The following is an 84,779-nucleotide window of genomic DNA, read 5'->3' as shown; positions in this document are numbered from 1 at the left end:
TCCAGCCCCGACAAGCATAAGGCGAAGATGAAAAGAGGGCTGATCTTCGCCCTCGTTCATCTTTGACTTATGACCTCGAGGGGCTAGTTGCCGCAGCTAGACAAAGGAAAGCGGAGGAATGTCCTGGCACGGTTCTGTCAAACAATAACCTAAAAAATGAGCTGAAACGCTCATTTTTTTCTTTTTGTTTAAATGATAGCATAGGTTCCTTTAAGAGAAATGCAGGTGGCTGTTGATTTCTAGATAAAGGAAGAAAGGCTGTTTGAAACTCAAGCTCCGATTTGGTCGAAAATTGGGGAAATGTTATAAAAAACACTGTGTTTTCTCGTGATTTGTTCATTTTTCTCATAATTGAGCATTTGACAAAATCTTTTGCTTGACCGGAAAAACTATATATAGTATTTAGGTTAAAAATAAAAACACAATATGTTGTGTTTTTAATTGAAATTCGGGTAATGGAAGAGTAAACTACAAATAGTTAATATTTAATCATGAAGGGGAGACACAAATGGCACAATTATCTACTTCAGTACCTAAACTCAACAAAGAGGCATTGAACCGGGATATTAAACAGTTCCCTCAGGTACACGAAATTACAGATCAGATGTCGAAAACACATAAAGGTGTGTCGAGACTGGTCATGCTGGATCGCTATTCATTTAAAGATACTGAAAAGAAAACGCTGAGAGAAGGGGACTTTGTTGTTCTGACGATACGTGAGGACCCAAAATTTCCTGCGCGGGGGTTAGGTTTCATTCAGAGTATCGACTGGAACAGGCGTGAGGCACATGTGCTGATTGAAGAAGAATTCAGAAATTCCCTTGATACACCTAAAGAAACGGAAACGGGGGTTGTTGTCAGATCTCTTGATGTCATTGAAAAGCCACTGGAAGTATATTATGAGCAAATTGCGCTGCGTAATGCAACGGGCCTTGCAGCGGTTGAAAAAACGCCGGAGCTGCGTGAACAGTGGACAAAAAAGTTTTATGAAGAGCTTTCAAATATGCGTTTTGTCCCTGCAGGCCGTGTGCTTTATGGAGCGGGAGCACAGACAGACGTTACATTTTTCAACTGTTATGTGATGCCTTTTATTCAGGATTCAAGAGAAGGGATTTCTGATCATCGTAAGCAGGTCATGGAAATCATGAGCCGCGGCGGTGGCGTCGGAACAAACGGATCGACACTGCGCCCGCGTAATACGCTCGCAAAAGGCGTAAACGGTAAATCTTCAGGTTCTGTTTCGTGGTTGGATGATATTGCGAAACTGACTCATCTGGTTGAACAGGGTGGATCCCGCAGAGGAGCACAAATGATTATGCTCTCGGACTGGCATCCTGACATCATTGAATTTATTATCTCCAAGATGCAAAATCCGAGAATCCTGCGATTCCTTCTTGAAACAACTCAGGATGATTTTATTAAAAAGATCGCACAGGAAAAACTTAAGTTTACTCCTTTAACAGAGCAGGAAGCGGCCATGTATCAAAGCATTGCCAATTATGAAAACATCGAAGGCTTCGGTGGCTTTAATCAGTCCATTATTGATGATGCGAAAGAAAAGCTTGCTGAAGGCGGAACTTATTCTGTTCATAACTCTGAATTTCTTACAGGTGCCAATATTTCAGTCTGTCTGACGGACGACTTTATGAAAGCAGTGGAAGAAGACGGGGATTACGCACTCAGATTCCCGGATGTAGAGAATTACACTGCTGAGCAGATGAAAAACTACAATGAAAACTGGCATGAAGTCGGTGATGTGAGACGCTGGCAGGAGCAGGGTAATGCGGTTAGAACATACCGTACAATTAAAGCGAAAGAGCTTTGGAACCTGATCAATATTTGTGCAACGTACTCAGCGGAACCAGGTATTTTCTTTATTGATAATGCCAATGACATGACGAATGCAAAAGCATATGGTCAGCAGGTTGTAGCGACAAATCCATGTGGTGAACAGCCGCTGGCTCCATACTCTGTATGTAATCTGGCGGCAGTCAACCTGGCAGAATTCGCCGATAAGAAAAATAAAACGGTGGATTTCGAACGCCTGAAGCAAACGGTCGAAGTCGGTGTGCGTATGCAGGATAACGTCATTGATGCAACACCGTATTTCCTTGAAGACAACAAAAAGCAGGCGCTTGGTGAAAGACGTGTCGGACTTGGTGTCATGGGAATGGCTGATCTGCTTATTTACTGTAAAAAAGAATACGGTACAGCAGAAGGCAACAAACTTGTTGATGAAATTTTTGAGACAATCGCCGTTACTGCCTATAAGACATCAGTAGAGCTTGCAAAAGAAAGAGGATCGTTCCCATTCCTTACTGGTGAAACAGAAGAAGAAACGAATGCCCTGCGCAAGGCCTTTACTGAAACAGGCTATATGAAAAAGATGCCTGAAGACGTGAGAAGTGCGATCGCGGAACACGGGATCCGAAACTCTCACCTGCTGACTGTGGCTCCAACCGGCAGCACCGGCACAATGGTTGGCGTATCTACAGGTCTTGAGCCTTACTTCTCCTTTACTTATTACCGCAGCGGACGACTTGGTAAATTTATCGAGGTGAAGGCGGATATTGTCAAAGAATACCTGGAAATGAATCCTGGAGCTTCAGAAGAAAATCTGCCATCATTTTTTGTGACAGCGATGGAGCTTTCACCTGAAGCACACGCAGATACTCAGTGTGTCATCCAACGCTGGATTGACAGCTCAATTTCTAAAACAGTAAATGCACCAAAAGGTTACTCTGTTGAGCAGGTGGAAAGTGTGTATGAGCGCCTGTACCGCGGTGGAGCAAAAGGCGGAACGGTTTATGTAGACGGCAGCCGTGACAGCCAGGTGCTGACATTAAAAGCAGAAGAAAACAAGCAGGACCAGCCGAAGAGAAAGCAAAACGTTGTACTTGTAGATACGATTCAGGATCTACGCTCAACGAACGTAACAATTGGCTCTGAGATCGGAAACACATGCCCTGTCTGCCGAAAAGGAACAGTGAAAGAAATCGGCGGCTGTAACACTTGTACAAACTGTAACGCGCAGTTAAAGTGTGGATTATAAAGAAAATTATAAAAAAGGAAGAAGGCTACTTTTGCGCCTTCTTCCTTTTTTGTGATTATCAAGGTCAATAGTAGGTTTTCTAAATTAAACTCTTTGAAGAATAGGAATGGAAGTACAAAAGTTTAGTAATAGGATCATATTTTATTTCAAAACCTTACAATCATTGTAAGTGTTATTAGAGATTATTTTCATATATGGTATTAGTATAGAAAAGTTAAAGGGGAGCACACAAATGAACATTTCAAACAAATTGCTTCAAGTCAAGGGAGTGCATAAAACGTATGGTGAAGGACAAAGTGAGACCTCTGCTTTAAAGGGGGTTACATTTGATGTTCTTCCGGGGGAGTTCCTCGGTATTATGGGGGTAAGTGGATCAGGAAAAACAACATTGCTTAATTGTATTGCGACCATGCTTAAACCAACATCAGGGGAAATTTTATTAGAAGGTCAAAGTATTTCTTCTTTTAAAGGATCACAATTAGCAAAATATAGAGGAAGTAGAATTGGATACTTATTTCAGGAATTCGAGCTGTTGGATAACCTGATAGCCAGAGAAAATATTGTTTTGCCATTATCTATACATAAAGAGAATTCTAAAAATCAGGAATTACAACTACAAAATTTAGCAAAGCAATTTGATATCGAAGACGTTCTGGAAAAATTTCCTTATCAAATGTCAGGTGGGCAGAAGCAGAGAGTTGCAGCGGCAAGGGCATTGATTTCTAATCCAAGTATTGTATTAGCGGATGAACCCACAGGAGCTTTAGATACCAAAAATGCAAAAGTCCTGATGGAAAAATTGAGTTTCGTTAACCAAAGAAATGAGACAACTATTTTAATGGTGACTCATGATGCGAATGCTGCGAGTTATTGCTCAAGAATCCTATTCATTCAGGATGGTGTCATATTTCATGAGCTCCGTAAGAAAGTACCTGGAGAAACGCAGAACGCATTTTATGAAAGGATCTTAACTGTCTTGGCTCAGTTGGGTGGAGGCAGCAGACATGTTCTTTGACTTCATTAAAAGAAATAGTCGCAAAATTAGAAAAGAAAATGGCGTTTATTTTGGTGCGCTTATTATTTCGATCATCGCTTTTTATATCATCCTTTCACTTGGTGAGCAAGATGTTATGGCATACCTGAAGACAGTTGAAAGTAATGCGGTAAACAGGCTCTTGTTAATGATTCCTATGTTATATGCCGTTTCACTTTTTTTTGTTTTCTTTTTGGTTTACTTTGCGAATAACTATCAAGTAAAACTTCGTAGTCACGAATTTGGCTTGTATTTGATGATGGGGATGAAAAGAAGCAGGCTGTTTTTAATGATCATGGGGGAAACATTGTGGAATGGCGCAATTGCTCTGATGATTGGCATTCCAATTGGCGTATTTTTGACTGAACTAATCAGCTTAATCACTTCAAGGTTAATTGGTATTGGTATCATTGGTTATCAATACAGTATATCCTGGGCAGGGCTTGGTTTAACAGTCGTTGGCTTTATCGTCGTTCAGCTTATAGCAATGTCTTTTATCAGCTTGAAATTAACGAGGAAAGAACCTGTGGATTTACTGGATGATCAGAAAGAGGAATCGCAAAGAGTTCTTAACCCTATATGGAGTATTGTTAGTTTAATGACAGGTGCAGTATTGCTCCTAGGCACAATTTTTTTATGTACAGCTTATGGATTGGCAATTCTGTATCTACGCAACCTTGATTATAGAATGTTTGCATTAATAATCATCGTTGGTATTGTTGGGACTTTCATGCTGTTTCGTGGACTGGGAAGTTTAATTGGAGCATGGATAAAACGTAAGGGTAAATCTTCTGCTGGTCTATTTATCTTTACAGGGAGACAATTACAGGAAAATGTATTGAATCAATGGGCTTCACTTGCCATATCTTCGCTCTTAATCGTTATGTCTATGGTTTGTTTTGTTTATGGAATATCTACCGCCTTAAATAATGACTTAACATCCAGCAAAACTGCAGATTTTACTTTTAGCGGATCAGAGAAAGAAATTATTTCAGTACTCACATCTGATGAACTAGAGCCTTATGTTAAAGAATATTATGAAATGAAATTAGGTTACTTGTGGCGTTTTGATCCGGAGGAAAATGAGTGGTTAGACACTTTTTCGTGGTCAGGATTATCAGAATCCGTTTCAAAGGAAGTGTATTCGAAAGAAAAAGAAAACTTATTAAGTGAATTAACAACGGATAATAGGCCCTATTTGATTTCACTTTCAAGTTATAACGACATGCTTCGTTCCGTTAATAAACCCCCCATCGAACTAGGAAGCGATGAAGTGGCAATGTATTCTGATGAAGAATTTACATATTCTCATGATATATTAAGGGAAGCCCTGCAGTCTAAACCATACGTTAACATTGTTGGCAATCAATATAGTTTATCGTCAACACTTTATACATTGAACGTCGTTGCAGATAGAGCCATCACTCTTTCATATGCTTTAATTGTACCTGATGATCTATATGATACCTTCGATGATCGCGAGGATTCATATCTTCTTAATATGGTACTGGATGATGCACTTATTGAAGAAAAAGGACTTATGCAAGCGATGTATGAAGTGGATGGGTTACTTAATGCATCCGGCTTGGATTATGAGAGTTATCTGTCCAGCATGGGCAGAAAGCTATTTTTCACAGTAGCGGGAAGTTATACAACAATATACTTAGGTATCATGTTTCTGATCATTGCCAATACAGTGATGGGATTAAAGTTTCTTATGCAGCAAAAAAGCACGAGACATAGATATTTTACAGTAGCTATGCTTGGTGCAAGTGTTGAATCACTTTGTATGTCAGCAAGGGTGCAGATTTGGTTATACTTTGGGTTAGTCATTCTCGTAGCATTGATCAGCTCTATTTTTGGTATTTGGTCTATGGTTGATACTTTCCCAAATTCAATTAGTTTAAATAACGGGATAGGTACGGTTGTGATTTCTCTAGCTGTATTTATAATTATCGAGATTTGTTATATTTTGATGATTCAACGAAAAAGTGATGAAGAAATTAAGAAATTAAAACAGGCACGATAGAGGGTGAACGTGTGGGGAAAATAGTCATTGTCGAAGACGACATTTTTTTGCGTGAAGAGCTACAAAATATATTTGAGAAAGAGGGATACACTGTTTACTGTATCCGTTCATTCGATCATCCCGTGGAAGATATTATTTTTGCTAATCCTTGTTTAATTTTATTGGATTTGAATTTACCCAACTATTCAGGATTTGATATTTGTCGTGCATTAAAAGCTAAAGGAGTTGGTCCCGTTTTAGTGTTAACTTCACGGGATCAACTGAGTGATGAACTTCATGCGTTTGGGCTGGGTGCAGATGATTACCTTACCAAACCCTGTCATCCTCAACGATTAATCGCCAGGGTTGACAAGCTTATTCGACTATATTCAAACAGACACATCCTGTTAGATGCTGGTGATTTTCAAATAGATGATCAGTCAAACGTATTATATACCGGCACAGGTTCCATCACCTTATCTAAGAATGAGGCTGTTATGTTGAAGGCTTTGGTACATGCCTCCCCCTCAGTTGTAAGGAAAGAAGAGCTATTTCATACATTGTGGGGAAGCAGTGACTATGTGGATGAGAACATCCTTCAAGTCAATATGACCAGGTTGCGCAAAACACTTGACGGTATTGGGTTGCCGAATCGGATTAAAACGATTAGAGGTATTGGATATCAGCTCTTGGAAGATGACAGCTTATGAAGTTAAGTAGATGGCTCAATGTAATAAAAGAATCACGTCTATGGTTAACGGCACTTTGTGCATGTAATGCTTTTTTTATTTTTTTGGCGTGGGTAGCGTATCCGGAAACATTTAATCTTTTAGTTGGTTTTATGATGGTTTTTACGCTCATTAGTATTTTGCTCACAATATTGCTGGTCGTTAAAAAGAACGAAAAGCATGATAAGATCTTCTATGATTTTATTAGGGACCCATCAACAGAGCTTGAATGTGCGTTGATCAGCTCTTACGGCAGCTTGCATAAAGAAAAAGTGAGCTGCTTAGCCAATAAGTTGCGTGAATTAAATGACCAGTTAGATGAAATTGAGCTACAGTCAATGAATGATAAAGAGTTTATTGAGAGTTGGGTTCATGAGATAAAAGCACCTATCGCCCTGATCAATCTCGTTTTGGAAAATCGTAAGGAAGAGATGTCACAGCTGGTTTATCAGAAAATAGAGCATGCAAGAATTAACATTTATGATCATGTTGAACAAATTCTATTTTACGCTAGATTACAGGCATCACATGTTGATTATCGCTTAGAAAGAATTTCGTTTAGCCTTTGTTGTGAAGAAGTAATGCTTGACCTTAAAGGGATGCTGGAGGAAAAGAGTGTCAAAGTGATTTCCGAGATGGAGGATGTCCCTGTTGTTTCAGATAAAAAAGCGCTATATTTTATCCTTACTCAGGTATTTCTTAATTCATTAAAATATTCAAAAGAGAAAATTCAAAGCTTTATCATGATAAAAACCGGTTTTAACAAGGGAAATAATCAGTATTTTATAAGCATAACTGATAATGGTACCGGAGTGTTGGATTCTGAGCTTCCTTTCATTTTTGATAAGGGATTCACCGGGGAAAACACTGATAAAAAGCAGTCTTCTGGTATAGGTTTATATCTTGTGAAGAAGTTGTGCGACGAATTACAGATTGAGATAAATGTGGAATCAGAGTACGGGAAGGGATTTGAGATTACGTTTTATTTCCCTGAAATATATATATCGTAGACGGTTTAGAATTGATGAAGGCATACAATTAAGCAAAGGTTATCTTGTTCATAAATGTAGCATGTGAAAAATCAGACAATTGGACGCGTGATGGTTACGGTGTAATCTGCATTTTTAATTCAGAATCTTCTCATGAAACTTTTCGTAAAGAATAGTGAAAGTTATCATCATGCTCTATATTGCAGCTACAAGAAGGTCCAAAGCGGCCTTCTTCTTTTTTGTTGTCCGCATATTATAAACCAAAAGGGGTGAGCGTGTGCAGGCAGATGTCGTTTTTTCAGGAGGCGGTGTGAAAGCGCTGGCGTTTATTGGTGTTTTGCAGGCTTTGGAGGAATACGGAATTACGATCAGGAAAGTGGCGGGTACTAGTGCGGGAGCAGTGATCGGTGCGCTGGTCAGTGCCGGATACAGCTCAGAGGATCTGATCAAAATGCTCCCGGAGCTGTCGATGTTTGCCCGTGCCGAACAAAAAATGAACCGGACACCAACGATTTTAAGGTGGCTGCTGCTTTACTGGAAGAAAGGATTGTATTCCGGGGACGGTATAAAAGAATGGATGGACCGGAAGTTGTTTGAGAAAGGAATCAGATATTTTGAAGATTTACCTCATGAAAAGCTGAGAATGATTGCTTCTGATCTGACGGACGGTGAAATGCTAGTTTTACCTGATGACATAAAGCGTTATACAAACGATAAACAAGGGCATTTAACGATTGCTGAAGCCGTCAGAATGAGCGCTTCACTGCCGTTTTTTTATGAACCGGTTAAGCTGAAATCAGGTAAAGAGGTTCATTATATTGTAGACGGAGGGGTACTCAGTAATTTTCCTGTGTTTTTATTTGATGAAGAGGAACAGCAGGTGCCTCTCTTCGGCTTTCAGCTGACAGCCGAAGAAATAGGAGCAACACGAAAAATTGATAGTGTAGTGGAGTTATACGAGGCACTTTTTCATACGATGAAAGAAGCGCATGACCAAAGATTTATAAAGAAAAATCCACGACTCAGATGGGTTGTCGTCAAAACGCCCTCGATTCCAACAGCGGGCTTTCAATTAAGACCTGAAAAAATGCACGCCCTGATCCGGTCAGGGCGTGCAAAAACAATTGATTTTATAGAGAAAGAAGGTTTAAAGTGACATTCTTTTTTTCTTCTTTCCTTTTTTTCCTTCTATAACTGTGAGCTTTGGTGCACCGATTCGGGCTGCTGAAGCTCTTTTTGCAGGCGTTGTTTTTCTTGCCTGTGTTTTCTTTGCCGCCGTTTTCATTCGTGTAGGAGGGGCTGGAGTCTGATATCTTTTCTTTGACTGTTTTGCTGCTTTTTTAAATGCCTGCTGCTCCCGGCGATCCGTTCTTCTGCTCATCCATATACGGTAGATCACGTATATAACGAGGGCAATTGCCGCATAGGTCAATACCATTCTTAAAATGCTCTCTGGATTTGTTACCAGCGTACTGATCAGTCCTATCACACCTAATATAATCACAACTGAAGCGAAAATCATTCTTCCACTCATTACAGCCACCTCCTACAGCTCGTCATGCGTAGCCGGCATTTTTACCGGCTTTTGAAAAGGAACAGGGGCTCCGTCCCCCACGAGCCTTTTTTAATAGTTTAGACAAGTGCCGCCTTTTTTAAACCTGACTCAGCCGCTTCTTCCATTTCAAGCATCTTGTTAAATGAAGCAATGGCTACTTCAACCTGATCATCTTTTGGTTCCTTCGTTGTCAGTAGCTGAAGCCAGAGGCCCGGATAACCGAGGTATTTGAGAACAGGTACTGACCGTACTTTGTTTGTCAGCTGAAGTACTTCAAATGAGATTCCAAGAACAACCGGAATCAGTGCAATACGGTTCAGTACACGAACATAAAGCGGGTCAACCGGTACTAAAAGATAAACAAACATCCCGACTATAACCGTAAATAGAATGAAACTTGAACCGCACCGGTAATGCAGTCTTGACTGTGCCTGAACATTTTCCACGGTTAATGGAAGATTGTTTTCGTAGGCATTAATCACTTTATGCTCCGCTCCGTGATACTGAAACACCCGCTTGATTAATGGGGTAAGTGATATGAAGTAAATGTACGCAAGCAGCAGCACGATTTTAAACGTGGTCTCAAGTAAAATCTGCTCGAATTTACCCGGAAGGATAAAGCTGAACGCATCGGCAAGAAAAACGGGAATCAGCGTAAAGACAAATTTTCCGAAAAGGAAGGATAATACCCCGATCGCAGCAATGCCAAATATCATTTCGAGTTTTGACGCTTTTTGTTCCTTTTGAACCTTTTCATCGTCTTCAGGCATCACGTCAAAACGTTCGCTTGAGAAATTCAGGTGCTGTGTTCCGTTAGCACTTGCTTCAATCAGTGCAATGATTCCCCGAAGAAAAGGGATCTTTTTCATTTTTTGAAACGCCGGCTTTTGCTTGCGCGGCAGATGGAAATACTCTATTGATTGATCTTTCCGTCTGATTGCAGTGACCGTATGGCGTTTACCCCCGAACATTACGCCTTCCATCACAGCCTGCCCGCCATATGCAGGCTTTTGATTGTTTGTCATCTATTTACACCAGCCTATCCAAAACATTCCTTTATATAAGGTAACTACAGTTTACTAAAAAATCAGGCTTTCTACTAGCCGTATGAGGTTATCTGCAATAAATAATTTCATTTTTGGGAATACTTTTTGAAAGTGATTGGGCGCAGTCGGAACATTCACTATATTTTCATCTTCAGAGCTTATTCTTTGCCATTCCAATAAAAATTAATCATATAACGGAGGTAATCAAAATGAAGTTTCCTACTATGAGCTTTAATATGCTTACTTTTTGGACGGGACTAACAGCAGGCGTCCTTTTTTATTTGATGGATCGTTTTTATACTTTTTTTCATTTTATAGAAAAAGAGTGGCTTCTTCCTGTGTTTCCGGACTGGGATGCGAAATGGCTTGATCAGCTTCAGCTGCTTTTTGTGATTTGTCTGATCTCCATATTGTGGGCGTTTTTATATAAATCACTTATTAAAAAGTGGGAATCCTTTATCCCGGGAGTTTTAGTGAATGTCACCTTACTCCTGTTATTTTTTATTGGATCATGGCTGGCAGATGCGGCGATGAATCCACTTAAGCTTGAAGCCCATACTGTCATCTCCATGACGTCGCTGTTTATTCTTCACGGTGCCTTTACGGGTTATTCCATTGCCTATCATGAACCGTATGAGCAGGATAGTGAGACTTCAGATGCTTTGTGATACAATAGCGTGGAGTGAATTTGTGGGGGGACAGTGTATGAAAAAAATCCTGCTTTTAAATGGGCCCAATCTGAATCGCCTCGGAAAAAGGGAGCCGGACATTTACGGCGCTGATACGCTCGAATCTGTGGAAAAAAGACTTGGAGCGCTCGCTGAGGAATACGGCTTCGGTTTTCATGCTGTCCAGTCAAACCATGAAGGTGATTTGATTGATGCACTGCATCAGGCAGAAGATGATTCATATGCAGGCGTTTTGTTTAACCCGGCAGCCTATACGCATACGAGTTATGCCCTTCGTGATGCTGTAGCAGCAGTTTCTTTGCCCGTTATCGAAATACATATATCAAATATTCATGCCAGGGAATCATTCAGACATCAGTCTGTCATTGCGGCTGAAGCAAAAGGGCAGATCGCCGGGTTTGGCGTGTATGGTTATGAACTCGGATTTTACGCTTTAAAACAGATGATTAAGGGAGTTGGAAATGATGAAGCTTGAAAAACTTCGTAAAGAGCTTGCAGGCAAGGCAGATGGAATGCTGATCACGAGTACATATAACAGAAGATATTTAACAAATTTCACCGGTTCAGCAGGTGCCGTTCTTATTTCAGCTGATGAAGCCGTTTTTATTACTGATTTTCGCTACACAGAACAGGCGGAGGAACAGGGGCAAGGGTTCACGGTCATTACACATAAAGGTCCGATCACAGAAGAAATCGCTTCCCAGTGTAAACGGCTAGGTATTAAAAAGCTTGGGATTGAATCAGATCACCTCGTTCTGAGCACTTACAGAAGCTACGAAAAAACAATTGATGCAGAACTTGTTCCGCTGTCAGGTGTTATTGAAAAAATCCGCTTGATTAAGACAGATTCTGAGATTAAGATATTAAAGGAAGCTGCGGACATTGCAGACGCGGCGTTTAAGCATATTCTCGACTTTATTCAACCTGGAAAGAGCGAGATTGAGGTGTCAAATGAGCTGGAGTTCTTTATGCGCAAAGCCGGTGCAGTGTCATCGTCTTTTGATATTATCGTAGCATCAGGACACCGTTCTGCTCTTCCGCACGGTGTTGCAAGCGATAAGATCATTGAAAAGGGTGATTTTGTCACGCTTGATTATGGTGCGCTGCATAAGGGGTATGTGTCAGATATGACCCGTACACTTGCTGTTGGCGAGCCGGATGCCAAGCTGAAGGAAATTTACCAGGTCACACTTGATGCACAACTTAAGGCAATGGATGGGATCCGTCCGGGGATGACAGGTAAAGAGGCTGATGCCCTTGCACGCGATTATATTGCGTCAAAAGGTTACGGGGAGTATTTCGGTCATTCCCTCGGACACGGTATTGGTCTTGAGGTTCATGAAGGACCGGGACTGTCATTCCGTTCTGACATCGTCCTTGAAGAAAATATGATTGTGACAGTGGAGCCGGGTATTTATCTGCCTGGAATCGGCGGTGTGCGTATTGAGGATGATACGGTGCTGACGGCTGATGGCAATGAAACACTCACTCATTCAACAAAAGAATTGCTTATTTTATAATTTGATACAGGAGGAACAAATATGATTTCAGTAAACGATTTTCGTACAGGTTTAACAATTGAAGTGGACGGCGGAATCTGGCGTGTAATGGATTTCCAGCACGTTAAACCGGGTAAGGGAGCAGCCTTTGTACGCTCGAAACTGCGCAATCTCCGTACAGGTGCTGTGCAGGAAAAAACATTCCGTGCCGGTGAAAAAGTGGCGAAAGCACAAATTGATAATCGCCGCATGCAGTATCTTTATGCCAATGGAGATATGCACGTATTTATGGATAACGAGTCTTATGAGCAGATTGAGCTTCCTGCTGCACAGATCGAATATGAACTGAAGTTTCTTCAGGAAAACATGGAAGTACAGATCATGATGTATCAGGCAGAAACACTTGGGGTTGAACTGCCTAACACAGTTGAGCTGAAAGTAGTTGAAACAGAGCCTGGTATTAAAGGTGATACAACAAGCGGCGGTTCGAAGCCAGCTACAGTTGAGACGGGTCTGACGGTGAATGTACCTTTCTTTATTAATGAAGGTGACGTTCTGGTCATCAACACTACTGATTCTTCATACGTGTCAAGAAAATAAAAGCATTTGAAAAAAGTCCGGTATTTACGCTTCAGGCGTAAATGCCGGACTTTTTTGTGTGTAAACAGTCATGCGGATGATTGAGGGTAAAAAAGCTCTTCGTCATAATTACCGCTCCTCACCATAGAATGAACGTAAAAGTAATTGTCTTAAAAGGAGTATCAGCACATGCATATGATCTACTCACTTTTTACCAGAAATCTGCAGGAATACATATTGCCCGCTGCAGGTGAATCACTTACCGGCTGGCATGAAATCAGGATCCGGATGAACCGTCATATTGAACTGATCGGGCTGAATCAGAGAAAAGAAATCCATTATGTAGTGACAGAGGATGACTGTTTTTATTTGATGGACAGGCTGACGAGTTATTCGGTTTACTCCCATACAAAAGACATCACATCCGGCTTTATTACGCTAAAAGGAGGGCATCGCGTCGGCCTTTCAGGTGAAGTGGCGTCAAAAACAGATCAGGTTCAGGCCTTCCGTTATGTCACATCCTTTGCGATCCGGATTGCGCATGAAAAAATTGGTTGTGCAGAACAGGTTCTAAGGATTCTCCGTTCCAGGGACTCTGATAGGTTGCCGCATCTCCTTATTTACGGGATGCCCGGGAGTGGAAAGACGACCTTTTTGAGGGATTCAGCCCGGATTCTTTCAGGAGGATCTGAGTCGAAGACGGTATGTATTGTAGATGAACGATCTGAAATTGCCGCCTCATGGCAGGGGGTTCCGCAGCTGACGTTTGGACTGAGTCTGGATGTGCTCGATAAGTGTCCGAAAACACTCGGCATTCAATGGATGGTCCGGAGTATGAGTCCTGACGTCATGATCGTGGATGAGATCGGAAGTCTTGAGGATCTCGGGTCGATTAAGGAAGCAGTCGCATCAGGTGTCATTCTGTTTATGACGGCGCACGCCAGCAGCTATGATGATCTTTTGAAAAAAAGCGGTTTCAGGGACCTGCTGGAAAAGACTGTCCATTATACGCTGTGCTGCACGCATGATCATTATCTTCTTCAGTTTCATGGTGAAGCGATTGAAGAGGTTGGAAAATCATGATGTTTGCCATAGGTGCAGGCTGTATTGTGGTCAGTTTTACACTTGAAGGAATGCGAAGAGCTTCCATTTTAAAAAAGAGGCGGCTCGTTTTACTTGATATTGTGAGAACGTGCCATTGGATGCTTGGAGAAGTCTCAGGCAGACAAACGTCCATGATGGAAATCATCCGCTACCAGCAGCAGTCAGATTCTCTACTCGTCCCTTTCTTCAGAGCGCTGAAAGCAAACATGGGACAGGAAGATAAGCCGCTACCTGAAATATGGAGGGAAACAGTTGTGCAAACCGGTGAATTTTCCTGCCTGGATGCTGAGGACATAAGCTGGGTGATGAGGGTTGGTGAGGCGTTTCAGGGGATGAATGCCGAAATGGTGGAGCGTGATCTTAACTTTACGGTATCAGGTTTACAGGCAAGATATGAACAGGCGCTTGAGCGTGAGGGAAAGTTTGTGAAAATGTACAGAGTTGCCGGGGTGACGTGCGGTCTGCTCGCAATATTGCTTTTAAGCTGATGACAGGAGAGGTAGCAGGTGATCATAGATGCAGACATATTATTTAAAATTGCAGGAGTGGGACTTGTCGTGGCCTTTTTATACACGGTTCTGGATCAGGCGGGAAAGAAAGAATATGCGCAGTGGCTTGCGTTTTTCGGGTTTATATATGTGCTGTTTATTGTGCTTCAGGCACTCGATACTTTTTTCAGTGCTGTCCGTTCCGTTCTTATGTTTTATGAATAGAGTGTGCTGCCGATGGAGGAGTTAATCCGGACTGCGGGGATTTGTTTTTTAATCGGATTTTTAGCGCTCGTCATCAAAGAACGATCTCCGCAAGTTGCCATATTGCTGACGCTGTGTGGGAGTGTTTTACTGCTGACAGAGCTCCTGCATGCTTTGAAAATGGCTGTCACGATGCTTCAGCAGTTTACGGGATACGTGCCGGGTCTTGGTGAATATTCATCCATTTTACTGAAAGTACTGCTGATCGCTTTTTTATCAGAAATCTGCATCCATTTATTAAAGTCGATGGATCAGCCGCTACTCGCCATCATCATTGAATGGACGGGTAAAATGATCATCCTGATGATTGCGTTCCCGGTTTTTATAGAATTAATGGAAAATATGCTGATGCTGTTGCCGGATCAGTTTGCCAAGGAACCGTTCTGATGAGTGTTCCCATACAGCAGGAGCAGATGAAGCAGGATCAGCTTATGGCACCGGAACATGACACGTGGCTGAAATATTGGGATGAACTGTCCGTGGATTACGGTGAGTACATGCCGGAACTATCGAAAAAAACGTTTTTTGAGGCGGTTACAAATCCGTCAGAAACTTTTACAGAATGGCTTTCAGGTTTTTCAATGTTTTTTTTCCACCAGATCGCTGAAAATATGCAGATTATTTTTTGGCTGTTGTTATTTCTGGTGATCGGATCGATTCTTCAGATTTTGCACCAGTCTTTTTCTCACCAGGCTGCAGCGGAGGTCAGTCCGCTGATTTTAACCGGTCTGCTCTTAATGACGGTCATTAAAAGTATACAGAAGTGTCTCGAATATTTTTATGATGCCCTACATATGATGGGTGATTTTCTTTATGCCTTACTGCCTTTGTATATGGCATCGATTACCTTTTCAGGCGGACCTGCTTCATCTGCCGTTTCCTATCCGATCATGCTCGCCATGATTCATTTTTCTATGCTGCTTCTCAAAACGGTCATTATCCCGCTTTTTATTCTTTCGATCTTTTTTGATCTCGCCAATACTTTCTCAAGTTCATTTAATACGGGTAAATTCGCTGCCTTTTGCAGACAGCTCGGGTTATGGATACTAGGTTTATCTGCAGTGATTTCGACCACGATCTTATCGGTTCAGACCGTAACTGCCTCTGTAGCGGATGGCGTAGCGGCTAAATCCTTGAAAACAATGGTCGGAACATTTATCCCATTCGTCGGAAAAGTGGTGTCGGATACAGCAGATCTTCTGCTCGCTTCGTCTGTCCTGGCTAAAAATGCGATTGGACTTGCCGGTGCATGTATATTGCTTTTGATTGTGCTGTTTCCAGCCATAAAAATTCTGGTGATTGCGCTGATGTACAGGCTGTCAGCTGTTGTGATGGAGCCGGTTGGTCATCCCTCATTAATTCAGGCGGTTGATGCGGTCAGCAAAGGTCTTTTTCATATTGGTGCTGCTCTATTATTTATTTGCTGCAATTTCTTTCTGGCTGTAATTATCCTTTTATTCGTCAGTAATATTCCGCTAATGATCAGGTGAGGTGATGGGTGTGACCTTTTATTCATGGGCTTCTCAGCTGCTTGTTTTGATTGTATTACTCATACTGGCAAGTGCGGCTGCGCCATCGGACTCGTGGAAACCTTTTATCAGACTCATTGCAGGTCTGTTTTTCCTGCTTTGGCTCATCACCCCGGTAAAATCACTCATGGATGAATCTGAACATCATCTGATTATGCACAATTTTTTTAATACAGCCTGGTTAAAATCAGAACGCGAACGGGGAGAACAAATAATTGATGGAATGAATGACAAGCTGGATACATATTTATTAGAGCAGGCGGAAGAAACGCTGAGAGGACAGGCACAGGAGGCATTGGAAACAGACTGTGAATGCCGGGTTGAGGCCGTCAGATTAGATGACGGTACGAACGTTCACATCTATATTAAAGGGGGATTTGAAAGCGGAATAAATCTGAAAAAGCGGTTGGCAGCGCTTTGGGAAATGGAGGATGACCAGATCATTTATCATATTAACGAACAACCGGGGAGGGAATGATGGACAAGCTGAAGGCGCTGTTTTCATCAAGAGATCCGACGTTTCAAAAGAAATGGCCTTTGATTCTGCTTTTGCTGATCATCGGGCTGATCCTCGTTTTACAGGGAAGAGAGCCTTCTGAAAAAGAAGTGACCACAATACCTGTAAGCGATACGGAGGTAGAGTTCGAGCAGATCAAAAAGCTTGAGAATCAAGCTGAAAAAAGACTGGAAGCCATGTTAAAAAAAGCACTTGGAACAAACAAAGTGGAGGTCATGGTGACATTGGGGACTAGCGAAAAAAAGATTTTTGCGCGTAATGAAACGACGCAGCAGGATCAATCCGAGGATCAGAAGGAAGGATTCAGCTCGGCGGCTGACCGGAACTCGATGACATCCCAGCTCGTTTTCGGGAACCAGTCACAGCAGGGGACACCTGTGTTGAGTTACATAGAAAAACCGGCGATAACTGGTGTCATGATTGTGGCTGAAAATGGACACGAGACAAAAGTGAAAAAACAGATTGCAGAAGCAGTATCAAAAGCGCTGGATGTTTCATCACACCGCGTAGCTGTAATACCTTATGAATAAGGAGATGGATATTAATGCTTAAAAAGCAAACCGTTTGGCTTTTGACGATGGTAAGTTTAGTTGTCGTTTTATCCGTATATTATGTGTTTTCACCTTCTGAAGAATTGTCACCGATTACACTCGATGAGTCAGCTGAAATGGTGTTAGGGGAAGATTCGGATGAATGGCTGCTTGAAGATGAAGTAGATGTAACATCTGAAGCGGCAGGAGATGAATTATTCGACGTTTTACGCATGGAGGTTCAGGATGAAAGAAGTGCGCTACGTGAACAGCTGACTTCCAAAGTGGCTTCAACTGAATTTTCAGCAGCTGAAAAAAATGAGGCTTATGCTGCGATGGAAGAATTAACGAAACTTGAAACAAAAGAGCAGATGATCGAATCCATGATTAAGGCACTCGGCTATGAAGATGCGCTTGTGCGTTCAGAAGACAACAGAGTGCTGATCACCGTTAAATCGGCTGAAAATGAACATTCAAAGGAAGCAGCCAATGAACTCGTTCAACTTGGACGAAGAGAGCTTGGTGAGCAGGCGTTTGTCTCCGTCATGTTCGAACCATCAGACGAGGCTGAATCAGCTGAGTAATAAAAGCCGGAACAGCGCGCTTATTAAGCGCACGTTCCGGCTTTTTGGTTGTTGGCAGATCGTTTGATCAGACAATCAGATCAGGATGAAAACTTTAATAACCGCTATTGATTTCACAGGATCTTTTCTGCAGGAAATTGCATCCGGGTCGAGAGTGAAGTATGTTACAATAACCATTATGTAAGCGTTTTAATAAAACGTTTTTTACATGAAGTTGAATTATGGGCAGTTGTTATCGTATGATATTAGTAGCTGCTGCTAATAACTAATTATAAAAGCCAAGGAGTGTCTACTATGTTAAAAGTACAGGAAATCAGAGAGTTAATTAAACTGATTGACAAGTCTTCAATTGATGAATTTACATACGAGCAAGATGGTGCAAAAATTAAAATGCGCAAGCAGTCCAATGCTGTCGTACACCAGGTTGAACAGGTTGTCACAAGCACACCTGAGCAGACAGCTCCCGTTCAGCAGGCACCCGTTAAGGAAACGGCACCGGCTGCAGTACAGGAAGAAAAAGCAGCTTCACCTGCAGAAGAGACACCATCTCTAGAAGGAACAGTTGAAATCAAATCGCCGATGGTCGGCACTTTCTATGAGGCTTCTTCGCCTGATGCTGAGCCTTTCGTGAAGGTTGGCTCAAAGGTGAGCAAGGATTCACCTGTCTGTATCGTTGAAGCGATGAAGCTGTTTAATGAGATTGAAGCGGAAGTGGATGGAGAAATCGTTGAGGTACTGGTCAAAAATGGCCAGCTGGTAGAATACGGACAGCCTCTTTTTCTTGTTAAAGAGTAGTTAGGAGAGAAGACGTATGATTAAAAAGGTATTGATTGCGAACCGTGGGGAAATTGCGGTACGTATTATCAGAGCATGTAAAGAGATGGATATAGAAACGGTAGCTGTGTATTCTGAAGCAGATAGAGAAGCCCTGCATGTACAGCTTGCTGATGAGTCAGTCTGTATCGGGCCAAAGCTTTCAAGAGACAGCTACTTAAACTTTACGAATGTGATTTCAGCAGCCAAACTGACCGGAGCGGATGCGATCCATCCCGGTTATGGTTTCCTCGCTGAAAACGTGGACTTTGCTGAACTGTGCAGAGACTGCAATATCATATTTATCGGACCGAGTCCTGAGGCCATTTCAAAAATGGGGACGAAGGATGTGGCACGTGAGACGATGCGTGAAGCAGGCGTTCCGGTCGTGCCAGGTTCAAAAGGCATTGTAGCCACGATTGATGAGGCCCTTACCCTTGCTGAGGAGATCGGTTACCCGGTCATTATTAAAGCGACAGCAGGCGGCGGAGGTAAAGGAATCCGTGTGGCGAAAACACCTGCAGACCTTGAAAAAGGCATGAAGGTAACACAGCAGGAAGCAGAAACAGCATTCGGTAATCCGGGTGTTTATATCGAAAAATATATCGAGGATTTTAGACACGTTGAGATCCAGGTGCTTGCCGACAGCCATGGCAATACCATTCACCTCGGTGAGCGGGACTGCTCGATCCAGCGCCGTCTGCAAAAGCTGCTTGAAGAAACACCTTCTCCTGCACTCGACCAAAAGGTCCGCGAGAGAATGGGTGATGCTGCCGTAAAAGCAGCTGAAGCTGTGAAATATACTGGTGCCGGAACGGTCGAATTTATTTATGATCATAATGAACAGTCATTTTATTTCATGGAAATGAATACACGTATACAAGTCGAACATCCCGTTACGGAAATGGTAACAGGTGTTGATCTGATTAAAGAACAGATTCGCGTTGCCTCAGGTGAAAAGCTGCCGATCACTCAGGAAGAGGTTGAATTCACAGGCTGGTCGATTGAGTGCCGTATCAATGCAGAAAATCCTGAAAAGAATTTCATGCCTTCAGCCGGTAAAATCACGATGTACCTGCCACCTGGTGGTCCTGGTGTACGTGTTGACTCTGCAGCCTATCCTGGATATGAAATTCCGCCTTACTATGATTCCATGATTGCCAAGGTTATCACATACGGCACGACACGTGATGAGGCTGTCGCGAAAATGAAGCGTGCGCTTTCCGAGTTTGTCATTGAAGGCATTCATACAACGATTCCTTTCCACCTGAAGCTTCTGAATCATGATGTATTTACAGGCGGGGATTTTAACACCAAGTTTTTGGAGACGTATGATATTATGTCTAAGAAGGCTGAATAAAAGGAGGATATTATGATGTCTGAGAATCAGAATAATCTGCTCCAAATGAGCAGCCTGGAACAAAATCAGTTGGGTAAAATTGAAATTGCTCCGGAAGTGATTGAAGTAATTGCAGGTATCGCTGCTTCTGAGGTAGACGGAATTGCTCAAATGCGCGGCAACTTTGCATCCGGTGTTGCTGAGAGACTCGGTAAGAAAAACCACGGTAAAGGCGTGAAGGTGGAGCTCGGAGAAGAAGGCATTATCCTTGATGTGTATTGTACGGTGAAGTTCGGGATCTCGATTCCGACTGTCGCACAGAAACTTCAGGATAATATCCGCCAGACACTGCAGAATATGACTGCACTCGTTGCCGAGGAAGTTAACATTCATATTGTTGGTATCCAGTTCGAATCAGCAAAGCTCGAAGAAGAAGAATAAAGACAGATGAAAAAGGTGCCCTTACAAATGGGGCACCTTTTTCTGTTAGCTGAATGGATCAGCTTTGTAGCACGAAATGTCGGGTGCTTTACCATAGATTTATTAAAGTAAGAATTCCGATCGTTTTGACAGCGTTATCATGAAAGTTTCATGAAGTTACGTTAGTAGGGACTGCAATTTTATGCTATGATCTTTTTATGACATGGATATTATGCAATTAGAGAAGGAGTTAAACTTGAAATGAAAAGACGAACGGCCAGAGAAAAAGCGCTGCAGGCTTTATTCCAGATGGATATGAACGAGATGGAGCCGGGAGAAGCGATTGAAAATATTCTGGAAGATGAAAAAAATGATGATTATCTGACAGCCCTTGTGACAGGGGTACATGAACATAAACCAGAAATTGATCAGACTATACAAGGACATCTCGAGCGCTGGAAGATTGACCGTCTTGCCCGGGTGGACCGGAATATTTTACGGGTAGCGTTATACGAGCTTTTATATAAAAAAGAAGAAGTCCCATATAACGTAGTCCTGAATGAAGCGGTTGAGATCTCGAAGCGTTTCGGTGATGAAAAATCAAGCAAATTCGTGAATGGGGTTCTATCAAAAGTTGTAACGACTTTACATTCACGTGATTGATCACACAGGAGGCGTAAAAGCAGTATGACAGCTGAAATAATCGATGGCAGAAAAATCGGATTGGATATAAGAGAAGAATTAAAAAGCCGTATTGAAAAGTTAAGTGAGAGCGGCCAGCCGCCGGGTCTGGCGGTTGTGCTCGTTGGACATAATCAGGCGTCAAAAACATACGTATCAATGAAACAAAAGGCGTGCTCTGAGCTCGGGATTTACTCTGAGCTGATTGAACTTCCTGAGGAAACGACAGAAGCAGCATTGCTCGAGGTTGTGAACGTACTTAATGAAAACGACCGGATTCATGGTATTCTCGTACAGCTTCCTTTACCCGATCAAATTAGCGAAGCCGCAGTTATTGAAGCGATTAAACCGGAAAAAGATGTAGATGGTTTTCACCCGGTCAATATCGGCCGGATGCAAACCGGAGGAGAAGCGTTTTTCCCCTGCACTCCATACGGTATAATCAAAATGCTTGAACATCAAGGCATAAACATTGCCGGAAAGCATGCAGTCATCGTGGGCCGGAGCAATATTGTCGGTAAACCGATGGGACAGTTGCTTTTAAATAAACATGCGACGGTTACAATCTGCCACTCGCGCACGGAAAACCTGGCCTATCATACGAAGCAGGCTGATATTGTGATTGCTGCAGTGGGTATTCGCCATCTGATCACGGCTGACCATATAAAAGAGGGAGCGGTCGTGATTGATGTCGGAATGAACAGGGATGATGCCGGAAAGCTTTGTGGAGATGTTGATTTTGAAGGCTGCAAGGACAAAGCATCTGCGATTACACCTGTTCCCGGCGGTGTCGGGCCCATGACGATTACGATGTTGCTAGCTAACACAACCGAGTCAGCAGAACGCGCCCGCACGAAATAACAGATCAAGAGTGGCTCCCGGGCATTGCCCATATAAAGGGAGCCGCTTTTTTATTGAATACCGGAACCATATTTTATCATGTCCGAAAGGAGAAACCGTATGTCTACTCCGAGGTACCTGACTGTCAGTGCACTAACAAAATACATAAAAAGAAAATTTGATGCTGATCCTCACCTTTCTAATGTTTATATTAAAGGGGAGCTGTCAAATTTCAAGAAACATTCAAGCGGACATTTGTATTTCACATTAAAAGACGGAAAATCAAGAATTGCCGCTGTGATGTTTTCCTCTGCTGCCTCCTCATTGAAATTTCAGGCTGAAAATGGAATGGAGGTGCTGATTCAGGCAGATGTTTCTGTATTTGAATCAAGCGGGCAATATCAGCTCTATGTGAAAAAAATGGAGCCTGATGGCATCGGCGCACTGTATCTTGCCTATGAACAGCTGAAGGAAAAGCTGTCAGAGGAAGGATTATTCCATGCTGAAAGAAAACGCAGACTCCCGCTTTATCCTGTTAAGGTAGGTGTCATTACGTCTCCGACCGGAGCGGTAATCAGAGATATTCTGACCACGATAAAAAGACGATATCCAGTAGTATCCGTCAGGCTCTATCCCTGCTCAGTACAGGGTGAAAGAGCGGTCCCATCGATTCTAGAGGCATTGGAAAAAGCAAAGCATGATGATGAACTTGATGTAGTCATTATTGGCCGTGGTGGCGGTTCAATTGAAGAGCTGTGGGCGTTTAATGATGAGCAGATTGCCAGGGCCATTGCCGCATTTCCTGTTCCGGTAATATCGGCTGTCGGACATGAAACAGATGTAACGATTGCGGATTTTGTTGCTGATATGCGGGCCCCGACACCAACTGCAGCTGCTGAACTTGCAGTGCCTCATATAGAAGAAGTGCGTGAGAAAATCATGGCTGCCTCCATCCGGGCTCACCGTGCAGTCAATCAAAAAATTCAATTTGATAAACAAAGACTGATCAAGCAGACAGGTTCTGTTGTATTCAAAAAACCTCAAAAATTAATTGAGCAGCAGGTTCAGCAGTTAGACAGGTTGCGTGAAAATCTCTCTAGAGAATCTCATTTAATCAAAGAAAAAGCCGGTCTCCGCCGTGACAAACTTCATGACAGGCTGATCAGGCTCAGTCCTGACAGGCAGATAGAGCACAAAAGGTCACTCGTATCCGCGCTTCAGACACGCCTTGAAAACCGCACGCAGAAACTTGTAACCGTGAAAGTGCACCAATTTCAGCAGTCGGTATCCACTTTAGAAGCATTGAGCCCATTAAAAATAATGAACAGAGGATACAGTCTGGTATATGATGAACAGGGGAACCTGATTAAAAACAGTCAACAGCTCAAAGAGGGAGATGCAGTTAAAGTGTCACTGCAGTCATCTGATCTCCTTTGTACAATCGATGAAATCAAGGAGCGTGAATAAAATGGCAGAGCAAAAACAATCATTTGAAGAGGCAATGCAGGAGCTCGAGAAAATTGTCTCACGTCTTGAAGAGGGAGATGTACCACTTGAAGAAGCCATTTCCTATTACCAAAAAGGTGTAGAACTATCGAAAATCTGTCACGAAAAACTTCAGCATGCGGAGAAACAGCTGGCGACGATCATGACAGATGAAGGTGAAAAACCACTTGACCCGGAGGATGTGGAATAAAAATGAACCGATTGTCAGAATTCATGACTGAAAATAAAATAAAAGTGGAGCAGGTTTTATTAAATGCCATTACATCATTGGAATGTCCGGAAAAACTTCAGGAAGCCATGATTTATTCAGTGAAAGCAGGGGGTAAAAGAATCCGCCCGCTGCTTGTGATGGCAACAGCACAGTCATTTGACCGGAATCCGGATCGTGCACTTGAAGCAGGCGCAGCCCTTGAAATGATACATACGTATTCATTAATTCATGATGACCTGCCGAGCATGGATGATGACGATCTGAGGCGCGGTCAGCCGACCAATCATAAAGTATTTGGTGAAGCATTTGCAATTTTAGCCGGAGATGCACTGCTTACACTAAGCTTTGGTCTCATTGCCGATTCCATAAACTTTACCTCTGAAGAAAAAGTAAAGCTGATCGGATTACTCGCCAAAGCTTCTGGAGCAGAGGGAATGGTTGGTGGACAGGCAGCTGATATCGAGGGTGAGGAAGCTGATCTGACCATTAAAGAGCTTGAATCCATTCATATCCGTAAAACTGGCAGGCTCTTGGAATACGCGGTAAAAGCAGGGGGCATCATAAGTGGTCTGGATGACAGAGACCTGAACCTCCTCGGGGATTACGCGAAACATATCGGGCTCGCTTTTCAGATAAGGGACGACATACTGGATGTGGAAGGCGATCAAAATGAGATTGGCAAACCGGTCGGCAGTGATGAGGCGAATAAAAAAAGCACGTACCCGGCTCTGCTAGGTATGGATGAAGCAAAACGAAAACTGCAATATCATATAGAAAAAGCTCATGAATCGCTGCAGAAGATCCATCCTGAACCTGTCTTACTTGCAGACATCGCAGACCTGATCGCTTCCCGTACGAGCTGATTGTGCATTGAGACAATCTGAAACAGGGTATGATATACTTACCTACAGTGATATACCGGCAATAAGGATCAATACTTATACGTTTTGGACGCTTAACATAGACATGACATCATCAGAATGATCAACATAAGTAACCTTAAATAGTATCTTTATAGCCGTTATCACACGTGTGCTGGCGGCTATTTTTTCTTTACATGGGCATTTTACATAAAAAGAGATTACATGGATGAAATGGTATAATTATGTTCTAAGTGTCTGGAACTTATAGCGATATTTGATGGACTTTTCCACCTTAAAACATTTTCCAACCCAACAAACCCGACAATTTGTTGAGTAAAATCCGGACATTGTTATAATTGAAATACAAAGAAAACGAAAAAAACAATTTATTGACATGAACCTGTTATCTGATGCCTGAAAAATGAAGAGAATAAGGTAATGGAAAACGGGACCCTTTCAGGAAAGAGAGTGATCCATATGGACGTAACAAAAATTAAGGATCCGGCGTTTTTAAAAGACTTATCAAAAGAAGAGCTGATTGAATTAAGTCAGGATATCCGGGATTTTCTGATTGAAAACCTCTCCGCTACAGGAGGACATATCGGCCCTAACCTTGGAGTCGTTGAACTGACTCTTGCGCTTCATAAGCATTTTGACAGCCCGAAGGATAAATTTTTATGGGATGTCGGGCATCAGTCTTATGTGCACAAGATCTTGACGGGCAGAGGCGATCAATTTGATACGCTTCGCCAGTTCAAGGGATTATGCGGATTTCCGAAGATGAACGAGAGTGAACACGATGTGTGGGAAACAGGACATAGTTCAACCTCCCTTTCTGCCGCCATGGGAATGGCTATTGCCCGGGACATTAAGGGCGATTCAAATTATGTTGTCCCGATCATTGGCGACGGTGCATTAACAGGGGGAATGGCGCTAGAGGCGCTTAATCATATCGGCCACGAAAAGAAAGACATGATTGTGATTCTTAACGATAATGAAATGTCTATTGCCCCGAATGTAGGCGCGCTCCACAGTGTACTTGGACGTATGAGAACTGCAGGGAAATATAATAAAGCAAAAGATGATCTTGAGTATATCCTTAAAAAAATTCCGGCGGTTGGCGGAAAGCTTGCCACAACTGCTGAGCGGGTGAAGGACAGTCTGAAGTATCTGCTTGTATCCGGAATGTTTTTCGAGGAGCTTGGTTTTACCTACCTTGGACCGGTAGACGGCCATAATTTTGATGAGCTTGATGAAAATATCAAATATGCGAAGAAAACGAAGGGACCTGTTCTCCTTCACGTGGTCACTAAGAAAGGGAAAGGTTTCCAACCTGCTGAAACAGATAAAGTCGGAACATGGCACGGTACCGGACCGTACAAAATCGACACTGGTGACCTGATTAAATCCGCTGTCAAGGGCCCTGCATGGAGCGCGCTCGTAAGTGAAACGGTAAGAAAATCTGCACGTACAGATGAACGGATTGTCGCCATCACACCGGCAATGCCTGTCGGCTCAAAGCTTGAAGGGTTTGCAAGTGAGTTTCCGGATCGTATGTTTGATGTGGGGATTGCAGAGCAGCATGCAACGACACTCGCAGCCGGACTCGCGACCCAGAAAATGAAACCTTTCCTTGCGATTTATTCAACCTTCCTGCAGAGAGCTTACGATCAGGTCGTGCATGATATTTGCAGACAGAACCTGAACGTCTTTATCGGTATTGATCGTGCCGGTCTCGTAGGGGCTGACGGTGAAACGCATCAAGGTGTATTTGATATTGCTTTCCTGCGCAGCCTGCCAAATATGGTTGTCATGATGCCGAAGGATGAAAATGAAGGACAGCATATGGTTCACACGGCATTAACCTATGACGACGGCCCGATTGCCATGCGTTACCCACGCGGGAACGGATCAGGTGTTGAAATGGATGAAGAACTTTCCGCTTTGCCGATCGGTTCATGGGAAGTGCTGAGAGAAGGCGCGGATGCGGCGATCCTGACATTTGGAACTACAATTCCGATGGCTTTAAATGCAGCTGAAAAGCTTGCGAAGTCAGGACTGTCAGTCAAAGTTGTCAACGCGCGGTTTATTAAACCGCTTGATGAAGCGATGATGATGGACCTTCTGAAGCTGAACATGCCACTGCTGACAATAGAAGAAGCAGTGCTTCAGGGTGGTTTTGGAAGTGCGGTATTAGAGTTTGCCCATGATGCGGGATTTGGACATGCTTCGATTGAACGTATGGGGATTCCTGATCAGTTTATTGAGCATGGCAGTGTTGGTAAACTGCTTGAAGAAATTAATTTAACGGAGAGCCGTGCGGTTGAACTGATTCAGTCCATGGTTCCAGCTAAAGAAAAAAGGGCGTAAGTGAATGAAGGTTAAAAAGCAGCGTATTGATATCCTCCTTGTAGAACAGGGACTGGCTGAAACGCGGGAAAAAGCGAAGAGAGCCATAATGGCCGGCCTTGTGTATGCAAATGAAGAAAGGCTTGATAAACCGGGAGAAAAAATCCCTGAGGATACGGTATTATCGGTTAAAGGAAAAGTAATGCCGTATGTGAGCCGTGGAGGGTTAAAGCTAGAAAAAGCACTACAGGAATTTGATATAGAAATTGAAGGTAAAACGATGATTGACGTCGGGTCATCAACCGGCGGATTCACAGACTGTGCGCTTCAAAAAGGAGCTGCCATGTCTTATGCCGTTGATGTAGGCTACAACCAGCTGGCATGGAAACTGAGACAGGATGACAGAGTGGAAGTCATGGAAAGAACCAACTTCCGCTATCTGACACCCGAAGATCTAAAAAAAGGGATTCCGGATTTCTCATCCATTGATGTATCCTTTATCTCTCTGAAAATTATCCTTCCTGTTCTCAGAACACTGCTCAAGCCGGGCAGTGATGTCATTGCACTCGTAAAACCGCAATTCGAAGCGGGGCGCGATCAGGTAGGTAAAAAAGGTATTGTTCGCGAAGCATCCATTCATAAAGAAGTGCTTCACAACATGATCCGGTTTGCACTTGCTGAAGGTTTTGACGTTGTGAATGGATCCTACTCACCTATCACCGGCGGAGACGGAAATATCGAATTCCTGCTCCACCTCAAAACATCAGAGAATCAGCCCGGCCAAATGAACGAAACCGTCCAGGCTGACGCAATCGTCGAAGAAGCACACACAAATTTTAAAAAAGCCAAAAAGGAAAACAGCTGACACCACAGCTGTTTTCTTTTTATTAAAAAGTCACCTGTCATCAATAAAATAAAGCAATAGCGGATCAAACTCCCCATCTCACTTCTAAGAATTTAAATCTTTAGAGCTGAGCGAGTTGATCTACCCAAAGGGCTTGGCTTACATGAAAACTCTCTACGCAGAGAAGCGACAGGTGAGACAGCGTAGCGCGGAGCGCAAGCTGGCTCACCGCGCGGCCTTAGAAAAGCGGAGGCGACTCGTCCAGCCCCGACAAGCATAAGGCGAAGATGAAAAGAGGGCTGATCTTCGCCCTCGTTCAGCTTTGACTTATGACCTCGAGGGGCTAGTCGCCGCAGCTAGACACCAAGAAAAGTGGAGGTGACTCGTCCAGCCCCGACAAGCATAAGGCGAAGATGAAAAGAGGGCTGATCTTCGCCCTCGTTCAGCTTTGACTTATGACCTCGAGGGGCTAGTCGCCGCAGCTAGACAATGAGCGAAGGGTGAGTCCAGACCGGTTTTACATCAGTATTCCCCTAAAATACTACATAATCCATTCAAAACTTCCACAATTCCCCCAGCCCATTTATGTACAAATCAATACGAATACGATACTATAAGTGTATAATTAAGTATAAATATTCATACAGACGGAGTGAACAACATGATCAACAAAGGACAGCGTCATATCAAAATCAGAGAAATCATTGTCAATAACGACATCGAAACCCAGGACGAGCTTGTCGATGAGCTCAAAAATGCAGGATTTCCAGTTACGCAGGCTACCATCTCACGTGACATCAAAGAACTGCATCTCGTAAAGGTGCCGATGATGGACGGACGATACAAATACAGTCTGCCTGCTGACCAGCGCTTTAATCCGCTTCAGAAATTAAAGCGTACACTGACTGATGCCTTCGTAAGAATCGATGGGGCCGGTCATCTGCTTGTGATGAAAACACTGCCGGGTAACGCTAATGCCATTGGGGCTTTAATTGACAACCTTGACTGGGAAGAAATTTTAGGGACAATTTGTGGAGATGATACGTGCCTGATTATCTGCCGCACTGAGGATGAATCAAAAGTGATTTCCCAGCGTTTTCTTGATATGCTCTAAAATAGAGGTGATTTGGAATGCTTCAAGACTTATCGATAAGGAATTTTGCGATTATTGAAGAGTTGTCACTTTCTTTTGAAGAAGGGTTGACAGTATTAACAGGTGAAACCGGAGCGGGTAAATCCATTATTATTGATGCTATCCAGCTGCTTGCAGGAGGCAGGGGATCCGCAGAATTTGTTCGCCATGGTGAAAAAAAAGCTGAGATTGAAGGGGTATTTACCGTACCAACTGCACATCCTGTTTATGAAAGATGCGAACAATTCGGCATCGAAATTGAAGATGACATGATCTTACTGAAAAGAGACATCTCTGTCAGCGGTAAAAGTGCATGCAGAATTAACGGGAAGCTTGTCACGATTGCCATCCTTAGGGAAGTTGGCTCGGCTTTAATTGATATTCACGGCCAGCACGAGAGCCAGGAGCTGATGGACGAACAATTACATATTCATTTGCTTGACCAGTTTGGCGGCAGTGACATTTCAGCTGCGCGTTCAAATTACAGTGAAGTATACAGGCTATACGATGATTTAAGAAAGCAGATACGATCACTTTCTGAAAATGATCAGCAGATGGCGCACCGTCTGGATCTGATCCAGTTTCAATATCAGGAAATAGAAAAAGCGAACCTGACCATAAATGAAGACGAAGAACTGCTCGAGGAAAAAACAAAGTTATCCAATTTCGAAAGACTTTTTGATTCTCTGCAGACTGCTTATAATGCGCTTCAGGGTGAACAGAAGGGACTCGACTGGGTAGGGCTCGCAATGTCTAACCTTGAACAGGCCGGTGATATTGATCAGGACATTCAGGGAGTAAGCGAAGCTGTCAGCAGTCAGTTTTATATGCTTGAGGATGCAGCGCGGACGATCCGTCAACAGCTTGATAATCTGGAATATGATCCTGAACGGCTTCAGATTATTGAAGAGCGACTGAACGAAATTAATCAGCTGAAAAGAAAATATGGATCATCTATTGAAGAGATCATGGAATATTATTCGGCTATTGAAGAGGAAATTGAATCGATCTTGAACCGCGACTCTTCATTAGAGGAGCTTCAGAAAAAGCTGCATTCAGCAGAAAAAGATCTTCAGCTTGAAGGGGAAAACCTGACAAGGCTCCGCAAGAAATGGTCAGAACAGCTGACAAAAGAAATTCATTCTGAATTAAAAGCCCTTTATATGGATAAAGCTGTATTTGAAGTTCGGTTTGCCGAGTCGGGGAATTTTCGTCAGGATGGGATGGACCAGATTGAATTTTACATCTCAACCAATCCAGGTGAGCCGCTGAAACCGTTAATCAAAGTTGCTTCCGGCGGAGAAATTTCACGGATGATGCTTGCTTTGAAAACGATCTTCTCACAGCATCAGGGAATCACATCTATCATATTTGATGAGGTTGACACCGGCGTGAGTGGACGGGTGGCACAGGCGATTGCAGAAAAAATTTACTCAATATCCACCCATTCGCAGGTAATGTGTATTTCGCATCTGCCTCAGGTGGCTGCCATAAGTGACCGTCACCTGTTCATATCAAAGGAAATTAAAAATGACCGCACGACCACACATGTCCTGCCGCTTGAAAAGCAGGAGAGGGTGAGAGAAATCAGCAGAATGATTTCAGGTGTTGAAATTACTGATTTAACAATCAGTCACGCAGAAGAACTGCTTGATCTTGCTCATTCAATAAAAAAATCAACTGTATAGACGTATAGTTAAAGCCATCCAATTACGGGTGGCTTTTTTATGTTCATGGCGTTATAATCCGATATCGTTTCGCTCACATTAAGATAGAACGATGAAGGGAGGGAAGATGATGAAAAAGCTGGTTCTTGTCTGTTGTATCTTGTTTATTATTCCGTTTTCGAGTCTTGCCTATGCAGTCGAATTAATTCCGGGTGGTCATTCAATTGGGATTACGATGCACGCAGACGGCGTCATTGTTGCGGGCTTTCACCCGGTAACTGCCGGTGAGAGCAGTGGGTCGCCAGCTGAGGAAGCGGGGATTCAGGTTGGGGACAGAATCAGCAAAATTGAACAGCAGAAGGTGAAAAACGCCGGGGATGTCAATCGTGTTCTTGCCGGGGTGAAGCCGGATCAACAGCAACTTCAGGTTGAGGTTATCCGTGCAAAGAAACCGGTTGTAAAAACCGTACCGGTCGTGCTGGGTAAAAACAATAAAGCGCAGCTTGGCCTCTATATCAGAAATGAAACGCAGGGAGTTGGCACAATCACCTATATTAATCCTTCGACACTCGGTTTTGGGGCGCTTGGACATATTGTGACGGATATGCATACAAGAAAACCGGTTGAGATGGCTGATGGAACCATTTTAAATGCAAAGATCGAGTCGGTTCAAAAAAGCAGTGCGGGTAAACCAGGCGGAAAGATCGCTCTATTTTCTTCGGAAGAAAAAGCAATAGGGGAAATAAGGGAGAATGTTAATACCGGCATTTACGGAAATGTATATGAAGCGATCCGTAATCCGCTGTTTGATCAACCACTGGATACCGCGTCAAAAAATGAGATACAACCTGGGAAGGCAGAAATCCTGACGGTCATTAAAAATCATCAGATTGAAGCTTTTGAGATCGAAATTGTTCATCTTGATGCAGAAATCCCAGGGGGCGGCAGGGGAATGATGATTAAGGTGACGGATCAAAGGCTGCTTGATGAAACGGGTGGCATTATACAGGGGATGAGCGGAAGTCCGGTCATTCAAAACGATAAAATCGCTGGTGCAGTGTCACATGTGCTCATCCATGATCCTCATTCCGGTTATGCTCTATTTATAGATGATATGCTGAAGAGTGAAGAAAAAGTTTCCTGATCATGATCGTAAGCCCTGTCCAAACAGTCAGACAGGGCTGATTTTTAATAAATCAGGAGGAGGGGTGGTATTTTTTTCAAAAGGATGTTACACTACATAAAAGTAATTCGACAATATGTTTAATTATGTTGAAATATATCGAAAAATAAAGTTTCTTAAAGGATTTTGGAGAAAACCCCTATTTTTATGAAAAATATTATAAGATAAAAAAGGGGATTAACAATTAGTGTCGAACCCTTATTCAAAGGCAATTTAATTTGAGGAGGAATTTTGGGTGGAGAAAATCAAGGTTTGCATTATTGATGACAATCGGGAACTTGTATCAACGCTTGAACAGTTTATTTCAGAGCAGCCGGATATGGAGGTTGCAGCTACTGCCTATAACGGTCAGGAGTTTCTTGACCTGATCGAAACAACGGATGCCGATGTGTGTCTGTTGGATATTATCATGCCACACATTGACGGACTAAATGCTCTGCAGAGACTGAAGGAAATGGACCTGGATAAACAACCAAACGTGATCATGCTGACTGCTTTTGGTCAGGAAGATGTCACAACGAAAGCGGTTGAGCTGGGTGCCTCTTATTTTATCCTGAAGCCTTTTGATATGGAAAATCTTGTTCAGACAATCAGACAGGTTCAGGGTAAAAAGAATCCACTATCGCGATCGAACTCTTCAAAGCCCGTTAAATCGCCTCAAAGAAAACCAAATCTGGACGCAAGTATTACAGGTGTGATTCATGAAATTGGTGTGCCTGCTCACATTAAGGGTTACATGTACTTAAGAGAAGCCATTTCAATGGTGTATCATGATATTGAATTGCTTGGCTCCATCACAAAAATTCTGTATCCTGATATTGCGAAAAAATACAATACAACATCATCCCGCGTGGAGCGTGCCATCCGTCACGCGATTGAAGTAGCCTGGAACCGCGGCAATGTTGAAGCGATTTCAAATCTTTTCGGCTACACCGTTTCCGCAGTGAAATCAAAGCCAACCAATTCAGAATTCATTGCGATGGTGGCTGATAAGCTGAGACTAGAGCATAAAGCAAGCTGAATACGAACAAGTCGTTAGTCAATGGGCTGCGGCTTGTTTTTTTATGCCTGTAAGCAGCTAAAGACGCGTATATTGTAAATTTGCGGGGAATACAGTTACTAACGGAAGGGGGATACTTTATGTCTCAAATTATTGCTCATCGCGGGGATTCCGGACATTACCCGGAAAATACAATGAAGGCGTTTAAAAAAGCGGTTGTTGCCGGGTGTGATGCGATTGAACTTGATGTTCAGCGGTCTAAGGATGGAGAGCTGGTTGTCATTCATGATGAAACCGTTAACAGGACAACTGATGGAACAGGATATGTAAAAGACCTCACTTTAAAAGAATTAAGACAGTTGAAAATAAAAAAGAGCCGATTCTTAAGAACGGAAAAAATACCTATGCTTGATGAGGTGCTTCACTGGCTGCAAAATGAAGCGATTATGTGCCATATTGAATTGAAAAACGATAAAGTACGCTATGAGGGAATGGAAAAAGAGATTTTGCAAAAAGTTGCAGAGTTTAAATTAGATAACAGAATTGTGTATTCCTCCTTCAACCTCGACAGTGTCACAACGCTGAAAAAGCTGGATTCCCCATCTGAAGTCGCCTTTATTTACAATAAAAAAGGAGTGAATCCGCTGTTGCTTCAGCAGACGATCGGAGCAGATGCCATTCATGCCAATTACCGGGTGATGACTGAGCAGTTAATGCGCGATTGCCAGCGACACGGTTTCCCTGTCAGGTTGTACACGCTGAATCAGGTATCCCTTATTCAAAAGTGGATGGATGCTGGCCTTTCTGGTGTGATTACTGATTTTCCGGGCAGGGCACTTCAGTTGAAGAAAGAGAAATGAATTGACTGCGAAACTAAAAGAGCCTGTCTCAGAGAATGCTGAGACAGGCTCTTTTACTATGGGCGTTTATTTTCTTTTTGAAACCGTTTTTGCACTTTATTGTTTTTGCGATCCCGGTGCAGGAGGAAGCCTCCGATAAAACCGATTCCGATGATGAACATAATAAGACCTGCAACAAACTGCAGCCACAGGGCAGGCATCCATGAAGCCTGAATACCGAAAAACATATCCCGCATCAGCTTAATGCCGTAAGCCGCGATAACGCCGGGGATTAACAGGACGATTAATGCTGCGATTCTTGCCATACAATTACTCCTTAGAACATGGTTATGCTATGACTATGCTCTGTAGAAAAAAGATTGTCAAGGAAAAGGCTTTCATGTACAATGAAGAAGGTTGCAAGAAGTTGCGTTATCGAACAGAAGGGATGAAATAAATTGCAAAAAGTGCTGATCGTCGGAGCTGGTCAGGGAGGGGAAGCCCTGCTGCAGGTAATGGCAGAAAGTGATGCGTTTCAAGTGTATGCAGTTGTTGACCGGAATAACCAGGCACCAGGGCTTGAACTGGCACGTGCAATGGATATACAGACCGGAAGTGACTGGCGTAATTATTTAACAGATCAAACAGATATTATTATAGATGTAACAGGGGATCATCAAACCTTTATTGATTTGAGGGCAGCAAGATCCCAGAACACAGTACTTATACCAGGAAGTGTAGCATCACTCGTTTATCAGCTGTTGACTGAAAAAGAATCGCTTATCCGTCATCTGGAACACGATTCCTACATAAGAGAGCTTGTGATGAACTCAACCCATGATGGGATGATCGGTATTGATAAGGATCACCGGATTATCCTGTTTAACGACCGGGCTTCTGAGATGGTCGGGATTGACAGGGAAAAAGCGATGCACCAGTCCATTTATCAGGTTGTGCCGCTGAGTGGTCTTCCAAGAATTATTGAAACAGGTCGGACGGAAAGTCATCAGGAGCTTGTCCTTGATAATGGTGCGAAGGTTGTCACAACCCGAATCCCGATGATCAACGATCAAGGGGAGATTATTGGGGCTTTTGCGGTTTTTAAAGATATCACTGAAGTTGTGGACCTTGCAGAGGAAATGACGAACCTGAAAGAAATTCAGATGATGCTTGAGGCGATCATCCAATCGAGTGATGATGCGATCTCGGTGGTAGACGAGCACGGAAGAGGTTTACTCATCAATCCCGCCTACACCAGGCTCACTGGTCTTTCTGAAAGTGAAGTTATTAATCAGCCTGCAACGACTGATATCTTTGAAGGCGAAAGTATGCACATGAAGGTATTGAAGACGAGGCGGCCGGTTCGAGGGGTCAAGATGATTGTCGGCCCGAATAAAAAAGAAGTGGCGGTAAACGTTGCCCCTATTATCGTAAATGGTCAGCTCAAAGGAAGTGTCGGGGTCATTCATGACATGTCTGAAATTCAGGAGCTGTCTTCTGAGCTTGACCGCGCTAGAAGGATCATCCGTTCACTAGAAGCAAAATACACGTTTGAAGATATTATCGGCCGGTCCGATGAAATGATGCTGGTTACTGAACAGGCAAAGGTCGCAGCAAAAACGAATACGACTGTTTTAATCAGAGGGGAATCGGGCAGCGGGAAGGAGCTTTTCGCGCATGCTATTCACAATGCAAGTGACAGAAAGTATAAGTCGTTTGTCAGGGTTAATTGCGGGTCGATGCCTGCTGCCTACCTGATGGAAGCACTGTTTGGCAGGGAAACCTCAGAAGGATTCTTTGAACAGGCTGGAGAAGGAACGGTTTTCCTTGATGAAATTGGAGAACTGAGCCTTGAGGCGCAGAGGATGCTGCTATCCGTGCTGGAGTCGAAAACGATCAGGCGTCTTGGAACGACCGGTGAAGTGCCGCTAAAGGCGAGAGTCATCACCGCTTCCAATTTCAATCTGGAACGTGCCATCGGGGACGGGAGATTTCTGGAGGAATTGTATTATCACCTATCGAGGCTGACACTTCAACTTCCGCCGCTCCGTTCTCATAAAATGGATATTCCTTCTATATCAGACAGGCTGATTCAGAAGCTTAATCAGTCATACGGAAGACATGTTAAAGGGATTTCAGCCCAGGCGCTAAGACAGCTTTACGAGCACAGTTGGCCGGGTAATATACGGGAACTTGAAAACGTTCTGAGCCGTGCCATGATATTTATGGACCAGAAGGATGACATGATAGAACCAAAACATCTGATTCCTCTTCATCCTTCCGAGGAGCCTGAAGAAGAGCTGAGTGGATCACTGGCGGATCAACTTGAAAGGGTTGAAAAAGAGATTATCCGATCCACATTAAAAAAACATAAAGGCAATAAAACTGCCGCTGCAAAAGATCTTGATATTTCAATACGGAATCTCTACTACAAAATTGAGAAATATCAGGTTGAGAGTGAAAGGAGCAGTTGATTTGATTACATTTAAAGAAATTTTAGCAAAAGCGGAAGCGGCTGCAGATGTGACCGTTGCTGTTGCTTCAGCCGAAGATCACGAGGTGTTAAAAGCGGTCGATATGGCCCTTTCCATGAACCTGGGGAGATTTATCCTGACAGGGGATGAGATGAAAATAAATGAATTAATCGCCTCTCATTTTCCTCATCTCCTTGAGCATGCTGATATAGTTATCAGAAATGCGGATTCATCTGCATCAGCTGCCTTATCAGCTGTAAAAGCAGTCAGTGACGGAGAAGCGTCCGTTCTCATGAAGGGTCATATCGATACTGCTTCCCTTTTGAAAGCAGTATTGAATAAAGAAGTCGGGCTCAGAACAGGAAACGTTTTGTCTCACGTTGCTTTGTTTGAAGTGCCTGCTATTGGCAGAAGCATTTTCGTGACGGATGCGGCAATGAATGTCGCACCGGATCTTCAGCAGAAAAAGCAGATTTTAGAAAATGCCGTGAAAGTTGCGCATGGCATCGGGTTGTCGAATCCGGCTGTAGCGCCATTGGCAGCTGTCGAGGTTGTGAATCCTGCTATGCAGGCGACACTTGATGCGGCGGCTCTGACGCAAATGAACCGCCGCGGTCAAATCAAAGGCTGTCAGGTGGATGGTCCGCTGGCATTAGATAACGCTGTGTCGAAAGAGGCTGCCGGGCATAAAGGAATTGAGGGACCGGTTGCCGGACAAGCTGACATTCTGCTTGTTCCGAATATCGAGTCCGGAAACATTTTATATAAATCTCTGATGTATTTCGGGCAGAGTAAGGTCGGAGCAGTGATTGCCGGTGCAAAAGCGCCTGTTGTGCTGACTTCAAGAGCAGATACAGCAGACAGCAAGCTTCATTCACTCGCACTTGCGATTTGTACAACACATTAATTGATCAGGGGGAAATAAAAATGGAAATTTTTACTTATATGGAGAAATATGATTACGAGCAGCTGGTTTTCTGCCAGGATGAGAGCTCAGGATTAAAAGCCATTATTGCCATTCATGATACAACACTTGGACCAGCACTTGGCGGAACGAGAATGTGGACGTATGACTCCGAGGCAGATGCGATTGAAGATGCACTTCGTCTGGCAAAAGGAATGACTTACAAAAATGCTGCGGCAGGATTAAATCTTGGTGGAGGAAAAACGGTGATTATCGGGGATCCTTTAAAAGATAAAAACGAGGAAATGTTCCGTGCATTCGGCCGTTATATTCAGGGACTTGCCGGAAGATATATCACAGCGGAGGATGTAGGTACAACCGTAAAGGATATGGACCTCATTCATGAAGAAACAGATTATGTAACGGGGATCTCACCTGCGTTCGGTTCTTCAGGTAACCCTTCACCAGTAACTGCTTACGGCGTTTACAGAGGAATTAAGGCAGCAGCAAATGAAGCATACGGCAGTGACTCTCTTGAAGGCAAGACGATTGCTGTTCAGGGTGTTGGAAACGTTGCGTTTACGCTTTGCCGTCACCTTCACGAAGAAGGCGCGAAGCTGATTGTGACTGATATTAATAAAGAAGCGGTACAGCGTGCAGTTGATGAGTTTGGTGCAACGGCGGTTGAGCCGAACGAGATTTATGGTGTTGACTGTGATATTTTTGCACCATGCGCACTCGGTGCGGTCATCAATGATCAGACACTTGAGGTGTTAAAGGCAGATGTGATTGCAGGTGCTGCCAACAACCAGCTGAAGGAAACGAAACACGGTGATATTCTTCACGAACGTGGAATCGTTTATGCGCCTGACTATGTAATTAATGCCGGTGGCGTGATCAACGTGGCCGATGAGCTTTACGGATATAACCGTGAGCGTGCGATGAAAAATGTAGAAAAAGTATATGATAATGTTGCGCGCGTATTTGAAATTGCCAAGCGTGACAATGTGCCAAGCTATCTTGCTGCTGACCGTATGGCGGAAGAGAGAATTGCCAAAATGGCGAAATCAAGAAGTCAGTTTCTCCGCAGCGAGCACAATATTTTAAGCAGAAGATAAGAATGAATAAAGCCGGTGCCCTTGATGATTCAATGGCACTGGTCTGTATTACTGGAGGGAAAAACGTGCAGGATCAAAACTACCGTATATTAGTAATCAACCCGGGTTCAACGTCAACGAAAATAGGTGTGTTTGACAGCGAAACAGCTATTCTTGAAAAAACGATTCGGCATGATTCAAGTGTGATAGACAGCTACAGTAAAATTATCGATCAGTATCAGTTCAGAAAGCAGACGATTCTTGAGGCGCTTGATGAAGAAGGGATGAATATTTCAAGACTTGATGCCGTGTGCGGACGCGGTGGTTTGTTGCGCCCGATCGAAGGCGGAACTTATTCAGTGAATGAAGCTATGCTTAAGGACTTGCGCAAAGGCTATTCCGGTCAGCATGCTTCCAATCTTGGCGGTATTATCGCCTATGAGATTGCACAGGGTCTTAACATACCATCCTTTATCGTGGATCCGGTTGTGGTAGATGAACTTTCAGATATCGCACGCGTTTCCGGATTTTCACTGATCGAACGAAAGAGTATTTTTCACGCGCTGAATCAAAAAGCTGTTGCCCGACGTGTAGCCAAAGAGATAGGGAAATCATATGAAGACTCTAACTTTATTGTCACGCACATGGGCGGGGGAATTACAGTTGGTGTTCATGAAAATGGACGGGTTGTTGATGTGAATAACGGACTGCACGGGGATGGACCATTCAGTCCGGAGCGGGCAGGAACCGTTCCGGCTGGAGATTTAGTGGAACTTTGTTTTTCAGGGGATTATTACCGTGAAGAGATCATGAAAATGCTTGTAGGTCAGGGTGGTCTAGTCGGTTATCTTGGCACGAATGATGCCGTCAAGGTGGAGCAGATGATCCAAAACGGTGATGAGAAAGCAAAAAAAGTATACGAAGCGATGGCTTATCAGGTGGCAAAGGAAATCGGTGCGGCTGCTGCAGCCATAAAAGGCAAAGCAGATGCCATCATTTTAACAGGGGGTCTTGCTTACGGAAAAGATTTTGTTGAACTGATCCGTGAGCGCATTGACTGGATTGCCGATGTCATCGTGCAGCCGGGTGAAAATGAACTTCAGGCTCTTGCAGAAGGAGCGCTCCGCGTGCTTCGTGAAGAAGAGACTGCGAAAGTATATCCATTAGGGAATGTTTCAGTAAAAAGCTGACAGGAGGAATTTTCATGGCAGAAGAATATGATCTCGTCATACTCGGCGGAGGAACAGGCGGATACGTTGCGGCGATCCGTGCCTCACAGCTTGGGTTAAAAACGGCAATCGTTGAGAAAGGAAAGCTTGGTGGAACATGTCTTCACAGAGGGTGTATTCCGAGTAAAGCACTTTTAAGAAGTGCAGAGGTATTTGCTACAGCAAAAAATGCTGCCGATTTTGGCGTTGATATTAAAGAGGCTGTATTAAATTTCACTAAAGTTCAGGAGCGCAAACAGGCGATCGTGGATCAGCTTCATAAAGGTGTTCAGCACCTGATGAAACAGGGTAAAATCGATGTTTTTGACGGCTTTGGACGAATTCTTGGACCATCCATTTTTTCCCCTATGCCGGGTACGATTTCAGTGGAAATGACGGACGGAACTGAAAATGAAATGCTGATTCCAAAAAACGTCATTGTCGCAACAGGTTCCAGACCGCGCTCATTGCCGGGCCTTGACATTGATGGCACGCATATCCTGAGCTCGGATGAGACGCTTGAGCTTGAAGCATTGCCTGCATCGATGATCATTGTTGGAGGTGGCGTGATCGGGATTGAATGGGCATCCATGATGGCTGATTTTGGCGTTGAAGTAACCGTTCTTGAGTATGCAGACCGTATTATCCCGACAGAGGATGCGGATGTATCGAAAGAAATGGAAAAGCTGCTGAAGAAAAAAGGAATCACCATTGTTACAGGTGCAAAAGTCGATGCGACAAGTGCCAAAAAGGGAGATGGTGTATCCATTTCAGCTGAAGTAAAAGGTGAAGCGGTTACGTATTCAGCTGAAAAAATTCTTGTGTCGGTTGGACGAAGTGCCAACACAGAAGGAATCGGTCTTGAAAATACTGAGATCCAGGTGGAAAACGGCTTTATTAAAGTGAACAACAAGCTTCAGACAAAGGAATCCCACATTTATGCGATTGGTGATGTCATTGGCGGTCTTCAGCTTGCGCACGTTGCCTCACATGAAGGTATTCACGCTGTTGAGCATATTGCAGGACTGGACGTATCACCTATCGACTACAGCCTTGTGTCAAAATGTATTTATTCAAGCCCTGAAGCAGCAAGTGTCGGTCTGACTGAACAGCAGGCGAAGGACGAGGGATACGACGTGAAGATCGGAAAATTCCCGTTTAAAGCAATCGGAAAAGCGCTTGTTTTCGGGAAATCTGACGGCTTTGTAAAAATCATTGCTGACAAAGCATCAAACGACATTTTAGGTGTCCATATGATCGGTCCTCACGTCACAGATATGATCTCTGAAGCAGGACTTGCGCGTGTGCTTGATGCCACACCATGGGAAGTCGGCCAGACGATACACCCGCATCCGACATTAAGTGAAGCGATCGGCGAAGCGGCCCTTGCAGTTGATGGAAAGGCTATTCATTCATAATGATGAATCAGGAGGTTGAAAACATGAGTAAAAATCGCCATGAAGAACTGGGTTTAACGAACGATGATGTACTGAAAATCTATGAAACGATGCTGCTTGCGAGAAGAATTGACGAGCGTATGTGGCTGTTAAACCGTTCAGGGAAAATTCCTTTTGTGATTTCATGTCAGGGACAGGAAGCGGCTCAGGTTGGAGCAGCATTTGCTCTTGATGTTGAAAAGGATTATGCACTTCCGTATTACCGTGACATGGGTGTTGTACTTCATTTTGGCATGACTGCACGTGAACTGATGCTTTCCGGATTTGCCAAGGCTGAAGATCCGAATTCAGGCGGCCGTCAGATGCCGGGTCACTTTGGCCATAAGGCAAAAAGAATTGTAACAGGTTCATCTCCGGTTACAACACAGGTTCCTCACGCTGTTGGACTTGCGCTTGCCGGGAAAATGGAGAAAAAAGATCTTGTGACATTCGTTACATTTGGTGAAGGTTCTTCCAATCAGGGAGATTTCCATGAGGGAGCTAACTTTGCAGGTGTTCATAAGCTGCCTGTTATTTTCATGTGTGAAAATAATAAGTACGCGATTTCCGTTCCGATTGAAAAGCAGCTGGCGTGTGAAAACGTATCGGACCGTGCGATCGGTTATGGGATGCCGGGTATTACGGTAGATGGCAATGATCCTCTTGAAGTGTACAAGGCAGTAAAGGAAGCGGCTGACCGCGGAAGAAGAGGAGAAGGTCCAACACTTGTTGAAACGGTTTCCTACCGTCTAACAGCTCACTCTTCAGATGATGATGACCGTGCTTACCGTTCTCCTGATGAAGTGGCAAAAGCGAAATCGCTGGATCCGATTATTACGTTTGGCGCTTACCTTAAGGAAAACGGTGTGATGGATGATGCGCTCGAAAAGGAAATCAATGACCGGATTATGAAAGAAGTCAACGAAGCGACTGAATATGCTGAAAAGGCTCCGTATGCAGATCCTGAATCAGCGCTGAAATACGTTTACGCAGAGCAAAATTAAAGGGGGATCAACCGATGCCGGTAATGTCATATATTGATGCTGTTACTTTAGCGATGAAAGAAGAAATGGAACGGGACGAGCGCGTGTTTGTCCTTGGTGAAGATGTAGGGAAAAAAGGTGGAGTATTTAAAGCGACAAACGGGTTGTATGATCAGTTTGGAGAAGACCGCGTGATTGATACACCACTTGCAGAATCTGCGATTGCAGGCGTAGGAATCGGTGCAGCCATGTATGGCATGCGTCCAATCGCTGAAATGCAGTTTGCTGACTTTATCATGCCTGCAGTCAATCAGATCATTTCAGAAGCGGCAAAAATCCGCTACCGTTCAAATAACGACTGGAGCTGCCCAATGGTCATTCGTGCCCCTTATGGTGGCGGTGTTCACGGAGCACTTTATCACTCACAATCAGTGGAAGCCGTATTTGCCAATCAGCCAGGGCTTAAAATTGTCATGCCTTCAACACCTTATGACGTAAAAGGGCTGCTGAAAGCCGCGATCCGCGACGATGATCCGGTTATGTTCTTTGAGCATAAGCGTGCCTACCGCCTGATTAAAGGTGAGGTTCCTGAAGAGGATTATACAATTGAAATCGGTAAAGCGGATGTAAAGCGTGAGGGCGAGGACATTACAGTGATTACATATGGTCTCTGTGTACATTTTGCCCTGCAGGCTGCAGAGCGTCTTGCAGAGGACGGCTTCAGTGTTCATGTGCTGGACCTTCGCACGATTTACCCGTTAGATAAAGAAGCGATTATTGAAGCCGCTAAAAAGACAGGCAAAGTACTTCTTATTACAGAAGACACGAAAGAAGGTAGCATCATGGGTGAGGTGGCTGCCATCATTGCAGAGAACTGCCTGTTTGATCTGGATGCGCCTATCATGCGTCTTGCTGGTCCTGATATTCCGGCGATGCCATATGCACCAACAATGGAAAAATTCTTCATGGTCAATCCGGATAAAGTGGAAAAAGCCATGAAAGAACTAGCTGAATATTAATCGATAAAAGGAGGCCGTTTCTGTGGGAATTGAAAAAATGACCATGCCTCAGTTAGGGGAGTCTGTAACTGAAGGTACGATTGAAAAATGGCTGGTTCAGCCAGGAGACACTGTTAATAAATATGATCCAATCGCTGAAGTAAATACAGATAAAGTGAATGCGGAGGTTCCTTCATCATTTTCTGGTGTCATTAAGGAACTCGTTGCTGCTGAAGGCGATACACTTGAAGTAGGTGAAGTCATCTGTACGATTGAGGTGGAGGGTGGCGGTTCAGAGCCGTCTGCTGAACCTGAGAAAAAGGAAGCACCGGCTGAAAAGCCTTCAGCACAGGCTGCTCCTGTAAAGGCTCAGGCACCAAAACAGGATGGATCAAAAGCCCGTTATTCACCTGCTGTTATGCGCATGTCACAAGAGCATGGCATTGACCTTTCTCAGGTACAGGGATCAGGAAAAGAAGGACGTATTACTCGAAAAGACCTTCAGAAAATCATTGATTCCGGTGAGATTCCAACAGCATCTTCAGCGCCTGCAGCAGTACCAGTCCAGGAAACACGCACGGAGGAAGTACCTAAACCAGCTGCACAGCCAAAGCAGCAGACTTCAGTACCGTCAGCACCTGGTGATATTGAAATTCCTGTAACTGGCGTCCGTAAAGCAATTGCTGCCAACATGCTGAAGAGTAAACATGAAGCACCTCACGCATGGACCATGATGGAAGTTGATGTTACAAATCTTGTTGCCTACCGCGACTCGATCAAAGGTGATTTTAAACAAAAAGAAGGCTTTAACATTACTTACTTTGCATTTTTCGTTAAGGCTGTTGCCCAGGCTCTGAAGGAGTTCCCGCAAATGAACTCCATGTGGGCAGGGGATAAGATCATTCAGAAGAAAGACATTAACATTTCCATTGCTGTCGCAACGGATGATGCATTGTTTGTTCCGGTTATTAAGCATGCTGATGAAAAAACGATCAAAGGCATCGGCCGTGAGATCAATGAGTTGGCAGGCAAAGTCCGTGCCGGCAAGCTGAAGTCTGAAGATATGCAGGGCGGAACGTTTACGGTGAATAATACCGGTTCATTCGGATCTGTTCAGTCTATGGGCATTATTAATCACCCGCAGGCTGCTATTCTCCAGGTTGAATCCATCGTAAAGCGTCCGGTTGTAATGAACAATGGCATGATCGCTGTCAGAGATATGGTGAATTTGTGTCTGTCGCTTGATCACCGCGTGCTTGATGGTCTTGTCTGCGGACGATTCCTGAAGCGTGTGAAGGAAATTCTTGAAAATACATCTGAAAACACTTCAGTTTATTAATGAATAAAAGCCGGCCGCTTGAGTGCGACCGGCTCTTCTTTTCAATGGAAGGTTTTTTCATTATACTGGAGATAGCGCACGCTCTGTTATCAATGCGCAAAAATGAAAACGATTACAAGGGAGGGAGCTGCATTTGCAGCACGGCCATGAACAAAAGGGACATTAGTTTTCCGGTTCACTCAGTACAGGACTGGGAAAAGAGTGCAGAAGCGGCGCTCAAGGGGAAACCGCTTCACAGCATACATAAAAAGACCATTGATGGGATTCACATCAATCCTTTATATACAGATAGACCGGAGATACCTGAGTACCATCCGGCCAGAACGTGGAAAAGTCAGTCAGGCTGGAAAATCGCGCAGCGTGTGAATGGACATCATCCAGGTGAGGCGTTAAGCAGATTTGAAACTGAGCTTAAAAAAGGCACAGAAGTGATATCAGCTGAACAGTTTGAGCATTGGACGGCTGCTGATGCAGAGAAAGCGCTGAATCTGCTGGAAAACCCACACGTTTACCTGATCTCAAAAGAAACAGCTGCCGGCTGGCATGAATCTCTTCTTTCATCAGCTAAACAGATTGAAGGTGTTTTCGGAATCGATGCACATTCTTCCTTAACAGGAGATAAGAGTCATGAGAACTGGTTTAAACCGTGGGCTCAACTTGATGAATCTCAGCCTGCGCTCAGGACGATACCTTTAACAGCTGTGCACTGGCATAACGAGGGAGCAGGTATTGTAGAGGAATTAGCTGTTGTGCTCTCGCAGGCAGCAGAATGGGTTGAAACAGCTGAATCTTTTGGGTGGGATTCACAGAAAACCTTCTCAAAAATGCACGCGTCATTTTCAACAGGGTCTTCCTTTTTCAGTGAAATTGCTAAAATCAGGGCGTTCCGGGTATTATGGAAGCACTTCGTTTCTCATTACGGAACCGGTCAGTCAATCACGATCGGCAGTGAAACCTCTGCTTTTACAAAGAGCTCTCAGGACCAGCACGTCAATCTTTTAAGAGCGGGGAATGAAGCTTTTGCAGCCGTGCTTGCCGGAGTGGATTATTTGTATACGGCACCACACGAGCAATCAGCAGATCTTTCTTCTCAAGCTTTCCGGGCCGCAAGAAATCTCCAGCTTATTTTGAAAGAGGAAATGTTCCTGCAGCACATACAGGATCCTGCTGGCGGGTCTTACTATATCGAACATCTGACGAAGGAGCTTGCCCAAAAAGCATGGGAACAGTTTTGTGACATGCAGCAGCGCGGAGCCTATTCAGCGCTTGTGAAAAATGGCTGGCTGCAGAAAAAGGTTGATGAAGTCTGGCATTCGAGGAACCACGATGTTAGAAAACGTAAAACAACGATTGTCGGGATGAACCGTTATGCCGAGGTATCGAAAAATGTTACACCTGCTAACAACAGACGTACCATCGGTCAGTCTTGGGATCAATTGATCAGACGGGTTCATCAGGAAAAGACCAGATCTGTTTCCCTCGTAACAATGGGAGAGTTAAAAGACTATAAACCACGGGCTGACTTTGTTAAAGGTGTATTTGCAGCAGCCGGTGTAAAAGTGGACGAAAATGATCATAAAGCGGATGTCCTGATCGCCTGCGGCAGTAATGACATATACAAAGAGCATTTACCAAACTTTTTAAGCGCGAAGAACCGACATCAGAAACTCTTTGCTGCAGGGAAGGTTCAGGATGTTTATCCTGATCTCGACGGTTCCGTCTATGAGGGGCTTGACATGATTGACTTCCTTGAAAGGGTTCTATTTGAGGGGAAAGGAGAGGAAGACAATGCCTGAATTTAATCAGTCTTCTTTCAATTACGCAAACATAAAAGAAACGTTGTCGCTGAAAGGAAATGAAATGCTGACGAACGAAGAAATAAAGATTAAGGATTATTATACGGAAGCTGATATCGGGTCCGCGAAACATCTGCAGGATCTTCCGGGCCTTGCCCCTTTTACGAGAGGACCTTATCCGACCATGTATACGAGCCGTCCATGGACAATCAGGCAGTATGCCGGATTCTCGACGGCAGAAGAAAGTAATGCTTTCTACAGGCGGAATCTCGAAATGGGACAAAAAGGCTTGTCGGTCGCTTTTGATCTGGCTACTCACCGAGGATATGATTCCGATCATCCAAGAGTAACGGGTGATGTTGGAAAAGCAGGTGTGGCGATTGACTCTGTTGAGGATATGAAGATTCTTTTCGACGGTATTCCTCTTGACCAGATGTCCGTATCCATGACGATGAACGGAGCGGTGCTACCGATTATGGCTTTTTATATCGTAGCGGCTGAAGAACAGGGGGTATCACCTGAGAAGCTGTCCGGAACAATTCAAAATGATATTTTAAAAGAGTACATGGTACGTAACACATATATTTATCCGCCGGATATGTCTATGAAAATCATTGCGGATATTTTTGCGTACACAGCATCGAATATGCCGAAGTTCAATTCAATCTCGATCTCGGGCTATCATATGCAGGAAGCTGGAGCACCGGCAGATGTAGAGCTTGCGTATACACTCGCAGACGGACTTGAATATGTCCGTACAGGAATTCAGGCCGGGATCGATATCGACCAGTTTGCACCGCGGCTGTCGTTTTTCTGGGGAATCGGCATGAATTACTTTATGGAAGTGGCGAAAATGAGAGCAGCGAGGAGAATGTGGGCAACGTTGCTAAAACAGTTTGACCCGAAGAATCCAAAGTCACTCGCCTTAAGAACACACTCACAAACGTCAGGCTGGTCTCTGACAGAGCAGGATCCATTCAACAATGTTATGAGAACGCTGATGGAGGCACATGCTGCAGCAATGGGGCATACTCAGTCTCTTCACACAAACGCACTTGATGAAGCGATTGCCCTGCCAACTGACTTTTCAGCGAGAATTGCAAGAAACACGCAGCTATACCTTCAGGATGAGACAGGCATTACTGATGTCATTGATCCGTGGGGAGGATCCTACTATGTGGAAGCTCTTACGGATCAGCTCATGGAAAAAGCCTGGGGTCACATTGAAGAAATCGAATCACTCGGCGGCATGACGAAAGCGATTGAAACAGGTCTGCCTAAAATGAGAATCGAAGAAGCAGCTGCAAAAAGACAGGCGAAAATTGATTCCGGCAGGGAAACCATTATCGGCGTGAATAAATATCGTCTGGAGCAGGAAGAAGACATTGAAATCCTTTCGATCGACAACGAAAAAGTGAGGAAGAGTCAGGTCGAACGCCTTGAAAAGCTTCGTGGATCACGCGATGAGAAAGCGGTGGAAAAGGCTTTAGCTGCATTAAAGCAGGCGGCTGAAAGCGGAGAGGATAATCTTCTTGAAAAAGCGGTTGAAGCTGCAAGGCTCCGCGCGACACTCGGTGAAATTTCCGATGCGATAGAGCATGTCAGCGGAAGACACCGTGCCGTGATCAGGTCTGTGAGCGGCGTCTACAGTGAAAGCTATTCTGATGCTGCAGCGATCGAAAACGTCCGGGAGATGACGGCTGAATTCCTTGAAAATGAAGGAAGAAGACCAAGGATTCTCATCGCCAAAATGGGTCAGGACGGTCATGACAGAGGAGCAAAGGTTATTTCCACCGCCTTTGCGGATCTCGGTTTTGACGTGGATATCGGACCGCTTTTCCAGACACCTAAAGAAACGGCGACACAGGCCGTGGAAAATGATGTACATGTAATTGGTGTAAGTTCCCTTGCGGCGGGTCATAAAACATTAGTACCTGAATTAATCAGAGAACTGAAAAACTGGGGTCGTGAAGACATCATGGTCGTGATTGGCGGTGTCATCCCGGCTCAGGATTACGCTTTTCTTCTTGAAAACGGTGCTTCCGCGATTTTTGGTCCGGGAACTGTCATCCCGGCTGCTGCAGAAAAAGTAATTGAAGAAATTTATCAGCGTCTCGGGTATGAGGAAGTCACAGAGAATGACTAAAGCCAAAAGGACGTTCCGGCGAAAAAAAGAGGAAAGCATTCATATTCCTGAAATAGCTGAACGTATACGAAATGGTGACCGGAGTGCGCTGTCAAAAGGAATCACATTGATTGAGAGTAAAAACGGTTTTCACCGCAGGCTCGCTTCAGAGCTGATCAACGTGCTGCTCCCTTACACTGGAAACAGTATCAGAATCGGCATTACAGGTGTCCCTGGAGCGGGAAAAAGCACATGGATAGAGACGTTTGGGAGCAATGTCGTACAGAAAGGAAAGCGCATAGCGGTTCTTGCGATCGATCCAAGCTCTTCCCGTTCCGGTGGAAGTATTCTCGGAGATAAAACAAGGATGGAAACCTTATCAAATCATCCGGATGTCTTTATCCGTCCATCTCCTTCAGCCGGAACACTCGGCGGGGTGGCACGAATGACGCGTGAGACGATGCTCCTTTGTGAGGCAGCAGGCTATGATCTTATACTCGTTGAAACGGTAGGGGTCGGACAAAGTGAAGGAATGGTAAGAGGCATGGTCGATTTCTTCCTGCTTCTTACCTTAACCGGTGCCGGAGATGAACTCCAGGGGATGAAAAAAGGAATCATGGAGCTTGTAGATGCCATTGTGATCAATAAAGCAGATGGTCAAAACGAGCAGCCGGCACAAAAGACAAGAAATGAATTCAGTCAGCTGCTGCATTTTCTTACACCTGCAACAGAAGGGTGGAAGCCTGAAGCCTATACATGCTCTGCTTTGCTGAATAAGGGAATACTTGAGCTCTGGCAGCTGGTTACTGAATTTGACAAGCAGATGAAACAAAGTGGTCAGTTTGAAAAAAGAAGGCGTGAACAATCCGTCGACTGGATGAACCAGATGCTGCTGGACCGGCTGTACGATCATTTTCTTTCTATGGAAAACCGTAAAGAACGACTGAAAGAGTATGAGAGACTGGTAAGGGATCATCAGATGTCCCCTACAGAAGCGGTAGACAGGCTGTTTGAGGAATAAAATCGGGCGAAAAAAAAGGACGGCTGTCATGGACGGCCGCCAAGAAATCTAGGGAGTTTAGGGGTTAAATCTAGATTCTTTTATAGTATTGCCAATGTGAGGATATTTTAAACCACAAAAAGAAAAAAAGATGAAATTTTTTTATGGAGCGATTGAAAACGGGTTCAACATAGTTGATAAAGTCCGATATGTACACTATGATTAAACTGTAATCACCTGTAAAAGGAGCGTTTTAATATGAGTATGGATTTTAATATTTTCATGAATGATGTAGTACGTCAGGCACGTGATGAAATAGAAGCAGCCGGCTACCAGCAGCTTACGACACCGGAAGAAGTGGAAGATGTTCTTTCTCAAAAAGGTACGACACTTGTAATGGTTAACTCTGTTTGTGGTTGTGCAGGCGGAATCGCCCGTCCAGCTGCTGCACACGCGATTCATTATGATAAGCGTCCGGATCGTCTTGTAACCGTATTTGCCGGTCAGGATAAAGAGGCTACAGCTAAAGCAAGAAGCTATTTCGAAGGCTATCCGCCATCATCACCTTCATTTGCTTTAATGAAAGACGGTAAGGTTGTAACGATGGTAGAAAGACATGAGATCGAAGGACACGATCCAATGTCTGTCATCGCAAACCTTCAGAGTATTTTTGAAGTACATTGTGAAGAAGTATAATAGATAACGAAACCGGAACCGCTCAATAAGAGTGGTTCCGGTTTTTTCGATTAATCCGGGACGGGACCATACTCCGCTCCGTTGTCTAGCTGCAGCGACTAGCCCCGCTTTTCTATGGCCGGGTGGTGAACCCCTTGTGCAGAGCACAAGGGGTTCAACTGACCCTTTCCACCACAGGAGTCTGCGTATGGTCACGTCCCTCCACATCAGGAAAAAAACCCTCCTTAATTTCTTTGAAGAGAAAATAAATAAAATAGAAGTGTTTTTCCTGCTGTCTCAAGCACGATAAATTGTCAGAATAAACTTTTATTTTGTATATTTATAAAAAGATGTTGCATATTTATTTCGTGATCAGTAAAATACAAATATAATAAATATACAAAAAGTTGTATAAAGATACTTGAGGGGGAAGAAATAATGAAAAAATATATGTTGCTGACTGCATTATCCGGAGCCATGGTGCTGAGTGCATGTGGAAGTTCTGAGGAGGAGTCTTCATCTAACGGAAGCGGATCTTCTGAAGAAAAGCCGATGCTGACGATGGGAACGTCTGCTGACTACCGCCCATTCGAATATGTAGATACAGCTCAGGGTGATGAAATTATTGGCTATGATATTGACCTTGCTAATATGATTGCAGATGAGCTTGGTTTTGAATTTGAAATCATTGATATGGAATTCAGCGGGCTTGTTACTGCCTTAACGAACGAGCAGGTTGACTTTGTACTTGCTGCTATGACGCCGACGGAAGAAAGAAAAGAAAATGTTGATTTCACAGATGTTTATTATGTTGCCCAGGATATGATTATTTCAATGGATGGAAGCGGTCTGGCTACGCCGGAAGATCTTGATGGTAAAACGGTAGGCGTTCAGCTTGGATCTATTCAGCAGGAATATGTGGATGGACTGGCTGAAGAGATGGATATTACGGTGGAAACAAGAAACCGTATTCCTGAATTAATGCAGGACGTTATCAACGGACGTTTTGATGCGATTATCGTTGAAAATACAGTAGCGCAAGGGTATCTCGACAGCAATGAAGAGCTTGTCGGTGAGACGATTGAAGTAGATGAGCAGGAAGCGGGGTCAGCTGTTGCCCTTCAAAAAGGCAGCGAATGGACTGAGCAGTTCAATGAGGTCCTTGCCGAGCTTGAAGCATCAGGAGAGCTTGATAAGCTGGCAGAAAAATGGTTTGACGGAGCAGCTGCTGAATAAATGGATCAAAGAGTGCTGGAGCTTGCGATAGCACTCTTTTCTTTTGCTGATGATTGAGGAGGAATATATATGGACTTTCAACAGATTATCCCTTCCATGCCCTATATTCTTCAGGGCATCTGGGTGACCTTGCAGATCGTTTTAATTGCAGGGCTATTGGGATTTGCAATCGGAATTATTTTATCTTTATTTAAAATAGGGCGCATCTCATTTCTTAGATGGTTTGCGGATGCTTATACGTCAATTTTCAGGGGAACACCGCTCGTCTTACAGCTGATGATTATTTATTATGCATCTCCACAGCTGTTCGGGACACAGATTGAAGCTTATACGGCAGCCATTTTATCATTTGGCTTAAATTCAGCTGCCTATATTTCTGAAATCATTCGTGCCGGTATCCAGGCAGTCGATAAAGGTCAGAAAGAAGCTGCTATGGCACTAGGTGTTCCTTATAACAAAATGATGAAGGACGTCATATTACCACAGGCAATGAAAAATATTCTGCCTGCACTGATGAATGAATTTATTACGCTGACAAAAGAGTCTGCGATTGTGACAGTCATCGGTGTAACTGATATCATGAGAAGAGCCTATATCGTCGGAAGTGATAAATTTGCCTTCCTTGAGCCGCTTTTATTTGCGGGTCTGATTTATTACCTGATGGTTCTGGTCTTAACTTTCGCCGGAAAATGGGTTGAAGGGAGAATGAGAAGAAGTGATTAAAGTAGAGGGATTATATAAATCATTCGGCAGCCTTGAAGTGCTGAAGGAGATCAATGCAGAGATTAAAGAAGGCGAGGTTGTGGTTGTCATCGGTCCATCCGGATCCGGGAAATCAACTTTCTTACGCTGTCTGAACCTGCTTGAAACCCCGACAAAAGGAAAAATCACGATCGCACAGGACGAAATCACGAGTGCGAAATACAACCCGCAAAAGCTTCGGTCAGAAGTGGGGATGGTGTTTCAGCATTTTCACCTGTTTCCTCATATGACAACACTGGAAAACGTGACATATGCACCGATTAAAGTAAAAGGTAAATCGAAAAAAGAGGCGGAACAGCTTGGGCTTGATCTGCTTAAAAAAGTTGGTCTGTCAGAAAAAGCGAATGAATATCCAAACCGTCTTTCAGGTGGACAAAAGCAACGTGTAGCGATTGCACGTGCCCTTGCGATGGAACCATCTGTCATGCTCTTTGATGAACCGACTTCAGCACTTGACCCTGAGATGGTAAAAGAAGTGCTGGATGTCATGAAGTCACTTGCACAAACCGGTATGACGATGATGATTGTCACGCACGAAATGGGATTTGCACGTGAAGTGGCAGACCGCGTCATCTTTATGGATGAAGGAATGCTCGTCGAAGAAGCGCAGCCGCTTGATTTCTTCAGCGCACCAAAAACAGAGCGTGCGCAGAATTTTCTTCAGAAAGTGTTATAATAAAGAAAAAAGATGATCATCCGGATCATCTTTTTTCTATTTCAGTGGAAAGGAATCACCGAATGTTTCGAATAGGGTACCGTACGATTAAAACAGCTGCGGGAACGGCCATCGCGATCATGCTGGCCGGTATGCTGCAGCTCGAAAACTTTGCCTCTGCAGGCATCATCGCCATCCTTTGTATACAAAACACAAAAAGAAAGTCGGTCAGAGCATCATGGAGCCGTGTGGCAGCCTGTGTGCTTTCCATGGGTTTTTCTTTTGTGTTTTTTGAAGGGATCGCGTTTCATCCTGCCGTGATCGGTTTGTTGCTTTTGCTTTTCATTCCAACAGCCGTCATGCTGAAAATTAAAGAAGGAATTGTCACAAGCAGTGTCATCATCCTGCACTTATTTGACTCAGGTAATATTACGCTGAATCTGATTGGAAATGAACTCATTCTTATTTTCATCGGAGTAGGAATCGCCCTTTTGATGAACTTGTACATGCCAAGCGTGGAATCAAAACTCAGCACATACCAGGAAGAACTTGAACAGCAATTCCGGCTCATCTTCATCCAGATGGCTGCATACCTGAGAAATCAGGATACAGACTGGGACGGCAAAGAAATTGCAGAAACCGCCGATCTCATCAAAAAGGCTAAAACACTGGCATTCCAAGACGTTGAAAATCACTTTTTACGAAATGAAAGCATTTATTACCTATATTTTAACATGAGAGAAAAGCAGTTTGAGCTAATCGAACGAATGCTGCCCCTGATTGCCTCATTATCCAAAGGCGTTGAGCAAAGGGAATTTGTAGCCGAATTCGTTGAAGACCTGAGCAGCCATATCCACCCTGGAAACACTGCGGTGCTATATTTAAAAAAGCTCTATGACATGAAGATTGAATTCGAACAAATGCCACTTCCTGACTCACGCGAAGAATTCGAAACAAGAGCCAACCTCTTTCAATTCATCCGCGAAATGGAAGAATACCTGCAAATCAAACAATCCTTCAGAGGCATCCCTAAAAAAAGCAAAGACCGCCTGACAGAAAACGCATAAAAAAGCGCAATGGCATCCTGCCATTGCGTTTTTTTCATCCGTAGGATCTGTAATAGTGTTAATTAGAAATCAGCACACACAGAGAGCATAATTATTCCTTAGACTACCCAGAAAAGGGATGACCAGTAAGTTTCAAATAGATCCTGATACTAAAATGTTTTATAATTTTTCTTAATTAGATTTCTTTAAAAATATACATACAAATCAAAGTGAAAAATAGAGTGCCGGGTCATTCCGAAGACTCCTGTGGCGGAAAGGGTCAGGTGAAACCGACTGGGCGAAGCTCAGGCGGGTTCACCGCCCGGCCACGGAAAGCGAAGGAATGACCCGGCACGGTTTTAAAGTATCTACCAACCTAAAAAGCGAAAAGGCATATCAGGTGCCTTTTCGCTTTTTAGGTTTTCAATAAAAAAGAATCAAACCTTAAAACGCAACAAATGATAAACCGATAGCAAGCGTCGATGCAAGCATAGCAAAAATCATCAAATAAACAATCACTTTTCTGAACGTACGATTACGCAAACCATTTCTCTCCTTCTGAAGTGCATAGTATTTTTATTGTACATGCATCTACATACACGTGCAAGTGGTAGTCAATCAGGCATTTTGCCGTTACAATAAGAATGTCGAAAGAGAGGGGATGAGTGGAATGAAAAAAGTCGATCATATCGGAATTGCTGTCCGTTCCATTAAAGAGACACTTCCTTTTTATACTGAAATGTTAACGCTTACTTTTTTAAAGGAAGAAACGGTTGAGGAACAGGGCGTGAAGGTTGCGTTTCTCGATGCCGGAAATATAAAAATTGAATTGCTTGAACCGCTCAGCGAAACCTCACCCGTAGCGGCTTTTATTGAAAAAAAAGGTGAGGGCATTCACCACGTGGCATTCGGTGTGAGTGGAATTGATGAGCGTATGCAGGAGTTGAAATCAAAAGGCATCCGCTTTACTTCTGACCAGTCAAAAGCCGGTGCTGCCGGAGCGCAGGTCGCTTTTATGCATCCTAAGCAGGCAAAAGGCGTGTTATATGAACTTTGTGATCATTCTTATCGTAATGGGGGCGAGCAGCAGTGAGTGATATGTTTGAAAAAATTAATGAATTGTACGACAGAAGAAGAGAAATTGAGCTTGGAGGCGGAGATGAAAGAATCGAGCGTCAGCATGAAAAAGGAAAGCTGACAGCAAGGGAAAGAATTGATCTTCTTGTGGATGAAGGCTCATTTGTTGAACTGAATCCGTTTATAGAACACCGCTGCAGTGATTTTGGTATGGAGTCACAAAAAGGTCCGGGAGATGGCGTGGTAACAGGTTACGGTAAGGTAAACGGCCGACCGATCTATCTGTTTTCACAGGATTTCACCGTTTTTGGCGGTGCGCTCGGAGAAATGCATGCTGCGAAAATTGCGAATGTAATGGATCTGGCAGCGAAAAATGGCGCTCCTTTTATCGGGCTTAACGATTCAGGTGGTGCCAGAATTCAGGAGGGTGTTGTATCGCTTGACGGATACGGTCAGATTTTTTACCGGAACTCGATTTATTCTGGTGTGATGCCGCAAATTTCAGTGATCATGGGACCTTGTGCCGGTGGTGCAGTTTATTCACCAGCGATTACTGATTTCGTTTTTATGGTGGATCAGACGAGCCAGATGTTTATCACAGGGCCTAAGGTCATCGAAACTGTTACTGGTGAAAAAATCTCTGCAGAAGATCTTGGTGGTTCAAAAATACATAATTCGATCAGCGGGAATGCACACTTCCGCGCAGAAACAGAACAGGAAACATTGGCGCAGGTCAGACAGCTGCTGAGCTACCTTCCGCAATCAAGTGAAGAACGGCCGCCGATGACAAGTCCGGATGACGAAAGTGATGACCGTCCGGATCTGGCTGATTCGATCCCGTTTGATCCGATTCGTCCTTATGATGTGCGTCTAGTCATTAACCAGGTCGTGGATGAAGGGTCATTTATGGAAGTGCAAAAGGAGTTTGCGCGTAATATCGTGATTGGGCTTGCTCGCATTAAGGGCGAGGTTGTCGGACTTGTCTGTAATCAGCCGAAAGTGATGGCTGGGGGACTTGATATTGACTCAAGTGACAAGGCGTCCCGTTTTATCCGTTTTTGTGATTCTTTTAATATACCGATCATTACGTTTGAAGACGTAACAGGATTCTTCCCGGGAATTAAACAGGAGCATGGCGGCATTATTCGTCATGGTGCAAAGATTCTTTACGCATATTCAGAAGCAACCGTACCTAAAATGACCGTCATCCTCAGAAAAGCATACGGAGGAGCGTATGTCGCACTGAACAGTAAATCGATCGGAGCAGATCTCGTTTTTGCCTGGCCGAATGCTGAAATTGCTGTAATGGGCCCTCAAGGCGCGGCCAATATTATATTTGCAAAAGAAATTGCGCAAAGCGAGGATCCTGAAGCAACGCGCGCACGAAAAATTGAAGAATACCGTGAAAAGTTTGCCAATCCATTCGTTGCCGCTTCAAGAGGAATGGTTGATGACGTCATTGATCCGAGAGAAACCCGTATCAAACTGATTCAGGGACTCGAGATGATGAGGAACAAAAAAGAAGAACGTCCGAAGAAAAAGCATGGGAACATACCGCTTTAAAATGGTTAAATCCTGCCACTTTCATAACGATAGACAGCAATCATACTACTCGTTATACTAAACATTCAACATAACAGGATGCCGGAGGTTTTAATATGACACAGGAACGTATTGTACAGGAATTTATGGAGCTCGTTCAGGTAGACTCTGAAACAAAACATGAAGCAGAAATCGCAGTCGTGCTGAAAAAGAAATTTGGGGATCTTGGTCTTCAGATCGAAGAAGACAGCAGCATGAATGAAACAGGACACGGAGCCAACAATCTGATTTTTACCTTAAAAGGTAATTCGGATGGCGTTGATACGATTTACTTCACATCACATATGGATACCGTAACGCCTGGAAAGGGAATCAAGCCGCAGATTAAAGAGGACGGCTTCATTTACTCAGACGGTACGACAATCCTTGGTGCAGATGATAAAGCCGGAATTGCTGCGATGCTTGAAATGATCAAACAGCTGCAGGAGCAAAACCTGAAGCACGGTGATATTCAGTTTATTATCACGGCTGGAGAAGAGTCAGGACTTGTTGGAGCTAAAGCGCTCAACCCTGATTATGTGAAAGCAAAGTACGGCTTTGCTGTTGACAGTGACGGGAAAGTGGGCAATATCATTATTGCTGCACCAACACAGGCTAAAGTTAAAGCGGTGATTCACGGAAAAACGGCACACGCTGGAGTAGCGCCGGAAAAAGGTGTATCAGCCATTACGATTGCATCAAAAGCCATTGCCAACATGCCGCTTGGACGACTTGATGAAGAAACAACGGCTAATATCGGACGCTTCGAAGGTGGAAGCGCAACAAACATCGTGTGTGACCGAGTTGATGTACTTGCAGAAGCCCGCTCACTCGTGCCGGAAAAAATGGAAGCACAAACAGCTAAAATGAAAGAAGCCTTTGAACAGGCAGCAGCCGAAATGGGCGGAAAAGCGGATGTTGATATTCAGATTATGTATCCAGGCTTCAAATTCAGTGCAGATGATGAAGTTGTCCAGATCGCACAAAAAGCAGCAGCTGCCATCGGACGTCCATCTGAGCTTCTTACGAGCGGAGGCGGAAGCGATGCAAACGTCATCGCCGGAATGGGCGTTCCAACCGTTAATCTCGCAGTAGGCTATGAAGAGATCCACACGACAAACGAACGCATGCCAATCGAAGAGCTTGTAAAACTGAGCGAACTTCTTACACAAATTGTGAAAGAAACAGCCTCAAAATAATATTTTCATCAGCAAAGCCGGGACAAATCGCGTTCAATCGTGATGACCCGGCTTTTTTCTCTGACAAACTAAACACCTTATAAAATTGAATGATTTACAATATTATTATTATGTAAACCATCTAAATGCTTGGCAGGACTTTTTTCTTATGGTACATTTAGTTCATCTGATATAAAGGGGCTGGAAGTAATGGAAAACAGTAAAAAAGTAGTTGTTTTTGAATGTGGAAACGAAGAGTACGCGATTTCCATTGAAAACGTAATTTCGATTGAAAAAGACGAAAAAATTACACCTGTTCCACATTTACCATCCTTTATGCCTGGCATTACCGAAGTACGCGGTGAACTCATTCCGGTTTTGGACTTTGAAGATATTCTTTATAACCGCTCTCTGACAAATCAGGAGCAAAAGCTTCTAGTCTTAAAAACCGATGATCTGACAATCGCTGTTAAAGTCAAAGAAGCAAAAGAAATTCTTGATATTCCTCTTGATCAATTCAAGGAAATCGGACTGGCAGCATACAAAAAAACAGAATACTTCACATCCGTCGCCCAGGTCGGCGAACGGCTCATCACGCTCATTGATCCATCCATTCTCATCAGCAGTCTCGATGGAATGAAACAGATCAAAGACTACATCACAGACCTTAAAAAGCAGCAGACCGTCTAAGCTATCTGCTGATACAAATTTGACACCTCTTCTCGCAGAGCGCGAGAAGGGGTTTTTAATTTGTTCTATCTATCAAGCAGAATAGTTTATCCAAGAAATAACTGAATGCAATATCTCTGTAAACAAGATAAAGATGTTCCTTTAAGCAATAGGTCCGTGTCGCATCCGTAGACTCCTGCGGCAGAGAAGCGACAGGTGAGACAGCGTAATGCGGAGCATTAGCTGGCTCACCGCGCGGCCTTCGAAAAGCGGAGGCGACTCGTCCAGCCCCGACAAGCATAAGGCGAAGATGAAAAGAGGGTTGCCCTATACCCTCGTTCAGCTTTGACTTATGACCTCGAGGGGCTAGTCGGCGGAGCTGGACAAAGGAAAGCGGAGGGTGGGGCACGGACCGGTTTTTAAAAATGAACTTCATAATCAAGAACTCACCCACTTCCTTTTTTCCTCCATTTACACTACAATTTAGACCAAAGGAGGCGGCTTACATGACAGCAAAAGGCAGAATTATTCTACACATCGACATGAACAGCTTTTATGCATCCGTTGAAGCCGCCTATCAGCCCGAACTGAAAGGAAAACCCGTTGCCATCGCAGGTAACCCTGAAGAACGCCGAGGCATTGTCGTGACCTGCAGCTACGAGGCCCGCGCATACGGTGTGTATACTACCATGAATGTCCGCGAAGCCATGAAACTGTGTCCGGACCTGATCGTACTGCGTCCGGATTTTGATAAATACAGGAAAGCATCAAAAGCGATGTTTGATATTTTAAGATCTTATACTCATCTCGTCGAACCTGTATCCATAGATGAAGGATATATGGATCTGACAGATCTCGGACTCGATGATCCGCTCGCTACCGTAAAAGAAATTCAGGACCGGATTTTAAGGGAGCTTGATCTCCCTTGCAGTATCGGCGTGTCACCGAATAAATTCCTGTCGAAAATGGCGTCTGATATGAAAAAGCCGCTTGGCATCACAATCCTGAGAAAACGTGAATTGCCGGAGATCCTGTGGCCGATGCCGGTTGAGGAGATGCATGGAGTCGGTAAAAAAACGGCAGAAAAGCTTGCGGGTATTTCCATTCATACAATCGGTGATTTAGCATCGGCTGAAGATATTCAGCTCAAAGCGCTTCTTGGCATTAATGGACCAAGACTTAAAAATAGAGCGAACGGCATTGATACAAGAAAAGTGGACCCTGACAGTGTGTATGATTTTAAGAGTGTCGGAAATTCAACCACACTGCCGCGGGACTATACAAACCAGGCCGATTTAATGAAGGTGCTTGAGGGACTTTCCGGTAAGGTGAGTGACAGGTTGAAGAGCAAGGACGTGATTGGTTACAGTCTTTCTGTCATGATCCGTTTTAAAAACAGAAAGACAATCACAAGAAGTATGACCTTCCGTCATCCTTTATTTGAAAAAGATAAAATTGCAGGTGAAGCGAAAAGTCTGTTTCTAAAGCACTGGGATGGCGCACCGATTCGTTTACTCGGTGTAACGGTACAGGATTTACAGGAAAGAAGCCAGGCATATAAACAAATTGATCTTTTTTCTTATGAAGAGGATGCCAAATACGAGCCGATCGACCGGCTGATCAGCGATATGGAAAAGAAATTCGGTACAGGCATTTTGTCGCGCGGTGTGAAAACGGCAGCAAACCGCTATAAATCTGAGACGAGCTTCAGTAAAGACTTCCTTGATAAAGACGTATAATAGGCATTTCTTTCGATTTTTGTCCAATTAGTGATACAATGGGAAAGGATCAAAGGGAGAACAACTAAAGAAAGAAAGGACGTTGAATATGTCAAAACATCAATTTGGCGTGGCGGGCTTAGCTGTCATGGGGAAAAACCTTGCTTGGAATATTGAAAGCAGAGGTTTTTCGGTAGCTGTATACAACCGCTCTCCTGAAAAAGTGGACGATATGCTGAAAGAATCTGAAGGTAAACAAATCTTCGGTACATACAGCCTGGAGGAGTTTGTGAACTCACTTGAAAAACCAAGAAAAATCATGCTCATGGTAAAAGCCGGACCTGCAACGGATGCAACGATTTCCGGGCTGCTGCCATTACTTGATAAAGGTGATATCCTGATCGACGGAGGTAACACGTATTACCGTGATACGATCCGCCGTAATAAAGAGCTGAGCGAATATGGCATTCACTTTATTGGAACAGGTGTTTCCGGTGGAGAGGAAGGCGCGTTAACGGGTCCTTCTATTATGCCTGGCGGTCAGAAGGAAGCTTATGACCTTGTTGCACCGATCTTTAATGAAATTTCTGCAAAGGTTAACGGTGAAGCGTGCAGCACATATATCGGTCCGGATGGCGCCGGTCATTATGTGAAAATGGTGCACAACGGAATCGAATACGCAGATATGCAGCTGATTGCAGAATCCTATTTCCTGATGAAGCAGGTACTGGGACTGAACGCAGAAGAGCTTCATGAAGTATTTGCTGACTGGAACAAGGGTGAGCTTGACAGCTATCTGATCGAAATTACAGCTGATATTTTCAAAAAATACGATCCGGAAACAGGCAAGCCGATGGTTGATGTCATTCTGGATAAAGCAGGTCAAAAAGGAACAGGTAAATGGACAAGCCAAAGTGCGCTTGACCTTGGAACACCTCTTCCAATCATCACTGAATCTGTTTTTGCACGCTTTATTTCCGCGTTGAAGGATGAGCGCGTAAAAGCAAGTGAAGTGCTGAGCGGTCCGGTTCCGACTCTGCCTGAAGAAGACAAAAAGGAATGGATCGAAGCGATTCGCCGTGCTCTTTACATGTCAAAAATTGCTTCTTATGCACAGGGCTTCGCTCAAATGCGTGCGGCATCTGAAGAATATGGATGGGATCTGAAGTTTGGTGAAATTGCGATGATCTTCCGTGGAGGCTGTATCATCCGTGCGCAGTTCCTCCAAAAAATTAAGGAAGCGTATGACCGCGATCCGAAGCTTACAAACCTGATGCTTGATGAGTATTTCAAAGGCATCGTTGAAAACTATCAGTCAGCGCTTCGTGACGTGATCGCACTGTCAGTTAAAAACGGTATTCCTGTGCCTGGCTTCTCAACAGCACTTGCTTACTATGACAGCTACCGTACAGCAGTCCTGCCGGCTAACCTGATTCAGGCGCAGCGTGATTACTTTGGTGCCCACACTTACGAAAGAACAGACAAAGAAGGTACCTTCCATACTGAGTGGATGGAATAATTCTTTTGATAGTTTCGGTCATCTGACAATGTATAAAAAAGCTCCTCTTTTCTGAGGAGCTTTTTCTGTAAAGTATAAAGGGGGACATAAGTGTGTTAAAACGGGTTTATGGAGCTTTTATTTTATTTGCAGGAGTCATGCATTTTTTAAAGGAGCGGAACTTCAGGTATATTGTGCCGAAATTCCTTCCATTTAGAAAAGCGATCGTTCTGGTTTCCGGCGTTGCTGAGATCATCATTGGTGGAATGCTTGTGTTGAATAAGGGGACAAAACTTGCAGGAAAGCTGCTCGGGTGGCTGATGATCGCCGTCTGGCCGGCCAATATGTATATGGCCTATAAGGAAATTCCGCTTGGCAAAATCAAGCTGTCTCCTGCTGTGCTCTGGGGCAGGGTTGCTTTTCAGATCCCGCTGATTAAATGGGCATTTAATATCTCGAAAAATGCTGAACTGAAGAATTAATAAAATCCTCCGGAAATACTTCCGGAGGATTCTTTTATTCTTCCAGATCCTGTTCACCGACAGGCCACCACTCGAAGCCGTCTTTCGCGAGCATTTCATCGCTTTTTGCAGGTCCCATGGATTTAGCCGGGTAGTTTGGGAAGGTTTCATCCTTTGTTGACTCCCAGTGCTCTGAAATTTTATCAACAAAACTCCATGAGTGTCTGACCTCATCCCAGTGTGTAAAGTTCGTCGCATCACCAAGAATACAGTCGAGCAGCAGTTTTTCATACGCTTCAGGTGTGTTAATACCGTCAACACTGCTTGCTGAATAACTCAGTTTGATGCAGTCTGTATCTGTTCCAAGATTGCTCTTCTTGGCGTTTAAATGCAGTGTAATTCCTTCATCAGGCTGAATATGAATCACTAGCAGGTTCGGGTCAAGAGAGTGCTCTTTATTATAGTACAGGTTCATTGGAATATCTTTGAACTGGACAACAATTTTGGTTGATTTCACAGACATACTTTTTCCAGTACGGATATAAAATGGGACGCCAGCCCAGCGGAAGTTGTCAATCATCACTTTTCCGGCAACATAGGTTTCCGTGTTGGAGTCTGAATCCACATTGGAATTTTCGCGGTAGCCTTTAATTTCACCGTTCTCATCAGAGCCGTACTGACCTCTGACAAAATAATCATCAACTTCTTTTCCTTCAACCGGTCTCAGCGCGCGCAGTACGCGGACTTTTTCACTTCTGATTTCATCCGTGCTTAAGGAAATAGGTGGTTCCATGGCAAGCAGGGCAACCATCTGCAGCATATGGTTCTGGACCATATCCCGGAGTGCACCGCTTTTCTCGTAATAACGGCCGCGCTCTTCCACACCGAGAACCTCTGAGGACGTAACCTGAATGTTTGAGATGAAACGGCTGTTCCAAAGCGGTTCAAACAGTGCGTTGGCAAAACGGATGACTTCAATATTCTGGACCATTTCCTTACCAAGATAATGGTCGATACGGTAAATCTGCTCCTCTGAAAAGGACTGACGGATCTGTTTATTTAAGGCAGTTGCAGAAGGAAGATCATGTCCGAACGGCTTTTCGATCACAAGGCGGCAAAATCCTTCTGTATCTGTCAGGCCGTCAGCTTTCAGATGATCGGTAATCGTGCCGAAAAATTCAGGCGCCATTGCCAGATAGAAAATCCGATTGCCATCAAGATCAAATGACTGATCGAGCTCATCTGCCCTTTCTTTCAGTTTTATGTAGGACGATGAATCCTCAACATCATGTGATTCATACGTGCAGTGTTCAATAAATGAATCAATCCGATCCTGATCGTGACTCGAATTCTCAAGGGAGTCACGTACGTGCTGAGTAAATTGTTCATTTGTCCATTCCCGGCGTCCGATTCCAAGAACAGCAAACCGCTTTTCAAGGCTTCCTTTTAAGTAAAGCTGATATAATGAAGGGAACAGTTTGCGTTTAGCAAGGTCTCCGGTTGCGCCGAAAATCATGATGAGTGTTGGGGGTGTTGTAATCTTATTCAATGTCAGGACCTCACTTTAAGTTAGTCTTACCGGCATACAGCCGTTTTTACAATATCTAAATTGTATAGGTGAAGGCGTCGGGTTGCAACCATTATGCAACATCCGCGGTGCTCATTTGCCTGAGAATGTTTTCTGGCATATTATGATAGGATAGATTTTTGAAGGGAGGTTGTCAAATGCAGCTTCATTTTCTTGGAACAGGGGCAGGGGTACCTGCAAAAGAGAGGAACGTATCCTCACTTGCCATTAAACAGATCAATAAAAAAGGCGGAATCTGGCTGTTTGACTGTGGGGAGGCCACGCAGCATCAGATCTTACATACGTCAATCAAGCCACGCAGAATTGAGAAGATTTTTATTACACATTTGCACGGCGACCATATTTTCGGATTGCCGGGATTAATTGGCAGCCGGTCTTTTCAGGGTGGAACCGAGCCGCTCTCTATATACGGACCTGCGGGAACGAAAGAATACATAGAAACATCACTCAGAATCAGCGGTACGCATTTAAAGTACGAGCTTTTTATCCATGAAATAACGGATCAGTCTGAATTTGAAGATGCAGAGTATCAGATTAAGGTTTTTAAGCTCGATCATGCACTCGATTCCTTCGGTTACCGCCTTACGGAAAAAGATAAGCCCGGGACCCTGATGGTTGATAAGCTGCGGGAAACCGGACTGCCGCCAGGTCCTTTATATAACGAATTAAAAAACGGCAAATCCGTGGAGTGGAACGGGCAGACGCTTAAAGGAGAAGATTATCTTGAAGAACCTAAAAAAGGGATGGTCATCGCAGTAGCCGGAGACACCCGCAAAACACCGGCTGCCATTAAACTTGCCCGGGGTGCAGACGTCCTGATTCATGAAGCAACGTTTGGAGCGGGGCATGAAGAGATGGCTTATCAGTATTACCACTCCACCGCAACACAGGCTGCTGAGACGGCCAGAGAAGCAGGAGTGAAAGAGCTTTGGCTGACCCATATCAGCGCCCGTTACACAGGTGATACTGCCGCTCAATTACTCTCGGAAGCAAGAACAATTTTCAGCAATACCAACCTGGCTTATGATCTTTTGGAGGCTGAGATTGAGAAAAAGTAATTGAATAAATAAAACCGTTACGAAAAAAGGATGAGATTCCAGTCTCATCCTTTTTTGATTACTTCATATTCCAGCCGCGCTGATACTGCACAGGTGCTTCAATTTCTGTATCAAGTTCGAGTGCTGCTGTTCTAGGCCAGTAAGGGTCACGCAGCAGCTCGCGGGCAAGGAATACGAGATCCGCCCGGTTGTTTTGCAGAATTTCTTCTGCCTGCAGTCCACTCGTGATCAGACCGACAGCCCCTGTTGGAATATCAGCTCCGTGTTTAATCGTTTCAGCCATCGGCACCTGATATCCCGGATAAGCATGAATAGCAGCCGGAACGACAGCGCCTGAGCTGACATCAATCAGATCCACACCCTGCTCCTTCATCCATTTTCCGAAGGTCACGTAATCCTCCGGCGTTAAGCCTTCCTCTTTCCAGTCGCTTGCTGACACTCTTACTAATAGAGGACCATTCCACTCCTCTTTAACTGCCTCGATCATCTCACGTAGGAAGCGGTAACGGTTTTCTGCAGATCCGCCATATGTATCCGTTCGTTTATTTGAAAGGGGAGACAGAAATTCATTTATTAAATAGCCGTGTGCGCCGTGAAGTTCAATAACGTCAAAACCGGCTTCGCGAGAGCGGCGTGCACCGTCTTTAAACGCCTGAATCGTTTCCTTGATCTTGTCCTGCGTCATCTCAAGCGGCGTTTTCATTTTGTCATTAAAAGCAATGGCTGAAGGAGCAATCGCATCGCCGTCTGCCATTGTTTTTCTTCCTGCGTGCGCAAGCTGGATCGCCGTTTTTGATCCCTGCTCTTGAATCATGCTGACAAGCTCCTTCAAGCCTTCAACGTGATCGTCACTCCAGATACCGAGATCCTCATTTGAAATTCTGCCCTGTGGAGTGACAGCGGTCGCTTCGAGCATAATCAGTCCAACTTGTCCTGCTGCTCTTGAAACGTAATGCGTTTTATGAAAGTTCTCGACTTTACCATCACGGTTGTGACTTGAATACATGCACATCGGGGCCATCACAATCCGGTTTTTTAATTCAATATTGCCTAACTGATACTTAGAAAATAATGCGGTCATTCAAAAATCCTCCTTCTTTTTCGTCTCTCTAAGTATACCAGCCAATTAAAAAGAACTGAAAAAATGCGCCTTATCTCGTGCGCTTTTTCAGTTCTTTTAATGGATAGAGCGTTCCTCTCCACTGAACGCCGCCTCTGACAGCTGTCAGAACAGCTGCCCGCAGAATTGCGTAAATAAACAGTGAAACGGAAACCGGGAAAATCAACGCGTGCCAGCCATTGAAATTCGTCAGTCTTGCAGTCAGCGGGATGTAGACGGACATGATCGCACCAATGGCAATCCAGGCCATAAGTAATGTAGAACCGTCGGCAAAGATCAGTGCTACAAATGGCAGCAGTTGTGAAATGAAAACGCCTGTCATTGCCGCAAAAACGAACAGATAACTGTAATGAAGTCCTGCAAATGCGTTTTTTTCAAGACCTTTGATAGCTTCCTGAAGTGTCGGGTACCATTCAACACTCAGCATTTTCCTTGCCGTCGCCATGCGCTGTCTGAGCCGTTTTCGCTTGATCTGCATGCCAAGCTGCAGGTCATCATCCGGTCTGGACCTGATCGCTTCATGACCGCCGATTTTAGCGTAGGCGTCCGGTGAAATCATATTGAATGCGCCGATTCCCATTCCGGATTTTGAGTGATCACGGTTAGCGGACCATGGGCGCTTATAATAAGAAAACCCAAACAGGAAAAAGGCGATAAATCCCTGCAGCAAAAAGCTGTTAGCCTGAAGGTCCGGCGAGACCGTCAGATGATCAAGCTTCATCCGTTTGAAATAAGCGACCGCTTTTGCCAGCAGGTCAGGTTCATATTGAATATCTGCATCAGTGAATAACAGCAGGTTACCTGAGGCTCTTTTAGCCCCGGTGTGAAGGGCATGATTTTTACCAAGCCAGCCCGCTGGCAGGGAAGTAATATGAATGACCTGAATCCGTCTGTCTTTTAAGGCCAGGCTTTCCATGATTTCTCCTGTCCGGTCAGTGGATCTGTCATTCACGAGAATCCATTCTACAGGATCGTACGTGGTATTCAGCTGTGAAAGAACACTTTTTTCAATCGTGTCTTCCTCATTGCGCGCAGCAATAATGACGCTTACTTTACCGCCTGAGGTAAGCGGAGGTTCAGATTCAAGTGCCGGAAGCTCCCGCAGTCCTCTGTAGGTATCAAGGGCAACAAGCATCCAGAAGGCGGCGGTGATGGACAGAAGAATGAATAACATGATGACCGCTTCCTTTTTCTCTAATCGTACTTCCCGCTGAGCCTGTAAGGCAAGCTAAAACATTACCGGGTCTGCTCAAACCGCTCACGCAGCCTGCCGGAATGAAGAGTGGCTTCTTTAATGCAATCCTTAAAAGCCGCTTTTACCTGATGAAGATCGAGCTGGGCAATGCCTGCTTCTGTCGTGCCACCTTCACTTGTAATCGCTTTTCTTAAATCTTCTGCCGGGAGGTTCGTGCTTTCAAGCATCTGGGCTGCTCCCTTTAACGTCTGAATAATAAAAGGCTTTGCTTCTGCCGGGCTTAATCCAAGTTCCACCGCGGCCTGTTCCATGGCTTCCACCACGTAATAAATATAAGCTGGGCCACTGCCGGATAATCCTGTTACAAGATCAAGCCGGGCTTCTTCCACAAGCGTGACCGAACCGATCGCTGAGAAAAGGGAGAGCGCTGTTATTTTCTGTTTATCCGTTACGTACTCATTAAAGGATAAACCGGTGGCAGACTGCTGAATCGTCGCTGATGTATTCGGCATTGCGCGGGCGATGGACGCCTCACCAAGCTGGCGGCTGATGTACTCAATGGACAATCCAGCCAATACGGAAATGAGCAGCTGTTCTTTTTGATAAAATGGTCTGATTGCTTCGATGGCTTCAGCTGCGTCTTTCGGCTTTACTGCAAGGACAATGATGTCTGCTCCTGCCAGCAGTGTCTGAAGATCATAGCTCGCTTTAATCCCATAGTTTTCACATAACAGATCCAGGCGGCTCTCATCTGAACGGTTTGTAATCCATAAATCTGTCTCTTTTAACGAAGGGGAGCCCTTCATTCCTTTTATCATGGCCTCTGCCATTGATCCTGCTCCCACGAATACGAGTTTCATCTAAATCCCTCCCGTTTATTTTCTGTTTGTCATTTTTACGATAAAAAAGCCCTCTCATCCTGGATAAAAGGACGAAAGGGCTTTTCGCGGTACCACCTTAATTTGCGGACGGATCCGCACACTTTAAGCCCCGTAACGCAGGGGTGCGGACCGGTTTTCCGGCCACTCAAAGGGCAGGTTCGGTGAGTGGTGGTCTGCAGAACTTTTCAGCCGGCGGGTTCTGCTCTCTTTTGACCTCATCTTCACGTACTAATCCTTATCAACGTGTTGTCGATTGATGTTATATGTGATTATGATGAGCGGACATGAGAATGTCAAGCTTTTTTTCAGACTTATTTACTTAACATCTTTGCGTAAAAACGCTACACTGATAGAAAGTGAATAGTTATTCAGTTATGAGGAGGAAATGACATGCCGGTTGAGCCAGTTTTACATCAGCTAACCATTCCGACACCTTTTGCGGTCGGGGATGTGCATATATATGTGTTAAAAGGAGACACCGTTACACTCGTGGATACAGGTCCGCGCACAAAGGAAGCATGGGAATCCGTTACAGCCCAGCTGTCAGCAATCGGGCTGCAGCCTGAGGATATTGATCAGATCGTGCTGACTCATCACCACGCTGACCATGCCGGACTGGTGGAAGAGTTCCGTCACGCAGTCCTCTACAGCCACCAGGACAGTGACCGGTTTTTAACGCGAACACAATCTTTTATGGATATGCACGACTTTTTCTACAGGGAGTTTTTTAAGCAGCTGGGGCTTCCTGAAGCCTATCTTGCGTTGATCGAAAAAATGAAGGATCCGCTGAAACCGATGGGGAACAGAGGGGCAGATGCTTATATAACAGAAGGAGATACACTGCCGGGGCTTGACGGCTGGCGCGTTATAGAAACCCACGGACATTCACAGGGACACGTTTCGCTGAGCTCAGCTGGAGAAATGATCGGAGGGGATATTTTACTCGGACACATTTCATCCAATCCGCTCATTGAACCGCCGTTTGGCATCAATACACCAAGGCCTGTTCCGCAGCTGCAGTACAATGATTCCTTAAAGAAAATCGCCGCACTCAACCCGGGGCGTGTGTGGACCGGTCATGGTGATCCCGTTTTGCAGCCCCTGCCTCTGATTCAGGAGCGTCTGAAAAAGCAGCATGAACGTGCGATGCTCGTAAAATCCATGCTTGCAGATAAGGAAACAACCGCCTTTGAACTGTGTCAAAAACTGTTTCCATCCTTATTCAAAAAGCAGCTCGGATTGACGTTATCTGAAACGATGGGACAGCTCGATTATTTACTGGCCAACGGTGAAATTAAAGAGGCAGGTCTGGCTCATGGTGCAATCATTTACCGTGCAGAAGGAGTGACAGAAAAAGTATGACTTCACTGAAAGGGAAAAAGGTCTGGATCACAGGCGCTTCCGGCGGACTCGGGCAGGCGATTGCGGAAGTGTGCGCCCGCCGCGGAGCCTCACTCGTACTAATCGCGCGTTCTGAGGAAAAACTTAAAAAAACAGCCTCGAGATGCATGACGATTGGAGCAGGTCAGGCAGCCGTTTATCCATTTGACCTGAGAAAAACATCAGAGGTACCGGACTTTGTGAATCACGTTCTGGAAGCGGAAGGAAGCGTTGACGTTCTTGTCAATAATGCAGGCTTCGGACTTTTTGAAACGCTTGAGAAGACAGATGAGGATGTGATCAAGGGAATGTTTGATGTCAATGTCCTGTCACTCATCTTAATGAGCCGCGGCGTGCTGCCGGCTATGGAAAGACAGGGCTCAGGACATATCGTCAACATCGCTTCACAGGCAGGGAAAATTGCCACACCGAAATCAACCATTTATGCAGCAACCAAACATGCGGTGCTCGGCTTCTCAAACAGTCTCCGGATGGAAACGGCAGACCGCGGCATTTTAGTGACGACTGTCAATCCTGGACCGATCGACACAAACTTTTTCGACTCAGCAGAGCCTAGTGGAAATTATGCAAGCAAGGTGAAAAAGTGGATGCTGTCTCCGCAGAAAGTCGCTGAAAAAACGGTGGATTCCTTTTTTACAGGAACACGTGAAATCAATCTTCCCGGCTGGATGAATGCTGCCTCACGCGTCTACGCACTGGCCCCCGGAGCAGTTGAACGCATCGGGAAAAAGGGATTTAATCAAAAATAAGAGATAAACGGAACTGCCTATTCCGAGGCAGTTCCGTTTTTTTGTTTGGAAGTGTTTTTAGCTCGTGAGCCTGCATCCATAATTCGTGAGGATAGAAGCTGAATTCGTGAGCTTGTGCGTCCCGAACGTGAGATTAGCACCTGAGTTCGTGGGGTTGTCCGTGATGGTTGTGAGTTTAGTGAACAATGACCTATATGCCGCGGAACTAAGTAGCCCGGCCTGGCCATCAAGTGTCTCCACGCCATCTGAAAAGTCCCTGACATTTCCAGCAATTTCAGGATTGTGATTTTGGAAAGAGGCTGATATGATAGGAACAAACGTTCGTATAGGTGGTGATGTAATTGCAAAGGTCAGATGAGAAGCGGATCCTGTGTGTGGATATGAGAAGTTTTTATGCCAGCTGCACAGCGGTTGAAACCGGACAGGATCCGCTTCAGTGCAGAATTGCCATTGTGGGTGATAAAGATCAGAAAGGCAGTGTGGTGCTTGCAGCCTCACCCCGTTTGAAAAAGGAATTTGGCATCCGGACCGGTTCGAGACTTCATGAAATTCCGTATGATGCGTCTATCCAGCTGCTTGAGCCTGATATGGGTCAGTATCTGCGTCTTTCAACTGAAATCACGAAGCTGTTTCACCGCTATGTGCCGAAGGATGCGATTCACATTTACAGTGTGGACGAGAGCTTTTTGCAGATTGATGGGACAGACAGACTCTGGGGGGATGCGTGGGAAACAGCCCGTCGTATTGCTGATGATATGATGAGGGAGTTTGGCCTTCCGTGTGCCATCGGCATTGGTCCCAACATGCTTTTATCAAAGCTTTGTCTGGATCTCGAGGCAAAGAAAAAGAGCATTGCAGAATGGACATATGCAGATGTGGAAAAAAAACTCTGGCCGGTTAAGCCACTTTCTGCCATGTGGGGGATCGGTCCGCGCCTTGAAAAAAAACTCAACCGTATGGGGATTTTTACGGTAGGGGATCTTGCCGCATATGATCTTGAGCGCCTGGAGTCTGTGTTTGGTGTGATGGGTAACCAGCTTTATTATCATGCGCACGGCATTGATCATTCAAAGGTCGGTGCGCCGATTATACAGGGGCAGGTAAGCTACGGGAAAAGTCAGATTCTCCTTCGGGATTATACGGATTATGGTGAGATCTGTGCCGTCATTCTCGAAATGTGTGAAGAAGTAGCGAGAAGGGCAAGGAGAAATCGTCTGGCGGCGCGCACAATTCATCTTGGAGTCGGCTACAGTAAGCAGGCGCAGGTTTCTTCTTTTCACCGGTCCACATCACTTGAAAAGCCGAGTGCGATTACGATGGAGCTTTATGAGGCCTGCCTGCTGATGTTAAATCAGCATCTTCAGCCTTGTGCTGTGAGGAAAATTTCTATTTCGGTGACAAATCTTGTGCCGGATCATGTTCTTCAGCTTGATCTCTTTCAGCCTGAAAAAGAACACCGCCACCAGCTCGGTTATACGATGGATGCGATCCGTGACCGCTTTGGATCGGCTGCTCTCCTGCGGGCCATTTCCTATACACCGGCCGGCACTTCACGAAGAAGAGCCCGTCTGATCGGGGGACATAAGTCGAAAGAGAGGAATATCAGATGAATAAAGACCGCGGCACGATCAAGTGGACGTCCATGATGCTGCCGGAGCACGTGAAGCTGCTTCGTGAATGGGCTGATCAGGACGAATACGATACAATGCCTGAAGCGGATGAACAGCAAAAGGAGGAGTGGGGGCGTCTGATACAGGAGGCCTTGGAGCTGAAGCTTGAACTCAGCGTTTCATACTTTAAGGATCACCGGATTATAACGGCAGAAGGGCTGATTGAGAAAGTGGATGACTATTCTCAGATGCTCACGATTAACGGTGTTCAAATCTCTTTTCACACTCTTGTTGCTATTTCTCAAAAATAAAAAGCAGCAAGTTTTTGCTGCTCTGCTTTCATTATTTCTCCTCAAGTACGGTTTCAGCTCTCACGCAGGAATCAAACTTTCCTTTATGGGATGCATCACAAAAAGGCATCTTTTGCGATAATCCACAGCGGCACAGTGAAAAGACCGGTTTGACGGGAAATGGATTACCATCCATATCAATAAGCTCCACATCACCTGTGACCTTTAACGATCCATTGTCCATCACTTTAATCTGAACTTTTTCCAATGTATAAACCCCTCCTTCGTATGTACGTTTCTGATCCTACTCGAACAGGTCTTAAAAAGCAAGATCCGGGGAAAAGAAAAAGGAGCGTGCTATACTTTAAAGTGGAGGCGATACAGATGAAAATTACGATAACCGGACCCGCGTCAGAAAAAATAACTGAAAAACTCCCGAAAGAAGGCTTTTTAAAGCTGAAATATGATACAGAAGGAACAGGCTGTGTCATGAACGGGGTGCCGATCCTGTGGCATGTGGAAGAGCCTGAAGAAGGGGATCAGCTGATCGAAACCAACGGCCGCCCGGTGTTAATCGAAAAATCCAAAGAAGTTTTTTATGATAAAGAACTGACGATTGATTATTCGGACTCTGCCGGCATGTTTCAGCTGAAAAGTCCCGGACAGACGATCAATGGACGAATGAGCTTAAAAAAACAAAAATGAAGATAAGCGGGTCCACCTGTGTGGGCCCGCTGATTTATGTCTAGCTCCAGCGACTAGCCCCTCGAGGTCATAAGTCAAAGCTGAACGAGGGCAAAGGTCAGCCCTCTTTCCATCTTCGCCTTATGCTTGTCGGGGCTGGACGAGTCGCCTCTGCTTTTCTTTGTGTCTAGCTCCGGTTCGCAGCGGCTAGTGCGCTTCCCTCAGCTCATTTCGATAAGTCAACATCAGCTCACTATCGTTCGCTGTGTTTCCTTTATCTTAATCGCTTCAGTCCACCGCATACGCCGCTAAACGCGAACCTGCGCTTTTCGTTGTGTCTAGCTCCGGCGGGCAGGGACTAGCAAACTTCCCGTCCTCTCGTTCGATAAGTCAACATCGGTTCACTTCGTTCACCGTGTTTCCTTTATCTCCGCCTGGGCCAGTCCAGTTTGTACGTCCCTAAACGCCCGCCTCTGCTTTTCTTTATGCTGACTTAAGGAGATACTTGCACGAATGCATTTAAAAACTCATCGATTTTTGCGCTGTACTCTTCCCGGTTAGCTGTATAGGACTGGGCATGACCACCGTTTTCAGCCAGGTAAAGGTTTTTAGGCCCTTCTTTTAGCGTATATAATGTTTCAGTCATGTGGGAAGGGATAAAACCATCATTTTTACTATGGATAAATAATACCGGCTTCTTTATATGCTGCACAGCTTCCTTTGGCGACACATCACGGATCGTGTATCGGTCACGCAGCAGGATAAAAGCATCGGCAAGTTTTACAGCTAGCCTTGAGGCGAGTCCGGGACGCTGCTTTTTACCGATCAGATAGGCAAGCTGTTCGCTGAGATCGGAAAAAGGACAGTCAGCAATATAAAAGTCAGCGCGATCCTCAACCGTACCTGCGTACAAAAGGGTCGTCACGGCTCCCATTGATTCACCGTGAATACCGAATACCGTCTGATCCCCCTCACGCTCAAGCAGCGCACTGACCACAGCCTTCAGGTCAATTTTTTCATAAAAGCCGTAGCTTGTTGTTTTACCCCCCGAATCCCCATGACGCCGGTGATCATAAATCACGGCATTATAACCCTTTGATAAAAACAGCTGCATATACTTCATTGAATTCATTTTATTTTCCGTGACGCCGTGACAGAAAATCACGTAGGGGCCGCCGGGATGTGGCTTAATAAAAACAGCCTGCAGGTCATAGCCGCCCGGTGAAGGAATCGTCACTTCCTCCTTTGGCAGGGCACTGTATTCCGCCTCATCGTAAAAACCCGCAGAGCGTTCCCGTTCTTCAATGACAGACGCTTCCTTCATTTTCATGTACATAATCCGGTTTGATAAATATACCCCGAGTCCGCTGACAGTAACAGCCGCTGCAGAAGCAATGGCGGCTGCGGTTTTTTTTCTTTTCATCGCGATTCCCTCTTTCGGTTACGCTTTTTGATGCTCCCGGTAATACCAGCTTGATAATTCCCTCGATACATAAGGTTTAATAATATCTATAGATTTTACCAGTGAATCCAGATTGATGCCTGTTTCAATGCCCATCTCATGCAGCATATACACGACATCTTCAGTTGCGACATTTCCACTGGCACCTGGAGCGAACGGACAGCCGCCAAGACCGCCTGCAGAAGAATCGAAACGGTTGATTCCGGCAAGAAGGGCGGCATAAATATTCGCCAGTGCCATCTTCCGCGTATCATGGAAATGGGCGGTTAATAAAATGCCGGGAAGCTCTTCTTTCAGTTTTGAGAAAAGCGCAAACGATTCTTTTGGTGTTGCTTTTCCAATCGTATCTGCCACGCTCAGTTCATCCACACCCATCTCATAAAACGCCTGGCACAGTGCGAGGGTATCATCAGGATCTACAGCACCTTCATAAGGACAGTGGAAAGCAGTTGAAATACAGGCGCGGACGAAAATCCCCTGCATTTTCAACTCCTTAATGACAGGATGCAGTCCTTTAAGTGCTTCTTCGGTTGTGCGGTTTATATTCTTCTGATTGAAGGTTGAACTCACGCCGAGAAAGACAGCCACCGACTTTGCTCCTGCCTGCAGAGCAGCTTCCACACCACGCTGATTCGGCGTCAGCACGATTGTTTTATCATAATGGCTGACATATTCCATCACTTCTGCCGCATCGCTCATTTGCGGCACCCACTTCGGTGACACAAAGGATGTGACTTCCATTTCACGGAAGCCTGAGTTGAAAAGCGATTGAATAAAAGCGACTTTTTGTTCTGTCGGTACAAAGTTTGCTTCGTTCTGCAGACCGTCACGCGGTCCTACTTCTATAATGGTTGCAGTTTCAGGTAAATTCACAAAAGCCATCCCCTTTATTATTTTTCCATGTTCTAACGTAAGCGTACCAGAAAAAATCCAGTCGAAAAAGAAGGAATTAAAGCGTTTTCATAGAAAAGGAATAAGTGGAACACAACAAAGGAGGATTTTTTCATGACAAGAGAAGCAGTAGTGGTAAGTGCAGTAAGAACAGCAATCGGTGCCTTTAACGGTTCACTGAAAGGGGTAAGTGCAACGGCACTTGGTGCAGTCGTGATAAAAGAAGCCGTACATAAAGCAGGTATCTCACCTGAAATGATTGATGAAGTCATTATGGGGAATGTACTGCAGTCAGGGCTTGGGCAGAATCCTGCGAGGCAGGCCGCAATGGAGGCGGGACTGCCGCAGGAAGTGCCGGCCATGACAATTAACAAAGTATGCGGATCAGGATTAAAAGCGATCCACCTGGCATCACAGGCAATTATCGCAGGAGATGCGGATGTGATTGTCGCAGGCGGAATGGAAAATATGAGCCGTGCCCCATATTTGCTTGAAGGAGCACGTGATGGTTTTAAAATGGGTGATCAGAAAATGACTGACAGTATGATCCGCGACGGGTTATGGTGTGCTTTTAATGATTACCATATGGGGATGACAGCTGAAAATTTATGCTACCGCTACAACCTGACGCGTGAAGAACAGGACGCATTTGCTGCAGGCAGTCAGCAAAAAGCGGTAGCAGCAATTGAAGCCGGACGTTTTGAAGATGAAATCGTACCGGTCGTAATCCCGCAGCGTAAAGGGGATCCACTTGTATTTAAAACAGATGAGTATCCAAGAGCAGGAACAACTGCTGAGTCCCTCGGCAAGTTAAGGGGCGCGTTCAAAAAGGATGGCAACGTAACAGCCGGGAATGCATCAGGAATCAATGATGGAGCAGCTGCTGTATTGGTGATGTCAAAAGAGAAAGCACTTGAGCTTGGCCTGACGCCGCTTGTGACGATCAGAGGCAATGCGAGTGCGGGTGTGGATCCAAGCGTGATGGGAATCGGGCCTGTAGAAGCTGTACAAAAAGCGCTGAAAAAATCAAACACAAACCTTGATGATATGGATCTGATTGAAGCAAACGAAGCCTTTGCCGCACAGTCCCTTGCTGTGGACCGCGAGCTTTCATTTAACAAAGAAAAGCTGAATGTGAATGGTGGTGCCATTGCACTGGGGCATCCGATCGGAGCAAGCGGAACAAGAATTTTTGTAACGCTCGTTCATGAGATGCAAAAAAGAAGTTCGCGTTACGGCCTGGCTACACTTTGTATCGGAGGCGGTCAGGGCGTGGCTACAGTCGTGGAAAGAGAGGGTGACGCGTAATGAAAACCATTTATTCTAATGCAGCTGAAGCTGTTTCACATATTAAAGACGGCGACACCGTGATGGTAGGCGGTTTTGGTTTATGCGGGATCCCGGAGCAGCTCATTCTTGCTTTAATGGACAGCGGTGTAAAAGATTTAACCGTGATTTCAAATAACTGCGGCATCGATGAATGGGGCCTGGGACTGCTTCTTCATGACCGTCAGATTAAAAAAATGATCGGCTCGTATGTCGGGGAAAACAAGGAATTTGAGCGCCAGGTGTTATCGGGCGAACTTGAGGTGGAGCTTGTGCCGCAGGGAACGCTTGCAGAGCGCATCCGTGCAGGCGGCGCCGGAATTCCTGCCTTTTACACTCCCGCAGGCGTCGGAACCCCGGTAGCGGAAGGAAAAGAAGTTCGTGAATTTGACGGAAAAGAATATGTCCTTGAACAGGCGCTGAAGGCGGACGTCAGTCTAGTACGTGCCTGGAAAGGCGATAAAATGGGAAATCTCGTGTACCGCAAAACGGCGCGTAATTTCAATCCAATGATCGCAGCAGCAGGAAAAGTAACAATCGCTGAAGTGGAAGAGCTTGTTGAAATCGGGGATCTTGATCCAAATGAGATTCATACGCCAAGCATTTACGTACAGCACCTGATCCAGGCTGATCAGGAGAAACGCATTGAAAGAAGAACGGTGACAGCATAAAGAGGAGAGGTGTCAACATGGATAAACAAAAGGTTAGAGAAACGATTGCCAAACGTGCGGAAAAAGAAATCAATGATGGTGATTATGTTAATCTCGGGATCGGGATGCCGACCCTTGTCGCCAATCATCTGTCAGAAAATAAGCAGGTCATTTTACAATCGGAAAACGGACTGCTCGGTATTGGACGTTATCCAACAGAGGATGAAGTCGATGCTGACCTGATCAACGCCGGAAAAGAAACCGTGACGGCTGTGAAAGGGGCTGCCTACTTTGATAGTGCCGAATCGTTTGCCATGATCAGAGGTGGTCATGTGGATGTGGCCATTTTAGGCGGAATGGAAGTATCGGAGTCCGGTGACTTGGCAAACTGGATGATCCCGGGTAAGATGATCAAAGGAATGGGCGGTGCGATGGATCTCGTTCATGGTGCCCGCAAGATTATTGTCATTATGGAGCATGTCAACCGGGATGGGCAGCCTAAGATTTTGAAGGAATGTTCACTTTCTCTGACCGGTAAAAAGGTTGTCAACCGGATTATTACCGAGCGTGCAGTCATTGATGTTACAGAAAAGGGGTTAGTGCTTGCGGAAGTGGCGGAAGGTTTTACAGTAGAAGAGATTGTGTCTTCCACTGAAGCCGAGCTTCACGTGCCTGAACACGTTAAAACAGGAGCCTTCTAACATCCGTTCAGCACGCCGCCTAACGGAGGTAATCAAATGAGAAAAGAATATCACAAACAGCAGGAGAAGGAACCAAGCCTGAAAGATTCACTGAATCAGGACATGCTTGAAAAACTCCAAAACCTGAAGAAAAATGCTGTGGAAGCGGAAGAAAAAGCGCGTCAGGAGCGGATCAGACAAAAAGAAGCTGAACGCATCGAGCGCGAGAAAAATAAATCCTTTGAAGAACTGCTTGATGAAAGCAGGATGAACTGGAAGGATTACAAAAGCTGATACAAAAAGGACCGCCTGTCATAACGCTGCAGGCGGTCCTTTTTTGTATCGTGATTTATAAGCGGTGTTCGCTGTATCCGTTGTCTTTGGTCAGCTGTTTTAAAAGGGCAATTTCTTCATCTGACAACGCAGGGGACTCCATGGCTTTCACATTTGAAAGCACCTGTTCCTTTGAACTTGCACCGGCAATAATGGTGGAGACGACTTTTTGTGAGGCATTAAACTGTATTGCTAATTCCTCAAGTGAACGGTTTTCAAACTTATCCTGCAGAGCATGAAGCAGCTCGGTAAGCTCCTGTTGGTCATAATTCAAAAAACCGTCTTTAGCCTGGTCAAGCTTCTTTTTAAACTGAGCAGACAATAATCCCTTTGCAAGCGGTCCGCGCGTAATGACAGAGACGCCGTTATTCTCAAGGATCGGGAATGCCTGTTCCTCAGGTCTGCGGTCGAGCAGGCTGTACTGCATCATATTGGATACCGCCGATGAGCGCGGCGCATACTCATTAATGACATTCGGGCGGATGGAGGAAAAACCGTATTCGCGGATTAGTCCCTCTGCTTTCAGTTCTTCAAACGCTTCAATGGTTTCATCAATCGGGTCATCGAGCGTGCCGCCGTGAAGCTGATATAAATCAATGTAGTCGGTTTGCATGCGCTTGAGGCTGTTTTTAACCTGCTCTTTTATGTATTGCTTTGAAGGGTCCCAGGACCAGCCGTCTCTTGCCGGGTTTGGTTTATTGCCAACCTTGGTTGCAATCAAAACCTCGTTTCTGACCTGCTTTAGCACTTCACCAACCAGTTCCTCATTTTGGCCGTAATCATACAGATCTGCAGTATCGAAATAATTAATACCCTGATCAAATGCCGTTAACAGGATCTCCTCTGCCTTCTTTTTATCAGTCCCGATAGACATGCAGCCAAGTCCGAGCAATGTCCCTTCAAGCGATGATGAACCGATAATTCTTTTAATCATCGTACATCTCCTCCTTCATATAGTTAGTGTATTCTCAAAATGTCTTATATTCAAACAGTCTGCTTTATCGTGTCTTTGCATAAGAAAGGCTGATACAATATCAGTTGAGGAGTGATTATGATGAAAAAATTCGAAGAAAAAACGATTTCTAAAGAAGTTCTGTATGAAGGGAAAATCATTAACCTCCAAATTGAAGAGGTTGAACTGCCGAATGGCAAAACGTCTAAACGTGAAATCATTAAACACCCCGGTGCTGTCTGCGTCATTGCTGTCACCGATGAGGGGAAAATCATCATGGTGGAACAGTACCGCAAAGCACTTGAGCGTTCCATTCTTGAAATACCGGCTGGAAAACTTGAGCCGGGGGAAGAGCCTCATATTACGGCTGTCCGTGAACTGGAGGAGGAAACAGGCTATGGCTGCCGGGAGTTGAAGCCGCTTATTTCTTTTTATACGTCACCGGGCTTTGCTGATGAACTGGTTCACGTTTTTGTTGCTGAAGATCTTTATAAAATCGAAAATGCCAGCGCAACGGATGAGGATGAATTCGTTGAGCTTATTGAACTGACGCTTGAAGAGGCAGAGGAATGTGTAAAAACACAACGCATTTTTGATGCCAAAACCGCTTATGCCGTCCTGCACCTGAGACTTCAGCAAAGCTGATTACATTCATGAACTCCTTTTATTTGCATACAATGGAGAAATGCAAAATAAAAGGAGGCATCATACGTGAAAGGACCCGCAGCACGTCAATTACACCGGTATTTACAAAGCCATCTTTCATTTTACCTGTTCAGTTTACTCCTGCTGGCAGGTGGAACAGTGACCGGAGCCATTCTGGTCAATGACTTCTCATCACACAATGTGACAATAGACAGTCTGAATCTGATTTGGCCTGAAGGTACACTGACCGCTCAAATCGAAACGATTAAATCATATATGCTGGCAGATCTGGTCATTTTATTTTTTATGTGGCTGTCAGGGCTGACGCTGATCGGAATCCCGGCTGCATGGTTTTTACTGTACATAAAAGGCTGTCTGTTCGGTTTTGCTGCAGGTTTTCTTGTGTATCAGAGCGGATGGGAAGGAGTATGGCATGCAGCAGGTCTTCTGTTGCCGCAGAACCTGCTGCTTATTCCGGTCTATCTGATCGTATGCAGCCAGGCTACTATCCTGACTTTTCAACTGTGGAGAAGCGTGTTAACGCGGCAGTCATTTGGCCCGGCTTTCCGCAAAACAGGTCTTACTTACTGTTCTATCCTGTTATTCGTTCTGATTATCGCAGCTGCTGGTGCTGCAGTAGAGCTGGTTGTTCCGGTTCAATGGGCTAAATGGTTTATTACATAATAATAATTATTAATTAATAGTAAATATCCTCCTTAAATTAAAATGATTATCGTTTGCATTTAGCAGTTGGTTTGTTATAATGAGAACTGATAATGCGAGGGAGGGGTACATAGTGGAAAACAGGATTGAAAGAATTAAAAAACAGCTGCATTCAGCCAGCTATAAGCTGACCCCTCAGCGCGAAGCGACAGTAAGGGTTCTGCTTGAAAATGAAGCAGACCACCTTAGTGCAGAGGACGTTTATTTACTAGTGAAGGAAAAAGCGCCTGAAATTGGACTGGCTACTGTCTACCGGACACTTGAACTTTTATCTGAATTAAAAGTAGTGGATAAAATCAACTTTGGTGACGGTGTCTCGCGCTATGATCTTCGGAAAGAGGGAGCAGCCCATTTTCATCACCACCTGATCTGTCTTGAGTGCGGAACGGTAGATGAAATACAGGATGACCTTCTAGAAGATGTGGAAGAAATTGTTGAACGCGACTGGAATTTTAAAATTAAAGATCACCGTCTTACGTTTCACGGTATTTGTCACAGATGCCATGATGGAACGGATGAGGGATAATTGAAGAACAAACGGGACATTCATTGATATGTCTCGTTTTTTATTTTGATTAATAATAAAACCGGGCCGTATTCCACCTTCCGTTTGTGTCTAGCTGCGGCGACTAGCCCCTCGAGTCATAAGTCAAAGATGGACGAGGGCGAAGGTCAGCCCTCTTTTCATCTTCGACTTATGCTTGTCGGGGCTGGACGAGTCGTCTCAGCTTTTCTAAGGTCGCGCGGTGAGCCAGATGTGCGCAGCACAGCTGGCTCACCTGTCGCTTCTCTGCCGTAGGAGTCTACGGATGCCCCAGGCCCTTTTGTAAGTTTTCAAGTAATCATTTTTGAGAATGAAATGATGATAGTGTCAGCTTAATTCCAACTTGTTAGGGTAATTAATTAAGTTTTATAAAATAACAAACGAAGCCTCTTTTACATTTTGAATACGAAAGATGACTTTACCGGGCTTCCATAATACAATGGTAAGGTAAGGGGGATATGCGATGAAGGATCACCTGCAGGATTTTATTCAGTTTATGGTTGTGGAAAAAGGGTTGTCTAAAAATACGGTTCAATCCTATGAACGGGATTTGAAAAGCTATATTGAATACTTAATAAAAGTTGAGCAGCTGTCTGATGTTTGTGATATTAAGCGGGTACATATCCTTCAGTTTTTTCACCTGTTAAAAACAAAAGGAAAATCTTCAAGGACCATCGCCCGTCATACGTCTTCAATCAGGTCTTTCCATCATTTCTTAATGCGGGACCGGCGCTGTCAGGAAGACCCTACTGAGCACCTGGAGACACCAAAAGCAGAAAAGACGCTTCCGAAGGTTTTGAATCTGGAGGAAGTGGAGGAATTGCTGAATGCACCGGATCTTTCTAAAAAGAACGGCTGGCGTGACAAAGCCATGCTTGAGGTTTTATATGGAACAGGCATGCGCGTCAGTGAGCTGATCGGATTGAATGCAGATGATGTGAATCTCGAAATGGGGTTTATCAGGTGCAGGGGAAAGGGAAATAAAGAAAGAATTATTCCCATAGGAAAAACGGCTGCAGACGTCCTGAATACGTATTTGAACCAGACGAGAAATCAGATGAAAAAAGGCCGGGAGAGCGCTCTGTTTCTCAATCATCACGGGAATCGTTTAAGCAGACAGGGTTTCTGGAAAATCCTGAAGTCACTGGCTTCAAAAGCAAGAATTGAAAAAGAGCTCACCCCTCATACGTTAAGGCATTCATTTGCCACACATTTACTTGAGAACGGGGCGGATTTGAGAGCGGTTCAGGAAATGCTTGGACATGCAGATATTTCCACTACTCAGATTTACACACACGTATCAACGAAACGGATTCGCGAGGTTTATTCGCAGTTTCACCCGAGAGCCTGATCACGGGTGAAATTAGTTGTCAGACTTCAGACGAATATCTTGTCAGACTGAACAGGATGCAGTTATGATAGAAACATGCAGATTAAAGGAGGAAGACGGATGTCAACATTTAAACGCGTCCACCTGATCGTAATGGATTCGGTGGGTATTGGTGAAGCACCGGACGCAGCTGATTTTAATGATAAAGGGGCGCACACACTTGGTCATATTGCTGACCATATGAATGGTCTGAATATGCCAAATATGGGTAAGCTGGGACTTTCAAATATCGAAGAGATTAAGGGAATTGAGAAAGCGGTTTCCCCGATGGCTTACTACACAAAAATGCAGGAGGCTTCTGTTGGTAAGGATACGATGACAGGTCACTGGGAGATCATGGGGCTTAACATTGATAAACCGTTTAAAGTGTACCCTGAAGGATTCCCGCAGGAGCTGATTGATCAGCTTGAAGAGAAAACGGGCAGAAAAGTGATTGGGAATAAGCCTGCAAGCGGAACAGCTATTCTTGACGAATTAGGAGAAGAGCACATGAAAACCGGTGCGCTGATCGTCTATACGTCAGCTGACCCTGTTTTGCAGATTGCTGCGCATGAGGATATTATTCCGATTGAAGAGCAGTACCGTATTTGTGAAATCGCAAGAGAGCTGACGCTGGACGAAAAATATCTGGTTGGCCGTATCATTGCCCGTCCATTTATTGGAGAACCGGGTTCATTCAAGCGTACATCTAATCGCCATGACTATGCTTTAAAACCGTTTGAGCGCACTGTCATGAATGAATTAAAGGATAGCGGCTATGATGTTGTAGCAATCGGGAAGATCTCTGATATTTACAATGGTGAGGGAGTGACAGATTCTCTTCGCACAAATGACAACATGGATGGAATGGATAAGTTTATCCAGACGTTCGACCGTGATTTTACAGGTTTAAGCTTTTTGAACCTTGTTGACTTTGATGCGCTGTTTGGTCACCGCCGAGACCCTAAAGGATATGGTGAAGCGCTTGAAGCATATGATCAGCGTCTGACGGAAGTGTTTGAAAAAATGACAGAGGATGACCTGCTGATTATTACAGCAGACCACGGAAATGATCCTGTCCATCACGGAACGGATCACACCCGTGAATATGTGCCGCTTCTTGTGTATTCTCCAAAATTAAAGGAAGCAGGTCAGCTTGAGCTTCGCGAAACGTTTGCTGATATCGGTGCAACGGTTGCAGAAAACTTTAACGTAAAAGCACCTAAGTTCGGTAGAAGTTTCTTAAAGGACTTAATTTAATAGGCACAGAATCCGGGAACCCGTTTCGATGAACAACAGCATGTAAACAGGTTCCCGGTATTAGTCCTGAATCAATTGCCACACTATATTAAAAAGAAACGGGGAAACGACAATGAGAATGGTCGATATCATTGAGAAAAAACGTAATGGCGGCGAATTATCACAGGCAGAAATCAACTTTGTGATTGAAGGTTATACAAATGAAACGATTCCTGATTATCAGGTCAGCGCTCTTTTAATGGCGATTTATTTTGAAGGGATGTCCCAGCAGGAACGTGCAGACCTGACAATGGCTATGGTTGAATCAGGTGATCAGATTGATCTTTCAGCGATTGAAGGCGTCAAGGTCGATAAGCACTCAACAGGGGGAGTTGGTGACACGACTACTTTAATTCTTGGACCTCTTGTTGCGGCAGTTGGCGTTCCGGTTGCAAAAATGAGCGGACGCGGTCTTGGTCATACAGGTGGAACGATTGATAAACTGGAAGCGGTTCCCGGGTTCCATGTGGAGCTTTCAAGTGAAGAATTCACCCGTCTAGTCAATGAAGAGAAGCTTGCTGTGATCGGACAAAGTGGGAACCTGACACCTGCTGATAAAAAGCTTTATGCACTTCGTGATGTTACAGCAACGGTGAACAGCATCCCGCTCATCGCTTCCTCTATTATGAGCAAAAAGATTGCGGCCGGTGCGGATGCCATCGTACTTGATGTAAAAACAGGTGCGGGAGCATTTATGAAAGACGAAGCGCAGGCACGTGAACTTGCTGAAGCCATGGTACGGATCGGAAACAATGTTGGCCGTAAAACGATGGCTGTAATTTCGGATATGAGCCAGCCGCTCGGTTTAGCGATTGGAAATGCGCTAGAAGTAAAAGAAGCCATCGATACGTTGAAAGGTGAAGGTCCAGAGGATTTAACGGAGTTATGTTTAGTACTCGGCAGCTACATGGTTTACCTTGCCGGTAAAGCAGGAAGTCTTGAAGAGGCAAGAACAAAGCTTGAAGAAGTCATTAAAAATGGTGAAGCACTTAACCGTTTCAAAGCATTTCTTGCGGGACAGGGTGGAGATGCATCCGTCGTTGATGATCCATCAAGACTCCCTCAGGCTGAGCATAAAATTGAACTAGAGGCAAAAGAAGGCGGTAAGGTCAGCCGGATTGTTGCGGATAGTGTCGGAACAGCAGCAATGTGGCTTGGGGCTGGCCGCGCAACAAAAGAAAGTGAAATTGATCTTGCAGTCGGCTTAATGCTGAATAAAAAAGTTGGCGACTCTGTTGAAAAGGGAGAATCACTTGTAACGATTTATGCGAATGATTTGACCGAAGTTGAGCGCGTTAAAGAAAAATTGTATGAAAGCATCATCGTATCAGAGGAAGGACATGCGCCAGCCCTGATCGTTGGTGAAGTAACAGGAGAATAAATCTGTATGTCAGCCCCGGCTTCACGGCCTGGACTGACATAATCATAAAAGCGGGACACTGATTGAACTGCACCCTGTCAAGTAGACAGTAAAAAAGAAAAAAGCTTAGAACTACGCTACGGCCTGGTACCGATACTCTATCGGTGCCAGG

General features: G+C 44.6%; 84 protein-coding genes and 1 other annotated feature. Of the genes, 72 read left to right on the top strand and 12 right to left on the bottom strand.

Going from position 1 to position 84,779, the window contains the following annotated elements:
- Positions 1–508 precede the first annotated feature (508 nt).
- From E2491_RS15850 to E2491_RS15825, 6 genes are all read left to right on the top strand, one after another.
- On the top strand, positions 509–3,052 hold the full coding sequence (locus E2491_RS15850) for a vitamin B12-dependent ribonucleotide reductase (RefSeq protein WP_134376604.1): 2,544 nt from the start codon (positions 509–511) through the stop codon (positions 3,050–3,052).
- Positions 3,053–3,284: 232 nt separating this feature from the next.
- The gene (locus tag E2491_RS15845; protein WP_134376603.1) at positions 3,285–4,067 is read left to right on the top strand and encodes an ABC transporter ATP-binding protein; all 783 of its coding nucleotides are present in this window, start codon (positions 3,285–3,287) and stop codon (positions 4,065–4,067) included.
- Complete coding sequence (locus tag E2491_RS15840; protein WP_134376602.1) at positions 4,057–6,114, top strand: FtsX-like permease family protein; 2,058 nt, start codon at positions 4,057–4,059, stop codon at positions 6,112–6,114. Before E2491_RS15845 ends, E2491_RS15840 begins: the two co-directional genes overlap by 11 nt.
- An 11-nt stretch (positions 6,115–6,125) precedes the next feature.
- Positions 6,126–6,803, top strand: a complete 678-nt coding sequence (locus tag E2491_RS15835; RefSeq protein WP_134376601.1) for a response regulator transcription factor — start codon at positions 6,126–6,128, stop codon at positions 6,801–6,803.
- Positions 6,800–7,831, top strand: coding sequence for a sensor histidine kinase (locus E2491_RS15830; protein ID WP_134376600.1), 1,032 nt, complete (start codon positions 6,800–6,802; stop codon positions 7,829–7,831). Before E2491_RS15835 ends, E2491_RS15830 begins: the two co-directional genes overlap by 4 nt.
- 256 nt (positions 7,832–8,087) lie before the next feature.
- The gene (locus tag E2491_RS15825) at positions 8,088–8,966 is read left to right on the top strand and encodes a patatin-like phospholipase family protein (protein ID WP_134376599.1); all 879 of its coding nucleotides are present in this window, start codon (positions 8,088–8,090) and stop codon (positions 8,964–8,966) included.
- Here the strand turns inward: E2491_RS15825 and E2491_RS15820 are convergent.
- On the bottom strand, positions 8,958–9,344 hold the full coding sequence (locus E2491_RS15820; RefSeq protein ID WP_134376598.1) for an SA1362 family protein: 387 nt from the start codon (positions 9,342–9,344) through the stop codon (positions 8,958–8,960). The two genes, E2491_RS15825 and E2491_RS15820, sit on opposite strands and share 9 nt — an antisense overlap.
- Positions 9,345–9,442: 98 nt before the next feature.
- Positions 9,443–10,390 carry a DUF1385 domain-containing protein gene (locus E2491_RS15815; protein ID WP_134376597.1) on the bottom strand — a complete coding sequence of 316 codons (948 nt, stop codon included), beginning with the start codon at positions 10,388–10,390 and terminating at the stop codon, positions 9,443–9,445.
- Between the two features lie 230 nt (positions 10,391–10,620).
- On the opposite strand from E2491_RS15815, the gene E2491_RS15810 reads away from it, so the two are divergent.
- From E2491_RS15810 to E2491_RS15680, 27 genes are all read left to right on the top strand, one after another.
- The gene (locus E2491_RS15810) at positions 10,621–11,079 is read left to right on the top strand and encodes a YqhR family membrane protein (protein WP_134376596.1); all 459 of its coding nucleotides are present in this window, start codon (positions 10,621–10,623) and stop codon (positions 11,077–11,079) included.
- A 37-nt stretch (positions 11,080–11,116) separates the two neighbouring features.
- The gene (aroQ, locus tag E2491_RS15805; protein WP_134376595.1) at positions 11,117–11,575 is read left to right on the top strand and encodes a type II 3-dehydroquinate dehydratase; all 459 of its coding nucleotides are present in this window, start codon (positions 11,117–11,119) and stop codon (positions 11,573–11,575) included.
- Positions 11,562–12,620 carry a M24 family metallopeptidase gene (locus E2491_RS15800; protein ID WP_134376594.1) on the top strand — a complete coding sequence of 353 codons (1,059 nt, stop codon included), beginning with the start codon at positions 11,562–11,564 and terminating at the stop codon, positions 12,618–12,620. The genes aroQ and E2491_RS15800 overlap by 14 nt, the downstream gene beginning before the upstream one ends.
- Positions 12,621–12,641: 21 nt before the next feature.
- Entirely contained in the window at positions 12,642–13,199 is a 558-nt protein-coding gene (efp, locus tag E2491_RS15795; RefSeq protein ID WP_134376593.1) for an elongation factor P, read from the top strand.
- Between the two features lie 168 nt (positions 13,200–13,367).
- On the top strand, positions 13,368–14,261 hold the full coding sequence (locus tag E2491_RS15790; protein WP_134376592.1) for an ATPase, T2SS/T4P/T4SS family: 894 nt from the start codon (positions 13,368–13,370) through the stop codon (positions 14,259–14,261).
- Positions 14,258–14,770, top strand: a complete 513-nt coding sequence (locus tag E2491_RS15785) for a stage III sporulation protein AB (RefSeq protein ID WP_134376591.1) — start codon at positions 14,258–14,260, stop codon at positions 14,768–14,770. The genes E2491_RS15790 and E2491_RS15785 overlap by 4 nt, the downstream gene beginning before the upstream one ends.
- An 18-nt stretch (positions 14,771–14,788) precedes the next feature.
- The gene (gene spoIIIAC, locus E2491_RS15780) at positions 14,789–14,995 is read left to right on the top strand and encodes a stage III sporulation protein AC (protein WP_134376590.1); all 207 of its coding nucleotides are present in this window, start codon (positions 14,789–14,791) and stop codon (positions 14,993–14,995) included.
- Between the two features lie 12 nt (positions 14,996–15,007).
- Positions 15,008–15,421: a SpoIIIAC/SpoIIIAD family protein gene (locus E2491_RS15775; protein ID WP_134376589.1), complete on the top strand. Its 414-nt coding sequence runs from the start codon at positions 15,008–15,010 to the stop codon at positions 15,419–15,421.
- The gene (locus E2491_RS15770) at positions 15,421–16,524 is read left to right on the top strand and encodes a stage III sporulation protein AE (RefSeq protein WP_134376588.1); all 1,104 of its coding nucleotides are present in this window, start codon (positions 15,421–15,423) and stop codon (positions 16,522–16,524) included. Before E2491_RS15775 ends, E2491_RS15770 begins: the two co-directional genes overlap by 1 nt.
- Positions 16,525–16,528: 4 nt before the next feature.
- Positions 16,529–17,041, top strand: coding sequence for a stage III sporulation protein AF (locus E2491_RS15765; protein ID WP_134376587.1), 513 nt, complete (start codon positions 16,529–16,531; stop codon positions 17,039–17,041).
- The gene (locus tag E2491_RS15760) at positions 17,038–17,610 is read left to right on the top strand and encodes a hypothetical protein (RefSeq protein ID WP_166805912.1); all 573 of its coding nucleotides are present in this window, start codon (positions 17,038–17,040) and stop codon (positions 17,608–17,610) included. The genes E2491_RS15765 and E2491_RS15760 overlap by 4 nt, the downstream gene beginning before the upstream one ends.
- Positions 17,611–17,624: 14 nt before the next feature.
- The gene (locus tag E2491_RS15755; protein WP_134376585.1) at positions 17,625–18,194 is read left to right on the top strand and encodes a SpoIIIAH-like family protein; all 570 of its coding nucleotides are present in this window, start codon (positions 17,625–17,627) and stop codon (positions 18,192–18,194) included.
- A gap of 294 nt (positions 18,195–18,488) precedes the next feature.
- Positions 18,489–18,989: an acetyl-CoA carboxylase biotin carboxyl carrier protein gene (gene accB, locus E2491_RS15750; protein ID WP_134376584.1), complete on the top strand. Its 501-nt coding sequence runs from the start codon at positions 18,489–18,491 to the stop codon at positions 18,987–18,989.
- A 16-nt stretch (positions 18,990–19,005) separates the two neighbouring features.
- Positions 19,006–20,367 carry an acetyl-CoA carboxylase biotin carboxylase subunit gene (gene accC / locus E2491_RS15745; RefSeq protein WP_134376583.1) on the top strand — a complete coding sequence of 454 codons (1,362 nt, stop codon included), beginning with the start codon at positions 19,006–19,008 and terminating at the stop codon, positions 20,365–20,367.
- Between the two features lie 15 nt (positions 20,368–20,382).
- Positions 20,383–20,787, top strand: coding sequence for an Asp23/Gls24 family envelope stress response protein (locus tag E2491_RS15740; RefSeq protein ID WP_134376582.1), 405 nt, complete (start codon positions 20,383–20,385; stop codon positions 20,785–20,787).
- Positions 20,788–21,027: 240 nt separating this feature from the next.
- Positions 21,028–21,429, top strand: a complete 402-nt coding sequence (gene nusB, locus E2491_RS15735; protein WP_134376581.1) for a transcription antitermination factor NusB — start codon at positions 21,028–21,030, stop codon at positions 21,427–21,429.
- A gap of 24 nt (positions 21,430–21,453) precedes the next feature.
- Complete coding sequence (gene folD / locus E2491_RS15730; protein ID WP_134376580.1) at positions 21,454–22,308, top strand: bifunctional methylenetetrahydrofolate dehydrogenase/methenyltetrahydrofolate cyclohydrolase FolD; 855 nt, start codon at positions 21,454–21,456, stop codon at positions 22,306–22,308.
- Between the two features lie 99 nt (positions 22,309–22,407).
- On the top strand, positions 22,408–23,754 hold the full coding sequence (gene xseA / locus E2491_RS15725; protein WP_134376579.1) for an exodeoxyribonuclease VII large subunit: 1,347 nt from the start codon (positions 22,408–22,410) through the stop codon (positions 23,752–23,754).
- A gap of 1 nt (position 23,755) precedes the next feature.
- Positions 23,756–23,983 (top strand): exodeoxyribonuclease VII small subunit, encoded by a 228-nt coding sequence (locus E2491_RS15720; RefSeq protein WP_134376578.1) that lies wholly within the window; start codon positions 23,756–23,758, stop codon positions 23,981–23,983.
- Between the two features lie 2 nt (positions 23,984–23,985).
- Positions 23,986–24,867 carry a polyprenyl synthetase family protein gene (locus E2491_RS15715; protein WP_134376577.1) on the top strand — a complete coding sequence of 294 codons (882 nt, stop codon included), beginning with the start codon at positions 23,986–23,988 and terminating at the stop codon, positions 24,865–24,867.
- A gap of 477 nt (positions 24,868–25,344) precedes the next feature.
- Positions 25,345–27,237 (top strand): 1-deoxy-D-xylulose-5-phosphate synthase, encoded by a 1,893-nt coding sequence (gene dxs, locus E2491_RS15710; RefSeq protein WP_134376872.1) that lies wholly within the window; start codon positions 25,345–25,347, stop codon positions 27,235–27,237.
- A 4-nt stretch (positions 27,238–27,241) separates the two neighbouring features.
- Positions 27,242–28,081, top strand: a complete 840-nt coding sequence (locus E2491_RS15705; protein ID WP_134376576.1) for a TlyA family RNA methyltransferase — start codon at positions 27,242–27,244, stop codon at positions 28,079–28,081.
- Positions 28,082–28,724: 643 nt separating this feature from the next.
- Positions 28,725–29,174 carry a transcriptional regulator AhrC/ArgR gene (gene ahrC / locus E2491_RS15700; protein ID WP_134376870.1) on the top strand — a complete coding sequence of 150 codons (450 nt, stop codon included), beginning with the start codon at positions 28,725–28,727 and terminating at the stop codon, positions 29,172–29,174.
- Positions 29,175–29,191: 17 nt separating this feature from the next.
- Positions 29,192–30,880: a DNA repair protein RecN gene (gene recN, locus E2491_RS15695; RefSeq protein ID WP_134376575.1), complete on the top strand. Its 1,689-nt coding sequence runs from the start codon at positions 29,192–29,194 to the stop codon at positions 30,878–30,880.
- Positions 30,881–30,986: 106 nt separating this feature from the next.
- A complete protein-coding gene (spoIVB, locus tag E2491_RS15690) occupies positions 30,987–32,003 on the top strand; it encodes a SpoIVB peptidase (RefSeq protein ID WP_166805911.1) in 1,017 nt (338 codons plus the stop codon).
- Positions 32,004–32,277: 274 nt separating this feature from the next.
- The gene (gene spo0A, locus E2491_RS15685) at positions 32,278–33,063 is read left to right on the top strand and encodes a sporulation transcription factor Spo0A (RefSeq protein WP_134376573.1); all 786 of its coding nucleotides are present in this window, start codon (positions 32,278–32,280) and stop codon (positions 33,061–33,063) included.
- A 119-nt stretch (positions 33,064–33,182) separates the two neighbouring features.
- On the top strand, positions 33,183–33,902 hold the full coding sequence (locus tag E2491_RS15680) for a glycerophosphodiester phosphodiesterase (RefSeq protein ID WP_134376572.1): 720 nt from the start codon (positions 33,183–33,185) through the stop codon (positions 33,900–33,902).
- Between the two features lie 56 nt (positions 33,903–33,958).
- Here E2491_RS15680 and E2491_RS15675 read toward each other — a convergent pair whose 3' ends face one another.
- Entirely contained in the window at positions 33,959–34,207 is a 249-nt protein-coding gene (locus E2491_RS15675) for a DUF2627 domain-containing protein (RefSeq protein WP_134376571.1), read from the bottom strand.
- A 132-nt stretch (positions 34,208–34,339) separates the two neighbouring features.
- Here E2491_RS15675 and E2491_RS15670 point away from each other — a divergent pair, with 132 nt between their 5' ends.
- From E2491_RS15670 to E2491_RS15595, 16 genes are all read left to right on the top strand, one after another.
- Positions 34,340–36,355 (top strand): sigma 54-interacting transcriptional regulator, encoded by a 2,016-nt coding sequence (locus E2491_RS15670; protein WP_134376570.1) that lies wholly within the window; start codon positions 34,340–34,342, stop codon positions 36,353–36,355.
- 4 nt (positions 36,356–36,359) lie between these two features.
- A complete protein-coding gene (gene yqiS / locus E2491_RS15665) occupies positions 36,360–37,262 on the top strand; it encodes a phosphate butyryltransferase (RefSeq protein ID WP_134376868.1) in 903 nt (300 codons plus the stop codon).
- Positions 37,263–37,282: 20 nt separating this feature from the next.
- Positions 37,283–38,377, top strand: coding sequence for a branched-chain amino acid dehydrogenase (gene bcd, locus E2491_RS15660; RefSeq protein WP_134376569.1), 1,095 nt, complete (start codon positions 37,283–37,285; stop codon positions 38,375–38,377).
- Between the two features lie 32 nt (positions 38,378–38,409).
- Positions 38,410–39,546 (top strand): butyrate kinase, encoded by a 1,137-nt coding sequence (gene buk, locus E2491_RS15655; protein ID WP_371414500.1) that lies wholly within the window; start codon positions 38,410–38,412, stop codon positions 39,544–39,546.
- A gap of 14 nt (positions 39,547–39,560) precedes the next feature.
- The gene (gene lpdA, locus E2491_RS15650) at positions 39,561–40,982 is read left to right on the top strand and encodes a dihydrolipoyl dehydrogenase (protein ID WP_134376568.1); all 1,422 of its coding nucleotides are present in this window, start codon (positions 39,561–39,563) and stop codon (positions 40,980–40,982) included.
- A gap of 23 nt (positions 40,983–41,005) precedes the next feature.
- Positions 41,006–42,004 carry a thiamine pyrophosphate-dependent dehydrogenase E1 component subunit alpha gene (locus E2491_RS15645; RefSeq protein WP_134376567.1) on the top strand — a complete coding sequence of 333 codons (999 nt, stop codon included), beginning with the start codon at positions 41,006–41,008 and terminating at the stop codon, positions 42,002–42,004.
- 14 nt (positions 42,005–42,018) lie between these two features.
- On the top strand, positions 42,019–43,002 hold the full coding sequence (locus E2491_RS15640; protein ID WP_134376566.1) for an alpha-ketoacid dehydrogenase subunit beta: 984 nt from the start codon (positions 42,019–42,021) through the stop codon (positions 43,000–43,002).
- A gap of 22 nt (positions 43,003–43,024) precedes the next feature.
- A complete protein-coding gene (locus E2491_RS15635) occupies positions 43,025–44,320 on the top strand; it encodes a dihydrolipoamide acetyltransferase family protein (RefSeq protein WP_134376565.1) in 1,296 nt (431 codons plus the stop codon).
- Positions 44,321–44,466: 146 nt separating this feature from the next.
- The gene (locus tag E2491_RS15630; protein WP_166805910.1) at positions 44,467–46,116 is read left to right on the top strand and encodes a methylmalonyl-CoA mutase family protein; all 1,650 of its coding nucleotides are present in this window, start codon (positions 44,467–44,469) and stop codon (positions 46,114–46,116) included.
- Positions 46,109–48,262 carry a methylmalonyl-CoA mutase gene (gene scpA, locus E2491_RS15625; protein WP_134376563.1) on the top strand — a complete coding sequence of 718 codons (2,154 nt, stop codon included), beginning with the start codon at positions 46,109–46,111 and terminating at the stop codon, positions 48,260–48,262. The genes E2491_RS15630 and scpA overlap by 8 nt, the downstream gene beginning before the upstream one ends.
- A complete protein-coding gene (gene meaB, locus E2491_RS15620) occupies positions 48,255–49,262 on the top strand; it encodes a methylmalonyl Co-A mutase-associated GTPase MeaB (protein ID WP_244093981.1) in 1,008 nt (335 codons plus the stop codon). Before scpA ends, meaB begins: the two co-directional genes overlap by 8 nt.
- Positions 49,263–49,499: 237 nt before the next feature.
- Positions 49,500–49,937 (top strand): BrxA/BrxB family bacilliredoxin, encoded by a 438-nt coding sequence (locus E2491_RS15615; protein ID WP_134376562.1) that lies wholly within the window; start codon positions 49,500–49,502, stop codon positions 49,935–49,937.
- 417 nt (positions 49,938–50,354) lie between these two features.
- Complete coding sequence (locus tag E2491_RS15610; protein ID WP_134376561.1) at positions 50,355–51,152, top strand: transporter substrate-binding domain-containing protein; 798 nt, start codon at positions 50,355–50,357, stop codon at positions 51,150–51,152.
- A 63-nt stretch (positions 51,153–51,215) separates the two neighbouring features.
- Positions 51,216–51,875 carry an amino acid ABC transporter permease gene (locus E2491_RS15605; RefSeq protein ID WP_134376560.1) on the top strand — a complete coding sequence of 220 codons (660 nt, stop codon included), beginning with the start codon at positions 51,216–51,218 and terminating at the stop codon, positions 51,873–51,875.
- The gene (locus E2491_RS15600) at positions 51,868–52,590 is read left to right on the top strand and encodes an amino acid ABC transporter ATP-binding protein (RefSeq protein WP_134376559.1); all 723 of its coding nucleotides are present in this window, start codon (positions 51,868–51,870) and stop codon (positions 52,588–52,590) included. Before E2491_RS15605 ends, E2491_RS15600 begins: the two co-directional genes overlap by 8 nt.
- A 62-nt stretch (positions 52,591–52,652) precedes the next feature.
- Complete coding sequence (locus tag E2491_RS15595; RefSeq protein ID WP_134376558.1) at positions 52,653–53,636, top strand: aromatic acid exporter family protein; 984 nt, start codon at positions 52,653–52,655, stop codon at positions 53,634–53,636.
- A gap of 423 nt (positions 53,637–54,059) precedes the next feature.
- On the opposite strand, the gene prli42 is transcribed toward E2491_RS15595, so the two are convergent.
- On the bottom strand, positions 54,060–54,158 hold the full coding sequence (prli42, locus tag E2491_RS17585; protein ID WP_166805909.1) for a stressosome-associated protein Prli42: 99 nt from the start codon (positions 54,156–54,158) through the stop codon (positions 54,060–54,062).
- Positions 54,159–54,285: 127 nt separating this feature from the next.
- On the opposite strand from prli42, the gene mce reads away from it, so the two are divergent.
- From mce to E2491_RS15560, 7 genes are all read left to right on the top strand, one after another.
- Positions 54,286–54,708 carry a methylmalonyl-CoA epimerase gene (gene mce, locus E2491_RS15590; RefSeq protein WP_134376557.1) on the top strand — a complete coding sequence of 141 codons (423 nt, stop codon included), beginning with the start codon at positions 54,286–54,288 and terminating at the stop codon, positions 54,706–54,708.
- 5 nt (positions 54,709–54,713) lie between these two features.
- Complete coding sequence (locus E2491_RS15585) at positions 54,714–56,255, top strand: acyl-CoA carboxylase subunit beta (RefSeq protein WP_134376556.1); 1,542 nt, start codon at positions 54,714–54,716, stop codon at positions 56,253–56,255.
- A gap of 95 nt (positions 56,256–56,350) precedes the next feature.
- Complete coding sequence (locus tag E2491_RS15580; protein ID WP_134376555.1) at positions 56,351–57,472, top strand: M20/M25/M40 family metallo-hydrolase; 1,122 nt, start codon at positions 56,351–56,353, stop codon at positions 57,470–57,472.
- Positions 57,473–57,661: 189 nt separating this feature from the next.
- Positions 57,662–58,141, top strand: coding sequence for a chemotaxis protein CheW (locus E2491_RS15575; protein WP_134376554.1), 480 nt, complete (start codon positions 57,662–57,664; stop codon positions 58,139–58,141).
- A 485-nt stretch (positions 58,142–58,626) separates the two neighbouring features.
- A complete protein-coding gene (locus E2491_RS15570; RefSeq protein WP_134376553.1) occupies positions 58,627–59,859 on the top strand; it encodes a DNA polymerase IV in 1,233 nt (410 codons plus the stop codon).
- Positions 59,860–59,947: 88 nt separating this feature from the next.
- Entirely contained in the window at positions 59,948–61,357 is a 1,410-nt protein-coding gene (gene gndA / locus E2491_RS15565; protein ID WP_134376552.1) for an NADP-dependent phosphogluconate dehydrogenase, read from the top strand.
- 92 nt (positions 61,358–61,449) lie between these two features.
- Positions 61,450–61,818, top strand: coding sequence for a DoxX family protein (locus E2491_RS15560; protein ID WP_244093980.1), 369 nt, complete (start codon positions 61,450–61,452; stop codon positions 61,816–61,818).
- A gap of 34 nt (positions 61,819–61,852) precedes the next feature.
- On the opposite strand, the gene zwf is transcribed toward E2491_RS15560, so the two are convergent.
- The gene (gene zwf / locus E2491_RS15555) at positions 61,853–63,346 is read right to left on the bottom strand and encodes a glucose-6-phosphate dehydrogenase (RefSeq protein ID WP_371414494.1); all 1,494 of its coding nucleotides are present in this window, start codon (positions 63,344–63,346) and stop codon (positions 61,853–61,855) included.
- Positions 63,347–63,522: 176 nt separating this feature from the next.
- On the opposite strand from zwf, the gene rnz reads away from it, so the two are divergent.
- The gene (rnz, locus tag E2491_RS15550; RefSeq protein ID WP_134376551.1) at positions 63,523–64,443 is read left to right on the top strand and encodes a ribonuclease Z; all 921 of its coding nucleotides are present in this window, start codon (positions 63,523–63,525) and stop codon (positions 64,441–64,443) included.
- A gap of 58 nt (positions 64,444–64,501) precedes the next feature.
- Here rnz and namA read toward each other — a convergent pair whose 3' ends face one another.
- The 3 genes from namA to proC form a co-directional block, all read right to left on the bottom strand.
- Positions 64,502–65,524 (bottom strand): NADPH dehydrogenase NamA, encoded by a 1,023-nt coding sequence (gene namA, locus E2491_RS15545; protein ID WP_134376550.1) that lies wholly within the window; start codon positions 65,522–65,524, stop codon positions 64,502–64,504.
- Between the two features lie 70 nt (positions 65,525–65,594).
- Entirely contained in the window at positions 65,595–66,737 is a 1,143-nt protein-coding gene (locus E2491_RS15540) for a glycosyltransferase family 2 protein (protein WP_134376549.1), read from the bottom strand.
- Positions 66,738–66,799: 62 nt separating this feature from the next.
- Positions 66,800–67,618 carry a pyrroline-5-carboxylate reductase gene (gene proC / locus E2491_RS15535; RefSeq protein WP_134376548.1) on the bottom strand — a complete coding sequence of 273 codons (819 nt, stop codon included), beginning with the start codon at positions 67,616–67,618 and terminating at the stop codon, positions 66,800–66,802.
- Positions 67,619–67,682: 64 nt separating this feature from the next.
- Positions 67,683–67,890, bottom strand: a binding site (T-box leader).
- A 139-nt stretch (positions 67,891–68,029) separates the two neighbouring features.
- Between proC and E2491_RS15530 the strand changes: the two genes are divergently transcribed.
- The 4 genes from E2491_RS15530 (at position 68,030) to E2491_RS15515 (ending at position 71,710) form a co-directional block, all read left to right on the top strand.
- Positions 68,030–69,001: an MBL fold metallo-hydrolase gene (locus E2491_RS15530; protein WP_134376547.1), complete on the top strand. Its 972-nt coding sequence runs from the start codon at positions 68,030–68,032 to the stop codon at positions 68,999–69,001.
- Positions 68,998–69,789, top strand: a complete 792-nt coding sequence (locus E2491_RS15525; protein ID WP_134376546.1) for an SDR family NAD(P)-dependent oxidoreductase — start codon at positions 68,998–69,000, stop codon at positions 69,787–69,789. Before E2491_RS15530 ends, E2491_RS15525 begins: the two co-directional genes overlap by 4 nt.
- Before the next feature lie 380 nt (positions 69,790–70,169).
- On the top strand, positions 70,170–71,399 hold the full coding sequence (locus tag E2491_RS15520; RefSeq protein ID WP_134376858.1) for a Y-family DNA polymerase: 1,230 nt from the start codon (positions 70,170–70,172) through the stop codon (positions 71,397–71,399).
- Positions 71,396–71,710 carry a YolD-like family protein gene (locus E2491_RS15515; RefSeq protein WP_134376545.1) on the top strand — a complete coding sequence of 105 codons (315 nt, stop codon included), beginning with the start codon at positions 71,396–71,398 and terminating at the stop codon, positions 71,708–71,710. Before E2491_RS15520 ends, E2491_RS15515 begins: the two co-directional genes overlap by 4 nt.
- 31 nt (positions 71,711–71,741) lie before the next feature.
- Here E2491_RS15515 and E2491_RS15510 read toward each other — a convergent pair whose 3' ends face one another.
- Entirely contained in the window at positions 71,742–71,933 is a 192-nt protein-coding gene (locus E2491_RS15510) for a CDGSH iron-sulfur domain-containing protein (RefSeq protein ID WP_208528093.1), read from the bottom strand.
- 140 nt (positions 71,934–72,073) lie between these two features.
- On the opposite strand from E2491_RS15510, the gene E2491_RS15505 reads away from it, so the two are divergent.
- Positions 72,074–72,394, top strand: a complete 321-nt coding sequence (locus E2491_RS15505; RefSeq protein WP_134376543.1) for an iron-sulfur cluster biosynthesis family protein — start codon at positions 72,074–72,076, stop codon at positions 72,392–72,394.
- Between the two features lie 472 nt (positions 72,395–72,866).
- Here the strand turns inward: E2491_RS15505 and E2491_RS15500 are convergent, their stop codons facing one another.
- Both E2491_RS15500 and E2491_RS15495 read right to left on the bottom strand, forming a co-directional pair.
- Entirely contained in the window at positions 72,867–73,796 is a 930-nt protein-coding gene (locus E2491_RS15500) for an alpha/beta hydrolase (protein ID WP_134376542.1), read from the bottom strand.
- Positions 73,797–73,814: 18 nt separating this feature from the next.
- A complete protein-coding gene (locus E2491_RS15495) occupies positions 73,815–74,708 on the bottom strand; it encodes a hydroxymethylglutaryl-CoA lyase (protein ID WP_244093979.1) in 894 nt (297 codons plus the stop codon).
- A gap of 132 nt (positions 74,709–74,840) precedes the next feature.
- Here E2491_RS15495 and E2491_RS15490 point away from each other — a divergent pair, with 132 nt between their 5' ends.
- From E2491_RS15490 to E2491_RS15475, 4 genes are read left to right on the top strand one after another with little or no spacing between them, the layout of a single operon-like run.
- Positions 74,841–76,034 carry an acetyl-CoA C-acetyltransferase gene (locus tag E2491_RS15490; RefSeq protein WP_134376540.1) on the top strand — a complete coding sequence of 398 codons (1,194 nt, stop codon included), beginning with the start codon at positions 74,841–74,843 and terminating at the stop codon, positions 76,032–76,034.
- Positions 76,034–76,723 carry a CoA transferase subunit A gene (locus tag E2491_RS15485; RefSeq protein ID WP_134376539.1) on the top strand — a complete coding sequence of 230 codons (690 nt, stop codon included), beginning with the start codon at positions 76,034–76,036 and terminating at the stop codon, positions 76,721–76,723. The genes E2491_RS15490 and E2491_RS15485 overlap by 1 nt, the downstream gene beginning before the upstream one ends.
- Positions 76,724–76,740: 17 nt before the next feature.
- Positions 76,741–77,403 (top strand): CoA transferase subunit B, encoded by a 663-nt coding sequence (locus tag E2491_RS15480; RefSeq protein ID WP_134376538.1) that lies wholly within the window; start codon positions 76,741–76,743, stop codon positions 77,401–77,403.
- Positions 77,404–77,439: 36 nt separating this feature from the next.
- Positions 77,440–77,676, top strand: a complete 237-nt coding sequence (locus E2491_RS15475; RefSeq protein WP_134376537.1) for a YqkE family protein — start codon at positions 77,440–77,442, stop codon at positions 77,674–77,676.
- Positions 77,677–77,731: 55 nt separating this feature from the next.
- Here the strand turns inward: E2491_RS15475 and E2491_RS15470 are convergent, their stop codons facing one another.
- Positions 77,732–78,649 carry an aldo/keto reductase gene (locus tag E2491_RS15470; protein ID WP_134376536.1) on the bottom strand — a complete coding sequence of 306 codons (918 nt, stop codon included), beginning with the start codon at positions 78,647–78,649 and terminating at the stop codon, positions 77,732–77,734.
- 120 nt (positions 78,650–78,769) lie between these two features.
- On the opposite strand from E2491_RS15470, the gene E2491_RS15465 reads away from it, so the two are divergent.
- The 6 genes from E2491_RS15465 to E2491_RS15440 all read left to right on the top strand — a co-directional run bounded on the left by E2491_RS15465 (position 78,770) and on the right by E2491_RS15440 (position 84,628).
- On the top strand, positions 78,770–79,312 hold the full coding sequence (locus E2491_RS15465; RefSeq protein WP_134376856.1) for an NUDIX hydrolase: 543 nt from the start codon (positions 78,770–78,772) through the stop codon (positions 79,310–79,312).
- A gap of 66 nt (positions 79,313–79,378) precedes the next feature.
- Positions 79,379–79,996, top strand: coding sequence for a stage II sporulation protein M (spoIIM, locus tag E2491_RS15460; protein ID WP_134376535.1), 618 nt, complete (start codon positions 79,379–79,381; stop codon positions 79,994–79,996).
- 112 nt (positions 79,997–80,108) lie between these two features.
- Positions 80,109–80,561, top strand: a complete 453-nt coding sequence (fur, locus tag E2491_RS15455) for a ferric iron uptake transcriptional regulator (protein WP_134376534.1) — start codon at positions 80,109–80,111, stop codon at positions 80,559–80,561.
- 481 nt (positions 80,562–81,042) lie between these two features.
- Positions 81,043–81,930 carry a site-specific tyrosine recombinase XerD gene (gene xerD / locus E2491_RS15450; RefSeq protein ID WP_134376533.1) on the top strand — a complete coding sequence of 296 codons (888 nt, stop codon included), beginning with the start codon at positions 81,043–81,045 and terminating at the stop codon, positions 81,928–81,930.
- Positions 81,931–82,029: 99 nt separating this feature from the next.
- The gene (deoB, locus tag E2491_RS15445) at positions 82,030–83,208 is read left to right on the top strand and encodes a phosphopentomutase (RefSeq protein ID WP_134376532.1); all 1,179 of its coding nucleotides are present in this window, start codon (positions 82,030–82,032) and stop codon (positions 83,206–83,208) included.
- 112 nt (positions 83,209–83,320) lie between these two features.
- Positions 83,321–84,628 (top strand): pyrimidine-nucleoside phosphorylase, encoded by a 1,308-nt coding sequence (locus tag E2491_RS15440; protein WP_134376531.1) that lies wholly within the window; start codon positions 83,321–83,323, stop codon positions 84,626–84,628.
- The last annotated feature ends 151 nt before the right edge of the window (positions 84,629–84,779 follow it).

This window comes from Jeotgalibacillus sp. R-1-5s-1 (assembly GCF_004405105.1).
Classification (GTDB): domain Bacteria; phylum Bacillota; class Bacilli; order Bacillales; family Jeotgalibacillaceae; genus Jeotgalibacillus.
Note: the sequence above shows the minus strand (reverse complement) of the source record. Positions and strands in the feature narration are given on the sequence as shown.

Coding starts and splice junctions, on each gene's coding strand:
- E2491_RS15715 (WP_134376577.1), top strand. CDS start 23,986: ATGAACCGATTGTCAGAATTCATGACTGAAAATAAAATAAAAGTGGAG.
- gndA (WP_134376552.1), top strand. CDS start 59,948: ATGTCAAAACATCAATTTGGCGTGGCGGGCTTAGCTGTCATGGGGAAA.
- E2491_RS15810 (WP_134376596.1), top strand. CDS start 10,621: ATGAAGTTTCCTACTATGAGCTTTAATATGCTTACTTTTTGGACGGGA.
- E2491_RS15755 (WP_134376585.1), top strand. CDS start 17,625: ATGCTTAAAAAGCAAACCGTTTGGCTTTTGACGATGGTAAGTTTAGTT.
- E2491_RS15840 (WP_134376602.1), top strand. CDS start 4,057: ATGTTCTTTGACTTCATTAAAAGAAATAGTCGCAAAATTAGAAAAGAA.
- E2491_RS15575 (WP_134376554.1), top strand. CDS start 57,662: ATGGAAAACAGTAAAAAAGTAGTTGTTTTTGAATGTGGAAACGAAGAG.
- accC (WP_134376583.1), top strand. CDS start 19,006: ATGATTAAAAAGGTATTGATTGCGAACCGTGGGGAAATTGCGGTACGT.
- E2491_RS15530 (WP_134376547.1), top strand. CDS start 68,030: ATGCCGGTTGAGCCAGTTTTACATCAGCTAACCATTCCGACACCTTTT.
- E2491_RS15800 (WP_134376594.1), top strand. CDS start 11,562: ATGATGAAGCTTGAAAAACTTCGTAAAGAGCTTGCAGGCAAGGCAGAT.
- E2491_RS15845 (WP_134376603.1), top strand. CDS start 3,285: ATGAACATTTCAAACAAATTGCTTCAAGTCAAGGGAGTGCATAAAACG.
- E2491_RS15640 (WP_134376566.1), top strand. CDS start 42,019: ATGCCGGTAATGTCATATATTGATGCTGTTACTTTAGCGATGAAAGAA.
- E2491_RS15570 (WP_134376553.1), top strand. CDS start 58,627: ATGACAGCAAAAGGCAGAATTATTCTACACATCGACATGAACAGCTTT.
- E2491_RS15760 (WP_166805912.1), top strand. CDS start 17,038: ATGATGGACAAGCTGAAGGCGCTGTTTTCATCAAGAGATCCGACGTTT.
- rnz (WP_134376551.1), top strand. CDS start 63,523: ATGCAGCTTCATTTTCTTGGAACAGGGGCAGGGGTACCTGCAAAAGAG.
- lpdA (WP_134376568.1), top strand. CDS start 39,561: ATGGCAGAAGAATATGATCTCGTCATACTCGGCGGAGGAACAGGCGGA.
- E2491_RS15510 (WP_208528093.1), bottom strand. CDS start 71,933: ATGGACAATGGATCGTTAAAGGTCACAGGTGATGTGGAGCTTATTGAT.
- deoB (WP_134376532.1), top strand. CDS start 82,030: ATGTCAACATTTAAACGCGTCCACCTGATCGTAATGGATTCGGTGGGT.
- E2491_RS15475 (WP_134376537.1), top strand. CDS start 77,440: ATGAGAAAAGAATATCACAAACAGCAGGAGAAGGAACCAAGCCTGAAA.
- mce (WP_134376557.1), top strand. CDS start 54,286: ATGAAAAAAGTCGATCATATCGGAATTGCTGTCCGTTCCATTAAAGAG.
- E2491_RS15770 (WP_134376588.1), top strand. CDS start 15,421: ATGAGTGTTCCCATACAGCAGGAGCAGATGAAGCAGGATCAGCTTATG.
- meaB (WP_244093981.1), top strand. CDS start 48,255: ATGACTAAAGCCAAAAGGACGTTCCGGCGAAAAAAAGAGGAAAGCATT.
- efp (WP_134376593.1), top strand. CDS start 12,642: ATGATTTCAGTAAACGATTTTCGTACAGGTTTAACAATTGAAGTGGAC.
- E2491_RS15775 (WP_134376589.1), top strand. CDS start 15,008: ATGGAGGAGTTAATCCGGACTGCGGGGATTTGTTTTTTAATCGGATTT.
- bcd (WP_134376569.1), top strand. CDS start 37,283: ATGGAAATTTTTACTTATATGGAGAAATATGATTACGAGCAGCTGGTT.
- E2491_RS15500 (WP_134376542.1), bottom strand. CDS start 73,796: ATGAAAAGAAAAAAAACCGCAGCCGCCATTGCTTCTGCAGCGGCTGTT.
- nusB (WP_134376581.1), top strand. CDS start 21,028: ATGAAAAGACGAACGGCCAGAGAAAAAGCGCTGCAGGCTTTATTCCAG.
- E2491_RS15815 (WP_134376597.1), bottom strand. CDS start 10,390: ATGACAAACAATCAAAAGCCTGCATATGGCGGGCAGGCTGTGATGGAA.
- E2491_RS15505 (WP_134376543.1), top strand. CDS start 72,074: ATGAAAATTACGATAACCGGACCCGCGTCAGAAAAAATAACTGAAAAA.
- E2491_RS15490 (WP_134376540.1), top strand. CDS start 74,841: ATGACAAGAGAAGCAGTAGTGGTAAGTGCAGTAAGAACAGCAATCGGT.
- E2491_RS15440 (WP_134376531.1), top strand. CDS start 83,321: ATGAGAATGGTCGATATCATTGAGAAAAAACGTAATGGCGGCGAATTA.
- E2491_RS15515 (WP_134376545.1), top strand. CDS start 71,396: ATGAATAAAGACCGCGGCACGATCAAGTGGACGTCCATGATGCTGCCG.
- E2491_RS15485 (WP_134376539.1), top strand. CDS start 76,034: ATGAAAACCATTTATTCTAATGCAGCTGAAGCTGTTTCACATATTAAA.
- recN (WP_134376575.1), top strand. CDS start 29,192: ATGCTTCAAGACTTATCGATAAGGAATTTTGCGATTATTGAAGAGTTG.
- buk (WP_371414500.1), top strand. CDS start 38,410: ATGGCACTGGTCTGTATTACTGGAGGGAAAAACGTGCAGGATCAAAAC.
- accB (WP_134376584.1), top strand. CDS start 18,489: ATGTTAAAAGTACAGGAAATCAGAGAGTTAATTAAACTGATTGACAAG.
- E2491_RS15615 (WP_134376562.1), top strand. CDS start 49,500: ATGAGTATGGATTTTAATATTTTCATGAATGATGTAGTACGTCAGGCA.
- E2491_RS15765 (WP_134376587.1), top strand. CDS start 16,529: ATGGGTGTGACCTTTTATTCATGGGCTTCTCAGCTGCTTGTTTTGATT.
- folD (WP_134376580.1), top strand. CDS start 21,454: ATGACAGCTGAAATAATCGATGGCAGAAAAATCGGATTGGATATAAGA.
- E2491_RS15675 (WP_134376571.1), bottom strand. CDS start 34,207: ATGGCAAGAATCGCAGCATTAATCGTCCTGTTAATCCCCGGCGTTATC.
- scpA (WP_134376563.1), top strand. CDS start 46,109: ATGCCTGAATTTAATCAGTCTTCTTTCAATTACGCAAACATAAAAGAA.
- E2491_RS15585 (WP_134376556.1), top strand. CDS start 54,714: ATGTTTGAAAAAATTAATGAATTGTACGACAGAAGAAGAGAAATTGAG.
- xseA (WP_134376579.1), top strand. CDS start 22,408: ATGTCTACTCCGAGGTACCTGACTGTCAGTGCACTAACAAAATACATA.
- E2491_RS15645 (WP_134376567.1), top strand. CDS start 41,006: ATGAGTAAAAATCGCCATGAAGAACTGGGTTTAACGAACGATGATGTA.
- E2491_RS15610 (WP_134376561.1), top strand. CDS start 50,355: ATGAAAAAATATATGTTGCTGACTGCATTATCCGGAGCCATGGTGCTG.
- E2491_RS15480 (WP_134376538.1), top strand. CDS start 76,741: ATGGATAAACAAAAGGTTAGAGAAACGATTGCCAAACGTGCGGAAAAA.
- E2491_RS15850 (WP_134376604.1), top strand. CDS start 509: ATGGCACAATTATCTACTTCAGTACCTAAACTCAACAAAGAGGCATTG.
- E2491_RS15520 (WP_134376858.1), top strand. CDS start 70,170: ATGAGAAGTTTTTATGCCAGCTGCACAGCGGTTGAAACCGGACAGGAT.
- E2491_RS15525 (WP_134376546.1), top strand. CDS start 68,998: ATGACTTCACTGAAAGGGAAAAAGGTCTGGATCACAGGCGCTTCCGGC.
- xerD (WP_134376533.1), top strand. CDS start 81,043: ATGAAGGATCACCTGCAGGATTTTATTCAGTTTATGGTTGTGGAAAAA.
- E2491_RS15720 (WP_134376578.1), top strand. CDS start 23,756: ATGGCAGAGCAAAAACAATCATTTGAAGAGGCAATGCAGGAGCTCGAG.
- E2491_RS15790 (WP_134376592.1), top strand. CDS start 13,368: ATGCATATGATCTACTCACTTTTTACCAGAAATCTGCAGGAATACATA.
- namA (WP_134376550.1), bottom strand. CDS start 65,524: ATGACCGCATTATTTTCTAAGTATCAGTTAGGCAATATTGAATTAAAA.
- spoIVB (WP_166805911.1), top strand. CDS start 30,987: ATGATGAAAAAGCTGGTTCTTGTCTGTTGTATCTTGTTTATTATTCCG.
- aroQ (WP_134376595.1), top strand. CDS start 11,117: ATGAAAAAAATCCTGCTTTTAAATGGGCCCAATCTGAATCGCCTCGGA.
- E2491_RS15630 (WP_166805910.1), top strand. CDS start 44,467: ATGAACAAAAGGGACATTAGTTTTCCGGTTCACTCAGTACAGGACTGG.
- E2491_RS15830 (WP_134376600.1), top strand. CDS start 6,800: ATGAAGTTAAGTAGATGGCTCAATGTAATAAAAGAATCACGTCTATGG.
- E2491_RS15595 (WP_134376558.1), top strand. CDS start 52,653: ATGTTTCGAATAGGGTACCGTACGATTAAAACAGCTGCGGGAACGGCC.
- E2491_RS15580 (WP_134376555.1), top strand. CDS start 56,351: ATGACACAGGAACGTATTGTACAGGAATTTATGGAGCTCGTTCAGGTA.
- E2491_RS15680 (WP_134376572.1), top strand. CDS start 33,183: ATGTCTCAAATTATTGCTCATCGCGGGGATTCCGGACATTACCCGGAA.
- E2491_RS15740 (WP_134376582.1), top strand. CDS start 20,383: ATGTCTGAGAATCAGAATAATCTGCTCCAAATGAGCAGCCTGGAACAA.
- E2491_RS15820 (WP_134376598.1), bottom strand. CDS start 9,344: ATGAGTGGAAGAATGATTTTCGCTTCAGTTGTGATTATATTAGGTGTG.
- proC (WP_134376548.1), bottom strand. CDS start 67,618: ATGAAACTCGTATTCGTGGGAGCAGGATCAATGGCAGAGGCCATGATA.
- E2491_RS15540 (WP_134376549.1), bottom strand. CDS start 66,737: ATGTTATTCATTCTTCTGTCCATCACCGCCGCCTTCTGGATGCTTGTT.
- E2491_RS15470 (WP_134376536.1), bottom strand. CDS start 78,649: ATGATTAAAAGAATTATCGGTTCATCATCGCTTGAAGGGACATTGCTC.
- dxs (WP_134376872.1), top strand. CDS start 25,345: ATGGACGTAACAAAAATTAAGGATCCGGCGTTTTTAAAAGACTTATCA.
- E2491_RS15465 (WP_134376856.1), top strand. CDS start 78,770: ATGAAAAAATTCGAAGAAAAAACGATTTCTAAAGAAGTTCTGTATGAA.
- E2491_RS15705 (WP_134376576.1), top strand. CDS start 27,242: ATGAAGGTTAAAAAGCAGCGTATTGATATCCTCCTTGTAGAACAGGGA.
- E2491_RS15785 (WP_134376591.1), top strand. CDS start 14,258: ATGATGTTTGCCATAGGTGCAGGCTGTATTGTGGTCAGTTTTACACTT.